General features: G+C 41.2%; 79 protein-coding genes and 13 tRNA genes (1 of these 92 only partly in view). 63 read left to right on the forward strand and 29 right to left on the reverse strand.

Annotated elements, in window-relative coordinates; translation table 11 throughout:
• On the forward strand, positions 1 to 476 hold the final stretch of the coding sequence (gene guaA, locus L1264_RS01740) for a glutamine-hydrolyzing GMP synthase (protein ID WP_135925945.1). It extends 1,102 nt beyond the left edge of the window; only the last 476 of its 1,578 coding nucleotides appear in the window; its start codon lies off the left edge, out of view; it ends in the stop codon at positions 474 to 476.
• 485 nt (positions 477 to 961) lie between these two features.
• Here guaA and L1264_RS01745 read toward each other — a convergent pair whose 3' ends face one another.
• The gene (locus L1264_RS01745) at positions 962 to 2,053 is read right to left on the reverse strand and encodes an NADH:flavin oxidoreductase/NADH oxidase (RefSeq protein ID WP_199526277.1); all 1,092 of its coding nucleotides are present in this window, start codon (positions 2,051 to 2,053) and stop codon (positions 962 to 964) included.
• Between the two features lie 463 nt (positions 2,054 to 2,516).
• Between L1264_RS01745 and L1264_RS01750 the strand changes: the two genes are divergently transcribed.
• The 3 genes from L1264_RS01750 to rimI all read left to right on the forward strand — a co-directional run bounded on the left by L1264_RS01750 (position 2,517) and on the right by rimI (position 3,397).
• Positions 2,517 to 2,593: transfer RNA gene (locus tag L1264_RS01750), tRNA-Trp, on the forward strand.
• A gap of 68 nt (positions 2,594 to 2,661) precedes the next feature.
• Positions 2,662 to 2,964, forward strand: a complete 303-nt coding sequence (locus L1264_RS01755) for a hypothetical protein (RefSeq protein WP_135925943.1) — start codon at positions 2,662 to 2,664, stop codon at positions 2,962 to 2,964.
• Positions 2,951 to 3,397, forward strand: coding sequence for a ribosomal protein S18-alanine N-acetyltransferase (rimI, locus tag L1264_RS01760; RefSeq protein ID WP_171040450.1), 447 nt, complete (start codon positions 2,951 to 2,953; stop codon positions 3,395 to 3,397). Before L1264_RS01755 ends, rimI begins: the two co-directional genes overlap by 14 nt.
• Here rimI and L1264_RS01765 read toward each other — a convergent pair whose 3' ends face one another.
• Positions 3,398 to 6,052: an ATP-binding protein gene (locus L1264_RS01765; protein ID WP_235403593.1), complete on the reverse strand. Its 2,655-nt coding sequence runs from the start codon at positions 6,050 to 6,052 to the stop codon at positions 3,398 to 3,400. It abuts the gene before it with no gap.
• A 250-nt stretch (positions 6,053 to 6,302) separates the two neighbouring features.
• Here L1264_RS01765 and prfC point away from each other — a divergent pair, with 250 nt between their 5' ends.
• The 4 genes from prfC to L1264_RS01785 all read left to right on the forward strand — a co-directional run bounded on the left by prfC (position 6,303) and on the right by L1264_RS01785 (position 11,537).
• Positions 6,303 to 7,886 (forward strand): peptide chain release factor 3, encoded by a 1,584-nt coding sequence (gene prfC, locus L1264_RS01770; protein ID WP_199526275.1) that lies wholly within the window; start codon positions 6,303 to 6,305, stop codon positions 7,884 to 7,886.
• Positions 7,887 to 7,947: 61 nt separating this feature from the next.
• Complete coding sequence (gene argS, locus L1264_RS01775; protein ID WP_199526274.1) at positions 7,948 to 9,690, forward strand: arginine--tRNA ligase; 1,743 nt, start codon at positions 7,948 to 7,950, stop codon at positions 9,688 to 9,690.
• Between the two features lie 434 nt (positions 9,691 to 10,124).
• Entirely contained in the window at positions 10,125 to 10,763 is a 639-nt protein-coding gene (gene pdxH, locus L1264_RS01780) for a pyridoxamine 5'-phosphate oxidase (protein ID WP_135925887.1), read from the forward strand.
• Positions 10,764 to 11,537: a TatD family hydrolase gene (locus tag L1264_RS01785; RefSeq protein ID WP_199526273.1), complete on the forward strand. Its 774-nt coding sequence runs from the start codon at positions 10,764 to 10,766 to the stop codon at positions 11,535 to 11,537.
• Here L1264_RS01785 and L1264_RS01790 read toward each other — a convergent pair.
• Positions 11,504 to 12,124, reverse strand: a complete 621-nt coding sequence (locus L1264_RS01790; protein ID WP_135925885.1) for an AhpA/YtjB family protein — start codon at positions 12,122 to 12,124, stop codon at positions 11,504 to 11,506. The genes L1264_RS01785 and L1264_RS01790 overlap by 34 nt on opposite strands.
• Positions 12,125 to 12,258: 134 nt before the next feature.
• Between L1264_RS01790 and serB the strand changes: the two genes are divergently transcribed.
• Positions 12,259 to 13,278: a phosphoserine phosphatase SerB gene (gene serB / locus L1264_RS01795; RefSeq protein ID WP_138558609.1), complete on the forward strand. Its 1,020-nt coding sequence runs from the start codon at positions 12,259 to 12,261 to the stop codon at positions 13,276 to 13,278.
• On the opposite strand, the gene L1264_RS01800 is transcribed toward serB, so the two are convergent.
• The gene (locus tag L1264_RS01800) at positions 13,261 to 15,741 is read right to left on the reverse strand and encodes a PilZ domain-containing protein (protein ID WP_235403594.1); all 2,481 of its coding nucleotides are present in this window, start codon (positions 15,739 to 15,741) and stop codon (positions 13,261 to 13,263) included. The genes serB and L1264_RS01800 overlap by 18 nt on opposite strands.
• 354 nt (positions 15,742 to 16,095) lie before the next feature.
• Between L1264_RS01800 and radA the strand changes: the two genes are divergently transcribed.
• Both radA and L1264_RS01810 read left to right on the forward strand, forming a co-directional pair.
• Entirely contained in the window at positions 16,096 to 17,481 is a 1,386-nt protein-coding gene (gene radA, locus L1264_RS01805) for a DNA repair protein RadA (protein WP_199526271.1), read from the forward strand.
• A 50-nt stretch (positions 17,482 to 17,531) separates the two neighbouring features.
• Positions 17,532 to 18,464, forward strand: a complete 933-nt coding sequence (locus L1264_RS01810; protein ID WP_199526270.1) for a hypothetical protein — start codon at positions 17,532 to 17,534, stop codon at positions 18,462 to 18,464.
• 19 nt (positions 18,465 to 18,483) lie between these two features.
• On the opposite strand, the gene L1264_RS01815 is transcribed toward L1264_RS01810, so the two are convergent.
• Together L1264_RS01815 and srmB are read right to left on the reverse strand one after the other, a co-directional pair.
• A complete protein-coding gene (locus L1264_RS01815; protein ID WP_199526269.1) occupies positions 18,484 to 18,822 on the reverse strand; it encodes a BON domain-containing protein in 339 nt (112 codons plus the stop codon).
• Between the two features lie 196 nt (positions 18,823 to 19,018).
• Positions 19,019 to 20,251 (reverse strand): ATP-dependent RNA helicase SrmB, encoded by a 1,233-nt coding sequence (srmB, locus tag L1264_RS01820; RefSeq protein WP_199526268.1) that lies wholly within the window; start codon positions 20,249 to 20,251, stop codon positions 19,019 to 19,021.
• A gap of 76 nt (positions 20,252 to 20,327) precedes the next feature.
• Between srmB and L1264_RS01825 the strand changes: the two genes are divergently transcribed.
• Entirely contained in the window at positions 20,328 to 21,026 is a 699-nt protein-coding gene (locus L1264_RS01825; RefSeq protein WP_199526267.1) for a tRNA1(Val) (adenine(37)-N6)-methyltransferase, read from the forward strand.
• 29 nt (positions 21,027 to 21,055) lie between these two features.
• Here the strand turns inward: L1264_RS01825 and L1264_RS01830 are convergent, their stop codons facing one another.
• Positions 21,056 to 21,487 (reverse strand): hypothetical protein, encoded by a 432-nt coding sequence (locus L1264_RS01830; protein ID WP_135925877.1) that lies wholly within the window; start codon positions 21,485 to 21,487, stop codon positions 21,056 to 21,058.
• A 103-nt stretch (positions 21,488 to 21,590) separates the two neighbouring features.
• Here L1264_RS01830 and L1264_RS01835 point away from each other — a divergent pair, with 103 nt between their 5' ends.
• The gene (locus L1264_RS01835; RefSeq protein ID WP_199526266.1) at positions 21,591 to 22,019 is read left to right on the forward strand and encodes a DUF2147 domain-containing protein; all 429 of its coding nucleotides are present in this window, start codon (positions 21,591 to 21,593) and stop codon (positions 22,017 to 22,019) included.
• 41 nt (positions 22,020 to 22,060) lie between these two features.
• Here L1264_RS01835 and fldB read toward each other — a convergent pair whose 3' ends face one another.
• A complete protein-coding gene (gene fldB / locus L1264_RS01840) occupies positions 22,061 to 22,582 on the reverse strand; it encodes a flavodoxin FldB (RefSeq protein WP_199526265.1) in 522 nt (173 codons plus the stop codon).
• A gap of 168 nt (positions 22,583 to 22,750) precedes the next feature.
• Between fldB and xerD the strand changes: the two genes are divergently transcribed.
• From xerD to L1264_RS01945, 21 genes are all read left to right on the forward strand, one after another.
• The gene (xerD, locus tag L1264_RS01845; RefSeq protein WP_421968032.1) at positions 22,751 to 23,638 is read left to right on the forward strand and encodes a site-specific tyrosine recombinase XerD; all 888 of its coding nucleotides are present in this window, start codon (positions 22,751 to 22,753) and stop codon (positions 23,636 to 23,638) included.
• A gap of 59 nt (positions 23,639 to 23,697) precedes the next feature.
• Positions 23,698 to 24,432 (forward strand): bifunctional protein-disulfide isomerase/oxidoreductase DsbC, encoded by a 735-nt coding sequence (gene dsbC / locus L1264_RS01850; RefSeq protein ID WP_138558617.1) that lies wholly within the window; start codon positions 23,698 to 23,700, stop codon positions 24,430 to 24,432.
• A 75-nt stretch (positions 24,433 to 24,507) separates the two neighbouring features.
• Positions 24,508 to 26,229, forward strand: a complete 1,722-nt coding sequence (gene recJ, locus L1264_RS01855; protein WP_235403595.1) for a single-stranded-DNA-specific exonuclease RecJ — start codon at positions 24,508 to 24,510, stop codon at positions 26,227 to 26,229.
• A 143-nt stretch (positions 26,230 to 26,372) separates the two neighbouring features.
• A protein-coding gene (prfB, locus tag L1264_RS01860) for a peptide chain release factor 2 (protein WP_135925871.1) occupies positions 26,373 to 27,471 on the forward strand; the annotation gives its coding sequence in 2 pieces (ribosomal slippage) (positions 26,373 to 26,447 and positions 26,449 to 27,471; 1,098 coding nt in all).
• 26 nt (positions 27,472 to 27,497) lie between these two features.
• Positions 27,498 to 29,033, forward strand: a complete 1,536-nt coding sequence (gene lysS, locus L1264_RS01865; RefSeq protein WP_135925870.1) for a lysine--tRNA ligase — start codon at positions 27,498 to 27,500, stop codon at positions 29,031 to 29,033.
• A gap of 253 nt (positions 29,034 to 29,286) precedes the next feature.
• Positions 29,287 to 29,484, forward strand: coding sequence for a hypothetical protein (locus tag L1264_RS01870; protein WP_135925869.1), 198 nt, complete (start codon positions 29,287 to 29,289; stop codon positions 29,482 to 29,484).
• 112 nt (positions 29,485 to 29,596) lie between these two features.
• Positions 29,597 to 29,689: transfer RNA gene (locus L1264_RS01875), tRNA-Ser, on the forward strand.
• Positions 29,690 to 29,727: 38 nt separating this feature from the next.
• Positions 29,728 to 29,804, forward strand: a tRNA-Arg gene (locus tag L1264_RS01880).
• 56 nt (positions 29,805 to 29,860) lie between these two features.
• Positions 29,861 to 29,937: transfer RNA gene (locus L1264_RS01885), tRNA-Arg, on the forward strand.
• A 120-nt stretch (positions 29,938 to 30,057) separates the two neighbouring features.
• Positions 30,058 to 30,134, forward strand: a tRNA-Arg gene (locus L1264_RS01890).
• Positions 30,135 to 30,230: 96 nt separating this feature from the next.
• A tRNA-Arg gene (locus tag L1264_RS01895) sits at positions 30,231 to 30,307 on the forward strand.
• A gap of 628 nt (positions 30,308 to 30,935) precedes the next feature.
• Positions 30,936 to 32,246 (forward strand): hypothetical protein, encoded by a 1,311-nt coding sequence (locus L1264_RS01900; protein WP_199526262.1) that lies wholly within the window; start codon positions 30,936 to 30,938, stop codon positions 32,244 to 32,246.
• 16 nt (positions 32,247 to 32,262) lie between these two features.
• Entirely contained in the window at positions 32,263 to 33,639 is a 1,377-nt protein-coding gene (locus L1264_RS01905; protein ID WP_199526261.1) for an SH3 domain-containing protein, read from the forward strand.
• Between the two features lie 8 nt (positions 33,640 to 33,647).
• Positions 33,648 to 34,760 carry a dipeptide epimerase gene (locus tag L1264_RS01910; RefSeq protein ID WP_199526260.1) on the forward strand — a complete coding sequence of 371 codons (1,113 nt, stop codon included), beginning with the start codon at positions 33,648 to 33,650 and terminating at the stop codon, positions 34,758 to 34,760.
• Positions 34,757 to 35,506, forward strand: a complete 750-nt coding sequence (locus tag L1264_RS01915) for a L,D-transpeptidase family protein (protein ID WP_199526259.1) — start codon at positions 34,757 to 34,759, stop codon at positions 35,504 to 35,506. The genes L1264_RS01910 and L1264_RS01915 overlap by 4 nt, the downstream gene beginning before the upstream one ends.
• Positions 35,507 to 35,586: 80 nt before the next feature.
• The gene (locus L1264_RS01920; RefSeq protein ID WP_135925864.1) at positions 35,587 to 37,155 is read left to right on the forward strand and encodes a sodium:solute symporter; all 1,569 of its coding nucleotides are present in this window, start codon (positions 35,587 to 35,589) and stop codon (positions 37,153 to 37,155) included.
• On the forward strand, positions 37,156 to 37,536 hold the full coding sequence (locus L1264_RS01925; RefSeq protein WP_235403596.1) for a hypothetical protein: 381 nt from the start codon (positions 37,156 to 37,158) through the stop codon (positions 37,534 to 37,536). It abuts the gene before it with no gap.
• A gap of 39 nt (positions 37,537 to 37,575) precedes the next feature.
• Positions 37,576 to 38,067 carry a hypothetical protein gene (locus L1264_RS01930; protein WP_235403597.1) on the forward strand — a complete coding sequence of 164 codons (492 nt, stop codon included), beginning with the start codon at positions 37,576 to 37,578 and terminating at the stop codon, positions 38,065 to 38,067.
• Entirely contained in the window at positions 38,057 to 38,992 is a 936-nt protein-coding gene (gene murQ / locus L1264_RS01935; protein ID WP_135925862.1) for an N-acetylmuramic acid 6-phosphate etherase, read from the forward strand. Before L1264_RS01930 ends, murQ begins: the two co-directional genes overlap by 11 nt.
• Complete coding sequence (locus L1264_RS01940) at positions 38,992 to 40,170, forward strand: exo-beta-N-acetylmuramidase NamZ family protein (protein WP_235403598.1); 1,179 nt, start codon at positions 38,992 to 38,994, stop codon at positions 40,168 to 40,170. Before murQ ends, L1264_RS01940 begins: the two co-directional genes overlap by 1 nt.
• 101 nt (positions 40,171 to 40,271) lie before the next feature.
• Complete coding sequence (locus L1264_RS01945; RefSeq protein ID WP_199526257.1) at positions 40,272 to 40,709, forward strand: energy transducer TonB; 438 nt, start codon at positions 40,272 to 40,274, stop codon at positions 40,707 to 40,709.
• 59 nt (positions 40,710 to 40,768) lie between these two features.
• Here the strand turns inward: L1264_RS01945 and L1264_RS01950 are convergent, their stop codons facing one another.
• Positions 40,769 to 43,789: a carboxypeptidase regulatory-like domain-containing protein gene (locus L1264_RS01950; protein ID WP_199526256.1), complete on the reverse strand. Its 3,021-nt coding sequence runs from the start codon at positions 43,787 to 43,789 to the stop codon at positions 40,769 to 40,771.
• 375 nt (positions 43,790 to 44,164) lie between these two features.
• Entirely contained in the window at positions 44,165 to 45,010 is an 846-nt protein-coding gene (locus L1264_RS01955) for a MurR/RpiR family transcriptional regulator (protein WP_135925859.1), read from the reverse strand.
• 335 nt (positions 45,011 to 45,345) lie between these two features.
• Here L1264_RS01955 and pbp4b point away from each other — a divergent pair, with 335 nt between their 5' ends.
• Positions 45,346 to 47,793, forward strand: a complete 2,448-nt coding sequence (gene pbp4b / locus L1264_RS01960) for a penicillin binding protein PBP4B (protein WP_199526255.1) — start codon at positions 45,346 to 45,348, stop codon at positions 47,791 to 47,793.
• Between the two features lie 94 nt (positions 47,794 to 47,887).
• The gene (locus L1264_RS01965) at positions 47,888 to 49,264 is read left to right on the forward strand and encodes a Na+/H+ antiporter NhaC family protein (RefSeq protein ID WP_199526254.1); all 1,377 of its coding nucleotides are present in this window, start codon (positions 47,888 to 47,890) and stop codon (positions 49,262 to 49,264) included.
• A 247-nt stretch (positions 49,265 to 49,511) separates the two neighbouring features.
• Here L1264_RS01965 and L1264_RS01970 read toward each other — a convergent pair whose 3' ends face one another.
• The 4 genes from L1264_RS01970 to L1264_RS01985 all read right to left on the reverse strand — a co-directional run bounded on the left by L1264_RS01970 (position 49,512) and on the right by L1264_RS01985 (position 52,801).
• Entirely contained in the window at positions 49,512 to 50,648 is a 1,137-nt protein-coding gene (locus L1264_RS01970; RefSeq protein WP_199526253.1) for a PQQ-dependent sugar dehydrogenase, read from the reverse strand.
• A gap of 358 nt (positions 50,649 to 51,006) precedes the next feature.
• Positions 51,007 to 51,606, reverse strand: coding sequence for a hypothetical protein (locus tag L1264_RS01975; protein WP_199526252.1), 600 nt, complete (start codon positions 51,604 to 51,606; stop codon positions 51,007 to 51,009).
• Positions 51,596 to 52,147: an RNA polymerase sigma factor gene (locus L1264_RS01980; RefSeq protein WP_199526251.1), complete on the reverse strand. Its 552-nt coding sequence runs from the start codon at positions 52,145 to 52,147 to the stop codon at positions 51,596 to 51,598. The genes L1264_RS01975 and L1264_RS01980 overlap by 11 nt, the downstream gene beginning before the upstream one ends.
• A gap of 6 nt (positions 52,148 to 52,153) precedes the next feature.
• A complete protein-coding gene (locus L1264_RS01985) occupies positions 52,154 to 52,801 on the reverse strand; it encodes an energy transducer TonB (protein ID WP_138558656.1) in 648 nt (215 codons plus the stop codon).
• A gap of 117 nt (positions 52,802 to 52,918) precedes the next feature.
• Here L1264_RS01985 and L1264_RS01990 point away from each other — a divergent pair, with 117 nt between their 5' ends.
• Complete coding sequence (locus L1264_RS01990; protein WP_135925851.1) at positions 52,919 to 53,425, forward strand: DUF3087 domain-containing protein; 507 nt, start codon at positions 52,919 to 52,921, stop codon at positions 53,423 to 53,425.
• A 9-nt stretch (positions 53,426 to 53,434) separates the two neighbouring features.
• Positions 53,435 to 53,884, forward strand: a complete 450-nt coding sequence (locus L1264_RS01995) for a low molecular weight protein-tyrosine-phosphatase (RefSeq protein ID WP_135925850.1) — start codon at positions 53,435 to 53,437, stop codon at positions 53,882 to 53,884.
• 29 nt (positions 53,885 to 53,913) lie between these two features.
• Here the strand turns inward: L1264_RS01995 and L1264_RS02000 are convergent, their stop codons facing one another.
• The gene (locus tag L1264_RS02000) at positions 53,914 to 54,984 is read right to left on the reverse strand and encodes an energy transducer TonB (protein WP_199526250.1); all 1,071 of its coding nucleotides are present in this window, start codon (positions 54,982 to 54,984) and stop codon (positions 53,914 to 53,916) included.
• Positions 54,985 to 55,315: 331 nt separating this feature from the next.
• Between L1264_RS02000 and L1264_RS02005 the strand changes: the two genes are divergently transcribed.
• The 6 genes from L1264_RS02005 (at position 55,316) to csrA (ending at position 61,394) form a co-directional block, all read left to right on the forward strand.
• Positions 55,316 to 55,942 (forward strand): GTP cyclohydrolase II, encoded by a 627-nt coding sequence (locus tag L1264_RS02005; protein WP_135925848.1) that lies wholly within the window; start codon positions 55,316 to 55,318, stop codon positions 55,940 to 55,942.
• A gap of 78 nt (positions 55,943 to 56,020) precedes the next feature.
• Positions 56,021 to 56,815 carry a BPSS1780 family membrane protein gene (locus L1264_RS02010; RefSeq protein WP_138558654.1) on the forward strand — a complete coding sequence of 265 codons (795 nt, stop codon included), beginning with the start codon at positions 56,021 to 56,023 and terminating at the stop codon, positions 56,813 to 56,815.
• A complete protein-coding gene (locus L1264_RS02015) occupies positions 56,815 to 57,267 on the forward strand; it encodes a regulatory protein RecX (protein ID WP_135925846.1) in 453 nt (150 codons plus the stop codon). Before L1264_RS02010 ends, L1264_RS02015 begins: the two co-directional genes overlap by 1 nt.
• A gap of 17 nt (positions 57,268 to 57,284) precedes the next feature.
• A complete protein-coding gene (gene alaS / locus L1264_RS02020; RefSeq protein ID WP_199526249.1) occupies positions 57,285 to 59,885 on the forward strand; it encodes an alanine--tRNA ligase in 2,601 nt (866 codons plus the stop codon).
• A 6-nt stretch (positions 59,886 to 59,891) separates the two neighbouring features.
• Positions 59,892 to 61,109 (forward strand): aspartate kinase, encoded by a 1,218-nt coding sequence (locus L1264_RS02025; RefSeq protein ID WP_199526248.1) that lies wholly within the window; start codon positions 59,892 to 59,894, stop codon positions 61,107 to 61,109.
• A 93-nt stretch (positions 61,110 to 61,202) separates the two neighbouring features.
• Complete coding sequence (gene csrA, locus L1264_RS02030) at positions 61,203 to 61,394, forward strand: carbon storage regulator CsrA (RefSeq protein ID WP_036970495.1); 192 nt, start codon at positions 61,203 to 61,205, stop codon at positions 61,392 to 61,394.
• A 26-nt stretch (positions 61,395 to 61,420) separates the two neighbouring features.
• On the opposite strand, the gene L1264_RS02035 is transcribed toward csrA, so the two are convergent.
• Positions 61,421 to 61,888, reverse strand: a complete 468-nt coding sequence (locus tag L1264_RS02035) for a YcxB family protein (protein WP_199526247.1) — start codon at positions 61,886 to 61,888, stop codon at positions 61,421 to 61,423.
• A 124-nt stretch (positions 61,889 to 62,012) separates the two neighbouring features.
• Here L1264_RS02035 and L1264_RS02040 point away from each other — a divergent pair, with 124 nt between their 5' ends.
• Positions 62,013 to 62,936 carry a hypothetical protein gene (locus tag L1264_RS02040; protein WP_199526246.1) on the forward strand — a complete coding sequence of 308 codons (924 nt, stop codon included), beginning with the start codon at positions 62,013 to 62,015 and terminating at the stop codon, positions 62,934 to 62,936.
• Between the two features lie 156 nt (positions 62,937 to 63,092).
• Here L1264_RS02040 and L1264_RS02045 read toward each other — a convergent pair whose 3' ends face one another.
• Both L1264_RS02045 and L1264_RS02050 read right to left on the reverse strand, forming a co-directional pair.
• Positions 63,093 to 63,284, reverse strand: coding sequence for a hypothetical protein (locus L1264_RS02045; protein WP_135925841.1), 192 nt, complete (start codon positions 63,282 to 63,284; stop codon positions 63,093 to 63,095).
• Between the two features lie 52 nt (positions 63,285 to 63,336).
• Positions 63,337 to 63,510: a DUF1328 domain-containing protein gene (locus L1264_RS02050; RefSeq protein ID WP_064485886.1), complete on the reverse strand. Its 174-nt coding sequence runs from the start codon at positions 63,508 to 63,510 to the stop codon at positions 63,337 to 63,339.
• Between the two features lie 532 nt (positions 63,511 to 64,042).
• Here L1264_RS02050 and L1264_RS02055 point away from each other — a divergent pair.
• The 4 genes from L1264_RS02055 (at position 64,043) to L1264_RS02070 (ending at position 67,512) form a co-directional block, all read left to right on the forward strand.
• A complete protein-coding gene (locus tag L1264_RS02055) occupies positions 64,043 to 64,291 on the forward strand; it encodes an OadG family protein (protein WP_135925840.1) in 249 nt (82 codons plus the stop codon).
• Between the two features lie 15 nt (positions 64,292 to 64,306).
• Positions 64,307 to 66,079: a sodium-extruding oxaloacetate decarboxylase subunit alpha gene (gene oadA / locus L1264_RS02060; protein ID WP_199526245.1), complete on the forward strand. Its 1,773-nt coding sequence runs from the start codon at positions 64,307 to 64,309 to the stop codon at positions 66,077 to 66,079.
• Positions 66,080 to 66,089: 10 nt separating this feature from the next.
• Positions 66,090 to 67,220, forward strand: a complete 1,131-nt coding sequence (locus L1264_RS02065) for a sodium ion-translocating decarboxylase subunit beta (RefSeq protein WP_199526244.1) — start codon at positions 66,090 to 66,092, stop codon at positions 67,218 to 67,220.
• 115 nt (positions 67,221 to 67,335) lie between these two features.
• Positions 67,336 to 67,512, forward strand: coding sequence for a hypothetical protein (locus L1264_RS02070; protein WP_165385086.1), 177 nt, complete (start codon positions 67,336 to 67,338; stop codon positions 67,510 to 67,512).
• A 163-nt stretch (positions 67,513 to 67,675) separates the two neighbouring features.
• On the opposite strand, the gene L1264_RS02075 is transcribed toward L1264_RS02070, so the two are convergent.
• A complete protein-coding gene (locus L1264_RS02075; RefSeq protein WP_135925837.1) occupies positions 67,676 to 68,992 on the reverse strand; it encodes a peptidoglycan DD-metalloendopeptidase family protein in 1,317 nt (438 codons plus the stop codon).
• Positions 68,993 to 69,390: 398 nt separating this feature from the next.
• Between L1264_RS02075 and tyrS the strand changes: the two genes are divergently transcribed.
• Positions 69,391 to 70,590, forward strand: a complete 1,200-nt coding sequence (tyrS, locus tag L1264_RS02080) for a tyrosine--tRNA ligase (RefSeq protein WP_135925836.1) — start codon at positions 69,391 to 69,393, stop codon at positions 70,588 to 70,590.
• 58 nt (positions 70,591 to 70,648) lie between these two features.
• On the opposite strand, the gene L1264_RS02085 is transcribed toward tyrS, so the two are convergent.
• From L1264_RS02085 to folE2, 4 genes are all read right to left on the reverse strand, one after another.
• Positions 70,649 to 71,599: a regulatory signaling modulator protein AmpE gene (locus L1264_RS02085; RefSeq protein WP_199526243.1), complete on the reverse strand. Its 951-nt coding sequence runs from the start codon at positions 71,597 to 71,599 to the stop codon at positions 70,649 to 70,651.
• Between the two features lies 1 nt (position 71,600).
• Positions 71,601 to 72,308: a 5'-methylthioadenosine/S-adenosylhomocysteine nucleosidase gene (gene mtnN / locus L1264_RS02090; RefSeq protein WP_135925834.1), complete on the reverse strand. Its 708-nt coding sequence runs from the start codon at positions 72,306 to 72,308 to the stop codon at positions 71,601 to 71,603.
• 123 nt (positions 72,309 to 72,431) lie between these two features.
• Positions 72,432 to 73,031, reverse strand: a complete 600-nt coding sequence (locus tag L1264_RS02095; RefSeq protein WP_135925833.1) for a DUF2726 domain-containing protein — start codon at positions 73,029 to 73,031, stop codon at positions 72,432 to 72,434.
• An 81-nt stretch (positions 73,032 to 73,112) separates the two neighbouring features.
• Positions 73,113 to 74,033 (reverse strand): GTP cyclohydrolase FolE2, encoded by a 921-nt coding sequence (folE2, locus tag L1264_RS02100; RefSeq protein ID WP_135925832.1) that lies wholly within the window; start codon positions 74,031 to 74,033, stop codon positions 73,113 to 73,115.
• A gap of 175 nt (positions 74,034 to 74,208) precedes the next feature.
• On the opposite strand from folE2, the gene arcB reads away from it, so the two are divergent.
• Complete coding sequence (gene arcB / locus L1264_RS02105) at positions 74,209 to 76,536, forward strand: aerobic respiration two-component sensor histidine kinase ArcB (protein ID WP_199526242.1); 2,328 nt, start codon at positions 74,209 to 74,211, stop codon at positions 76,534 to 76,536.
• 6 nt (positions 76,537 to 76,542) lie between these two features.
• Here the strand turns inward: arcB and arcA are convergent, their stop codons facing one another.
• The 5 genes from arcA to trmB form a co-directional block, all read right to left on the reverse strand.
• Entirely contained in the window at positions 76,543 to 77,259 is a 717-nt protein-coding gene (gene arcA / locus L1264_RS02110; protein WP_054551295.1) for a two-component system response regulator ArcA, read from the reverse strand.
• 105 nt (positions 77,260 to 77,364) lie between these two features.
• Complete coding sequence (locus L1264_RS02115; protein ID WP_135925830.1) at positions 77,365 to 77,886, reverse strand: YfiR family protein; 522 nt, start codon at positions 77,884 to 77,886, stop codon at positions 77,365 to 77,367.
• Positions 77,886 to 79,508 carry a HAMP domain-containing sensor histidine kinase gene (locus L1264_RS02120; RefSeq protein ID WP_199526241.1) on the reverse strand — a complete coding sequence of 541 codons (1,623 nt, stop codon included), beginning with the start codon at positions 79,506 to 79,508 and terminating at the stop codon, positions 77,886 to 77,888. The genes L1264_RS02115 and L1264_RS02120 overlap by 1 nt, the downstream gene beginning before the upstream one ends.
• A gap of 119 nt (positions 79,509 to 79,627) precedes the next feature.
• The gene (gene rsmC / locus L1264_RS02125; RefSeq protein WP_199526240.1) at positions 79,628 to 80,656 is read right to left on the reverse strand and encodes a 16S rRNA (guanine(1207)-N(2))-methyltransferase RsmC; all 1,029 of its coding nucleotides are present in this window, start codon (positions 80,654 to 80,656) and stop codon (positions 79,628 to 79,630) included.
• Positions 80,657 to 80,673: 17 nt separating this feature from the next.
• Positions 80,674 to 81,399, reverse strand: a complete 726-nt coding sequence (gene trmB, locus L1264_RS02130) for a tRNA (guanosine(46)-N7)-methyltransferase TrmB (protein ID WP_199526239.1) — start codon at positions 81,397 to 81,399, stop codon at positions 80,674 to 80,676.
• A 219-nt stretch (positions 81,400 to 81,618) separates the two neighbouring features.
• Here trmB and mutY point away from each other — a divergent pair, with 219 nt between their 5' ends.
• Together mutY and L1264_RS02140 are read left to right on the forward strand one after the other, a co-directional pair.
• Positions 81,619 to 82,695 (forward strand): A/G-specific adenine glycosylase, encoded by a 1,077-nt coding sequence (gene mutY / locus L1264_RS02135; RefSeq protein WP_206769093.1) that lies wholly within the window; start codon positions 81,619 to 81,621, stop codon positions 82,693 to 82,695.
• Positions 82,696 to 82,710: 15 nt separating this feature from the next.
• A complete protein-coding gene (locus tag L1264_RS02140; protein WP_036970432.1) occupies positions 82,711 to 82,983 on the forward strand; it encodes an oxidative damage protection protein in 273 nt (90 codons plus the stop codon).
• 57 nt (positions 82,984 to 83,040) lie between these two features.
• On the opposite strand, the gene L1264_RS02145 is transcribed toward L1264_RS02140, so the two are convergent.
• Complete coding sequence (locus L1264_RS02145; protein ID WP_199526238.1) at positions 83,041 to 85,797, reverse strand: ATP-binding protein; 2,757 nt, start codon at positions 85,795 to 85,797, stop codon at positions 83,041 to 83,043.
• A gap of 344 nt (positions 85,798 to 86,141) precedes the next feature.
• Between L1264_RS02145 and L1264_RS02150 the strand changes: the two genes are divergently transcribed.
• The 10 genes from L1264_RS02150 to L1264_RS02195 all read left to right on the forward strand — a co-directional run bounded on the left by L1264_RS02150 (position 86,142) and on the right by L1264_RS02195 (position 93,085).
• Positions 86,142 to 86,217, forward strand: a tRNA-Phe gene (locus L1264_RS02150).
• Between the two features lie 63 nt (positions 86,218 to 86,280).
• A tRNA-Thr gene (locus tag L1264_RS02155) sits at positions 86,281 to 86,356 on the forward strand.
• 35 nt (positions 86,357 to 86,391) lie between these two features.
• Positions 86,392 to 86,467, forward strand: a tRNA-Phe gene (locus L1264_RS02160).
• Between the two features lie 57 nt (positions 86,468 to 86,524).
• A tRNA-Thr gene (locus L1264_RS02165) sits at positions 86,525 to 86,600 on the forward strand.
• 26 nt (positions 86,601 to 86,626) lie between these two features.
• Positions 86,627 to 86,702 (forward strand) — tRNA-Phe (locus L1264_RS02170).
• A gap of 51 nt (positions 86,703 to 86,753) precedes the next feature.
• A tRNA-Thr gene (locus L1264_RS02175) sits at positions 86,754 to 86,829 on the forward strand.
• Between the two features lie 26 nt (positions 86,830 to 86,855).
• Positions 86,856 to 86,931 (forward strand) — tRNA-Phe (locus L1264_RS02180).
• A 426-nt stretch (positions 86,932 to 87,357) separates the two neighbouring features.
• Positions 87,358 to 88,764, forward strand: a complete 1,407-nt coding sequence (locus tag L1264_RS02185; protein ID WP_199526742.1) for an efflux transporter outer membrane subunit — start codon at positions 87,358 to 87,360, stop codon at positions 88,762 to 88,764.
• Positions 88,765 to 88,766: 2 nt separating this feature from the next.
• The gene (locus tag L1264_RS02190; RefSeq protein WP_135925812.1) at positions 88,767 to 90,005 is read left to right on the forward strand and encodes an efflux RND transporter periplasmic adaptor subunit; all 1,239 of its coding nucleotides are present in this window, start codon (positions 88,767 to 88,769) and stop codon (positions 90,003 to 90,005) included.
• Positions 90,005 to 93,085, forward strand: coding sequence for an efflux RND transporter permease subunit (locus tag L1264_RS02195; RefSeq protein WP_135925811.1), 3,081 nt, complete (start codon positions 90,005 to 90,007; stop codon positions 93,083 to 93,085). The genes L1264_RS02190 and L1264_RS02195 overlap by 1 nt, the downstream gene beginning before the upstream one ends.
• Positions 93,086 to 93,259: the final 174 nt, after the last annotated feature.

The following is a 93,259-nucleotide window of genomic DNA, read 5'->3' on the forward strand; positions in this document are numbered from 1 at the left end:
TGGAAATGGGTCTTGTAGAGCCATTACGTGAGCTATTCAAAGATGAAGTACGTAAAATTGGCCTTGAGCTTGGTCTACCTTACGACATGCTTTACCGTCACCCATTCCCGGGTCCTGGTTTAGGTGTTCGTGTACTTGGTGAAATCAAGAAAGAGTACTGTGACTTACTACGTCGCGCAGATGCTATCTTCATCGAAGAGCTACACAAAGCTGAGCTTTACCACAAAGTAAGCCAAGCATTCACTGTATTCTTACCAGTTAAATCGGTAGGTGTAATGGGTGATGCGCGTAAATACGACTGGGTTGTATCACTACGTTGTGTTGAAACAATCGACTTTATGACGGCACGTTGGTCACACTTACCTTATGAGTTCTTAGGCGTGGTTTCTAACCGTATCATCAACGAAATCGATGGTATCTCACGTGTTGTTTACGATATTTCAGGTAAACCACCTGCAACAATCGAATGGGAATAGGGCTAGCTCAAAAGAGCTAATAAAGCCTTAAGCCAATAAAAAATGCCAGTCAGTTTTACTGACTGGCATTTTTTTTATAGGGATAATAACTGTTGGTTTTCAGAAATCAGCATATCCAGAAATCGACAACAGCTCTAACTCTGCATAAGCGTGCCAAATCTGAGTAAATAGCCAACCAAGTAGGCTAAACACAGCACACATTTGTGCTGATAAGAGTTTGTGATTAAGTGACAAGGTCTTCCTGTTAACACTGTTGTTAGCCATGAAGCTTAAACTCTCGTAGACAAATGTGACGGTTAATGAGTAAGCACCAATAGCTTTTGAGTCTTCGATTACACAGAATATGTAGCACAGTACGAGTTTTTTTGGTGAGCTGTAGATACTTAATAACAGTTTCCATCTTGGCGCAAAGAAAATGGAGAAGTATCGATAGCCCACCGTTTAAGTTTTGAGCGTGTTGTAGTCAGCCTGTTAAATATTTAAGGTTAAACAAGCGTACCTTTCGAGCCATGTGGTTCAGAGCGCAAATATTGAGGCGGAGCCTGAACCTGAGCACCTAGCGCAACGGCAGCTTGCCAAGGCCAATGCGGATTAAAAAGTACAGAGCGACCTAATGCAACCAAATCGGCATCCCCTTGTTTCAGCGCTTCTTCAGCCTGCTGTGGCTCGGTGATTAAGCCTACACCTATTACCGGTATTGTAACTTGTTGGCGAATGGCACTAGCAAACGGAAGCTGATACCCTGGTTTTACATCAATGGATTGCTGCGGCGAAAGCCCACCACTGGAAACATGCAGATAGTCACAACCCAGCTGTTCCAGTTGCTGACCAAACACAATCGATTGCTCAACATCCCAACCGTCATCAACCCAGTCAGTTGCCGAGAGACGAACTCCAACAGGAACTGAAGAAGGGATGGCTTTACGCACAGCTTCAAATACTTCAAGTGGAAAGCGTAGGCGATTTTCCAGCGAACCACCATATTGGTCCTGTCTTTGGTTACTTAGTGGAGAAAGAAATTGGTGGAGTAGGTAACCATGCGCCGCATGGATTTCTATTAGATCAATTCCTACACGTACTGCACGAATTGCGCTGTCAACAAACGCTTGTTTAATACGCGCAAGACCCGCTAAGTCGAGTGACTCTGGCGTTTCGTCTTGCTCATTGAAGCCCAACGCAGAAGGAGCAACCGTTTGCCAGCCACCTTCATCCATCGTCAATTTATGACCTCCCTGCCATGGCACATGACAAGAAGCCTTTCGCCCGGCATGACCAAGCTGAATACCTATACGAATGGGAGACCAAGCGCGAACATCAGACAAAACATTGTCTAATGCGGCTTCTGTTGCGTCATCCCACAGTCCTAAATCTCCCGCAGAAATACGGCCAATAGGTTCAACAGCTGTGGCCTCCAAAATTAGCAATCCAGCGCCAGACGTTGCCAGCGAACCATAGTGCATGCGGTGCCAGGAGCTAGCCTGTCCAGATTCGGCGGAGTATTGACACATTGGTGCGATAACTATGTGGTTTGTAAGATTGAGCTCTCCGATCTTCGCGGCACTAAATAATTGGCTCATTTTAACCTCTCAATGTTGTTTTCAGCAGAATGACATAGGATGGCCTCACCCCCAATTTTTCTGAGCAAAGTAGGGGAGGCTGAATCCCTCCTGCTGGTACCTATTTTTTGTATTTGCTTATTCAGTTGTTATTTCTGAAAAGCATGAATATGAAATGTGATTACTGTGTCTATTAATCATAAGGTTAAAGTGGTCATCACATGTTCCTTTTTCAAGGGCGGTCACTGTTGATACTCAATAAATTGCGAATAAGTAACATTGGCTTTAATTTTAGTTAATTAATGGCTTCCTATTTTCTCATGCCTTGTGCATTTCAATATTCAAAGCGACGAGTCGCAAAAAATCAAAACGGCGAATTAGCGTGCTAATTCGCCGTTTTGTTTATTTAAGAAGCAGTTAAACTAAAAACTGTGTTTTTTTACTTTACCTTTGAAAAAAGCTCTATATAATTCGTCGTCATTGCAGGGGCGTAGTTCCAATTGGTAGAACAGCGGTCTCCAAAACCGACGGTTGGGAGTTCGAATCTCTCCGCCCCTGCCATTTCTTCCTGCTTTACTTTAATCGCAAATCTTCCTATATTACTTGCTCTTAATCATGATTGAGTTGTTATGAATCCAAGTTACGCTGCGATATTCTCTGTACAATCACTCGAGTTAAAACAACATTATCGAACTGTGCCTGAAACTCAGGATGAACAAGTCACTGTAACAGCACAAGCACCTTTAGTACTTCCACTGCAGCTACATCAAGATCTTGAAAAAGCGTTTGCTCCAATAGTGATCACACAGGTAGTAAAAGCTGAGAATATTAGCTGGCAGGATGGCTGTTTAGCCTTGCCGAGTGAGAAGCTCACAGCTGAGCAGAAAAAACAACTTTGGTCTTTAATTGGTGAACAACTTGATAAGCTTTAAACCTGTAGATGCAACCTATATTAGCCAGTTAATGGCTATTGAAAATGCCTGTCATAGTCATCCGTGGACAGAAAAGACCATGCTGTCGTGTTTAGCTGGTCGCTATTTTAACCTTGCAGCCTTTAGTGATGATGAAATGCTTGGCTTTTACATCGGTGAACAAGCAGGGCCTGACTTTACTCTAATGGATATTTGTGTAGCGCCAGCGTATCAAGGGCAGGGTATTGCAAAACAATTATTAAATGCATTTATTGAGCATGGTGAGCAATACCAAGCAGAGAACTTATTTTTAGAAGTGCGAGAATCAAACAAACCTGCAATTGGTTTGTACGAGAGTGCAGGCTTCAGCTCAATGTCAGTGCGTAAAAATTACTACCCAACTGCGACAGGTAATGAAGATGCTATTTTGATGGGGCTAACTTTAAGGCTTTAGTTAAGCGGCCTCTTTTAGGGCACTAATGAGTGCTTCATAACAGTCTGCAACTTGTGCCATTTGGTTCGTGCTCAATGCCGTTTCTAGTTGACCTGCCGTTTTGTGGATTTCTTCAAAGCTAAAACACCCAGCGCTGCCTTTAATACTGTGTGCAAGAGAGCGTAATGCCTCCCACTCTTTTGCACGATACAGTCGTACTACTTGGCTTAAATAATCAGGTAGTTTAGAACGGTAGTTATCATTGATCTGTTGGAATTTCTCACTTTTCAGTAAGTTTTCCCATTTATTTTGACTGTCTTTTTCAATATTTAAGTAGCTAACTAGTACTTTCTCGAGAGCGTGTTTATCGATTGGTTTAGCCAGCGCCTCATCGCAACCAGCTTCTAAATAAGTATCAACGTCATTTTTCATAACGTTTGCTGTTAAGGCTATGATAGGGCCATCGTATGCAGCATGACGGAGCATTTGCGTTGCTTCTAATCCACCCATTACTGGCATTTGCATATCCATGATAATCAACTGATAGTCATTAACCAGAGCCATTTCTACGGCTTCAGCGCCGTTTTTCGCAATGTCAGGTTCAAGCCCCCAAGTTTGTAGCAATAGTTTTATCAATAATTGATTATCTGGATTATCCTCAGCCACTAAAATATGAGCATCAAAACTATTTTCTGCGAAGGATAATTGTGTATCTGAACCCGGAGACAGTTGTTCATAGTTGTGAATAAACGCATTACGTTGTAATTGTTCAGGGTTTAAATGACAGGCCACTTGCACGGTAAAGCTACTACCTTTACCTAGCTCGCTGACAAGCTTTACATCTCCCCCTAATAGCTGGGCCAAGTTCTTTGAAATACATAAACCTAGGCCCGTTCCACCAAATCGGCGAGTTGTTGTGGCATCGGCTTGTTCGAACGGTTTAAATACTCGTTCTACTTCACGCTCAGACATACCAATTCCGGTATCTTCAATGACAAATTCTAATAGCTGTCGCTCATCGTTATAGTGAATATCAAGCGAGATAAAGCCTTGCTCAGTAAATTTAACGGCATTGCTAGCAATGTTTATTAATATTTGTTTTAAGCGTGTGGTATCACTGTTAATGCTTTGAGGAATTGGTAAGTTGTAATTAATATTAAACTGCAGTTGCTTTTGATTCGCTAATGGACGAATGATTGAATCAATATCATGAATTAATTGAACAACCGAGCAAGGGCTTCGTTCGACAGCCAGTTTTTCTGCTTCAATTTTAGATAAATCGAGAATGTTATTTATGAGCTCTAAAAGGTGTTTAGAGTTTCGCAAAATTGTACTTAAATGCTGCTCATCATTCACCGCATCTTTGTTGTGTAGCAGTTGCTCAGTAAAACCCATGATTGCGGTAAGTGGGGTGCGAATTTCATGGCTCATATTTGCTAAAAAGCGGCTCTTTAATTGGTTTGCTTGTTCAGCTTGGGCAATAGCCACTTCAAGTTTGTTATTCATAGCTTCAAGCGCTTTAGTTCGGCTTTCTACTTTTTCTTCAAGGTGGTGTTTGTACTCTTCGAGTTCATCTTGGTAGTCACGAATTTGATTTACCATGTGATTAAAATCGTTAAATAAGACACCTACTTCATCGTTAGTATGCGCAGGTAAATAAACTGATAAGTCACCATCACCTACTCGGTGACTCGCAGCACCTAATAATTCGACAGGGGTTAACAGTAAATTACGAACAACGATATAAATTAAAATTGGTAACGAGATCACTGAAATAATTACAATCAGTGCAGTTATTAAGCTAATTGCTTTACCTGACTGATAGAGTAAATCTTTGGGAGTTGTTGAAACCAAATAGTCGCCGTCCGTCATTTGCACAGCGTAGATAATTCGCTCTTCCTTATCGATACTTGATAATTCAATATCGGCCAGTTTTCCGTAATCAGCTAATCTCTTTATTTGCTCGAGCTCATATTCACTTAAGTAGTTGCCGCGCAGGTCATAATCAGAGCTAAATAAAATTTGCCCTTTAGTCGTTAAGAATAAATTTAGGGTGTTATTAAATGGGGCTTCTAAAATACTGGCGTTTAAAATAGATGGCTCAACATGTACCACAATAAAGCCAAGCTGCTGAGGCTGTTTTAGGTAGTAATCAATGTTATAAATTGGATGCACAAAATAGAGGCTGGTCGAACCGTCTTCTTTGGGGATCATAAATTGCTGTTGACGCAGGTTTGATTTGAGTACTTGTTTGAAAAACGGGTAGCTCTTTGGCGCTGGGGTCAATTGGCTTGAATAAAAAGCATCACTTCTGCCGTCTGGGGCAACATAATTAATACTAATTATATCTGGGTAAGCTTCTGAATAACTGGCAAATACATTCATTAGTTCGCCAAGTCGCTCGATATATTGATTTTTAGAGCCCGGCTCTCGAGACAAAAAGTCGGCAAGTACTGGAGATGTTGATAATAAACGCGTAATAGAATGAAACGAGTCGATGTAGTTGAAGATCTTCTGTTGTTGTTGTTCAACAAAGCGACTCACAATCAGCTCAGCTTGTTTTTTTGTTGAATTGGTCACATTGGTTAAGGTAAAGCCACCTAAAAACAACAAAGGTAAAATCACTAATGGGGTGATATACCATAATAATCGAATACTGAGCTTACTGGTTTTCATGACCTAAATTAATATCCTCCGTGCAATTTATCCATAGTATGCGTTACAACTTGATTACACAAGCTTAGCAAAAAAGTGAACAACGAAAATCCCTAACCCAAGGTGAATAATTACTTACAATCGCTGCTTTTTTGGCTAAGACAAACAAGGTATAATACTCGGCAATTCTATTTTATTTTTACAGTGCGCACCGAGCTTTATAATTTATAAGGCAGTTAAGTGCGCTTTGTTATGACTAAAAGCAGCTTACATGTCTAATTTAACTACCGAAATTAATAAACGACGCACCTTTGCGATCATCTCGCACCCGGATGCGGGTAAAACCACCATTACAGAAAAAGTTCTGTTATTCGGACAAGCGATTCAAAAAGCGGGTACCGTAAAAGGTCGTGGCTCAAACCAGCACGCAAAATCAGACTGGATGGAAATGGAAAAAGAACGTGGTATCTCGGTTACTACGTCAGTTATGCAATTTCCTTACAATGAGCGTCTGGTTAACTTACTTGATACTCCAGGACACGAAGACTTCTCTGAAGATACCTACCGTACATTGACAGCGGTTGACTCGTGTCTAATGGTAATCGACGCTGCGAAAGGTGTTGAGGATCGTACTCGTAAATTAATGGAAGTAACACGCTTACGTACTACACCTATCGTCACCTTTATGAATAAGTGTGACCGTGATATTCGTGACCCAATGGAGTTATTAGACGAAGTTGAAACCGAGCTTAATATCGCCTGTGCACCTATCACATGGCCGATTGGTTGCGGTAAAGAGTTTAAAGGTGTGTATCACATTCACCGTGAAGAAACGATTTTGTATAGCACAGGCCAAGGCCACACTATTCAAGAAGTTCGAACAATCAAAGGACTCGATAACCCAGAGCTTGACCAAGCTATTGGTAGTGAACTTGCAGAGCAGCTTCGTGAAGAGCTTGAGCTAGTTGTCGGTGCATCACACGAATTTGATTTAGATCTGTTTTTAGCGGGCGAACTATCACCTGTGTATTTTGGTACGGCATTAGGTAACTTTGGTGTTGACCATGTACTTGATGGCTTAACAGAGTGGGCGCCTGCACCACTACCACGCGAAACAGAAGACCGCCAAGTTGTTGCAACCGAAGAGAACTTCTCTGGCTTCGTATTTAAAATCCAAGCGAACATGGATCCTAAACACCGTGACCGTATTGCCTTTATGCGAATTGTATCAGGCAAATATAGCCAAGGTATGAAGATGAGCCACGTGCGTATTGGTAAACAAGTGAGTATCTCTGATGCGGTAACCTTTATGGCCGGTGACCGTGAGCGAGCGCAAGATGCTTACGCCGGTGACATCATAGGTTTACACAACCACGGCACGATTCAAATTGGTGACACCTTCACACAAGGTGAGAAAATGAAGTTTGGTGGTATTCCTAACTTCGCACCAGAATTATTCCGTCGTATTCGCTTAAAAGATCCACTTAAGCAAAAGCAATTATTAAAAGGCTTAGTTCAGCTATCTGAAGAAGGTGCTGTGCAAGTATTTAGACCACTTATTAACAACGACCTTATCGTTGGCGCGGTCGGTGTACTACAGTTTGATGTGGTTGTTGCGCGCTTGAAAGCAGAGTACAACGTTGACGCCATTTACGAAGGTGTCAGCGTAAACACTGCCCGTTGGGTAAGCTCTGACGATGTTAAAAAGTTTGAAGAATTTAAGCGTAAGTGCGAGAGCAATTTAGCATTAGATGGCGGCGATAATCTTACTTATATCGCACCAAGCCGTGTTAACTTGAACTTATCGATGGAACGCTATCCAGACATCAAGTTTAATCATACACGCGAAAACTAATACACTAAGCTTGCATCAAATTTAAGTGCCCGTACTGCGGGCCATAAAGGTAAAAATTACAATGAATATTCGTACTCTTTTAATCGAAAAAGCAATTGCAGCTATGGTTGCAGCTGGATTACCAGAAGACACAAATCCAGCGGTTACACAAAGTACACGCCCGCAGTTTGGTGATTACCAAATCAATGGCGCAATGGGCGCGGCTAAAAAATTAAAATCAAACCCGCGTGAACTAGCACAAAAAATTATCGATAACCTAGATCTTGCTGATATCGCAGAAAAAACAGAAATTGCAGGCCCTGGTTTTATCAACATTCACTTAAAGCCTGAGTTTTTATCAGCTAGCTTAAAAGCAGCAAACGAAGACGAAAAGCTGGCTGTTGCGCCACATGCAACAGCACAAAAAGTAGTTGTTGATTATTCATCACCTAACCTTGCTAAAGAAATGCACGTAGGTCACTTACGTTCAACTATCATTGGCGATGCGGTTGTTCGTGCCCTTGAGTTCCGTGGTGATGAAGTTGTTCGTCAAAACCACATGGGTGACTGGGGTACTCAGTTTGGTATGTTAATCGCGCACTTAGAAGATCAAATTAACCAAGGTGTTGATTTAGAATCTGTTGCACTTGCGGATTTAGAAACCTTCTATCGTGATGCGAAAAAACGCTTTGATGATGAAGAAGGCTTTGCCGATAAAGCGCGTAACTACGTGGTTAAATTGCAAAGCGGCGATGCACACTGTGAAAAACTTTGGAAGTTATTCATTGCCACTTCTGTAAAGCACTCTGAAGAAGTTTACAAACGCCTAAACGTAACGCTTACGCAAGATGACATCATGGCAGAAAGTGCTTACAACAGCGAACTTGCAAACATCATCGCGCTATTAAAAGACAAAAACATTGCTGTTGAATCTGATGGTGCACAAGTGGTGTTCTTAGATGAGCTTGCTAACAAAGACGGTGAGCCTTCAGTATTTATCGTACAGAAATCAGGTGGTGGCTTCTTATATGCAACAACCGACTTAGCTGCATGTGATTACCGCTCAAATAAACTCGGTGCTGATCGTATCTTAATCTTTGTAGATGCACGTCAAAGCTTACACTTCAATCAAGTTGAGCTAACAGCACGTAAAGCGGGTTTATTACGTGATGAAACAAGTTATGAATTCTGCCCATTCGGCACCATGATGGGTGAAGACGGCAAGCCATTCAAAACACGTACAGGCGGTACTGTTAAACTTGCAGACTTACTGGAAGAGTCAATCACTCGTGCAGCAGCTAAACTTGCTGAGCGTGAGTCAGATTTAAGCGACGAAGAGCGTAGCGAAATTGCCCGTAAAGTGGGTATTGGTGCAGTGAAATATGCGGATCTGTCTAAGCACCGTACTAGCGACTATATCTTCAACTGGGACACTATGCTGAGCTTTGAAGGTGCTACAGCCCCTTACTTACAATATGCATACACGCGTGTTCGCAGTATTTTCCGTAAATCAGGTATCGATGCTGCCTCATTAACAGCAGACGTTACAATCAACGAGCCACAAGAAAAAGCGCTGGCACTTAAACTTCTACAGTTAGAAGAAGTACTTGATCTAATGATCAGCGAAGCAACACCGCACGTATTATGTGGATACCTATACGAACTAGCAAGCCTATACATGACGTTCTACGAAGCATGCCCAGTTCTAAAAGAAGGCGTAGAGCCAAGCGTTCGTGACAGCCGTTTAGTACTGTGTAATTTGGTAGCGAAGACGCTGAAGTCAGGATTGGATCTTTTAGGTATCGAAGTAATGGAGCAAATGTAATCTGCTTCGTGTAGTTCGCTTTAGCTGCGTTAATGAGTTTATTTAGCCTAAGTCACATACAAAACACGTATGCTCCTTGGCATAAATAAACTCATTGCCTTGCTAGCACTCCTACACTTGCAGAAAGTTTAAGAACTCAAAGGGATAAGTCGGTTTTCCGCCTTGTCTTAGGCTAAACTACTTAGGTGAATTCTGCTTCGTGTAGTTCGCTTTGAAAGCACTCTTACACTTGCAGATGATGCGCTTTGTAGGTTGGGTAGAGCAAAGCGAAGCCCAACAAATTGACAGCTCAACAACCTTGATTAATCTTTAGCTGATAGCTGATAGCTGATAGCTGATAGCTGATAGCTGATAGCTGATAGCTGATAGCTGATAGCTGATAGCTGATAGCTGATAGCTGATAGCTGATAGCTGATAGCGATAGAGGGAATTTTATGAAACTTGAAGATATTCGCCGTGAATATTTACAGGATGGTTTATCTGAAGACATGCTTGATGCGTCTCCGATCAAGCAGTTTGAAAAATGGCTTGAGCAAGCTGTTGCCACTAATTTGCCTGATCCTACGGCGATGGTAGTCGCAACGGTTGATGAACATGGCCAGCCTTCGCAACGTATCGTGCTGTTAAAGCATCTTGATGAAAATGGCTTTGTGTTTTTTACCAATACCGGCTCGCGCAAGGCGCAGGAGCTTAAAGGTAATAACAAAATCTCTCTGCATTTCCCATGGCACCATATGGAGCGACAAGTCATTGTTTATGGTGAGGCTAAACCCTTACCAACAACTGCTGTTGCTAAGTACTTTTTATCGCGTCCTAAAGAAAGCCAATTAGCTGCATGGGCATCTCAGCAAAGTCGTCCTGTGTCATCACGTAAGGTGTTAATGGAAACATTTGCGAAAATGAAGCAAAAGTTTTCTGATGGTGAAATCCCATTGCCTGATTTTTGGGGTGGCTATTGTGTTGAGCCTACTAAAATTGAGTTTTGGCAAGGTGGTGCGCACCGCCTGCACGACCGCTTTATGTATCAACGCCAAGCCGACGGTAGTTGGCAGTTTGGTCGTTTAAATCCGTAAATGCGTTTTATCGATTCCCACTGCCATCTTGATTTTAGCGAATTTGATGAAACTCGCACAGAGCTCATCAAAGCATGCAAGCAAGTAGGAATTGAGCATTTTATTGTGCCAGGTGTGAGCTTGGCACAATCTACAGCACTTCTTTCTTTTGCCAAATCAGAGCCAAGTATTTCAGTTGCTTTAGGCTTACATCCTTATTTTTTATCTGACCACCAAGCTCATCACCTCGCAGAATTAGAGCAGTTAGCAAAAGCCAATTTAGGCCAGTTTATTGCCATCGGTGAGTGCGGTCTTGATCGCAGTATCGACAACCTCGATAAACAAGCGCAGCTTTTTGAAGGGCAGATAGAGCTTGCCAATCAACTTGCTTTGCCACTGATTGTGCATCACAGACAAAGCCATGATTTAATTGCCCGCTCATTTAAGCGCTGCAAACCCAAATATGGAGGGGTTATTCATGCTTTTTCAGGCTCAGAACAACAAGCCTCAAGTTATATAAAACAAGGTTTTAAGCTTGGAGTCGGTGGCGTGATAAGTTATCCACGCGCGGCGAAAACTCGTAAAGTCTTAAGCGCTATAGAGCCACAGCATTTAGTACTTGAAACCGACTCGCCGTCAATGCCACTTGCAGGCTTTCAAGGGCAGGTAAATACGCCGCTTAAGGTGCGTGATGTATTTGCACATTTATGTGAGCTTAAAGGCGTGATAGGTGATGCAAAGCAGCAGCTTGCTGCCGAACTTTACGATTCTTGCTCTGCGCTTTTTTTGATATAGCGATTAAATTGCCAGCGTTTTAGGCCACGGCCAAGTTGCCACGTAAAAATACAAGTAATTACGAGCATAAGTAATACTTGTCTGCCTAAGTCATGAAAGCTACTGTGGCTGGTGGCTATCGATGCTTGCGTAAGATACGTTATTGCCACAAACCCCAGTGGTCGCTCGTTATCACTAATAACGGGCTCAACAAATGGTGTTTTTAATTTACTAATGCCCGGCGTTGAATCCGGTAACAAACCAAAGGTATGGTGACTTTGCCAGTTATCACTGGCAGCTACTTGAATACCTTGTTGGTCGTAAATTATTGCAGCTAACACATACTCATCTGCAGCTATGTGGTTACATAGCGCTTTTAATTCTGGTTTGTTTTTTTCTAGTAGTGGAGTTTTAGCGTTTAGGGCCATAAACTTGGTTAAGCTTATCGCTGTGCTGTCAGCACTATCATAAAGTAACTGATGACTTTGAAAACTACTATTAACGGCAACCCAGCTCAGCAGCACAAAACAGGCTGCAGCTAGACTTAAACGCACCAAACGTTGGCGGTATGTAGCCGAAAATGGAGTTTTTAGTTGGTTATTTTTCATAGTCACCGTATACGCTGCTGACAGCTTTTCAATTTGATGGTACAACTAAACCAGTATAATAACCTTATTAGTTCATTGATTGCGAGTAGCTCATGCGCGCGCAAGGACAGACATAAGTCTAATGTGGAGCCACTATGTCACAGCTTAGCCTAGCTGCTACACCTTCAGCAAATTTAGCTGAACAAATCAGCCTAAATTGCTGGTATAAAATTGAAAACAAACACCTTATTACAACAGACTTTACGCCAAAAGCAAGTCAGGGCGTATTTAGCGTAGCATTCGGTAAAGTACTTGATGCTGAGCAAATACTGGCTATTAGTGAGTTTTTAGCGGCACAAGGGTTTAGCAACTTATCGCTATGTTGTTATCAGCCAATCGCAGACATGCCAGTGGCATGGAGCTTTCATAGCGATGCAACAACAACACTCAGCCCACTGGTATTAGTTGAGTTTGCCAAGCAAATTGGTATTCAACTGGTGCAGTTGACTAATCCACCAACGGTTGATGAGCCTGGTCTATTATTAATGGACATGGACTCTACCGCGATTACTATCGAGTGTATAGATGAAATAGCACGACTTGCTGATGTATATGATGAAGTGGCTGCTGTGACCGCCCAAGCAATGGCTGGGCAATTAGATTTTGCACAAAGCTTAAAACAGCGTGTTGCTAAGCTTGAAGGTATTGATGTTGATCTAATCGATGGCTTAAAAGCACGTTTACCACTTATGCCGGGTGTTAGTGAATTATGCCAATACTTAAAACAACATAATTGGCATTTAGCCATTGCATCAGGTGGTTTTGTACCATTTGCTGAGCATGTGCAAACACTAATAGGTTTAGATGAAGTGCACGCTAATACCCTTGAGTTCAAAGATAATCGTTTAACAGGTAAAGTGATTGGCACTATTGTTGATGCTGAAGAAAAAGCCCGTGTACTTAAACGAATCGAAGCAAAGCTTGCCTTAAATAATCGTCAAACTGTTGCCATGGGTGATGGAGCTAACGATTTAAAAATGATGGCTGCGGCAGGGCTTGGTGTGGCTGTTCACGGTAAACCTAAAGTGGTTGAGCAAGCACAAACGGCTATTAACGAAGGTTCGTTGCTGCAAGTTGCTTACTTGTTAGGCCTACCGTTAGATTACTCGCTTTAACCAGATTGCTTTGCGTTTACTCATTTCGTCGATCAGCCTTTGGTCAATATCAAAATGGGTAAGCGCTTCTTCGGTTATATCAATTAAATCTCCCACACCAGCAACAGCCCATAATGCTTCCTCTAAATCTTTTGCTTTGTGTAAAGCATATTGACTGATGTATTTAAGCTCATTCGATAAGTAATCAATATCAGGCCGGCCTGTGCGTGATACATATAAACGAAATACAAACACTAAGTCGTTTTTCAGTGCTTTTTTTACAAATAGTGTTTGTGATGTGTAATCCTCATCGCTAATGCAGCGGCTGGTAATTGAGTCAGCAATTGTGCCTAAACGTGGGTTAAAACAAACAAAAAGTGTAAATGGCAAAGGTGCATCTTGACGACTACGATCTTTGATAAGTGGGGTGATCACTTCGGTTATTTGGTCTGTCGACAACAAGCCATCAATGCTGGTGCTTTCATTAAGCAGTGCAAAATTTTGTAAAAGCACATGTAATGGACTTGGGTATAAGCCTTGCCCAATAGCACCTATTTTAAAATGCGCTGATTCTTTATGGAGATAAAGCGGAAATTGGCAAACACTTTTTGTTACCATGTTTCTAAGTGCAGTAGAGAGCCCAGGAATCTTAGGGGTTTCTTCACACACTTTTAGTTTATCTTTATTATTATCAATCAACACCGTGAAAAAGGTTATTGCCATATGAGGCAAATCGGTTACTCGATGTACTTTTAAATTCACAGTTGTAAGCGACTTACTTATTGCCATAACTTCATAGCTAAGATCACTTAGATCGTGTTTTTTGGTGATTTTCTGTAGTTCAGGCAAGCTTAACTTAATGATATCGCCCTTTTTAAAGTCTACAGGTTTCTCACATTCAATTTGTAACCCCATAACTGAAAGATCGCGTGTGTAGCCCTGCACAAGTTGCTCTCTATGCTTAACCGTGACAGATGTTTTATACAAGAATCGCTTATGCGCTCTTAAATTCACATACTCTAAGGCAACAGGCTCTAGATGAGGCGGTGTCTTGTGTTTACTGTGGCCAAATTGTTTTAATTGATTAACCGCAGTTTTATCAAATACACGTTGTTGGTATTTTTTCTGCTCATACTCACTACCCACTGAAGTCAAAATCAACAAGTATTTAACGTCTTTTAGCATGCCTTGCACACGCGGGGTCGGTGGCTTATTAAGCTTTTCGATGTTTTTACCTGCGCTACTTGGTAACGTCAATGGAATGTATGAATCTTCTGGATGGCTTGGCATTAGCTGAAGTTTAAAACACTGCCAGCTATCTTTTTGACTACCAAACCCTAAAAACAAATCTTTTAAATGAGGCTGATTATTTAACTCAGAGCGAGTTGCTGAATAGTAATATATTCTGCCAGATACTGTATGAGTAAAAGTGTAAATATAGTCTTCTTTTACGGCATCAGGGCTACTGAGTAAGTGAGCAATGCGCTGCTGATTAACAATACTGTATAAACAGGACACTTTTCGCTCATCACAAAAGTAACGCTGAATAAATATATTGTTTTCTGTTGTTAAGGCGAGACTTGGGTAAAGCTTGTCACCCTGCAAACTTAAAAACGTATAGAGCGAAGTCACTCGAGGAATATAGTATTGCTCATATCCTTTAGAAACAACAGCATCTAAGGTATTGTCTAAATTAACTTTATAGCGTCGTTTATTGCCGTGGATAAAGCTATTTAAAAAGTCGTCAAACTGCTTGTTATTTTCTATAAAGGTACGTTTTAAGCGCACATGATTATATTCACGCGATACCTTTTCGACGGCAATGACTTCATATTGAATACCATTTTTCAGACCCAGCTCAAAGTCTTGCTCGAGACCAACCAAGCGTAAGCCAATTAATTGGCCTTTTTTTAATTTATATCGGGGGGCAAGTTTGATTTTTGCACCGCTTAACGAGATATCAGAAGTTGATGCTGAGACTTTCGTTTCTTTATCAATTTCAACCGAGATCTTTATGGAGTAATTCATGCGCTCTTCAGAGCGGCTTTCATAAGAAGCAAATTTGATAACTTTTGCGGTTAACTGATTACTACTGTCATCGCTAATGAGGTCTTGCTCGGCGGCTTTTTTTTGCATCACTCGGTGATTGTTTTCGGTATTCATCACCGCTTCATAGACTGCAAGGGTATAGCCACCGTGGCGTTTAATCGCATCTTCAAACACTTCAATGGCGGTGTCATCCATAAAGTGCTGTTTGCCCTCATATTCGTAAGGTTTTACTTGTCCAGTGACTTGACCACGCAAATCGATAAAGCGTGCTACAGGCTGAGATAAACGCGACATCTCCATTTTGATCAAAAACTGCTCTGGCTTAGTTAAGCTGGCTGTTTTTGCTTTAAATAGCTTGTCGAATTGAGGTGTGCCTAAATTCGCCTTTAGTTCTTCAACTAGACTTTCGTATTTAAGCAAGATATCTTCAGGCATTTATAAAACCATCACTGTCTATCAAATAACGTAGTATTACTCGGCGGTGTTTTGCAGCTCACTACGCGAGTAGTAATTACTTTGTTGTTTTATTAGTTATTGTTATAAGTACTAGCCAATAAAATGGCAAGTTCTCTGGTATTTATTATTAAGCAAAAACTGTGCCCTTAACTTGTTCTTTAGTCAACAGTTAACATATAAGAAGGTCGATAGGGAGCAAGTTACCATGTATTATCTTCGATGTTTTTAAATCTACTATACATCAATTACCTTAGTAGTCAGTTTTACTTTGTCTACTAGATGCTTGAAAATAGTGGTTCAGTAAATACCAGCTATCCAAACAGGTAAGGCCGAATGGCAAAATCAGCAAAAATCGAATTTGTCTGCACTGAGTGCGGCATGAATTATCAGCGCTGGCAAGGGCAGTGTAAATGTGGTGCATGGAATACCCTTGCAGAGTTTAAACCGTCAGCAGGGCAGTCAAAGCAAGCAGCAAGTCGAGCTGCAATTGCAGGCTATGCCGGTAATGTGGGCGGCGGTTCAAAAAAAATAAATGAAGTTGCAACCACTGAAGCTGAAAAGCGCCTCACAGAAATTGGTGAATTAGACAGGGTATTAAGTGGCGGCGTGACCACAGGCTCAGTGAATATTATTTCTGGGGATCCAGGGGCAGGTAAAACCACCTTGTTGTCAGATTTAGTTGCACGTATGTCAAAAGTAATGCCGTCTTTATACTGTACAGCAGAAGAGTCATTATCACAGTTTAAAAATCGGGTTAACCGCTTACGTCTAGATTACAACGAAGATGAGCTGTACTTACTATCTGAAACCAGCGTTGAAGCAATCATTGAAGAACTTGATAAACATAAAATAAAGTTTGCTGTTATCGACTCAATTCAGGCTGTTGTAACAGAAACGGCAAATGGTACTCCAGGGTCACCCTCACAAGTGAAAAGTGCGGCTCAGGCGCTCACGCAATATTGTAAGCAAAATGATGTGACCATGTTTATTATCGCTCACGTAAACAAAAATAACGAAATTGCTGGGCCACAAACCTTAGTACACATTGTCGATGCGTTATTACACATTGACACCAATGATGGGCAAGTAAGGACATTACGTGCCAATAAAAACCGTTTTGGCGATATCGACACTGTGGGCATTTTTAGAATGTGTGAGCGAGGTATGCTGAGCGTTGATAACCCGAGCGAAATCTTCCTATCAGGCTCAACGACTGAGTCGCCGGGCTCTGCGATTACTTGTATTCGTAAAGGCAATCGTAACTTACTACTCGAAATTCAATGTCTAACCACAGAAACCGAAGCTGAATTCCCTCAACGAGTGTGTGTTGGTTTAAACATGAATCGTATCAAGATGCTCACGGGGATTTTACGAAAACACACTAAAACTAAAATCTTCCATGATACGTTTTTTAATATAGTTGGTGGTTTAAAAATTGATGAGTCAGAAACCTGCATTGATTTAGCGTTAGTTACAGCACTTTTAAGTAGTTTGAATGAGTTTGTGGTGCCACGGACTACTTGTATTATGGGCGAGTTAAGTTTAAATGGTGATGTAAGACCAATAGACAGTGGCGTACCTCGAGTTAAAGAAGCGGCGCAACATGGCTTTACTGAAATCTTTATTCCTTATCGTAATTACCATAAATCAATGGAAGGCTTAGGCGCAAAAATTACCCCAGTGAAAACTGTGCATGAATTACTGTCGTTAATTAACTAAACACAATTTGATACACTGATAAAAAATTTACACCAATTAAAGGAAATAAAATGAAGAAGTTAATTATTGCGGCGGTTGTTGCTGCGGCAGTCGGTGGCGTAGCTTACGCAAACTATGCTGTGACACAGGAAGTGAAAACAGTGGTTGATCAGCAGCTGAGTGCTTTATCAACACAAAGTGGTGTAGATATTACTTATAGCGATATTTCAGCGAGTGTTTTTGATAGCAGCATGGAGCTTTCGGGTATCAAAGTACAAAGCCTTGATAGCAATGAAGCTATTGCAACCATAGATACGATTGAAGTATCAGGTTATGAGCAAGACAGCATTCCACCTCATACCGGGTTTGTGATGACAAACTTTCGATTCAGTGATGATTTCCTCGCTCAGTTACCGCAAAACGCCAACAACAAATTAGCGTCTACAAGCTATAACGTTAAGTCTTCGCTAGATTACAATAAAGACTCTGGTGATAGTGCGTTTGCAGTTAACGTGACTGCAAATGAAGTGGCCGATGTTCACTTTAATTTAGGGTTGGCGAAATCAACTCCTTTAATGGAAGCGTCATTGGCTATCAGCAAGATGCAAAACTCAACACAAAATGGCCAGCTCACATTAGAGCAGCAACTGCAACAGCAATCAAAAATGATGGCGGCCATGAGCCAGTTAGAGCCACGAAGTATTTCACTGTCAGTTGCAGATGAAGGAGAGTTAAAAGCGGTTGTAGAGAGCTTCTTGCAAGCGCAAGGTATGACTCATGAACAGTTCCAGCAGGTTGTTGCTATGCAGTTACAACAAGCGCCGGTTAGCACTGACTTAGAGACTGCTATTACTAATTTTGCTCAAGGCTTATCATCATTATCGGTTTCGGCAAACTTGCCAGAAGGTCAGTCTATGATGCAAATCAATCAGCAAATTATGGCGCTAATGGGACAACCTGAAGAACTTGCCAAATTTATTAACCTTCAAGCAAGCGGTAAATAAGGCTAAGGTGCAGACAACCTTAAAGTGTTGCTCCGTCTTGTGAGCTTACTTTAAGGTTGTTTTTAACTTTTCGGATGCCTCGGTTATGCTCCAAAAACTTTTGTGCTAAAGCACGTTGAAATCCTGTCTTGGTAGAGCCGATAAGCTCAACCGTATCACCCTCTACAATCACCTGTAGATTAGAAATAGTAAAGTTAGGGTTGCTGGTTAGTTTCTGCAAAGCATATTGTTGCAATCTAGGTTGTGCTGATGTGCTTGATGTTAAAACACTGGTATTTGCACTCACCTTTGTCGCACAAGCTAGTAAAAATAAACAACTTAATGAGATCAGTACTACGGTTAATTTAAAGCGGTTCATACGATTCCCTCGCGAAGACTCTGTTGCAGAACCAGTTACAATTATCATTCCAATTTTAAGTTTCTGATTATAAAGTGATTTTATGCTTGATAGGTTAAAAGGTATGAACTAATTACACAGTGGTTAGTAAAAAAGTACATGCGGCAGAGAGCAAAATGCCGAGACGAGCTCGGCATTTTCAAGTAAAGATATTAAGCTATTTTTTCTTTTTTACTTTTGCTTTGGCTTTTTTCTTAGCTTTGATCTTTGCAGGATCTTTTTTCTTTTTAGATGGGATCTTTGCTTCTTTGTGTTGAGGCTCAATTCCTTTAATTACGCGACGTTTAAGCTTTTGCTCAATGTAGCGTTCAACCTTGCCTAGAATAGCCACATCGTGAGCTTCGATAAATGAAATCGCAATCCCTTTTTTGCCAGCACGGCCAGTACGGCCAATGCGGTGTACATAGATATCAGCAGTACGCGGCATATCAAAGTTAATAACATGACTAATATCGGCGACATCAATGCCACGTGCAGCAACATCGGTTGCCACTAAGATATTATTGCGACCAGAGTGAAAGTTCTCCATCGCTTTCATGCGTTTGTCTTGTGGCATTTCACCACGTAGCCATGCAACGCGTAACCCTTCGTTGTTAAGCTCACCAATCAAGGTTTCTAAGCGTTCACGGGTTTTAACAAACACGATTGCTTTATGTATGTCTTCACCGTTTAGGATCTCGACCAACATTTTTAGCTTATGGTTATAGTCATCAGCTAGGTGAACCCACTGATGAATTTTAGCTTTCTCTTTTCGGGTTGACTCTGCTTCAAGTAGTGCAGGGTCATTTAAAATTCGTTCTGCAAATAACTCAACGCTGTCGCCTTCAAGTGTTGCTGAGAATAAGAAACATTGGCGACGATTACGTGCTTCGTCACAAATTCGCAGCATTTCTTTACGAAAACCCATGTCTAGCATGCGATCAGCTTCATCAAGAATAAGCAGTTCAACATTCTCAGCATGGAAATTCTCAGTTTCGAGGTATTCCATTAAGCGCCCTGGCGTGGCAATGAGAATATCGTTATTACTCTCGAAAATTTCTTTATGTGTCCCGTAGTTAATACCGCCGGTTACTACACCAATTTTGAGGTGTGTTTGCGCAGCAAGTAATTCACATTGTTCATGAATTTGATAAGCCAATTCACGAGTCGGTGTCATGATCAGCACGCGAGCAAAGCCAGGATCGCGACGAGGGAAATCAAGCAAGTATTGAATTGCAGGGATCAAAAAAGCGGCTGTTTTACCAGTACCAGTTGGCGCAGATGCTAAAATATCGCGGCCTCTTAGCGCTTCAGGGATCGCTTGTTGTTGAATACTGGTTGGTGTATGAAAACCCATTTTATTAATGGCATTTAACAGCTTGTTATCGATATCAAATTCAGAAAATTGCATAGAGTGACGTAAATAGAGGACAATTAGGCCTAATTATACGCGTTAACGCGGCTGTGGTGAATGAAAAGGTGAAAAAATGTCAGGCTTTGTGTTTAAACAATTTTCGGTGGAGCAAACTCGTGCTGCAATGAAGGTGTCAACGGATGGCATTTTGTTAGGTGCATGGGCCACTCTTACTAACGCCACACGTATATTAGACATAGGGACTGGAACAGGGCTGCTGGCCTTAATGGCAAAACAGCGAGCGCCACAAGCAACAGTGATGGCGATCGAGATTGATCATGATGCTTGTATCGACGCCCGCGCTAATTTTACCAATAGCCCGTGGTCAGATATCCGCCTTTATCAAGGTGCCGTGCAGTCATTTGAATCACCAGAGCCCGTTGATGTTATCATCACTAACCCGCCATATTTTAACGCCAGCCTCAAAGGAGAGAATGCGCCACGTAATGCTGCACGTCATACTGATGGCCTTAGTTTTAACGAATTAATAGCTGCATGTAGCAGGCTTAGTCATGACAAAACGTTGTTGAATGTTATTTTGCCTTGTCCGGAAGCTGAGCAATTTATTGCTATTGCAAAGCAATTAGGTTGGCATTTAAATCAACAATGTTTGATTCAAACAACACCCAAAAAAGCGCCGAGCCGTTGCTTAATGTTATTTAGCCAACAGGCTATAGAGTGCAAAAAATCGCAGTTGGTTATTCATGCTCAGGATGGTAGTTACAGCGCCGATTATCAAAGGCTTTGCAAAGCCTTTTATTTGAAAATGTAACGCTAATATAAGATTTTTGGCGATTCTAATTACTGTTCGGGGATCGCAGGTGGACGTAACTGTATTACCTCATCAAGTTGAATTTGCTGAACATATTCAAGTTTAAGTAAAGCATCTAGTACTCTTTTACAGTGTTGTTTATCAATATCAGCACTACAAAAGTTGATGATATTAAATTGCCGTTTGATGTTCAGTCCCGTTATGTCAGGCAGTGGTTGCGTGGTTTCAATTAATACACGAATGCTGGGATAGGGATCGGCATAACCAGAGTGTAATAATTTTTCGATGTTAAATAGGTTATCTTTAAGTTTGCCTAGTTCATTCGCTGTTTTCACGCTTTGTGGTATAAATACTTGTTCGTTAAGGCTATTTACTGTAATTTCGCCTTTGGCGTGAAGTGGGTTAATTTGATGATTGTCATATTGAATAACATCACCAGTCACTAAAGTGAATTGTTTCATTGTGTATCCTTTCAATTGGTTATCCATCCACCTCAAGCATAACAAAATGATGCGTCTAAAAAAATTAATTGTAGTAATAAATTCTTAATAAAGTAGGTGATCTATGTTCCGTTTAGCGTTTGTACTAGGTGCGATGTTATTTTCTCAACTATGCGCTGCAACAATCAGCCCGGTAGGGCTTTGGAAAACAATTGATGAAGAAACGAATGAAGCAAAATCACTCGTGCGTATTAGTGAACAAAACGGCGTGCTGGTTGGCAATGTTGAAAAAATATTGAATCCAGCTAAGCAAGATGCACGTTGTGAAAAATGTAAAGGTGATAAGAAAAATCAGCCTATTTTGGGGTTGCAGATTATCGAAGGCGCAAAGGATGCCGGAGATGGAAGTTGGCAAGATGGTGAAATTCTTGACCCTAATAATGGCAAAACCTACACCTTAAAATTGACACCACAACAACAAGGTAAGGTGCTTGAAGTGCGTGGTTATATTGCTTTTTTCTATCGTAATCAATATTGGCAACGCGTTGAATAAAAAAAGCCAAGCATTGCTTGGCTTTTCCTTACAAGTGACTTTTACAAACTTTCGCTGTATTCAGTCATTATTTGCTCAACCCAGTTGGCAATACGCTCATCGCTGAGTTCGTATTGACTGTCTTCATCAAGGGCTAAGCCAACAAATTGTTTGCCATCTTCAGTCAGCGCTTTTGATGCTTCAAACTCGTAACTGTCATCGTTTGGCCACTTTCCTAATAAGGTGATGCTTTGATCACAAATTTCATCGTGCAGCATGCCAAGAGCATCTTGGAACCATTGACCATAACCTTGTTGATCACCCATGCCAAACATAGCCACTGTTTTGCCATTTAGATTAACATCTTTGATATCATCCCAGATAGACTCCCAGTCTTCTTGAAGCTCACCAAAATCCCATGTAGAAATGCCGAAGATAACGAAATCGAATTGTTCTGCATTTTTTAATGGTTCATCTTTGATGTTATGCAAGCTCACAACGTCTTGCCCAATAATATCGCGAATTTTCTCTGCCGCTATTTCTGTATAGCAGGTAGTTGAACCATAAAATAAACCAATCTGCATCGTATTTATCACCGTGTGTTTGCCTGATATGATAGCTACTCAAGCCGCTTGAAGTATCTACCTTCATGTAGTTTGGTAATATTTTACCGTAAGGCCTATTTAATTGATACCTTGATAAGGATGAGAGTAACCGTGGCGGATAATACTTCACAAGCACAAGCAGGTGTCATGACGGAACAAAATGCAGAGCATTTAGAGGTTTTTTTAGATACCTTGTATTTAGAACAAGGAGTCAGTGAGAATACTCTTGCCGCTTATCGAAGTGACCTCGATAAGTTTTGCCAATTTATTAAAGACACAGACTTACTTGCAGTAACAGCAGAAGATATAGAAGCTTATTTAGCATACCGTGTCGATTTAGGACTAAAGTCGCGCAGCACGGCTCGAAGTATCAGTGCGCTCAAGCGTTTTTATCAGTATTTTGTGCGCGAAAAAGCAATCCCCGACTCACCAATGGTTAATATTGCGCAACCTAAGGCGGGGCAATCGTTACCAAAAACTCTCTCTGAAGCCGAAGTAGAAGCATTGCTTGCAGCTCCTAATATTGAAGATCCAATGGGGCTTCGCGATAAAGCCATGCTTGAACTGTTGTATGCCACCGGGCTGCGTGTTACTGAGCTGGTAGGGCTAAGAATGGAGCAAATAAACCTGCGCCAAGCAGTCGTATTCGTAAAAGGTAAAGGTAATAAAGAACGATTAGTCCCTTTGGGTGAAGAAGCAATGTACTGGCTTGAACAGTTTTTAAAAGTAGGGCGCTCGCAGATGATTAAACACGCTACCGACTTTGTGTTTCCGTCTAAGCGGGGCATTGGCATGACCCGACAAACTTTTTGGCATCGCATCAAACACTATGCTATTTTGGCAGCAATAGAGTCACCATTATCACCGCATACGCTCAGACATGCTTTTGCGACGCACCTTTTGAATCATGGGGCAGACCTTCGTGTTGTGCAAATGATGTTAGGTCATAGTGACTTATCAACAACACAAATTTATACGCATGTAGCGAATGAAAGATTAAAGTCGGTACACGAGCAGCATCACCCTCGTGCATAGTGCAACTTTTTTTAAGATGTACCGGTCTATGTAAAAAATGTTCAGGATATAGGATAGTTATGAAAAAGTTAGTTTTAGCCACGGCACTATTTGGCACAAGCTTAAATGTTTTTGCAAATGGCGTATCGACGACAGAAGCCGCTGACGCACCAATTGTTTCAAAATTTGCCGAGTTAGGTGTAAAGGTTAAGCAAGTTAACCCAAGCCCTGTGGCTGGTCTTAAAGAGCTAATTACTGATAAAGGCGTGTTATACGCAAGCCCTGATGGCCAATTCTTAATGCAAGGTACGTTGATTGACCTAAACAACCGTGTAAATCTAACCGAGCATGCGTTAAGTGATGTGCGTAAACAAGGCGTTGCAGAGTACGAAGACTCGATGATTGTTTACAAAGCAAAAAACGAAAAGCATTCAATCACAGTATTTACAGATATCACTTGCGGGTATTGTCGTAAATTACACCGCGAATTAGACGACTTTTTAGAGGCGGGTATTACTGTTAAGTATTTAGCTTTTCCAAGAGGCGGTTTAGCGGGCAAAGGTTATCAAGACTTAATGAATGTGTGGTGTGCTAAAGACCCAGCAGAAGCGTTAACAGAAGCTAAAGCGGGCGCAGAAGTAGCTGCAGTCCCAGGTTGTAACGCCCCGATTGCAGAGCATTACCAACTTGGTCAAAGCTTTGGTATGTCAGGTACACCGGCAATTATTTTAGAAGATGGTACGATGATCCCAGGTTATCAATCAGCTGCGCAAATCAGCCAAGCACTTGATGCTTTACCAAAAACATCGTCATAACTATTTTTAAACGAAAAGGCCTATTTGTCGTAGGCCTTTTTTATTCGCCTTAAGTTAAGAAGTACACTTTCCAACATGGAAAAAATAATTCAAGTTCGTCCTCGCGTTGATGACTCACACCTGCCAAATCATTTACATCCAGTCATTAAACAAATTTACGCATCAAGACAGGTGCAAGACGCAATAGAGTTAGATAACAGTGCAGCAACGTTACATGACTTTCGGTTGTTTAAAGACATCGACAAAGCCGTGTTGTTGTTGCAAGACGCATTAAAAGCACAAAGCCGCGTGTTAATCGTGGGAGATTTTGATGCTGACGGTGCAACCAGTACAGCAACCTTGATGCAAGGTCTTGCCATGTTTGGTTTGAAAAACCTTGATTACTTAGTGCCAGATAGATTCAGTTTAGGGTATGGCCTAAGTCCTGCGCTTGCAGAGCAAATTGTGGCCATGCAGCCTGAGCTTGTGATTACCGTTGATAACGGTATTTCATGCATAGATGGCATTGCAATTGTAAAGCATGCGGGTATTAAGGTGCTGGTGACAGATCACCACTTGCAGGGCGAGGCATTACCTAATGCCGATGCCATTGTGAACCCGAATCGTCATGACTGCCAATTTCCATCGAAATCAATAGCAGGCGTTGGGGTGGCTTTTTATCTGCTTATCGCTTTACGTAGTCACTTACGTGATCAAGGGTATTTTCAACATCAGCCAATGCCAAATTTGGCCGAATTACTTGATATTGTTGCCCTTGGAACTGTTGCCGATGTGGTCGCCCTTGATGCCAATAACCGTACATTAGTGCATCAAGGTTTAGCTCGTATTCGTAGCGGTAAAACACGCCCTGGTATTAGTGCTCTCATTGAAGTGGCAAATCGTAATGCAGCGCGCTTAAGTGCCAGTGACTTTGGCTTTTCATTGGCGCCACGCTTAAATGCAGCAGGGCGCTTAGATGATATGAGTTTAGGTATAGCCTGTTTATTATCGAGCGATATTAATCAAGCCCGCCGCATTGCCAGCGAGCTCGACAGCCTCAATCATGAGCGCCGTGAAATAGAGCAGGGCATGCAAACTGAAGCGCAAGCTGTGCTTGACCGTTTAGCCTTTAAAACAGATTCAGTGCCTGATGCCATTTGTTTGTATCAAGCTGATTGGCACCAAGGTGTTATTGGCATTTTGGCTGGTCGCTTAAAAGAAAAGTATCACCGTCCTACGATTATTTTTGCAGCCGGCTATAACGGTGAAATTAAAGGCTCTTGCCGCTCCATTGAAGGGCTGCATATGCGTGATTTACTTGAGCGCATAAATACCTTACACCCCCATCTTATCAGCAAGTTTGGTGGTCATGCTATGGCGGCAGGTTTAAGTATTAACGAGCAATGTTTTAATGAATTTAAAACAGTGTTTGAACACATGGTGGCACAAACACTCAGTGAAGAGCATAAGCAAAGTATTTTACTTACCGATGGTGAACTGCCAAATGATTGCTTCTCGATGGAGTTTGCCAACCTGTTAAAAAATGCAGGGCCTTGGGGACAACAATTTCCAGAGCCAGTGTTTGAACATGTATTCGAAGTGGTGCAGCAGCGTATTGTTGGTGAAAAACACTTAAAACTAGTTTTAAAACATCAATCTGGAAGGTTAGTTGACGCAATAGCATTTGCTGTTGACGTGCGTGCCTGGCCCGACACCGAAGTACGCTATGTAAAAGCGGCATACCAACTCGATATAAATGAATTTCGTGGCAAATTCTCGTTACAACTAATTATCCGAGAGCTACAAAAAACCACATAAAAATATCGTTATAATCGACATAAAAGGCTAATAAAACGCTCGGTTTTTTGTTAAAATCGGGCGTTTTTAATATTTGTAGATAATTTACCGTAATTATTGTCGAAAGCGGTGCGCGGTAAATCAGCCATTTTGGAGTAATGTACATGTTTGAAGTGAATCCTGTGATTAATCAAATCAAGGAAATTCGCGAACGTACTGAACTGCTTCGGGGGTATCTTTGACTACCCTCTTAAGAAAGAGCGGTTAGAAGAAGTTAACGCAGAACTTGAAGATTCAGCAGTGTGGAATGAGCCAGAGCGAGCTCAAGCCCTAGGCCGTGAAAAGTCGGCACTCGAAGCTATCGTTGAGACCATTGATAATTTAGTGGCCGGTACCGAAGATGTTGAAGGCTTAGTTGAGCTTGCTGTTGAAGCAGAAGACGAAGAAACCTTTGCCGAAGCAGAAACTGAATTAGCCGATTTAAACGCACAGCTTGAAAAGCTAGAATTCCGTCGTATGTTCTCGGGTGACCATGACCAAAACGATGCGTACCTTGATTTACAATCAGGTTCTGGCGGTACTGAAGCGCAAGACTGGTGTAACATGTTGTTGCGCATGTACTTACGTTGGGGGGAAGCAAAAGGCTTTAAAGTTGAACTTGTTGAAGCAACTGATGGTGATGTGGCTGGTATCAAAGGCGCAACAGTGCGCTTTGTTGGCGAATATGCATACGGTTGGTTACGTACAGAAACCGGTGTTCACCGTTTAGTACGTAAGAGCCCATTCGACTCAAGTGGTCGTCGTCATACCTCGTTTGCATCGGCATTCGTTTACCCAGAAATCGACGATAATATCGAAATTGATATTAATCCGGCTGACTTACGTATTGACGTTTACCGCGCATCTGGTGCGGGTGGTCAGCACGTAAATACAACAGAGTCGGCGGTTCGTATTACGCATATACCAACCAACACTGTTGTACAGTGCCAAAATGAGCGTTCACAGCATAAGAATAAAGACCAAGCAATGAAGCAGTTAAAAGCGAAGTTGTTTGAACTTGAAATTCAAAAGCAAAATGCCGAGAAGCAAAGCCAAGAAGATGCTAAATCTGATATTGGCTGGGGTAGTCAAATTCGTTCATACGTACTTGATGACTCGCGCATTAAAGATTTACGTACTGGCGTTGAAAACCGTAATACTCAAGCGGTTCTTGACGGCGACTTAGATAAATTTATTGAAGCCAGCCTTAAATCTGGCCTATAACCACCGAGCTAAAAAAGAGCTAAAAAATGACTGATCAAATCCAAGACGAAAATAAGTTAATCGCTGAGCGTCGTGGCAAATTAGACGCAATCCGCGAAAATTGCCCAGCCAACGGTCATCCAAACCAATTCCGTCGTGAACATTACACGGCTGATTTGCAAGCTGAGTTTGGTGATAAATCGAAAGACGAATTAGTTGCTGAGCAGCACGTTGTATCAGTAGCGGGTCGTATTCTTGCAAAACGTGGTCCTTTCCTTGCGTTACAAGATATGAAAGGCCAAATTCAAGCGTACGCGTCAAAAGACGTACAAAAAGAATTAAAAGCAAAATACGGTCAACTTGATATCGGTGACATCATCGGTGTTAAAGGTGCACTAAATAAATCAGGTAAAGGTGACCTATACGTAGAAATGACAGAGTACGAGTTACTAACTAAGTCATTACGTCCGTTACCAGAAAAATTCCACGGTTTATCTGACCAAGAAACTAAATACCGTCAACGTTATGTTGATTTAATTACCAATGAAGCGACGCGTGAAACCTTCCGTATTCGCTCAAAAGTTGTTGAAGGTATCCGTCGTTTCTTAGCTGATCGTGACTTCATGGAAGTTGAAACACCGATGCTACAAGTGATCCCTGGTGGTGCGTCTGCTCGTCCATTCGTAACACATCACAATGCACTTGATATCGATATGTACTTACGTATTGCCCCTGAACTTTACCTAAAACGTTTAGTGGTAGGTGGTTTTGAGCGTGTATTTGAAATCAACCGTAACTTCCGTAACGAAGGTTTATCAACACGTCATAACCCAGAATTCACAATGATCGAATTCTACCAAGCATACGCTGATTATATTGACCTGATGAACATCACTGAAGACATGTTACGTACTGTTGCTACAGATGTACTAGGTTCACCAATTGTTGTAAACACAACTAAAAATGAAAACGGTGAAGTGGTAGATTCAGTAGAGTACGATTTTGGTCAACCTTTTGCTCGTTTAACAATGAGCGAGGCTATCCTTAAGTACAACCCAGACTTTGATGCTGCGGTATTTAATGACCCTGAAAATCATTTTGAAGAGCTTAAAGCGTACGCTAAGCAAGTACACGTTAAGATCCCAGAAAACTGTGTATGGGGCCCTGGTAAGTTCTTATGTGAAATCTTCGAAGAGACTGCAGAGCATAAGTTAATTCAACCTACTTTCATCACAGCTTACCCATGGGAAGTGTCACCACTTGCACGTCGTAACGACGAAAACCCATTTGTGACTGACCGTTTCGAGTTCTTCGTAGGCGGCCGTGAATTAGCGAATGGTTTCTCTGAGCTTAATGATGCGCAAGACCAAGCAGAGCGTTTTTCTCGTCAAGTTGAAGAAAAAGACGCAGGTGATGATGAAGCAATGCACTACGATGAAGATTATATTCGCGCGTTAGAGTACGGCTTACCACCAACAGCAGGTGAGGGTATTGGTATCGACCGTCTAGTGATGTTATTCACTGACTCACCAACAATTAAAGACGTGATTTTATTCCCGCATATGCGTCCTCAAGCTGATTAATCAGTTTTTAGGATTAGAAAACGCCGCTTTTTAGCGGCGTTTTTGTTATAGGAAATTTCTGATTTTTTCTTCGCTAGCGTTTTTATTTTTAATTTAAATTATTGATATATCGTGTATTTGTTGTTTTTGTTTGCTACGTAATCATTGCTTTGTTCGTTTTTAATACAAACTAAGGTTGATAAAGTCATTTTTCTAGTCAGAATGTTAATGTACTAAATAAAATCCGTTCACTGCTTAAATGGAATTAATTAAAATGACAACAAAACCAGCGCAGTTACCAACAGATGTAGCAAAAAGTGATGAACAACGTGAAAGCTTTTACCGAGCATGTATTTTTGAATTTCAAAAGTTAGGATACCAAGACCAATACCTAGCAGAATTAACTGATGAGCATATTCCTTTAACTGGTCTCGATTTATTGGCTGATAAAGAAAAAACGCCTAAAGCTTAAGCGATTTTAGGAAGTTTGAGTCAGTTGTGCACAATCTCTAACCATCTACTCGAAATTCCTTGAAAAGTGTTTGACTTATTTTCTGAAATCTTTATTATACGCCCCACAAGACGGAGAGGTGGCCGAGTGGCCGAAGGCGCTCCCCTGCTAAGGGAGTATAGGGTTTGTAGCTCTATCGAGGGTTCGAATCCCTCCTTCTCCACCATTTTTCCTAAAATGGCATGTCTTGAAAGTAATATGTGTGGACGCGTAGCTCAGCTGGATAGAGTACCTGGCTACGAACCAGGCGGTCGGAGGTTCGAATCCTCCCGCGTCCGCCACTTTTTACTTTAACTCTTGCTAAGAGAATAAATTAGCAATATTCAAATGTGCGTGTGGACGCGTAGCTCAGCTGGATAGAGTACCTGGCTACGAACCAGGCGGTCGGAGGTTCGAATCCTCCCGCGTCCGCCATATTTGAAACTCACATCGAGTATAAATATACAAATTTGGTCGGAGGTTCTCTCTTTCAAGAGACGTCCCGCAACCGCCATATTTGAAAAATCATTGCAAGATTATAAAATGCAACTTTGCGGACGCGTAGCTCAGCTGGATAGAGTACCTGGCTACGAACCAGGCGGTCGGAGGTTCGAATCCTCCCGCGTCCGCCACTTCCTTCTAGGAAGTGACATAAGCCGACAAGCTGTCGGTTTTTTTGTCTTTAAGACACAGTCAATGCACGACTTAAACATGCAAAAACATACTGCGGACGCGTAGCTCAGCTGGATAGAGTACCTGGCTACGAACCAGGCGGTCGGAGGTTCGAATCCTCCCGCGTCCGCCACTTTCTTCTTGAAAGTGACATAAACCGACGAAAGTCGGTTTTTTTGTGCCTGCAATCCGCATAGGATTGGTTTTAGGAGAGACTTCAGTTGCGAATAAACACAACGTTTTATTGCGTTCATTTCTCTTAGAACGACTTTGAACCACGCAGCCGGAGGTTCACTGTTTCAAAATACGTCCCGCGTCCGCCACTTTCTTCTTGAAAGTGACATAAACCGACGAAAGTCGGTTTTTTTGTGCCTGCAATCCGCGTAGAAGCTTGAATGCTCAATATAAACTTGATGCAATAATTTTATATCGCGTTCATTTCTCTTAGAGCAACTTTGAACCACGCAGCCTAAGGTTCACTGTTTCAAAATACGTCCCGCGTCCGCCATATTATTTTTTTATATCCCGCGTTTAATAGCAATTCACAACAATAGACCAGTTAATTAAGTGTATCGGTATAAGTAGCTTCAAATGACACTAGCAAAGAGTGCATGGTAAGTTTGCTCGTTTTACTTTGTACCTTTTTACTTTCATATTTTCTTGATATTTAGCAATAAATCCCAGTTAACTTGCTTCACGGTCAAATTGTGTTAGATTTAATAAAATATTCCAAAAATAATAACTAATGGGAATTTTAGTTTATGAATACTAAAGCTGCATTTCAAAAGCGGCTAGCTTTATCATGTGGTTTTTTATTGCTAGCGGGTTGCCAAACGAGTGCAAGTAAGGTTGTTTTGTCTGATGAAGAGTACTTTGATAGGGTCATGCTAGCCCCTGCAATTCTTCCTGCTGATTTAACAAATACTGGTTGTTTAAGTTTAAATAATGATGATGATGCAAAAGACTATAAAACAGCATCGCAGGTGAATTATCAACAAGCAAATTGGCAATCTCGCGTGGCTGCTGACTGGCTGTACTTTGCAGATCCTCTGCAACCAGGCAAGTTGTTATTGATAGATTATCAGGTTAAGAGTGGGCAACTTGCTTACCGTTATTTAAGTGATGGTAGTCACAATGAGCTATATGAACCTTGGAGCTCATCAAAAATTCAAGCATTTACTGGCGCGTTATCAAGAGTGAGGCAAGCTCACCCTGAGCTAGGTGCAACTGTGTTTGCAGGAGATACAGCACTGGCTGATTTGATCAGTAGTATTAATAGCTACGAAGCATTTGGTAAAGCCGATGGTAATTCAAATGCTATTGCCAGTTATTTTGTTAATGTGGCAGGGCGAGAATACTTACGTGGGCTTTTTAATGAGGGCTGGCTGAAACTGCAGGATCAACGTTTGTTGTTTAACGGTGCATATGGCTCAGAGCAGTTTGCCCCATCAGACGACTATTGGCATAACCCGATAAATAAAGAGTTTGATGCAAAGATAGACCGTTACACTGCAAGCAGTGATGATCCCGGTTATTTAGGGTATCGTTGTGATAGTTGTGGTTTAACGGGTAATAAAGCAATGACCACACTTGCTCAAGCTGAATGGTTAAAGCGACTAGTAAGTCATCAACGTGAGCCAATTACGCAAATGCCTAATTTACAAAGTATTGATGTAGATGTGCTACTTAACGGCACAGGACATACCGATCAACATGCTAAAGTTGGCGGTATGATGGTGGGTATAAGCCACATTGTTACAAATGCATTGGCAAATGTTATAGACCCTAGTGATAGTCGCTCTGCAAAAGAGGTGCTCGACACTGCAACTAATGGACAATGGCGTGTTTGGCAAAAAATAGGCTGGGGTCCAAGTGAAACGCGCTCAACCACAGAAACAGTGATGCTTGCACATGTGTGTTTAGGAAATTATCAAGGTGGCCGTGAATTTACTTTCAGCGTGCAGCAGTCAATAGGCGGAGCTGACGAAGCCAATTTGCCAAAAGTCGGTAAGCAAATGCAGCAAAAGTTGCAGCATGCGTTTACAAAATTATTAGATTCACGCATTCAATAAGAATTAAGGAACAGCTATGCGTCGTTCAATTATCGCGTTATCAATTAGCTTAGGTGTAGCCTTTTGTGCACCTATTCATGCTGAGGGCTGGCAATCAGATGTTATTGCGGTTACTCAGTCGCAACTTTCGCCCAATTACTGGTTAGCGAAAGGTGCATCGGCAAAAATGATCATGACAGAGGCGCAAATTACAGCCTTTAACGAAAAACTGATTAAAGAAAATAAATACATTGTTGATCCACTGTCATTTCAAACAACATTGAGTAAAGAGGAATTAACAAGCGCGATTCACTCTGCAAGCTCTATCCCTAAAAGCCCGCGTTTTTTTACTGATGGTAGACAGTTAACCGCCAAAGACTTCGCCAAATATCAAGCTAACCTAAACCTTAATAAAGTGGCCAGTAGTAACAAGGTTCGTTTTGGTATGGTTGTTAAGCGAACTGCTCTGCGCACTTTTCCAACCTGGGACCGAGTATTAAATAGTGGTCTTGATCAAGACTTAGATCGCTTTCAAGAAAGCGGCATGTTCCCAGGTGAAGCTGTTGCTGTATTGCATCAAAGTGCAGATAAAAAATGGCTCTTAGTTCGTGCTTACAACTATTTAGCATGGGCTCCTAGTGAAGATATCGCTTTTGCTGACGCCGATGAAATTAAAGCTTATCGAGAGCAAGATAACTTTTTGGTTGTAACCGGCGCAAAAGTAAATACCGCCTATGTGCCTAACGACACTGCAAGCTCAGAAGTCCAACTAGATATGGGTGTGCGTTTACCTTTACTTGATAACGAACAAGTACCTAATTTGCTCAATGGTCAAAACACGTATGCAAGCCATGTTGTTCAGCTGCCCACCCGCAATGAGCAAGGCCAGCTTGTTATAAAACCGGCGATGATCAGTAAAACCGCCGACGTAAATTTAGGTTACTTAGAATACAACGAGCAAAACCTAATAAAACAAGGTTTTAAGTTTTTAGGTGAACGTTATGGCTGGGGACATGATTACAATGGCCGTGACTGTACAGGCTTTGTAGGCGAAATTTATAAAAGTTTTGGCTTATTAATGCCACGTAATTCAGGCCAGCAAGGCAGTAGTGAATACGGACAAAATAATCGCTTTGATAAAAATACGACCGCAGACGCAAAATTACCGGTGGTTAAAAATATGGCGATTGGCGATCTTATTTATATTCCAGGTCATGTGATGATGTATTTAGGAGAGCACCAAGGCGAGCCGTATGTTATTCATGATGTGAAAGGCTTAGGCTATAACAAAGGCGATGGCAGCTTTTATAGCAGTGCGCTTAATGGCGTATCGGTTACCCCCTTGTTACCCCTGCGATTATCTCAAGAAACAAGTTACCTAGACCGTGTTTATAACATTAAGCGTATTCGATAGAGGCCTGTATGAAAATTAAAGCAGTTCGTTTTGCGAAACTTAAAGTGCCTTTGGTCACACCATTTAAAACAGCGCTTAGAGAAGTGAGTTTTATTGAAGACCTAGTGGTTTTAATAGACACCGAATGTGGTCAAGTCGGTTATGGCTCGGCTGCTGCAACTCCCGTTATCACAGGTGATACACATCAAGGCATGACAGCGGTGATTCAGCAGTTTATTGCTCCTAAACTGATAGGGCATGAAATCGAAAACATCAACCAGCTTACTCACATTATTCAATCAACGGTGATTGGTAATAGCAGCGCAAAAGCGGCTTTAGAATTAGCGGTTTACGACTTATGGGGCAAGCTCTACAGAGCGCCTTTATACAAATTGCTCGGTGGTGGTAAGTCAGAGTTAAAGACTGATATTACCATCAGCGTAGATAACATAGATAAAATGCTTAGTGACTGTCAGCGAGCGGTTGAGCAAGGTTTTGATGTATTAAAAATAAAAATCGGCAATAACCTTAATCAAGATATTGAACGTGTAAAGGCAATTCACACAGGGTTTGCTGCTAAGGCGCAGTTACGTTTAGATGTAAACCAAGGGTGGAATGCCAAACAAACAGTGTTTGCACTGCAACAACTTGAGCAAGCAGGGGTGGTGTTAGAGTTGGTTGAGCAGCCAGTAAAAAGCAGTGATATTCAAGGTCTCAAATATATTACTGAGCGAGTGAACACCCCGATCATGGCCGATGAAAGCGCCTTTTCACCTAAGCAAGTAATACAACTTTTAGAGCTTGGCGCAGTTGATATTATCAATATTAAATTAATGAAAACGGGCGGTTTAAGTCGAGCAATTGAGATTGCTAATATCACTGCCCAATACCAAGCAGAGTGTATGATTGGCTGTATGTTAGAGGGCAGTATTGCTGTAGCAGGTGCAGCGCATTTAGCTTCAGCCAAAGCGCAACAAATAAGCAAAATAGACCTCGACGGTCCAGCGCTTGGTCAATACGACCCGGTTCAAGGTGGGGTTGTATTTAACGGTCCACAAATTAACTTATCGGATGCCCCCGGCCTTGGTATTGAATCAATAAACGGTCTAGAACTAATAACAAACGGAGTATGGCCAGCATGAAAAAACTAGTCAGTCTTATTGCAGCTATGAGTTTAACCGCTTGTGCAAGCGTAGAATCACCTAAACCAGTCATTGATAGCAGTCACCAGCAGCTCGTGGTGGTGGTCGCTAATGACAGTGATGCTATTGATGCCACGTTGTATCGCTTTGAAAAAAATGCTGGTAGCTGGCAACAACAAGGCCAGCAACATGCTGTGGTGCTTGGCCGCACTGGTCTTGCTTGGGGGGTAGGGCTACATCCGTCACAACCTGGACAGCAAAAACAAGAGGGTGATGGTAAAGCGCCTGCGGGCATTTTTGAGTTAGGTACAGCATTCGGTTATTTAGATTCACTGCAAACAAACCTTAACTATCAAGCAATGACTGCTAACGACTATTGTATCGATGTGAAAGGCTCACCTTTTTATAACCAACTAGTTGATAAGGCGGTTGTTGGTGAAGAGGCGGTTAAGGATTCTTCGGAGTGGATGCGCCGAGATATTTATAGCCAAGATAATCTCTATAAAAAAGGCATTGTTGTTAAGCATAACCCAAGCAATATTAATGGCGCGGGCAGCTGTATCTTTATGCATTTGTGGCGAGCACCTAGTAAACCAACTGCGGGTTGTACAGCGATGACTGAAAGCGATATGGACACATTACTAGCCTGGCTTGATGAGCGTAAAAAGCCATTACTGGTAAGCCTGACCAAAGCGCAATATCAGCAAAAACAAAGTCAGTGGCAATTACCTAGCCTAGGTAACTAAAAATAATAAAATAAAAGTATTTTAATTTTGTCATAATAATGGAATAATATATTCCATTAAGGTTTGGGTTAGGATAATAAATGAGTGCAAATTACGCTTTACTCGATTGGCTAGTATTCGCAGGCTACGCGGCAATTTTGTTGTTAAGTGGTTGGTGGTTTAATCGCAAACGTGCTAACTCAAGCCAAGATTTTTTTCTAGGCGGAAATAGCATGCCAACGTGGATGGTTGCGATATCTGTACTGGCTACTTCGCAGTCAGCTGCCACTTTTATTGGTGGGCCAGATCAAGGCTACCAAGGTGACTTTTCTTATATTGCTACCAATATTGGTGCCTTTATTGCGGCGTTTATTGTTTCTGCATTCTTAATTCCAAAGTTTTATCAGCAAAAAGTTTATACGGTCTATGAGTTATTAGAAAAACGCATTGGTCCTAAAGCAAAGCGACGCAGCGGCTTGATGTACTTATTTGGCCGAGTGTTTGCAAGTGGTGCTCGTTTATATATGGCAGCGATTGCTGTTGCGATGATTTTATACGGAAATATCGATGCAGACAGTGTGGTTGTAGCCACTCTAGTGCTGGCACTAGCAGGTTTGTTGTATACCTTTTTGGGCGGGATCCGCAGCGTTATTTATTCTGATGTATTGCAAAGCATTGTCTATGTGAGTGCGGCTATTGCGGTTATTTGGAGCTTGCTGAACGTTATTCCAGCCGATTTTTCAACCATTATTGCAACCTTAAATGAACCAAGCCCAGGGGCAGACTCAAAGCTGGCACTGTTTAAGTTTGATTTAGACTTTGGCCCGTCAGGGGTGTTCAACATGGCCTCTGTTCTAACTGGTTTTGTGTTATTAAATATTGCCGCATTTGGTCTTGACCAAGATATGACACAACGCTTGTTAACCTGTAAAAGCCCGAAAGAGGGCAGTAAAGCTTTACTACTTTCAGTGGTAATGGTGATCCCGGTTATGGCTATTTTTATCTTTATTGGTTTACTGCTTTACATCGTTTATCAGCAACCAGCATTAATGAATAGCGAAGCTGGGCAAACGGTTGTTCAAGAGTTTAACGGTGAAAAAATCACTATCTTTATGTACTACGTATTAAACGAAGTACCAGCCGGAGTGAAAGGCTTAGTGAGTGTCGGTATTATTGCAGCCGCTATTTCTACTTTGAACTCTGGGCTTAGTTCGATGTCTTCAGTCATCGTGCAAGATTTATATCGCCCATATTTAGAGAAAGCCAATAAGCAAGTGAGCGATCAGCACTTTGTTAAAGCAGGTCGTGTGGGTATGGCGCTGGTAAGTCTTGCTTTAGCGCTAATGGCTATCCTTTGTTATTTCTGGCAGCAGTATAGCGATATGCCATTATTAAAATTTGCTCTAAGCGTAATGGTCTTTTCCTACAGTGGTTTATTAGGGGTGTACTTTACAACTTTATTTACCAAGCGTGGCAGTGAAGGGTCAGTATTAGCTGCCTTAATTACAGGATTTATGGTGACCCTATTCATGCAACCTTACATGATTGATTGGTTACTGCCTGAATCTATGCGCTTTTACTTAGGGTTTACGTGGCAATTATGTATTGGCACCTTGCTTGCCACATTAGTGTGCTGTATAGGAAAAGCAAGCAATGAGGCAACGGCATAAATGGCGCCATCATATATTTTAGCCATCGATGGCGGTGGCACTAAGGTGGTAGCTGAGCTTAAAGAGCTGGCAACGGGTAAGCAATTTCGCGCTCAGGCTGGCTCTGCATCACTGTCGAATGATCTTGATTTAGCAGTTGAAAACATTGTTAAAGTGACGCGCGAGGTGTGCGAACAAAGCAATGTTAAGCCTAGCGATATGGTTACCGTTATGGGGCTTGCTGGTGGTTCGTCAGTAAGCCTTGCTGAGCAAGTCAAAGTAATGCTCAAGCTTATATATGAAATCGAATTTGCTTACTTAGAGATTACAAGTGATGCCACTACTTCACTGTATGGGGCAAATTTAGGTGCTCCTTGCGTTGTCGTAGCTCTTGGCACGTGAGCTGTCGGGGCGCGATTAACGGCTCAAAATCAAATTAAATTGGTTGGGGGTTGGGGGTTCACTGTTGATGACTTTGGTGGTGGTGCCCGCATTGGCCTTATGGCTGTACAGCATTTATTAAACGATATAGATAGTTTTGATTTACCAAAAAGCCCTTTAACAATTCGCTTGAGTGAGCAGCTAGGATGTACTCGTCAAGCAATTAGTGATTGGCTTAAACTTGCTAAACCCGCAGATTACGCAGCATTTAGTCCGTTGGTGTTTAGCTTACAAGATGAATGTAAGGTGGCAAAAAGTGTTTTGGCTGAACATACACAGTCAGTGGTTGAGTTAATTAGCAAAAGCAGAGGCAACTCACCTTTACCGGTAATTTTAATAGGTGGTCTTGCGAAGGTGAGCCAACCATTATTACCACAAACCTTACAAAATGAACTATCTCCTTGTAAGGGAGATTCTTTAACTGGCGCCTCAATTTTAGCGGCAAAGCATTATTATGACATTATTGAAGAAGGACAACCCAATGAGCCCTGAGCACGTATTTAAGCAACAACGTGAATTACTCGAAGAGTTAAATGGCATTGTCTCTGAAGGACAAAACCCTGACACTTTGGATATTGACTTGCTCAGCACTACTGAGATCCTCACTAAAATCAATAATGAAGATCATAAAGTGGCTGCGGCAGTAAAACTTGTTATTCCGCAAATAAGTGCTGCGGTAGATCACATTGTAGAAGCGTTTCAGCAAGGCGGTAGATTGATTTACATTGGTGCTGGCACCAGCGGTCGCTTAGGTATTTTGGATGCGGTTGAATGTGCTCCTACTTACAGTGTGAATGATCAGCAAGTGCAAGGAATTATCGCAGGAGGTGATACGGCCTTTAAAAAGGCTGTTGAAGGCGCTGAAGATAGCACGACCTTAGCTATTGAAGATTTAAAAAATGCCAACTTAACGAGCCGCGACGTTGTTGTCGGCATAGCTGCCAGTGGGCGCACACCTTATGTGTGCTCTGCAATTGAATATGCAAAATCAATAGGTTGTGTAACTGTAGGTGTGACTTGTAATCCTAATTCAGCGGTCATGTGTTTACCACAAATTGGCATTTGTCCGGTGGTCGGAGCTGAAGCTGTAACAGGCTCAACCCGAATGAAATCGGGCACAGCACAAAAGCTTGTATTAAACATGTTAAGTACCGCCAGCATGATACGTACAGGTAAAGTGTATAAAAATTTAATGGTCGATGTGAATGCCAGCAATGAAAAGTTGCATGCCCGTGCTATACGTATAGTGATGCAAGCGACTGATTGTACGCAGCAGCAAGCAGTTGATGCGTTAAAGCAAGCAGAGCAAAGTGCCAAACTAGCTATTTTAATTGTACTAACAGGAAAATCGGCAGTTGATGCTAAAGAGCTTCTATCGAAAGCTGATGGTTTTTTACGTAAAGCGGTGGAGGAATAATGCGCTTTTTAGTTGTTATGATTATCAGTTGTTTATCACTGTTAGGCTGTAAAGAGACTCCACAACAAGTCTCTGAAAACACCTTGCCATTGCAAGTTGGTGCTGCAAATTACGATGCTTATATACCAGCCCTTAAAGGTAAACGCGTTGGTTTAGTGGTTAATCAAACCTCAGAGATTAATGGTCAGCATTTAGTTGATTTATTGCTCGATAGAGGAGTTAAGGTAAGTAAAATATTTGCACCTGAGCATGGCTTTCGCGGCGATCATGATGCAGGCGCACATGTAAAAAGTACTGTAGATGCAAAAACAGGCATTGATGTTGTTTCTATTTATGGCAGCAATAAAAAGCCAACTCCTGAAGTACTTGCTGATCTCGATGTCATTATATTTGATATTCAAGATGTTGGTGTGCGCTTTTACACGTACATCAGCTCAATGCACTACATGATGGAAGCGGCAGCTGAGAATGATAAGTCATTTATCGTATTAGACAGACCTAACCCGAATATTGCTTATGTTGATGGGCCTATCCTTGATCCACAATTTCGTTCGTTTGTTGGTATGCATGAAATTCCTGTTTTACATGGTATGACAGTGGCTGAACTGGCTCAAATGATTAAAGGTGAGGGATGGATAAACAATGCAGATAAACTTAATTTAACAGTGGTTCCCGTTGCTAATTATGAGCGCACAATGAGCTATGAGTTACCGGTAAAACCAAGCCCTAACTTACCTAATGCTCAATCGATTCAGTTGTACCCATCACTTTGTTTCTTTGAGGCAACGTCTATTACCATTGGCCGTGGTACGGATTTTCCGTTTCAAGTTGTGGGCTATTCGCCAATAAAACTAGGGGAGTTTAGTTTTACCCCTCGTGCAATTGAAGGCGCATCAATGAACCCTAAATTCAAAGAGATTGAAGTTTTTGGTCAAGATTTACGAGATGCTGATATTCATGGTCTAGATTTAAGTTTATTTATTTCAGCCTATCAAAAGCTAACTGCGAATAATCAAGAATTTTTTGAACGCGCTGGCTTCATGGATAAACTTGCGGGTACTGATAAATTGCGTTTAGCCATTGAAGCAGGTCAAACTGAGCAGCAAATTAAGCAAAGCTGGCAAGCTGACTTAAGTACTTTTAAACGAAAGCGAGCTCCGTATTTGCTTTATCAATAATAGCTAGGTAACTAGAAAATAAGAACGAGGCGCTTGCCTCGTTTTTTTATATCCATAAAAAGCTGTGTTATATTCAAGGGCTTGATTTATAAGGATATACCATGAAGACTTATTTCAGTTTAAGCATTGCTGCTTTCGCTTTACTAGCTGGCTGCTCACAACTCCCCAACACCTCAACAAGTAACTCAACCGATGCGCTTGATCTACGTGATAATAAAAACGCAGCAGAGCAGCTGTGGACACTAAAACTTGCAACAAAGCCTATCTATCCTAAAGCTGCTTTAATAGCCAAACAGACGGGCTGTGCGCGCTTTGTTATAACTATTGATAATCAGGGCAATACGATTGATATCCGTTTTGTCGAGAGCTTCCCAGAAGGGCTGTTTGTCGATGTATCGCGAGAGTCGCTTAAAAGTTGGCAGTGGCAGGCAAGTACAAGTAACAGCGAGTCGCAAGCGATTATTCGCACTGTGCAGCTCGACTACTTTATGAAAGAAGCGGTTAATATAGATGCAGCAAAAGCATTTTGTACAATTTAAGTCTGTTCTTGAGGCATAAAAAAGGGCCGCAATAGCGGCCCCCAACAGGATTGATTAACTTAGAACTTGAAGTTAAACGACAGCTGCACACGACGTGGGCTGTAGTAATTACGATACTCACCAAAGGTTTCTGACGATACATATGGGTTATTGTTATAACCTGTTTGACGGTCAAATACGTTGAAGATATCAGCACGGAATTGTAGTTCCATGTCACCTGAGAACTTAAAGTCTTGGGTGTAGTTTAAATCAAGCTGCCAATGGCTAGGGCTACGACGGCTACCTGCAGGTTCTCCATAACGTGCTGTACCACTTGAGTAGCCATAGATTGAACCATCCCATGCTTCCCAAGGTTTACCCGACTGGAATACAAAGTATGCACCGATGTTTGCTTGCCATGGCACAGTATAGTAACCATACACTTTTACTTTATGCGGTTTATCACCTGATAGTGTGCCGTATTTGTAATCCCAAGGGTAGCGGCCACGGCCATCACCATAGTTCGAAGAACCAATGAAGGTATTCGCATCTGTTGTTGCTGTGGTGTTATCTTGGTCGAAGTTACCGTAGTAATGACTCCAAACATAAGAAGCATTGATGTAGCTGTTTTCACCTAAGTATTCAGCTTCGATGCTCGCTTCCCAATATTTCGTTTCGCCACCATCTACTTCGGCAATAACATATGATGAACCGCCGATCTCATCACGGATCGCATCAAGGTTATCTACGTATAAGCCTTTATCAGCGATATGTTGTGGCACGCCTTCAGCATCAACGCCAGAGTAGTCAGTTAAGCGCGCGTTATTTGGCATATCTTCCCAGAAATGCGACGCTTTACGGTGACGTACGTGAGCACGTAACACTAAGTCAGAACCCACATATTTAGTGGTACCAAGAGTAAACTCTTTGATTTGACGAGGCGTTAAATCATCAGCAAATACTTTACCAGATGAACCTTGACGCGGCTCTGCGTAAATTACTTTACCCGCTTCATCAAATTCAACTTCGATTTCGGCACGGGTATTACGGTCCCAAGAGGCTGCACGCGCTAATGAGCTTGCTTCAGGGTTATACATTGAGAAGTTAGCAAATACAGAGTCTTGATCTGCATAATTCCAATTCACACCTAAACGAGGCTGGATCATATCTGTCCAATCTGTTTGATACATTTCGTATTTTTCGCCTGGTGCTAACTCATAACCAGAGAGAGTACCAGATGCTGATTTAAGACCTTGACCATACCAAGTATCGCGGCTCACAAGCACACCCACATTGTAAGTCCAATCACCTACTTCAATGGTGTCGTTGATTTCGAAGTTCAGCGTTTCCATTTCTGAGTTAATAGCAGAAACCGCATCTCCACCTGCTACTAAGCTCATTTGTTGCACGCGAGCACGGTAAATAACCGGCGCAGAGCTGCCTTCTTCTAAGCTTTCATCTAGGCCGCCAACATAAGAAATTCTACCCCAACCATTTGAAAGGCGAGACAGAACTTCTTTACTTTCTTTCCATTCACCACCTAAATGTAATGTATGGTAACTATCGCCCCAGCTAAATTCATGTTCTAGATTTAACTCAAAGCTATCACGGTAAAAGTCGATATTATCGTATTGGTAATACGCACCAACACCGCCGCCACCTCGCATTTGCCCATCTTCGGTATAACCGTATTGTGCAATGAGTGGTGCAGCGCCTGCATTGTATGCAGCAATTTGCTCTGCTGTGTAGTTATCATCAGCATCTAATAAGCTTGGTACACTGAAGTAACCCATTTCAGTTAGATTACTTAAGTCAAGTTGACCCGTTAACGATGGTACTACAGATAGTTTTGTATCAGGTGTGGTACCAGACTCTATCTCTAATTTACTGTATTGGAATGAAAGAGTTGTTGCATCACCTAAAAGCCACGAACCATCTAAGGTAAAGATATCTTGATCGGCTTTATCACCTGCAGAAACACTGTCAGTTTCGTAAGCGCCAACAGAGCGACCTTCGATGGTTTTTTCTGAGGTACGCTGTGAAATATTAATTAAAATATCGTCAGTAGGTGCCCAAGTTAACTTACCAAAGTATTCATCTCGGACATTTTTATAGTCTTTTACTTCACCATAGGCTGTATCTTTATTAGTACGTGTTTCTTCAGGGCGATAATAAGAAGTGTAGAAGTATAAAGTGTCTTCAATAAGCGGGCCGCCTAAACTTGCTGTTAACCAGCTTTTATCAAGCTCATAGCTTTCTTGACCTGTTGGAGTCGCCACTAAGCTCTTAGGTTGAACTTTGTATTCAACATTACCGTGGAATTCGTCAGTACCCGATTTTGATACTGTGTTGATTGAGAAACCGCCTGAGCGGTTAAAGCCAACGGCTTTTGCACCACCACGATCCATAGTTACGTAAGCAACGTCATGGGTTGATGGCTCTGATGCTAGGTTACCAAACATAGGTAAAGATACATCAACACCGTCAAAGCCGTACGAGTTATCAACACCTGAACCACCGGCTGATGGGCCTAGCGTTAAGTTTTCAGATAGCTCAACACCCGGTACAAGTTTTAATAGGTCACGGTAATCTTGACCAACTGGTACGCTATTGATTGCTTCTTCACCTAATGAGTTAGTGAGTGCAGATTTACCTTCGCGGAATAACTTACTGCCGGTAACCGTGATAACCTCAACGTTTTCGTTAGCACCACCCATAGTGACGTTTAAGCTTGATGTTTGCTCAAGTAAAACGTCGACAGTCATGGTTTGCGTTACACCGTTTTTATCGGTGAAAGTCAGTTCATAAGTACCGGGCTTTAACTGCGGTAAGTCATAACTACCATCTTCACGCGTAACAACGGTACGAGGTTTTGGCATCACGTTACTCTTTGCTGTTACTGTGATCCCAGCCAGTGACTGCTGTGTCGCTGGTGATGATACTTTACCTTTAATACCACCGGTTAGATTTGCAAAGGCTGGTGCGCTGGCTAGAGCCGCGGCCATAACAACGCCGGTAAAGGCTGTTTTCTTTGCACGAAGTGCATTGGTTGTCGCTTTGGCTATATAGCTAATTGCGAGTGTGGATGCATGTTGTTTCATTGTTTCCCGTCCTTATATTTATATGCTTTGTTGGACTGCTTACCCAGTTGAGACTTATGAACTTTAATATTATGTTGCCCACATATTAAACAGGTGTTATTTACTATGGTCAAGAATATTTTTTTATTAACGTACCTTTTTTTAGGAATAAAATATATAACCTGTTTTAGGTAAAGTTCAGCAATCGCTCGCTTTAGCGGGGCTCAATTATCAGAAAGTTATTTTTGTAAGAAATTATGACTGTATACTCAGTGGGTTAATCCCAAAGATAAAGAGTAAAAGATGTGATTTATGGTAAGAGGAAAAAGTCTGCTTCAATCATAAAAAAAGCAGCCTAGGCTGCTTTTTTGTTCTTAAATGTTATTTATTAGGAAATTAGTTATTCTTAAACTCACCGACAACTTCATTAGAATGTTCCAGTAGTTTACGGCCTTGGCGACTTGACTGGGTGAGAGCGATAAACAGAATATCAATGACAAAGTCTTGTGCTGTTCGCGCAAGAATTGACGATAAACGCACAGACTCACCTTCAGCCACTGAGTAAAGTTTTACATCGGCAGAGTCAGCAACAGGGCTACTGCCAAACTTTGTGACTGAGATCACTGAGCTGTCATTCTTTTTCGCTTGTTTAACTACTTCAGCAATTTCGCGGGTCATACCTGACTCACTTATCGCAATCACCAAGTCACCTTTTGAAAAGGTAGCAACGTATGCAAGCTGCGCGTGGCCATCTGGCTCCGCTATTGCAGGCATGCCGAGTTTTTGTAATTTATAAGAGAAGTCTTTTGCAACTAATGCTGAGCCACCTAAACCACAGATCAGTATGCGCTTTGCTGATTTTAAGAGCTCTACTGCTTTTTCGACTGCCACGGCCTCGTTGAGATTCTTTGTTTCAGTGAGTACAGCCAGTTTACTACTTAATAATTTTTCTGCGATTTGTTCAAGTGAGTCATTAAGGGTGATTTTACCATGTAGTTTTGGTTCACTTGTTTCGTCATTGAGCGCATCAATCACCGCAAGTTTAAAAGCAGGAAAGCCTTTGTAACCTAATTTTTGTGAAAACTTCACCACACTTGACTGGCTCACTCCAACCACTTTCGCAAGCTCAACGGATGATAAGTTACGAATAGCATTCGCCGAATTTAGTGTGAAATCAGCAAGCTTTGCTTCGCTGCTCGATAAAGACTGGCGTAAAGCTTTAATTTTTACAAAAGTAGACATAGGGCTCACTTTGTTTAATTAACTTAAGTCACATTGCATAGTAATGTACTACACACCTTAAGTTGCGATACGTAATTGCTTTGATACCACGACTTATTTTTTGTTTTACTTGACCTAAGTTTGGAATATTTTTCTTTAATTAGATGGAATAATATAGTTTTATTCCATAATAGATACAAGATTATTTGTTGAGATAGCTGCATTTTTAGAGACTTAGCGATAATGTATGCTGTTTATTCTTTATTTAGTAAATAAAATATTTTACATGTTAAGTGGGTGTTGCTACTGTATTGCTGAGAATCGTCAACGCTTAAATCATCAGGTATGAATCTGTTATGAGTTTTACCCCTTTAAAAAAATTTCTTAAACAGCTGTGTTATCTCAGTAGTGCCGCTTTGTTAGTAAGCTGTGCCAGTCATCAATATACCTTCACACAATCAGCTAATTACAGTCACCGTGTAAAGTTTTTAGTAATGCATTACACCGCCATTGATTACGAAAAGTCGATGCGTGCGTTAGTGGATGAAGGGGGCTTAAGTTCACATTATTTATTACCAGAATCAGGCGATCCAAGTTATCCAAAAGACGATTTAGAAATTATTCAGCTGGTTGATGAAAAAGACAGAGCATGGCATGCCGGCCGCAGCTTTTGGCAAGGCCGAGAAGATTTAAATGATCATTCAATTGGTATTGAAATCGTGAATGTACCAACCTGTCATATACCTGAGCAAGCAAACCTTGCGATGGAAAACGATGCCAGCAAATTGTGTATTTTTCCAGACTATGATGCTAAACAAATTGAGTTGTTGATTGAGCTTAGCAAAGATATCTTGGCGCGAAACCCAGATATTGGCCCAACTCAAGTTATCGGCCATTCAGATATTGCGCCAAGCCGTAAGAACGACCCGGGGCCGCGTTTTCCTTGGTACCAACTTTATAAAGCGGGTATCGGTGCGTGGTACGACAGCGACACTGTTGATAAATATTGGCAATTATTTAGTGCATCAAAACCCTCTGTTGAGTTAATGCAAAAAGCACTGCGTAGCTACGGCTATGAGGTGATTGCTACGGGACAGCTTGATTCGCAAACTTTAGATGCCTTAAGTGCTTTTCAAATGCACTTTTTGCCTTGGCATGTAAGTGGGAATAGTGATGCCAGAAGTGCCGCTGTGTTGTTTGCTTTATTAGATAAATACTTCCCTAAAAAGCTTGAGCGGTTATTTAAAGAATATCAGCAGCAACAGCAAGCGGTTGAGCCAGAGCCAAAAACACTGGCTAATGCACAAGTGATAGCCCGTATTCCTGCTCTTGATCCAAGCAGTCGCGCGCTTGTTAACGACAGAGGCACCTTTGTCGCCTATAAAGGTCGCGGTGAGATCATCATTGAAAACCAAGACGCAACCAGCGCCGACATTTATATTAATGGTGAAAAAATCAATATAGCTTCGCCTTTAACTGCCGAAAAAATATATCAATACAGTTTGGCTAAACGTACTCACAATGGCATCAACACCTATAAAGTTGAGAATGTATTGCCTGAAGGGGCAAGCTTAACCTTACGCTTTCCTTATCCAACGCTTGATAAAAACAGCAGTCAAAAGCGCTTTAGTGCCGTTGATGAATTAATTACTCAAGAAATTAAAGAGGGCTTTCCGGGCGCGGTACTTGCCGTTGTTAAAGATGGCAAACTGATTAAATTAAGCCATTACGGCGCAGCTAAAAAGTACCACGCTGATGGCAGTGAGCTCAAAAGCCCACAAGCTATGCAAAACGATACCTTGTTTGATATAGCCTCAAACTCAAAAATGTTTGCCACTAACTTTGCGCTGATGAAGCTTGCCAGCGAAGGAAAGCTCGACGTAGAAAAACCGCTGTTTTATTACCTGCCAGAATTTAGAGGCAGCGGCCGTGAGCAGCGTTTAGTAAAAGACTTACTTACCCACAGTGCTGGTTATCCTGCCGTGGTTGATTTTCATCGTAAAGACAATAAATTTGGTGAGCGCTTTTTTTCACAAAACAGTCTGCGTACTAAAAACCTGTTATTAACTGGCGTCCCCTTCGTGGCTGGGCGCAACGTAAAACACTTATATTCTGATATCGATTATATGTTGTTAGGTGTACTGGTTGAACGCATCAGTGGTATGGCGCTTGATACTTATGTTGAGAGCCAAATTTATCAACCGCTTGGTTTAACACATACGGTTTATAATCCATTGCAAAAAGGCTTTTTAACCTCACAAATTGCGGCCACAGAGATTAATGGTAACACCCGAGGTGGACGCATTGAATTTGAAAATGTTCGAACCGATGTTCTGCAAGGTGAAGTACATGATGAAAAAGCCTTTTATGCCTTAGGTGGCGTAGCGGGGCATGCAGGGCTTTTTAGTACTGCTGGTGATTTGTCAGTGCTTATGCAGGTATTACTCAATGGCGGTGGTTATGACAATAAGCAAATTTTTACGCCACAAGTACTTGAACAATTCACAAACTCTCAAGCAAGTGATGAAACCTATGGGTTAGGGTGGCGACGAGCGGGGCATCAAGCGCGAACTTGGCATTTTGGTCCTTACGCCAGCCCGCGTGCTTTTGGTCATACTGGTTGGACTGGCACTGTGACCGTCATTGACCCCGAGTACGACCTTGCTATTGTGCTATTAACTAATGCGCGTCATACACCTATTGAAGGTTCGCAAGAAAATTACGAGTTTGTCGGTAAACGTTTCGAAACGGGTAAGTATGGCTCTATTATCTCACTGATTTATGAGAGTATATTAAATCACTAGTCGAATTAAGTTGAGTTTAATGGTAAAGCCATTAAGCTTAGCGAGTTTTCGCATAATAAAAATAAAATGCTGTTCTTAATTTAAAAGGGTTTTTATGTCTTGGTATTCAATTTTACCACCCTTGATTGCTATCTTAATTGTGTTTTGGCGCAAAGAAGTGATCATGGCGTTATTGGTCGCGGTTGCGTCGTCTGAGTTTTTACTTGCTATCAATGGTGAAGGTAATAGCTTATTTTACACCTTCATTAATACCATTGAGCGTGTTGTTGAAGTCGCCAGTTCCCCTGGTAATAGCCGTATCCTTATTTTTAGTATCTTAATAGGTGCATTACTTGCCTACATTCGTGAATCTGGCGGTGTCGCTGCTACCGTTAATTTACTAATGAACAAAGGGGTTGCTAAAAGTAAGCGTCAAGTTGGTTATTTAACCATGTTCTCAGGTATTGCAGTATTTATTGAATCTAACTTAAGTGTATTAACCTCGGGTATTTTATCGCGTGGTTTATTCGATAAATTTAAAATGAGCCGAGCACGCCTTGCTTACATTATCGATAGTACCAGCGCACCTGTGTGTATCTTAATCTTGTTAAATGGCTGGGGCGCATACGTGCTTGGTCTACTTGGCAACTACGAAATGGAAGAGTCTGCGGTATCAGTACTTTGGGGCAGTATAGGTTATAACTTTTACGCCATTATCACTTTACTTATCGTGTTCTATACCATTACTTTTGATAAGGTACATGGGCCATTAAAGCAAGCAGAAGATAATTTTGAACAACAAGAAACCGAGCTGGCTGAAGAAGTAAAAGGCTCTAAAGCGCGTTATATGCTTGTGCCACTTATCACCTTAATAGCTAGCATGGTTGGCTTTATGTTCTGGACTGGCGATGGCGATATTGCCAGTGGCAGTGGTTCTAAATCAGTGCTGTATGCAACTATTTTAGCTTGTGTTGTGGCTTACTTTTTAATGATTTGCTCTCGCGACTTTACTCATCATAAGCTTGTTGATATTGGCTTTAAAGGTATGGGTGAGTTGCTACCACTGGTAGCAATTGTATTGCTGTCACTTACCTTAGGGGCAAGCTTAAAAGACCTAGGTACGGGTGTGTTTGTAGCTGGTCTTGTGGGTGATTTCTTACCTATTTACTTGGTTGTGCCAGTGCTATTTTTAACCGGTGCGGTAATTTCATTTACCACAGGTACCTCATGGGGCACATTCGCGATTCTTATTCCAATTGGTGTACCGCTCATTCAAGCTTTAGGTTTACCACCTTCATTAGTAATTGCTGCTATTTTAGGCGGTGGCGTGTTTGGCGATCACTGCTCGCCAATCTCAGATACCAGTGCGGTATCGGCTATTGCATCAGGGTGTGATCTATTAACTCACGTAAAAACCCAAATGCCATACGCCTTATTTGGCGGCGCGTTAACCTTCATCGCTTACCTAGTGACGAGTATAATTGTTTTATAAGTAATAGCTGTAAGCTTTAAGTTATAAGCAAAAAACCACAGAGAAGTCTGTGGTTTTTTATTGCTTGAAACATCGGTAGTTATTTATGGCGACACATTTAATTCTTAAACAGTGACGGACTAAAGTCCGACCTACAAGAGTGTGGACAGAAACCATCGCGCGAAATAAATTTCACGCCTACGGTACTCCTTTACTCTTTCTCCTTGTAACTCGCTAAGTTGTTGGGTTTCGCTTCGCTCTACCCAACCTACGATTTAGGTACAACTTTATAAATCCCTACACCATCAACACCAAGGTATAGATCACCATTAGGGTGGGTGGCGAGGCTACGTACACGACCTACACCTTCAAATACTTTGCTGTGGCCTGTTACTTTGTCACCATCTAGCTTCACTAACACAAGGTGGCCAAACTTCATCGAACCTACGGCAATTTGACCTTGCCACTGTGGGTATTTATCGCTGGTGATAAACTCCATTCCAGAAGGGGCGATTGATGGCACCCAATACCAATCAGGTTGTTCCATTCCTTCGCGGCTGGTTTCGTCGGTAATTTTTGTACCAATGTAGTTGATCCCATAGGTGATCTCAGGCCAACCATAATTCGCGCCTGCTTTAACTATGTTGATTTCATCACCGCCACGAGGGCCGTGTTCATGGCTCCATATAACTCCCGTTTCAGGATGCATCGCCATACCTTGAGGGTTACGGTGTCCATACGAATAGATGCTTTTGTGAGTTGTTTTATGGTTATAAAACGGGTTTGATTTAGGGATAGAACCATCGCTATTGATACGGTGAATTTTGCCCGCATCGTAGTCTAGACTTTGTGGGTGAACGTCTCTTTTGCCACGGTCGCCAATAGAGAAATACAAGTAACCTTCTTTGTCGAATTCAATACGCGAACCATAGTGTTTCGTTGTTTTAATATTTGGCTCGCCATCAAATAATAATTGCTGATCGACAAGAGTCATATCTTTAAAGCGAGCGCGCATAATTGAGGTATTGTAACCCTCACCATCACCTTCATAGCCCGAGTACGAAAAGTAAATCCAGCCATTGTCGGCAAAGTTCGGATCAAGCTCTATATCTAATAAGCCCCCTTGACCTTCATCATGTACTTTAGGCGTGCCTTTAACTGCTTGCTCAACGAGTTTACCATCACGAATCAATCTAAGCTCGCCACGTCTGTCGGTAACGAGTAAATCTCGCTCGTTAAGCCAAGCCATACCCCAAGGAATTTGAATACCTTCGCTTACTAATTCTAGTTTGTAGTTATTAGCGCTGGCATCCAGAGGAATCTTTTGCTCCGGCTGAGCACAAGCTTGCAAGCTTGATAAGCTAATTGAGGCAATGATTAAATTGTTAAACAAAGACCTTTTCATGGTAACTCCATAATATTTAAACACGATATTACTAGCCTAGCTGGTTCAGCATTAAATTGTTATTAACATTAGAGCAATGTGCGATTATTGGTAGGAAAAGCGAGGTAAGGAGCGGGGGAGTCGTCAGCCGTCTGATTTGACCCCGATAAAGTAAACTCGGGGTTTAATTAACTTGTTTGTTTTCACTCCGTTCTACCCAACGTCACGTAGGTCGTCATTTATGGCGACAAATTATCTTTTCATTAACGGGCTAAAGCCCGACCTACAAGAGTATGGATTGAGGCCATCGCGCGAAATAAATTTCATTCCTACGGTACTCCTTTACTCTTTCCCTTTGCTAACTGGCGAACTCGTTTTATTAAGATGCACACTTTTTCGCTTCGTGGGTTAGCTGTTTGAGTGCGATGATTTGGCCTTGTTTGTTTTGGTCAAGTGCCAGTAGGTCACCTTGGTGAATATGGGTATCTAGGGTGCCGTGCTTTTTTAATTCTTCAAGTAGCGATTGTTTAATTTGTACGAGTACATTTTGCTCGCAGTCTGCGATATACCAGTCGTTATCAACACTGACTAGACGCCCCGTGAAGCTGGTGCGGGCTTGGTGATTGGCTAATGCTTGTTGGTAGTTAGTATCTAGCGTGTGCTTTTGCTGCTTTAGATTGCTTACATAACTGCCTTTAGAGTCGAGCTCGTGAACTTCTACCCATTGATAATCAGAAAGATCAACAGCATAAATGTTTGTTAGTTCTCGATAATTATATTCAAGCATAACAAAGCCAAATAATGCTAGGGCAAAAAATAAACTGGCCATTTGTATTTTCAAAAAACGTTGTTTTTTAGGCCGTGTCACTTGTGGCGTTTGCATTTGTGCAAGTTGTTCGGTGCTTAAGCTGTGCTGTGTTTTACGCTTTTGAAAATGTGCTTTTAAATCAGCATCGAGTTGCTCGTCGTTACGCTTCATGATGGCCTCCTAGTTGTTGTTTCAGGTTTTGACGGGCATATCGCAGCCGAGTTTTAATGGTCTCTGGGTTACTTTGTGTAATAGCAACAATATCTTCGAGACTAAAGCCTTCTTGCTGTAGGGTCAGTGCTTCTCGCTGTACAAAGCTAAGCGCCATGAGTGCTTTATCAAAGGCTTCATAGTCGTAGTGATATTCTGCACCTTTTGGTTCAGAAAAAACTTGGCTGTCTTCTAATTCAATGAACTTTTGCTGCTTACGAAACTCATCAATCAACAAATTACGTGCTAAACGAAATAGCCATGCTTTTGGATTGTTCTGTTCATTGTAAAAGTCGCGTTTATCAATAACTTTTAACCAAGTTTGCTGGCATATATCGAGAGCAAGATCTCTATCACTTTGGGTGACTAGGTAGTGATAAAGATCGTTCCCGTACTGAGCAACGAGTTGGTTAAGATAACGGTTGTCGCCTGTTTTGGCATACTGCGCCAAACAATCAGTGTTTGGCTTGTCAAATAACCATGTCTTGATGCTCATTAGCATAGGCCGTTATCCATCTATTTTAAAATCAAGTTGAACGCTTTGGTTTGTTTGTAATTGTGCCACACCTTCAACAACTTTAGGGCGATATTTCCAACGTTTAATAGCGCGAATTGCTTCGCGGTCAAATACCCGTTTAGGCTCTGCATCAATAATAACTGGGTCGATAACTTCGCCAGTCGGTGAAATGCTAAAGCTAATTTGCACCCAGCCTTCAATCCCCTCACGGGCTGCAACCGGTGGGTATTTAGGATTTATGCGTACAATTGGCGTTGCATCTCCCGTTGGTTGGTTAATGCTTTTGCTAAGCGTGTCGCCAATGTTATCGAATGTCATCGTTGGTGTTAAATCTGCTACCACAACCGTATCTGGATTATCACTCGTTGGGCGTGGCGGCGTTTTTGGTGGCATTTTAGCAACTGGTGGTGGCGGCAGTGTTTGCTTTACTTGCACTTTTGAATCTTCTGGTACTTCATAAATTTCAACCGTAATATCTGGACCTGTTTTTACATCGGCTCTTTGCTCAGCAGAAATTAAGTACTGCATAAATGCAAATGCTGCAAAGGTCATTACACCGCCACCAATAATTGCTGCGGTTGTCTTTAAAGCTGTATTGCTGTTATTCAAGCTTGCTGAGTTTAGTGGTAAAGTATGCATAGCCGTTCCTCTTTGGATAATTGCTTTCATAGCTAAAACGGCTGGCAAATAAAAAAGGGGTGAAATTTTTTTCACTTTTTATTTTTCACTAATTTTAGTGTGACTTTTTAGGTTGTTATGAAACTTATTCAAATAGATAAAGCCCGTTACCGTAAACATTTAAACCAAGTAATTATTGCTTGTGTAATTGCTTTAGCCGTTGGCAGTTTAGCCATTTCACAAACGTTAATAGCGTTATTTCCTGACCCAAGCGGTAGCCATTTTCATTGGAACCTATTAGGTGTTGTTGTGTGTAGTTTGCTGGTGGGCTTTGTGCTTAATAAATACCGCAATCATGATTACATGACTGAAATTGTCTATGTGTGGGAGCTAAAAAAAGCGCTAAATAAAATTACTCGAAAAATGCCAAAGTTAAAAGCTGCAGGGCGCGAGGGCAATGCAGATGCTTTATTAGCAATTCATTACAGCTATGCCGGTTCGCGTTTGTTATGGCAGCTTGATGACAACACCATTACCATGGATGAGTTGGCAATTAAGCAGGCAGAGCTTGATAGTGTGGCAGAAAAATACAACCTGTCACTTGATGCAGAACGTTATGATGAGTCAATCTTAAAGCAATTTTAAGGACGAATAATGAAAAAGGTTTTGATTGTTTGCTTGGGCAATATTTGCCGCTCACCTACTGCTGAAGCGGTACTTCGTAGCCGTGCCAAGGCATTGGGTGTCAATGTTAAAGTTGATTCTGCTGGCACTATTGGCTATCACCAAGGCAATCCACCTGATTCACGTTCAAAAGCAGCAGCCGAAAAGCGTGGTTATAGTTTTAAAGGGATATATTCGCGACCTGTGACTCAAGCTGATTTTTATGAGTTTGATTTAATCCTTGCGGCAGACAAGCAAAATCTTGCTGATTTACAAGCCCAGTGTCCAGAGCACTTACAATATAAGTTGTCGCTGTTTTTAAGTCATGGTGATGCAGGGCAGAGCGAAATCCCTGATCCCTATTATGGTGGCGATCAAGGTTTCGAAAAGGTTCTCGATTTAATTGAGGATGCAGCAGATAACTTGTTAAGCAGGTTATAAAAAGGGTCGCATTGCGACCCTTCTTTTTATTAGTTGATTTTAAAATCTAATTGCACCCGAGAAGTCGCAGCAATAGCTTGACCATTTTCAAACTTAGGCGCATAACGCCATTTTTTCATTGCTTTAACCGCTTCTCTTTCAAACGCAGTACCACCTTCAGAATCAACCACAGTTATGTTGTCTACAAAGCCTGACGGGGTTACTTCAAATTCCATCACGACACTGCCATCTTCCATACGTTGAGCTTTTGACATTGGGTATTTAGGTGGCACACGGTATAACGGCTCTTGTTCTTGGCTTTCTTTCCAAGGCACCATTTTCGCAATCGCTATACAATGTTTGGTTGCTTCGTCACTTTTACCTGTTTTTTCGTATAAGTGAACCAGCTTGGAATGGGCATCGAGTTCCGTTTTGTGATCAAAGTCTAGCTCTTTATCAAACACGCTTACTACATGATTTAAACGTTCAATGGCTGTGCTGTATTTACGTTGGCTTTCTGCAAATGCGGCAACTAAGAAGTCAGCGCTAATACGATCGACAGCGTTATCAGGTAAGTTTTCTTGGTAGTATTTATCGGCTTCTTCAAGATATTCCTTTGCTGTGTAATAGCGTTCACTATTAATTTTATAAGCAAGGATACGTGCCGCAGTCAATTTTGTGTCAGCAACAAGTTTGGCTGAATTTTGCTTTTCAGCTATGGCAATAGCGTCATCTAAATACGTATCAGCACGCTTAGCTGAAGGGGTGGATTCTGCCATGCCGATTAATGAGTCATACACTTGCACACTTAGCTTGCCGTGGTTTTTTTCGAGTATTTCGTAGGCTGTACGATATAACTCAAAGCGCTGATCTTGTTCGCTTTTAGCGAGGCTGTTTGCATAGTTAATGGCAAGGTTTGCGGTGTTGTCGGCGCTTTCGCCATAAACCTCTTTACCTAACTCAAATGCTTTTTTAGCAAGTTCGCTGCTGTCTTGTTGGTTTTCTACAGCGGCGACATAAGCGCGATAGGTGTCGTTAAATTCTTGTGCGGTCGTTTCATTGGCAATGCCTTGCTGACTAAATAGTAATGCAATGCATAAGGCAAGTGAGCTCTTTTTCATAATAATCCTTATTATCTCTGCCCAGTTTTTGGATGATAACTGATACAAGTTAATGATAATGGTTATCATAACTAGGTACAAGGTATCAAATCGCTTTAGATGCATCAATGCTTGCTTTGTGTTTATGTTTTTAGATTATTTGTTGCAGTAAAAACCCCGGCTTTCATAGCGCAAAGCTCGTATCTTCAAGTGGTTTGAGTGTATAATACTTGAATTGCTGGTAACTGCCTCAATATTAGTTATCACTCGTCGTATGTTGCATTCTTACAACCTTCAAGCTGTTGTAATCACATTTGCAGTATCGCATTTATTTTTTAATTTTGGATTTGTCGTGGCGCAAGTAAGAGCAAGAGTCCAGCTAAATGTTGGCAAAAACAGTGATATTCCTGCAGAAATCGTATCTTTTAGTGGTTTAAAAGATGGTCAAGAGCATGTGGCATTAGTATTTAATCAAGCCGACACTGAGCAAGATGTGCCATTAATTCGCATGCATTCAGAGTGTTTAACTGGCGATGTATTTCACTCGTCACGTTGCGATTGTGGTGAACAATTAAATGAGTGTATCGAAATGATGCATCAGCAAGGCGGCATTTTACTGTACTTACGCCAAGAGGGCCGTGGCATTGGTTTATACAATAAGATTGATGCTTACGTATTGCAGTCACAAGGCATGAATACTTACGAGGCGAATAACCACTTGGGTTTTGCTGATGATTTACGTGACTTTTCAGATGCGGTTTTAATGTTAGAGGCTCTTGGGCAAAAGCACGTTAAGTTAATGACCAATAACCCAAATAAACTTAAAGCACTGCGTGATGCAGGCATTGAGGTTGACTCTGTTGTGGGCACGCACGCTCATATTAAAGCAGGTGTAGTAGGCAATCGTGCTTACCTCGAAACGAAAATCAAACATGGTTCGCACATGCTTGATATTAAAAAAATTAAAAAGCCTGAATAAATTTCACAACAGGTGACTATAAACAAGTAGCGCACCCAGTTATACTCGGTGCGTTTTGTCGTTATTGAATGAGAAATTATGTCAATCGAAGTTCGTGTTTTTAAAGCTGGTGCAGGCGTAAAGTGGTTTAAAGCAGGCTGGGAAATCTTTAAGCTGCAACCGTTTACTTTTATCTTAATGCATCTGCTAATAGTGGTAATTAGCTTTTTGGCGCTAGTACTGCCTCTATTGCAAGTTGTTGGTGCGTTTGTGACGCCGTTTTTAATGGCGGGGTTTTATCAAGCTGTGCTCACAAAACAACAAGGTGGCACTATCAGCCAAGCTGATATTTTTAAGCCATTTAGCAACAAAGGAAACCGTATTGGTTTAGTGCGAGTCGCTGTGTATCAGATGGCGGCGGGTATTTTATTGGCATTACTGTCTAATTTTATCTTTGCAGATGCTTACGCGGTTATCTCGAGTCAGACTTTTGACCCTCAAAATCAAGCTCATTTGGCTGATTTATTAGCGACCATTTCTATGGGGCAAGTTGCGGTATTTTTATTGGCTATCTGTGTGTATTTAACGGCTTTTGCCTACGCAGTACCTTTGGTCTACTTTCAAAAGCAAAGCAACATGTTTGCGGTGTTAAAAACCTCTTTTATGGTATTTTATAAAAATATGGCACCACTGAGTGTGTATGGCCTTATTTGTGCCGTGTTAATGGTGATCTGTATTCCTTTATCGTTTATTCCTCTATTGGTTTTAATGCCAATTTGTTACATTAGTTTCTTCGTGTCATTTCAGGCTATTTTTATGCCGGTTGTACCAAAAAGTGATGACCAAGCTAATGCGCCTGAATCACCGTCGCAATCAGGACGTTTTGACGCGTAATGGATGATAAAGAACAAAAGTTAAAGAATTACGTACTTTGGTTACTATCTCGACAAGATTATTCGCGTCGGGATCTAACCCGAAAGTTACAGCAAAAAGAGGCGACGCCAGAGTTCACAGAGCGTTTGTTAGATTGGTGTGAGTCACACAACTTTATTAACGAGCAGCGCTATTGTGAAGGGTTTGTACGCCGCCATTTAGCAAAGTATCATGGTGCAAAACGCATTCAGAGCGAAGCGATGGCAAAAGGGATAGACCGAGCATTATTAGATAAGACGCTCGAAGAGTTCGAAATCGATTGGTTTGAACTCGCACAGGACGCATATTTAAAGAAGTTTTCAAATTCAGGTAAAGAACTCGACCAGAAAGAAAAAGCGAAACGTGTTCGCTACTTGATGTATCGAGGCTTTAATTACGAACAAATTGATTTTGCAATGCAAGCACAGCAATAAACGGGTGAGATTTTCACATGCAGCATATGACTACCGCACAGATCAGGCAACAGTTCTTAGACTTTTTTGCCTCTAAACAACACCAAATTGTTCCTTCAAGCTCGCTGATCCCGGGTAACGATGCCACGTTATTATTCAATAATGCCGGTATGGTGCAATTTAAAGATGTATTTTTAGGTGCGGAAAGCCGCCCTTATTCACGTGCAACCAGCTCACAACGTTGTGTACGTGCCGGTGGTAAACATAACGACCTTGAAAACGTAGGTTACACAGCACGTCACCATACATTCTTTGAAATGTTAGGTAACTTCAGCTTTGGTGATTATTTCAAGCAAGACGCAATTAAGTTTGCTTGGGAATTTTTAACTGAAGTTGTAAAACTTCCGCAAGAAAAGCTACTCGTTACCATTTATCACGATGACGAAGATGCTTTCAACATTTGGCATAAAGAAGTAGGTCTGAGTGAAGACCGCATTATTCGCATTGCAACTAGCGATAACTTCTGGTCAATGGGCGATACGGGTCCGTGTGGTCCATGTTCTGAGATATTTTACGATCACGGTGAGCACATTTGGGGTGGTCCTCCGGGTTCACCAGAAGAAGACGGTGACCGTTTCATTGAGATCTGGAACCTAGTATTCATGCAGTTTAACCGCCATGCCGACGGTACAATGGAGCCGCTTCCTAAGCAGTCTGTTGATACTGGTATGGGTCTTGAGCGTATCTCTGCAATTTTACAAGGCGTGCACTCAAACTACGAAATCGATTTATTCCAAGCACTCATTGCAGCTGCGGCTAAAGTGACTAACGCACAAGACTTAGATGATAAATCGTTACGCGTTGTGGCTGACCACATTCGTTCGTGTGCATTCTTAGTATCTGACGGCGTTATGCCATCTAATGAAGGCCGTGGTTATGTACTACGTCGTATTATTCGTCGTGCGGTTCGTCACGGTAACAAGTTAGGCGCGAAAGGCGCATTCTTCTATAAGCTTGTTGCTGCGTTAATTGAGCAAATGGGTCAAGCTTACCCAGAGCTTGCTAAGCAACAAGAAATTATCGAAAAAGTACTACGTATTGAAGAAGAGCAGTTTGGTAAAACACTTGAACGTGGTCTGGCAATTCTTGAAGAAAGCCTAGCAGACATCAAAGGTGATGTGATCCCAGGTGACTTAGTATTCAAACTTTACGACACTTATGGTTTCCCTGCTGATTTAACGGCAGACGTGGCGCGTGAGCGTTTTATGACCATTGATGAGCACGGTTTCCAAGAGTGCATGGCAGTGCAACGTAAGCAAGCACAGCAAGCTGGTAAGTTTGGTGCTGATTACAACCAACAACTTAAGTCTGAAAAACACACAGACTTTAAAGGTTACGATGCAGAGCATTATACAGGTACTGTGGTTGAGCTTTTCCATGAAGGTCAATCTGTTTCTGTACTTGAAGATGGTCAAGAAGGTATCGCAATCCTTGACCGCACACCGTTCTATGCTGAATCAGGTGGTCAGGTTGGTGATACCGGTGTGTTAAAAGTTGCTGGCGGTGAGTTTGTCGTTACTAACACCACTAAGCTTGGTAATGCATTTGCGCACCATGGTCGTGTACAAGGCCGCATTGGTACAAACGATAAAGCAGAGGCAACCATTGATGCAGCACGTCGCGATAGCATCAAGAAAAATCACACTGCAACACACATTTTACACGAAACGTTACGTCAAATTTTAGGTGAGCACGTAAATCAAAAAGGTTCACTTGTTGACCCAGAACGTTTACGTTTTGACTTCTCACACTTTGAAGCAGTTACAAAAGACGAATTACGTCAAATTGAGCGCGCAGTGAACGACGAAATCCGTCGTAACTTTGCACTTGAGACTGAACTAATGGCTATCGAAGATGCAAAAGCAAAAGGTGCAATGGCATTATTCGGTGAAAAATACGACGACGAAGTTCGCGTAGTAACCATTGGTGATTACTCAATCGAGTTATGTGGTGGTACTCACGTTAAGCGTGCAGGTGACATCGGTTTATTTAAAATCGTATCAGAAAGCGGTATCGCTGCCGGTATCCGCCGTATTGAAGCAGTAACAGGTGCTGAAGCAGTTGCTTATGTAAGTGAGCAAGAGCAACAGTTAAATGATGTTGCAGCGCTAGTAAAAGGTGATAGCAGCACAGTACTTGAAAAAGTAACGGCATTACTTGAGAAATCAAAAGGCCTTGAGAAGCAAATTGCACAGCTTAACGACAAGCTAGCAAGCGCGGCAGGTGCATCGTTACTTGACTCTGTTGTTGAAGTTAACGGTATTAAGCTACTGGTTGCTGATGTTGCTGGTACTGAGTCTAAAGCACTTCGCGGCATGGTTGATGACCTGAAAACGAAGATTGGTTCAGGTGTTATTGCCCTTGGCGTAGCTAATGGCGACAAAGTAAGCCTAATTGCAGGTGTAACTAAAGACCTAACAGGTAAAGTGAAAGCCGGTGAGCTTGTAAACCACATGGCTGCACAAGTAGGCGGTAAGGGCGGTGGTCGTCCTGATATGGCACAAGCTGGTGGTACTCAGCCAGAGAACCTTGCAGCAGCCTTAGAAAGTGTAACTGGTTGGCTATCTGAGCGTTCTTAACTACTAGTGGCACTTATCGTCCAAAAATTCGGTGGCACCTCAGTTGGCTCAATCGAGCGAATTGAGGCCGTCGCCGACCTTGTTGTAAGAACCAAGCAGCAAGGCCATCAAGTTGTGGTGGTGCTCTCGGCTATGTCGGGAGAAACTAACCGTCTTATTCAACTCGCTAAACAAATTGATTCTCGACCAAGCGCCCGTGAGCTTGATGTACTGCTTACCACAGGTGAGCAAGTGTCTGTTTCTTTACTGGCAATGGCTATCATTAAACGTGGCCACTCAGCGGTAAGTTTGCTGGCTGATCAGGTCAACATTCGCACCGACAATATGTTTGGTAAAGCGCGTATTGAAGAGGTTGCAGCGACTCGTTTAAAGCATGAGCTTGAGCACAACCGTATTGCTATAATCGCAGGCTTTCAGGGCCGAGATATTGAAGGTAATATCACCACACTTGGCCGAGGTGGTACTGATACTTCAGCAGTTGAGATTGCGGGAGCGATTAATGCTGACGAATGTCAGATCTATACCGATGTTGATGGCGTATATACAACTGATCCGCGTATTGAACCAAATGCTCGTCGAATGAGCCATGTTACTTTCGAAGAAATGCTCGAAATGGCGAGTTTAGGTGCTAAGGTATTGCATATTCGTAGTGTAGAAGCGGCAGGAAAATACAATATACCGCTCAGAGTACTATCGAGTTTTAACCCAGATCAAGGGACCTTGATCAGTTTTGAGGAACCGGAAGTGCAAGCAAATATTGTGTCAGGTATTGCTTTCAATCGTGATGAAAGTTTGATTTATATCAATCAAATGCAATATGGGATTGAAAACCTGGCTAAAATTACGAAACTTTTTGCAGAGTTTGGTATCGAAATTGATATGATTAATCAAGTTAATCATAACTTTGAAAAAATAGACTATGCTTTTACTGTGCACACCAATGATTTTGAACAAGCATTGGAAGTTTTAACCTTAAATCAGGCTGCGCTTGGCGCAGATTCTATTAAAGGAATAAGCAATGTTGCTAAGGTGTCAGCAGTAGGAGTGGGGATGAAGTCACACTCTGGAGTAGCAAGTTTATTTTTTAATGCGCTTGCCGAAGAAAACATCAAAGTCATTTTGGTGTCGACATCTGAAATTAAGATTTCAGTTCTAATAGACGAAAAATATTTAGAGCTGGCAGTACGTGCGCTGCACAAAGTTTTTTTAACTGAAAATGAATAAGATTTAGAGTTTTTACTTACTTTTAAGTCTAGATTTCATTAGAATGTTTTTGACGCGGAATCTTTTAATTTTTTGGAATATGGGAGCAAGAGAATGCTAATACTAACTCGTAGAGTAGGTGAAACCCTTATGATCGGTGACGAAGTTACAGTTACTGTTCTTGGTGTTAAAGGAAATCAAGTTCGCATTGGTGTTAATGCGCCTAAAGATGTATCAGTACATCGTGAAGAAATCTACATGCGCATCCAAGCAGAGAAATCTAACCCAAATCCGGGCAACGTTTAATCAGCGAAAGATATTTTAAGAGCCACTCATTGAGTGGCTCTTTTATTTAGTTCTGCAATAATCTCTTCATTTAGCGCTTTTTTAGACAGGTATTGCATACCTCGACTAGCTTTCAAAATATAGCCTCGCTCAGTCTCAATTATGTCTGTAATTTGTTGCCATGTTAGTTGATAGTGTTTATAGGGATTTTCGGCTTTAACACCTTCATCATCAAACACGATAGTTACTTCACTACCTGAAGCACGACTCATCATTTGTCTGGCCACCCACCATGGACGTTTATAATAAAACGATAAGCACTCCACTACGGCAAGCATTATCATAAAACTACCTAAATAATGGTTTTCTAACTGGTAAAAGGCTAGTAGGCCTAATGTTATGAGCAATGCTAACAGAGGATATTTAGGTTTAGCCTGAGATGAGTAGGGTAAAGATTCATCAAAGCACTCGTAGTAATACGGTTTATCTAATGTGTAAGTTGTAGTTAATGTCATTCGTGGGCTCACTTAATTTGCTGATAGCAGTTTAACATTGATAAAAAAAATCTGCCGCAGTTGGTTTTCATTTAGTTGTCATTGTGAGAGCTTAATGTATGTGTATTTTAAAGGTGTAAGCTATATGTTTGTTAGTTCAATGTCGTTAGCACTTGCAATGACTACAAATACTTTTTTGGTTATGGGCGATATGCCATACACCCCGATAGATGAAATTAATCTCGCAGAAGGCGGAAAAATTGCCAAGGCAATCGCAGCGACACCTCATGAATTTTTGATGCACTTGGGCGATATGAAATCGGGCTCACTTGCATGTACGAATAAGCTTTTGCAAACTAACAAGGCGTTACTAACATCGTTGACCGAAAAACCTTTTATTTACACCCCAGGTGATAATGAATGGACCGATTGCGACCGAGAAAAGCTATCTGTGCGTTTTGATGAGCTTGAGCGGCTAAGCTTTGTTAAAGGCTTAATGTTCGACGAAGCTTATACACAAAAAGCAAAGCGGCTACAGGGTTATGCGACACAAAACGAGATGCCAGAAAATGCCCGATGGCAATTTAATGGCATTGAGTTTCGTACCTTGCATATCCCGGGCACCTTTAATGGTCGCTCGCAAATCTTAAAAAGTGATAAAAACGCAGCACTGGATGCCGCCGATATGCGTGATAAATACAATCTCATTTGGCTAAAGCAAGCACATGTTCATCAGGATGCTAAGGCCTATGTGTTTGGCTTTCAGGCAGATATTTACCACCCAACCAGTAAATCCGCTTGCAGTGAGTCACAGCGCGCCGATTGTGATGTTTTTAAAGTATACCGAGATGCCATCAGCGATTTTGCAAAGCATACCAATAAGCCAGTGCTCGTGATGCATGGTGATACAGGGCCATACTGTACACAACAGTTAGCGAGTAACTTAACGCGCTTAAATGTCCCCGGTGATTTTGCCGTAAGTGATGTCGCAAAAGTGAGTTTTATCGACGGCCAGTGGCATATAGCGAGTGTAACGACAAATAAGCCTCTCACAACGTCTTGTGAATGAAAGCGTACTCTTAGCCATCAGCTTGTAGGTTGGGTAGAACGGAGTGAAACCCAACAAGTTAGCGAGTTTCTTGACACAAGCAGTAGGCAACCTAAAGTTGCTAACTTACAAACACAAAAAAGCGGCACTAGGCCGCTTTTTTCGTAAGGGGTGATATTAGCAGTTAGTTTCTTCTGCTTTAACACCTTCTTTAACTTCTTCACATGCATCTTCAACTGCATTTTGTGTATCAGTGATTGCTTCATCTATACGCTCACCGGCTTCCTCTGCTGAGTTGTCTTCACAACCCATAATGAATAAACCTGAAAATAGGGCGATAGTAGCGGCTTTTAAAGTTGAATTTTTCATAACTAAATTCCTTGTAAATTAAATATTAGGGTTAATTAAATTTTAACTTGCTTTACTTAGGTACGTTGCCTCTAAGAGCACCTGACACTAACGAAATAACAAGCAATACTAAAAAAATGAAAAAGATAATCTTAGCAATGCCTGCTGCGGCTCCAGCAATACCGCCAAAACCTAACACTGCAGCGATTAATGCAATAACTAAAAAAGTAATGGTCCAGCGTAACATAGTGGTCTCCTTGCCTAATTAATTTTTCAAATGGTCGAGTTGAATAAAGCGAGTTTTATGCCAATCATTATTATCATTATATTTCAGTCGCTTAGCGGTTTTTGTGGGCGGGGCATGGTTATTCTTTTGGTAACTTTTACGATCAAGCGTGTAACTTATTCATAGTGATATTTTTTCATATTAATTAAATTCATTTTATATTTAGTTTTGTCTTTATTGGTAAGACCAATTTCACGCTTTGTCATGAGTTGTTACTGTAACACCTTGTTAAGCAGGGTTTTTGAACAGAACTTGCTTTTCGTCGGTTTGTTTTAATATAACTGATGGCTATATTCATTATTTTTATCATCTATAACGTAAGGTTAATTGCTGAAATAGTATGGTGTTAATTAGTTGTGCTCTATGTTATTTTGAGTTTAATTGGTTTTACCAATTTACAATAGGCTATACAAATTATTTTTGTTTGTTATTATCGCTGAATAAATATTTAACAAAAATGATTTTTTATTTTTAATCATCGAAGGGGAGTTGTATGGATATTGGTGAATTGCTCACAACTGCAGGCAGCTTAATGGTGACAGGCATGGTTGGCGTGTTTGTTTTTCTGAGCATTTTAATATCTGCGGTTATTTTAATGTCGAAAGTTGTAAGCCGATTCGATGATCCTACAAGTGTAGAGCCAACACGAACAGCAAAAATTCAACCTCAACAGGGTGTGCCTCAGGCACATATTGCCGCGATCAGCGCTGCAATTGCACAATTTCGAAATAAACAAAAATAATGGGGCAGCTTAAACATGGCTAAATTAAAACTTACAGAATTAGTATTGCGTGACGCTCATCAGTCTTTATTGGCCACGCGTATGCGCTTAGACGACATGCTACCCATGGCTGAAAAACTTGATAGTGCAGGTTATTGGTCTATTGAATCATGGGGTGGAGCAACCTTTGACTCATGTATCCGTTATTTAGGTGAAGATCCTTGGCAACGTATTCGCGAATTAAAAGCGGCAATGCCAAATACTAAACAGCAAATGCTATTGCGCGGACAAAACCTTTTAGGCTACCGCCATTATGCAGACGATGTTGTCGAAAAGTTTGTAGAGCGAGCCCATAAAAATGGTGTAGATGTGTTCCGAATTTTCGATGCTATGAACGATGTACGTAATCTTGAAACTGCAATTAAAGCAGCGGTTAAAGTAGGCGCACACGCTCAAGGTACTATTTCGTACACCGTAAGCCCAGTGCACACACTTGATATGTGGCTTAAACTTGCGAAACAGCTCGAAGAACTAGGCTGTCATTCTATTTGTATTAAAGATATGGCTGGTTTATTGAAGCCATATGATTGTGAGCAGTTAATCAAAGGTTTAAAAGAAACCGTATCTATTCCTATCGCGATGCAATGTCACGCGACGACAGGATTAAGTACTGCAACTTACCAAAAAGCTATAGATGCAGGTATCGATATGCTTGATACCGCAATTTCATCTATGAGTATGACTTATGGTCATAGCGCCACAGAAACAATCGTGTCGATTGTTGAAGGCACAGAGCGAGATACCGGCCTAGATTTAAACCAACTAGAAGAAATTGCCGCTTACTTCCGTGATGTTCGTAAAAAATATGCTGCTTTTGAAGGTAGCCTAAAAGGTGTTGATGGCCGTATCTTATTAGCACAAGTGCCAGGTGGTATGTTAACTAACATGGAAAACCAGCTTAAAGAGCAAGGTGCTGCCGATAAGCTTGATCAAGTATTACTTGAGATCCCACGTGTTCGTGAAGACTTAGGCTATATTCCACTGGTTACTCCAACGTCTCAAATTGTCGGTACTCAAGCGGTACTTAATGTATTGACTGGTGAGCGCTATAAAACGATTACCAAAGAAACCGCTGGTGTACTTAAAGGTGAGTACGGTGCAACGCCAGCGCCTATGAATAAAGAGCTACAAGAACGTGTTCTAGATGGCGCAGAAGCAATTACTTGTCGTCCTGCTGATAAACTTGAACCTGAACTTGAGAAGCTAGAAGCTGAATTATTAAAAGAAGCTAAAGAGCAAGGTTTAGAGCTTGCTGATGATGTGATTGATGATGTGCTTACCTATGCATTATTTCCACAAATTGGTCTTAAGTTTATTAAAAACCGAAATAATCCTGATGCATTTGAAGCTATTCCTACAGGTGAAGTTGCTAAGTCAGAAAGCAAACCAGCTGCAGCAAACTCAGTAAAAGCTGAGCAATACAGCGTTAAAGTTGATGGCAAAGTTTACGATGTCGTTGTAGCACAAGGTGGTGAGCTTAAAGAGGTGACTTTAAAAGACAGTGAGTTAATTCCTCAGTCTGCTTCAGCGTCTGCTGGCGAAACTTTAAACGCGCCATTGGCGGGTAATATTTTCAAAGTGAAAGTAAAGCCAGGCCAAACAGTAAACCAAGGTGATGTAGTTATCATTATGGAAGCGATGAAAATGGAAACTGAAATTCGCGCTGCACATACCGGCACGGTTGCTGAAGTTTTAGTTGCCGAAGGTGATTCTGTTGCCACTGGCGATGCATTAATCGCGCTGGCGTAGGAGACAGAGAATGGATGGTCTTTTAAATCTCTGGCATGCAACAGGTATCGCTAACTTTACCTTTCCTGCCTTGATCATGATTACGGTTGGTTGCTTATTGTTATATCTAGCAATTGCTCGTAATTTTGAACCCTTGCTATTGTTACCAATAGGCTTTGGGGCGATCTTAACGAATATTCCTGCTGCAGGCTTATCTGAACCGGGTGGACTGCTTTATTATGTGTATCACATAGGGATTGATTCTGGGGTGTTTCCACTTCTGATCTTCATGGGGGTTGGCGCGCTGACAGACTTTAGTGCCTTGATAGCAAATCCGCGTATGTTGCTGTTAGGTGCAGCTGCGCAGTTTGGTATTTTTGCTACTTTATTTGGTGCAATTCTACTTAACTTTATTCCTGGCTTTGAATTTACGCTACGAGATGCATCGGCAATTGCCATTATTGGTGGTGCGGATGGTCCAACGGCTATTTTCTTAGCATCTAAATTGGCACCAGACTTACTTGGGGCTATTGCAGTAGCGGCTTATTCATATATGGCACTAGTGCCAATTATTCAGCCACCAATTATGCGTGCACTAACAACGCAAGCAGAACGCGAAATTCAAATGCCACAACTTCGTACTGTATCGAAAAAAGAGAAGATTATTTTTCCTTTAATGGTGCTCAGTTTAACTATCTTGTTTTTACCAGCTGCAACACCGCTTGTAGGTATGTTCTGCTTAGGTAACTTGATGCGCGAATCGGGTGTGGTCGATCGTTTAAGTAACAGTGCACAAAATGAAATCATCAACATTACCACGATTTTCTTAGGCTTAGCGGTAGGTTCAAAGCTTGCTGCTGATAAGTTCTTAACGGTAGAAACTATCGGTATTTTGGTGTTAGGTGCATTAGCGTTTGCGATTGGTACAGCTTCAGGGGTGTTTATGGCAAAAGGTCTTAATAAGATCTCTAAATCGCCAATAAACCCATTAGTAGGCGCTGCGGGTGTTTCAGCGGTACCAATGGCAGCACGTGTGGTGAATAAAGTAGGTCTTGAAAGCAATCCGCATAACTTCTTGTTAATGCATGCTATGGGACCAAACGTTGCAGGGGTATTAGGAAGTGCCGTTGCAGCAGGTATTTTGTTAGCGATTGTTGGCTAAGTCGATTTACTTCCAACCGACTGGCGCAGTAATTTTACTGCGCTTTTTTTTGCCTATAGACTAGGGTCACCCTAAAGAAATTGTAGTTAAATGATAGTTGTGTAAGGAAGCCACCATGAATATCTTTATTATCTTACTATGCCTTTTTGTTGCCTTGGTTATTCTAATACCGCTACTTGAAAAGTATCAGTCTAAAATGGGGCTTGATGGCGCTACAAAATACGCAAAGTACATTTGGCCACTGGTGATGATTTCGCTAATTATTCAACTTATTTATGTTTTATTAAGGTAATAATAGCTTCTGTGTTGTGTTTTATTTCAGGCATGAATCGCGCCTGCGCAAGCTCATACTTGCTTTCAATTATTGAAGAGAATAAAGGTCATTAAGGCTGATTTTGTGGCAGGCACTAAAAAGCCGCTTCATCATTGAAGCGGCTTTTTTAATGTTTACTCAATTACTTATTTAACGCTAATTGTAACTCACGGTTACGTTGTAATTGCGCTAAGAAGTTATCAGCAATCGGTTTAAACTTAGCTAGCTCATCACGCGGTAAAGGCTCTGATTTAGGTAGTTTGACCGTTTTCGGATTACGGTGTACACCGTTTACTAAGAATTCATAGTGTAAGTGTGGGCCAGTTACACGGCCAGTTGCACCAACCGTACCAATTTTTTGCCCCTGCTTCACTTTTTGACCTGTTTTTACCAGACGTTTGTTCAAGTGAAGGTATTTAGTTACATATTGAGTGCCGTGGCTAATAAATACGTAGTTACCATTGTATTTGCTGTAACCCGCTTTAATCACTTTACCATTACCCGATGAAACTACCGGTGTACCTGTGCGAGCAGCATAATCAATACCATTATGCGGCTTAACAGTTTTAGTTACAGGGTGTAAACGGCGAGGGTTGAAGCTTGAGCTAATATATTTAAAGTTAACAGGCGCGCGTAAGAAAGCTTTTTTCATACTACGGCCTTCAGGCGTATAGAAGTTACCATCAGTATGGCGAATCGCTGTATAACGTTCACCTTGGTTTATGAATTCTGCTGCAATGATTTTACCATCACCAATGTATTCACCATCAACATAGTGGGTTTCGTAGATTAGACCGAATTGGTCACCCTTACGAATATCATTTGCAAAGTCGACATCCCAACCAAAAATATCGGCAAAGTTCATTATTTGACGCTCGCTTAAACCTGCGGCAATACCCGATGTCCAGAAGCTGTTGCTGATTTCACCACCGGCAGACTTGCTGAGGGTTTCAATTTCTTTGCTGTCGATTGATGTATCGTAGTTACCTTCGTCATTTAATGTAACGTATAAGGTATCTGTTTTTGAAATTACATAACGAAGCTGCGCTAATGAGCCATCTTCGGCGGTTGCAAAACTTAAAATTTCACCCGGATGAATTTTTGTTAACTTGCGCGTTTCAGCGTTTGTGTTAACTAGTTTGTGCAGAGTTTGCGCTGAGAAGCCCGCGCGCTTAAAAATAAGAGCTAAATTATCGCCATTGCGAACTTCATGATCAACAAGCTCGTATTCTGGAAGTTTTGCTGCTGCTTGCTCCGAATTTAGTTCAGTTAGTTTTTCGTTATCATCAACTTTAACTTGTAATTCGTAGCGTTTACCAATTTCAAGTGCGTTTGCACTGTTATCCTTTGAGGCGGTGGCTTTTTCAGAAGGCAAAAGTGCCAAGCCGGCAATAGCAGAAACCAAACCTAGAATGAGCAGTTTGTGTTTTTTGGGGAGTTTGTGCACTACATGAACCATAACGTGCCTTTTCTGCTGTCAAGAAAATTAATTACTAATATTGCAGGATATACCTAAAATAGCGCAAATACCAGTGTTTTGTAGATTTAAACTGGCGCTAATTTGCGCTAGAATTGGCCTGCGCGTTAAACTTTTTTGGTTGAATTTGCAGCATGTGTCGTCAGTTAAACTAATTTGCTGTTAGTTAACTAAAGTACCTTCAATAAAATGCAATAACGCGGTATAAAGAACAATCATGCGCGCTGCCTGCAGGGCTGTTTCTTAAACTATTTAAGTTAGGCTTTTTTTAGTGTCACTCTTTTGATGCTAACTAGCTAAATTTTAAAGTTTTTAGCTCTATAATTATAACCCTGACAGGCCACCACGCCCCGGTAGCTGAATTTTTGGAGTAATACACAGTGGATTTACAAACCGCTCTAGCTGAGATAAAACGCGGTGCAGAAGAGATATTAATTGAAGACGAATTAGTTGAAAAACTAAAGTCAGGTAAGAAACTTAAGATCAAAGCGGGTTTCGATCCAACTGCGCCTGATCTGCATTTAGGTCATACAGTTCTTATCAACAAAATGAAAACCTTCCAAGACCTAGGTCACGAAGTGATTTTCTTAATCGGTGATTTCACCGGTATGATTGGTGATCCAACGGGTAAAAACGTAACACGTAAACCGTTAACTCGTGAAGATGTTTTAGCCAACGCTGAAACATATAAAGAGCAAGTATTTAAGATCCTCGATCCTGCTAAAACAACTGTTGCGTTCAACTCTACTTGGATGGAGAACTTAGGTGCGGCAGGTATGATTAAACTGGCTGCGCGTCAAACAGTAGCACGTATGCTAGAACGTGATGACTTTAAAAAGCGTTATGCCAACGGTCAATCAATTGCTATCCACGAATTTTTATATCCACTGGTACAAGGTTGGGACTCAGTTGCATTAGAAGCTGATGTTGAGCTTGGCGGTACAGACCAACGCTTTAACTTACTAATGGGTCGTGAACTACAAAAAGACGAAGGCCAAAAGCCACAAACAGTGCTTATGATGCCACTGCTTGAAGGTACCGATGGCGTTCAAAAGATGTCTAAGTCATTAGGTAACTATATTGGTATTACTGATGAGCCGAACGATATGTTTGGTAAAGTGATGTCTATTAGCGATGAGCTAATGTGGCGTTACTATGACTTATTAAGTGCATTATCAATCGAAGAAATTGCAGCTCTTAAGCAGCGTGTTGCTGATGGTGCAAACCCGCGCGACATCAAGATTGAATTAGCGAAAGAACTGATTGCACGTTTCCACAGTGAAGAAGCAGCCGAAGGTGCTCATCAAGATTTCATCAAGCGTTTCCAAAAAAATGCATTACCAGATGAGATCCCTGAAGTGACAGTTACTATCGCTGAAGACACTGTGTTTATCACTAACTTACTAAAAGAAGCTAATCTTGTTGCAAGTACCTCAGAAGCGATGCGTATGATCAAGCAAGGTGCAGTTAAATTAAATGGTGAAGAAAAAGTAACGGATACTAAGCTTGAAGTTGCAAAAGGCACAACTCAGATTTACCAAGTAGGTAAGCGTAAGTTTGCTAAAATCACCTTAGCTTAATCAAGCTAATAGAAATAAAAAACCAGCTACGGCTGGTTTTTTTGTGCTTATATTTTGATTAGTTTGTGAATAGGCTAATTACTTCAATCCCGACTATCAGCAGTAACCAAAATGCTTTCGCTTGGTTTAAACGATTCACTAAAGCGGCAATATCATCAGCATTTGGTAAACGGTCGGTACCTACACGCATCTTATTAAATCGCTCTTCTTGATATAGCGCCGGACCGCCTAATTGCACTTGTAATGCCGCAGAGGTCACACTTAATAGCCAGCCTGTATTAGTTTGATAAAAGTGTCTTCCATAGTGCTTAATATAATGAAAACTCTGCTTGCTGGCATTGCTTGTAGCAATCGTTAAAGCCAATAATCGAATGGGTAACCACTCTAATACAAACAGTAATTTAGCAATGGTAGTTAAAAACGGGTTATTTGGCTTACGATTCTTACGCCATGCTTGATGCATTAAAGTGAGTAAGCGATAAACCAAAGCAAGGATAGCGCCGCCAATTATATAAAAGAAAATAACGGCAAAATAATGCCGCGCACTTTGCAGCACCAGTGACTCCATGGTGGCTTTACAAATTCCAGGAGCCGATAAACGTGAAACATCACGAGCAACAAGGCTTGTAAGTAGCTCTCTTGCTGTCGCTTTTTGATTTAGCTTAACTAATCTTGCTATCCGCAGTGATTTTTTCTCTTGGGCACGACTACTTAGTAATAAATACAAAATTAAGCCGTTTAATAACTCAGGATAAAAAGCAAATTCTAAAAAAAGTACAACCAGTGTCACTATAACTAACACAGTGAAGGTGAATGCCAAGGTTGATGCTAAATACTGATAACTTTTGGGGTTAGAAGGGCTGTATAAACGCTCACCAAGAGCAGAAAAAATAACGCTTAAAAAGGTACTAGGATGATACCAACTAACCAAAGGAAAAAAGCGCTCAGCAATGAGCGCTACAAAAAATACAATAATGTCCAAATGGTTTTGAACAATATTTGTAATCACCTTATAAACTCACCGACGTCAGCTTCTCTAAAAGAGCAACAACCATTTTTGATGAGTTGATAGATGCAGTTTCGATATACTCTTCAAATGATTGCGGTGATTCTTTGCCTGCTATGTCAGACATTGAACGAATAACAACAAATGGTGTTTCTAATACGTGGCAAGCCTGTGCAATTGCTGCGCCTTCCATTTCAACTGCAAGCATAGTTGGGAATTCAGCGCGAGTTTTTTCAATTCGTACTGGGTCACACATGAATGAGTCACCTGTACAGATTAGACCAATCATGGTCTTAACATCACTAATTTGACTTACGCTTTGCTCAGCCGCTTCAATCAATTTAGGGTGTGCAGCAAAGCCTGCTGGCATCTGTGGCACCTGACCGATTTCGTAGCCAAATGCAGTAACGTCTACGTCATGATGACGTACTTCTGATGAGATAACTACATCGCCAACGTTTAATGATGGCTCAAAACCACCTGCAGAGCCTGTGTTGATCACACAATCAGGGCTAAAATTATCGATAAGCAGTGTTGTTGCAACAGCAGATGCAACTTTACCAATACCTGACTGTACTAAAGTAACTTTATTACCCGCTAATTCACCCGTGTAAAATGTAAAGCCAGCCTTAGTCATAGTGCTTGGGTTTGCCATTGCTTCGCGTAAAATTTTTACTTCTGGCTCCATCGCGCCAATAATACCAACGTGCATAATATTTGATTCCTTAGATTGAATACCGAGATTATATACGCAACCAGGTATGGTTACGAGAATCAGCTAGCGGAAAAACAAAAAAGCAGACCTAAAGTCTGCTTTCGCCAAATTTATGACAGCTTATATTTCAGCAAGTGCTGTAGCTGTTGAATGTGCTTTTGCTTGTGATGGTGATAATACAGCTGGCTTAGTTACGCGATTTCGCGTTGGTCTAATTGGTGCTGCCGCAGGCTTACCAAGCTTGAACATGATTGCATCACGTACTTCTCTTGGTTGATATCCTGATTTTACTTTCATACGAATATGAGGAATACCCGCGGCTTCTAATGCGCCACTTACAAACCAATCACGCTGAGCTTTATGGCCATCGCGGTTAGTGTTATTAACTAAATCAACAGCGGCAACAATGGTAAGTTTGTCTTTGTCGATTAGTACATAATCTAGTTGCTTATTTTTTGCTTTGGCAATAGCTGCGCGTTTAGCTTTAACAGACAAGCCTTGTTTGCAGTCAATTAAATCAATGAGTTTAACGCGACTCACGATTTTGTATTGATCGCCAACGGCACGTTCAAGAAGATGTAAAAATGCACTCTCTACTTGCGTAAAAACACTTTGCTTACGAGTGAAAGGATAAGGGTTTCCGCCTTCATCGGTAAACTTTGACGCAACAACAGAGGCTACTACGACTAAAACTAAAATTGATAATAAAGCGAATTCCATATGGTAACTCCACAACAACAAATTGACACTCAAAATAATTAGCAATTAGTGTGCCTAAGTGTGCGGAGTCACCTGAATTTTTTAAGCCGTGTAGCCGCCATCAATTCCTTTAACAGCAATTGCCACTGCATCGTGGGCATGAAGTGATTCGTAGTGGTTTATTTGTAGCCAGTAATCTGCGTAATTTTGCTCTTCGAGTAAGCCTTTAATTTTACGTGCAGCGTCTTCGCAGAACATTAGGTTTTGACCATTTAAGCGGGCAAACTCTTGCTCGTCTTCACGTTTAACGGCTGCTTGCACAGGCGTTTTAAGCTCTGCTTCTAAAGCATCAATCAGGCCAACCACATCAAAACTATCAATTTCGCTGTCGAGCTTTACTTTGACGTTTGCAATTGAGCGCTGTGAGTGTGGTGTAGCCACAATGCCATCTGTTGTGCCCAGCCATTCTAAAACAGTCTGCTTATCAATATCTTGCTCTGCAAACTTTTCGCTAAATGCATTTTGAATTAGTTGTCGTGCAAGGGCCGCTGAGCATGGGCATGTTGACGAGTAGGTCACATCAACCATTAATTCAAAGCTTAATACACCTTGGTTTATTTTAGCGATTAAGTGGATAGGGTAGTTTTTCCAGCCCACTTTACCACTTAATAGTGATTTGCGGCGCAAAGGCAGCTCAAATTTAAACTCGATCTGTGCTTGGTCACTTAGGTCATCATGACTACTGATAAAGGCATCAAGTGCTTGAGCAAGGGTTTGGGGATTAACTTGTTGCTCGGTTGATAAGGTATCAAGCGCCAAAAATAAACGCGACATATGAATGCCTTTGGCATCTTCTTTATGTAAATTAACAAAGGCGCGTGCTTTAGCAATTACATTTACTGGGGCTTGGTTACGAGTTTCAAAAATGAAAGGTAGTTCAATTTCACCCATGCCAACCCAGTCTAACTTACCCGTTTTTAACGCTGGGGCCGTATCAGCAATATCTGGCATTGTGGTTTGCATGGTAATACTCATTCTTTGCAATTAATAAAGCGCGATATTTTACATGAAAAAATATAAAAAGAAGTGCCATACGTGAAAAAATTATATGTTTATCACAACATGTGAATATTTCTAAAGGATTAGTGATAAAATTAGCTATGCTGTTTTTTTCGATTATGTGCCTAAGCTTTAATATATGATTGATTCTTCTATGAGTCCGTGGGCTCGCACACTCTCAAGCTTTATTTCTAAATACGGTGAATTTAAGACCGCTGCGGCTTGCTATGCCTTATTATTAGTGATGTCGCTGATTTTATCTTGCATGTTTTATTATGTTGCAGTGGGTACTGTCACCTTGGTAGATGTTTTAGCGGTGATGTTTTTTACCGCAGTTGTATCGCCAATTTTGATTTCGGTACTGCTAAATTCAATTCGCCAGCTCGAAGCATCATATAGCTATTTAGATAGCGCCACTAAGCAAGAAAAACTATTAAACCAAACGTTAAAAGACAATATCAGTCGCTTAAATGAAGAGATTGATGAGCGTAAAATGGCGTTTCACGCTAAGCACAGAGCAATTGAAGAGCTCAGACGTGAAATCGCTGAGCGCAAGAAAACTCAACAAGAATTAGCCCAACAAGGTATGTTATTGCGCTCAATTGTCGACTCCTCTCCTGATTTATTTTATTACCGTGATAACAACGGCGTCTTTGCTGGCTGTAATAAAATGTTTGAGCAAGTGATTGGAAAAAGTGGCGAAGAGTTAATTGGCAAAAGTGTAGAGGAAATCTACCCAAGTAATTACTTACCTGAAGTACTGCGCACCGACAAAAAAGTATCGCAAACGCATCAAGCCCTAACGCTTGATGTTGAATATCCCGTTAATGGTGAAAAGCGCTGGTTTGAAATGCGTAAATTGCCGTTTATTAACGAAAAAGGGGAGTATATTGGTTTGCTCGCTTTCGGCCGTGATATCACCAGCCGTAAAGAGGCGGCTCAAGCCCTTGAAGCAGCTTATAAAGACAAAGGGAAGTTTATTGCCACATTGAGCCATGAACTTAGAACGCCTTTGAATGGCATTGTAGGCTTAACACGTATGTTGCTTGATACTGAGCTTGATAAACAGCAGCGTAGCTGGTGTAACACAGTGTTTTCGAGTGCTGAAACCCTTGGAAATATTTTTAACGATATTATTGATTTAGATAAAATTGACCGTGAGCAGCTAGATATCGTTACTGACTCAGTAAATGTAGCTGACTTTATCAATGATGTTGTTAACTTTGCTGGCCTAATTGCTGAACAAAAGAGTCTTGATTTCAATATCAAACGAAAAGGCACGTTGGATGTGTATGCATCGCTTGACCCAACTCGGTTACGTCAAGTTGTGTGGAACTTAATAAATAATGCCGTTAAGTTTACACAGCAAGGTCATGTTGAGCTTGAATGTATTCGTGAAAATCGCCCAGATGGCCCTTGGTTAGTGATGCGTGTTAGTGATACCGGTCAGGGGATCCCGCAAGAACAACTACACCGTATTTTTGACATGTACTACAAAGCACCAGACATCAATGGCACCAATGCTATTGGCTCAGGTATTGGGCTTGCAGTAACAAAAGCACTGGTTACTGCGATGAAAGGTGAAATACATGTAAGCAGCACAGAAGGTGAGGGCAGCGTTTTTGTGGTAGAGATCCCACTTAAACTCTGCATTGCGCCTACAGAGCAAAATTATGCGGTTCGTAGTTTAAACATTCTACTTGTTGAAGATGTCCCGCTTAACGCTGAAATTGCCACAAATTTACTTGAGCAGCGTGGTCACGAAGTTATTTGGGCTGAAACCGGTGAAGATGCGCTGTCGTTTGTCTACACAGAAGATGACTTAGACCTCGTATTACTTGATATGCAATTGCCAGATATCAACGGTGATGAAGTTGCTCGCCAAATTCGTGACGATGAGCACTTTGATAACCTACCAATCGTTGCCTTAACTGCTAACGTGCGTAGTGCTGAAGAAGAGCTTGCTGGTATTAACATTCAAGGCGCGCTTGCGAAGCCAATTAATACAACCAAGCTTGATAAAATGCTTGGTGAGCTGTTTGATATTAAACAACAAAAAAGTTCTCAGTCAGAAACAATCAAGCCAGTGTCAGTCAAAGATTTGTCAGGTATCCGCGTTGAGTTACTTGATATTGAAACCATTGAAGACTTTGTTGGTTCAATGGGGTTAACTATCTTCAACCGTAGTTGTGAGCTGTTTAATAAGCTAAACCCACAGTATCAAACTGAGCTTGCAGATGCGTTAGCAGCAGATGATAGAGAAGAGTACAAATCGGTGGCGCATAAATTAAAAGGCGCAGCTGGTTCTGTAGGCTTAAACGATGTTCAGTTACACGCTAAGAAGATGGAGCATGGAGCGCTTGAAGAAAGTAGTGAAGAGTTACAAAAGTGGCTTGATGAACTAGCAGTTAAAATAAATGAAGGGCGCGAAGCCCTCCAATTATTTTTACAACAACTAGAAAATTAATTCTAATTAGCTGTCGATTTTACCGATGAAACGATAGCCTTCACCATGGATGGTGCTGATTAGTTCAGATGTGCTGTTATCGCTTTCAAAGTGTTTTCTGATACGACGAATTGTTACGTCTACAGTACGGTCGTTAGCGCGAAGCTCACGGCCAGTCATGTGCTTGATTAATTGCTCACGGCTGAAAATACGGCCCGGTGAGTCAAGCATTAAGCGTAGCGCACGATATTCACCTTTAGGTAAACGTTTAGCGTCACCACTTGGAGATGTTAAACAACGGCTGTTTTCATCAAGTTCCCAACCGTTAAATGTAATAACACCATTTGTTTCGATATTTGCTTCTTCGCCGCCTAAAGCTGTGCGCGAAATTAGGTTACGAGCACGGATAGTTAGCTCGCGCGGGTTAAATGGTTTTGTGATGTAATCATCAGCACCAATTTCTAGACCTAAAATGCGATCAACGTCGTTGTCACGACCTGTTAAGAAAATTAAACCCACGTTTCGTTTTTGACGAAGTTCACGTGCTAAGATTAGCCCGTTTTTACCTGGTAGGTTGATGTCCATAACTACAAGGTTCACATCATCATTATTTGTAAGCTTGTCATGCATATCATCGCCATCAATGGCTTCAATAACTTTGTAACCTTCAGCTTCAAATAAACTAACGAGGTTTAGTCGAGTTACGTCTTCATCCTCTACGATCAGAATGACTGGCGTTTGCATTGTATATTAACCTTTTCGGAAATTTTATTTACAAAAATTCGGTATTATCAAGCAAAACCGAATACTAGAGATTATAGGATTAGATCCAATTGTTAACAAGTAAAATCAATTTGGATAAAACTTAGCCATAGCTAACAATCGAGATTGCACTTTAAAGTTATGCTGCAATACGTGCTGCTTATTGATATACAGTCGGATTTTATTTCCTTCTTGAACCAGAGAGGCTATACCGCCATTTTCTAAAAAACTAATACTTTCGCCTATTGTTAAAGTATTTAATGAAATTGTATCGGTCCAAAGTGGAAGTATATCATTTTCTAATGTTTCATCAATGTATGTGATATCACAAACTTGAGAAAGTTCAGAAATTTGCTGAGTTTTTTTCACTAAAATTACTTTGATTGGTTTTTTGTTAATTTGCAGTTCATTTTTCTCTTTAAGATACGAGCCCGGACCATTTTCTAAATCGTAAAAACAAAATGTAACAGGGGGAGGATCTACTTGATCATCAAACTTGGTGAACTTGGCAATCTGATATAAAAATGCAGACTTAACTTGCTCTGGTGACTTTGCGAAAGCAGAGTTCACACTAAGCAAAAGAACGACTAAATAACACACCCAACGCATCACATGTCACCTTCATGCAAAGGTAGTGTGATTATAAAGTGCACGCCTTCTTGATTAAGCTCATCATATACAATCGTTCCTCCAAGTGCTTGGGTTACAAGGTTGTAAACTAGGTGCATACCTAAACCGCTTCCGCCTTCACCTCGCTTAGTGGTGACAAAAGGATCAAAAATACGCTTCTTAATTGATTTATCAACACCAATACCATTGTCATAGTAATCGATAATAAGGCTGCTCTCATTACGTTCAACGTCAAATCTAACTTCGTTGCCAATATCATCAGTAAAGCCGTGAATAACAGAATTGCTTAAAAGTTGCTGTAATACTTGTTGTAACGGTCCAGATTTAGTTTCGATACTAAAGTTACTATTACAATTGATAATGATTTTTGGGTTGCGGTATTGTATTTCTGAGCGCATCGACATAATTACATCACTTAATAAGTCATGCAGATTTATTTTGGTACTCATTTCTACATCTTGATTCACAGCTACTTTTTTAAAGCTAGAAACCAATTCTGCTGCACGGTTAAGGTTTCGATAAATTAAGTCGAGGTTTTCAATACCATCATCTATGAAACGCTTTAGGTGTGATGAGGTTAAGGTTTTTTGCTCAAATAAACTGTTTATTTCTGCAAGTTTATCGCGAAGTAATGTTGAACCTGTGATACCTAAACCAATCGGCGTGTTAACTTCATGGGCAACGCCTGCGACCATTTGGCCAAGAGAGGCCATTTTTTCATTTTCTACAATTTGGTTTTGATATTGATGCATTCGCTCAAGGGTATTGAGTAGCTCTTGATTCGCTTCTCGTAGGGCGATTGTGCGCTGATTTACTTTTTCTTCAAGGCTTTGGTTCAGTTGCTTAATTTCTTGCTTGTCATTTTCATGGCGCTCAATCTGCTTTTGAGTACGGGCAAGCATGATATTTAAGCTATTAGCTAGTTGATTGATCTCGTCAACATTGGTTTTTTGCGCACGTGTTTCGTAGTTGTGGTTTCTAGATACGTCTTGCAGCAGGTTACTCAAATTATCGATTGGGCTTGCTATGCGTTTTTGAATGCGTCTAGAAACAAAATACACAATAACCAAGACAAAAAGAGTCAACAAAATATCGATAAAAATCTTCTTGTTAATATATTGGTTTAGTCTTTCTAAGTCACCACGGACATAGGCATAGCCAATCGTATTACCTTCATAAACAATAGGTTTTATTAGCTCTATCGCTTTGTTTTTAAATTGAGGTTCTAATAGCTCATCAATATTATTAACTTTAATTGGTACTGGAGGGGTTCTTATTGCGTTAAAACTACTAAAGAATTTAGGCTTATTTGATAACTCATCAATAGCATAAATGTGCACATTTTTGATCATAGGCACAGATTCAAATAGTTTTAAACGCTCTGCTTCTGTTTCATTATCATCAAAAAGCACTGTTACTTGCGCATTGTAGGCAATGATTTCTGCAAGTAGGGTGATTTTGTCAACTATTAACGCTTTTTGTTCTTTAACGTCAAGATAAGTCGATATCGAAATCGACAAAGATAGGCATAGCGCAGTGACGAGCATGACCGCATTTGCCAACGCTTTACGAATACTTGTTTGTGCCGAAAATAGTGACATGCGCGATAGAAGGCCAATCTTTTTATATTGTTATTAAAAATTAAGTCTAGCAAAAACAGAAAAAGTAACTAAATATTTAATAAAATATTTTTGTTATGAATAAGCTATTTTACAAATTGTTATGAAGCTGAGTAAACGGCAAATTTAGTATTTTTAAAATCGGTGCTGTACTGGCCAAATTGCGCTTCTAAAATGGGTGGATATTTTAAGAAGCTGTTAGCAACAATGGTCAATTTTCCTTGCTTACTCAAGTGCTGCTTTGCAGAGCTTAGAAAGGCCTCGGCAATGGTGTAGTCTGTGGCAATACCCGTGTGGAAAGGCGGGTTACTGATAATTAAATCAAATTTACCCTCAATGCTTGCTAAACCATCACTTAATATGGCTTCACCTTTGAGATTATTTAGTGCCAGTGTTTGTTCTGTAGCGTAAGTTGCAAGGGCACTTACATCGCTACAAACAAATTCTAGCTCAGGCTGCTTTAAACCTAAGTAGGTGGCAATTATGCCTGCCCCACAAGCAAAATCGAGCACTTTTCCCTTGTTAATAGAAGGGGCATGGTTAAGTAGTACCGCGGTACCAACATCAAGAGCACCGTGGTTAAATACCCCTGGTACACTGATAGCAGTGAATTCAACATCACCAGCTTTAACTTGGAATTGTTTGTGATAGCGGCTGATATCGAAGTTATCATTTAACGTAAGCTCAGAGAACATATACAAAATACAATGCTTAGCACTATCGATTTTGTTACTAAAGCCACAGTAGTCTTTTAGTTGTTTCTCTGCTGATTTAACGCCGCTTTTATTTTCACCAACCACAAAAAGCTGAGCATCTTGCTGGCAAACAGCACGGATATTATCAAGGCACATTAGTGCCTCTGGCTTAGCTTTTGGGTAGTAATAGATAACTAAATCGTAGTTACCATTTGGAATAGTGTGATCAACCACAGCATGTACACCTGCAATTTTGCTGGCATACATGGCATTAGCGTGGTTATAACTGAACGCAGTAATTTTTGCGTCTGGGTTTAGCGTTTTAAGTTCGCGTAAAAAGCCATCTTGCTCAAAGTTAACCACTAAAATCGACTGGCCAACAAGTTCGTCTTCATTTCGAAGCAATAATAAACTTGGGTTGGTTAACTTACTCATGCTGCTTTTACCTTTTATTACTTAGTACGCTCAAACATCAAGTCCCATACGCCGTGACCTAAGCGATGACCGCGTTGCTCAAATTTTGTCAATGGACGTGAATCTGGGCGAGGAACGTAATCATTGGTTTCTGATTGGTTTTTGTAACCTTCAACAACTTGCATTACTTCAAGCATATGCTCGGCATAGTTTTCCCAGTCAGTCGCCATGTGAAAAACACCACCAATTTTTAATTTGCTACGTAGTTTTTGCGCAAACTCAGGCTGCACGATACGACGCTTGTGGTGACGCTTTTTATGCCATGGATCAGGGAAAAATAATTGCAGTTTAGATAAACTCTCATCAGCAATACAATCAGCAAGCACTTCAACTGCATCATGCTCGAATACACGTAAGTTGGTGATCCCTGCTTCGTCAGCGTCCATTAAACAAGCGCCAACACCAGGGCGATGAACTTCAATACCAATAAAGTTAAGCTCAGGTGCGTTTTTAGCCATTTCAACCAGTGATTTACCCATACCAAAGCCGATTTCTAGTACGACATCGTTATCGTTACCGAATACTTCTTTTAGATCGAGCATACCATTTTTATGCTCAAGGCCCATTGTTGGCCAACACTTTTCGATGGCGGCTGCTTGGCCCTTTGTTAGGCGACCTTCGCGCTTAACGAAACTACGAATCGTGCGGATATATTTACCCTCTTGCTTTGCTTGCTCGAGGTTTGGGTTACTTGAGTCATTCATATAATTTGGCCTGATAAAAAACACTGACTATAGAAAAAGGTTGCGTATTATCCCTGACCTGCGCCTTGAGTACAATAGTAAGAACCTGTTTATCTTTCGAGATTAATTTTGCAGCCATATGTGGGTTATTTAGGCAAGGCGGAGTCTGTTCGACTTGCTTGGCCTAACTAACTGCAATAGACTTGGCCGCAATGAGCTTCAGCAAGTAAAGATGTTATTTTGAATTTAAGCAATAAGGAGTCAACTTGGTTTGCAAACCAAGTGGTTGACTGGTATCACCTTCACGGCCGTAAAACTCTTCCATGGCAGTTAAATAAAACCCCTTATAAGGTATGGATCTCTGAGGTCATGCTGCAGCAGACTCAAGTCGTAACTGTTATTCCTTACTTTGAAAAGTTTATGCAAAGCTTTCCTGACATCATTGCGCTTGCAAATGCGGATGAAGATCAGGTGTTGCACCACTGGACTGGCCTTGGCTATTACGCTCGTGCACGCAACTTACATAAAACAGCAAAAATAGTTCGTGATAAATACCAAGGGCAATTTCCAACCACACTTGAAGAGGTGATGGACTTGCCGGGCATTGGTCGCTCTACTGCAGGGGCTATCTTGTCTTTATCGCTTGGCCAACATCACCCAATTCTAGACGGTAATGTAAAACGAGTACTGGCGCGCTTTTTTATGATTGAAGGCTGGTATGGGGTGAAAAAGGTCGAAAACCAGCTTTGGTCATTATCATCGCAATTAACCCCTAAAGAGTCGGTCACTGAGTTTAATCAGGCAATGATGGATTTAGGTGCAAGCCTTTGTTCGCGTAGTAAATTTGATTGTGAGCCGTGCCCTTTAAATAGTAAATGCCTTGCTTTTAATGAAGGCAAAGTTAAAGAGTTCCCACATTCAAAACCGAAAAAGGCAGTGCCTAAAAAGTCATGTCATCAGCTGATCCTAGCCTGTGACAATAAAGTACTTATGGAAAAACGCCCGAGCTCTGGAATATGGGGCGGCTTGTTTGGCTTTTTTGAGTTTAGCGAATTAACTGAACTAGAAACATTTTTAGCTCAGCACGGTTTAACTGCAAATACGCAGGCACTTGAAGCCTTTACCCATGTGTTTTCGCATTTTGAACTGACTATTAATCCGCATGTTTTAACATTGCCAAATATTCCAGATCTTATCAATGAGCGACAACTGGTTTGGTATCCGCTTGATGAGTCCGTTGAAGTTGGCCTTGCAGCGCCAACGAAAAAGCTGGTTAAACAATTAAGCACAATAGATTACAATAGCATCACGCAATAAGAGTAGAGAGCAATTATGGCACGTACAGTATTTTGTCAAAAGTTACAAAAAGAAGCTGAAGGCTTAGGCTTCCAACTTTACCCAGGTGAGCTTGGTGAAAAGATTTTCAACAACATCAGTAAAGAAGCGTGGGGCCAATGGCAACACAAGCAAACGATGCTGATTAACGAAAAGCATTTAAACATGATGGACCCAGAGCACCGTGCTTTTTTAGAAGAGCAAATGGTCGGTTTCTTATTTGAAGGTAAAGACGTAGAAATCGAAGGCTACCGTCCACCAGAAAAATAAACCAAGAAAATAAAGTAAAAAGGGCCGTTATGGCCCTTTTTTGATAAGTACTATTTGTCATTCTTGTTCGGCTTTTTGTATTTGCTCTTTTATATATTGAGCGACTTTAGAGTATTCAATTTCATAATTATCTCTAAGCTCAATTAATTCATCACTTGTAGGGTCTTCATTTTTACAGCGATGTTCAAATTGTTCAGCTAACTCAGCGACTTTCATTGCACCTATCGTTTTTGAGATAGATTTTAACTGGTGGCATGAGTTTATTATTTTCTCAAGATCAAGCTCGATAACCCCTGCATTTACTTCACGGCTAAGTTGATTACTTTGCTCTAAATACATTTTATAAAAGCGTAGCTTTTTAGCTTCATCATTATTTACGTATTTAGATAATACGCTCATATCAATAGGGATAGCAGGTTTAGGCGGGGCCAGTTTCACCTCTTCAGGGTTAGCTTTATAAGCACATTTATGAAGTGCGGCTTCAAGTACATTTAACTCAACAGGCTTTGTTATATAGTCATTCATTCCTACATTTAAACAGCGCTCTTTTTCGCCTTTAAGAGCGTTTGCTGTGATAGCAATTATGTAAGGTTGAGCATTAATGTCTTCGAGTTGAGAAGCTTCATTGCGGATCTTTTCAACCATGTCGTACCCTGACATTTTTGGCATGTGCAAATCAGTTAAAATAATTGAGTGATGGCCTGCTCGCCATATATTAAGACCTTTTTCGCCATTTTCAGCAAGCTCAACACCATAGCCTAACAAGTGAAGTTGATCTGTTAACACTTGCTGGTTTAGCACATTATCTTCTACTAAAAGCACGAGTTTGTTTTCGTCACGAGCTTGGTCAACGCTCAAGTAATCATTGAAAGATTTGGTTGAGACAACTTGTTTTGGTGTGTGTAAACCCGCAGCCACTAACAGCGACATCATGAAGTTTGACTTACAAAATGGTGACGCATTTAAGTAGAAGATATTTTTATGATTTACCGCCGCTTCATCTAATTTACTCAACACGATAACTTGCTGGTTATTATCTTCTAGTGTGTAGAGTAAACGGCGCAAGATATAGTTAATATCCTCCATTCCCTCTATACCATCGAGGATCCAGATAATGTTTTCGTTATCTTGTTCCGCCTCTATTAAATCATTGCTATCGGCAAAAACATGAGTCGCTCCCATAAAAGATAAATAACGGGCAAGCAAAGCTTTACGGCCACTATGTTGTGTTACCACAACAACACGATGGCCTTTCATTGTATGTCTGTGGGCGAGATCTACTTTACCTTCGGTGCTAAATGGTAAATCGACAACAAATTCACTACCAATACCTAAGTCACTACTAACAGAAATACTGCCCAACATAAGTTCTGTTAAGCTTTTACAAATTGATAATCCTAAACCGGTACCACCATATTCTCGAGTAATAGAGCCTTCGGCTTGAATAAAGGGGTTAAAAATTTCACGAAGCTGGGCTTGCGTCATTCCTTTACCATTATCAGAAACAGTAAAACGCAATGTGTAATGATCGGTTGTGTTCTGAGCAACCTCAACAGATATTTTTACATGACCTTTTTTGTTTTCATCTGTGCTTGTGAACTTAATAGCATTACTACATAGGTTATAGAGTACCTGACGAACTCGAACGGTATCGCCGATTAAGTTTGTGGGAATATCGGGTGCTATAGCAAGTTCAAGTTCAAGGTTTCGTTTTTTTGCAACTGATGACAGAACGCGAGCTACTTCTTCAACAGTATCCGAAACAGAAAATGGAATATTATCTATATTAAGCTTACCTGCCTCAATTTTCGAGAAATCGAGAATATCGTCTAAAATACCTAACAAAGAAAACGCAGAATCACGGATAATAGTACTTAGCCTGTGCTGGGCACCATCAAGCTCAGTTTGGCGAAGTAAATCAATGGTACCAATCACACCATTCATCGGTGTGCGAATTTCGTGACTCATGGTTGCTAAAAAGGTTGTTTTGGTCTCATTCGCTTGTTCTGCTTTTAAAGTTGCTTGTTCAAGCGCGAGAGTTCTGTTGTGTACTTCTGTTTCTAGGCCGCTTTGTAGTTTTTGCAGATCGGCTTGCGCTGCTTTATTTTCTTTAATTGCGGATTGAACCTTTCTCAGCAATTGATTGATATTTTCAGCAACAATATCTAATCCGAACTCAAGATTCTCTGTAACATGCGTGTTGTAGTCAGCATTATTCGTGATCGCAATTAACTCTTGGCTTAAAGAGCCGCTACTTTTAGTAAAACGTTTATTGATAAATATACTCATCGCAATTGACAAAATTATCAGCGCTAATACAGCTAAAGCGGCTAAAGCATATGAAACCCCAGCTGATTGAACTACAGGTTGTTCAGTTGGATGCTGTTTAACTATAAGCTCGCCGACTGGTTGGTCGTTAAACTCAAGCACAGTATGAACAAGCATGTTTTGTTCGAGTTGCTGATTAACTTTACTTGCATCAATTCGCTCTTGATTACTTGCAAACACCAGTGAGACATCACCATTTACTTCATACCGGTATAAGTAGTAATCAAAATTATTGTTTAGCAACAAACTAACATCTAATACCTCTTTTACTTTATCTTGTCCTGGCATTGTTAATGCGCTTATTAAAGGAGCTGATAACTGAGATGCAACTTGTGATGCGGTGAGTTTGGGTTGTGATGTTTGTTTTTCAGAATTGTTGGAAGGGTAAAAAGCTAGAGCAGTAACTGCTAAAAGTGTGATAACAAGATTCGTAATAATAAAAAGCGGTAACAGGCCTTTTACAGGAGAAGTTGATTTACTTCGCATAGCTTTAATCCAACAATTTATACTGCAATAGTAGGTATATTCTTGATAATTAGATAATCCTACCATCAATGAAGAAAAATTCACCACGTTTTTAGACTAGGAAATTGATTAAAAACATAAGACGTTGTAAAAGCGCATAAGTTTGTTGAATAAATAGTCTAAAAACCATTAAAAACAGCAATCTTGATTGAAAACTGTGCAAACAGATAGAATCCTCAAAAAATAGTTGACTTGAGAAGGCAAAACCCGTTTAATACGCCGCACGCCCAGATAGCTCAGTCGGTAGAGCACTGTGGAAGTTGTATTGAAAATCCGTTGAGGTTTTCCTGTTAAAACCGAAGTTTGCCCAGATAGCTCAGTCGGTAGAGCAGAGGATTGAAAATCCTCGTGTCGGTGGTTCGATTCCGCCTCTGGGCACCATTATTTATATATTGGTGCTTAAGACTAAGCATCAGTATTGTGCATAGCACACAGATTTAGTGTGCCGACTTAGCTCAGTTGGTAGAGCAACTGACTTGTAATCAGTAGGTCATCCGTTCAACTCGGATAGTCGGCACCATTTATTTAAACATCAAGCTTATAGCTTTTTGTTATGCCCAGATAGCTCAGTCGGTAGAGCAGAGGATTGAAAATCCTCGTGTCGGTGGTTCGATTCCGCCTCTGGGCACCATTATTTGATAATCTCTTTTAAAGTGATTATAGTGCACACCGCACACGATTTTAGTGTGCCGACTTAGCTCAGTTGGTAGAGCAACTGACTTGTAATCAGTAGGTCATCCGTTCAACTCGGATAGTCGGCACCATTTATTTTTAAACGAAAGTTTAAAATGCCCAGATAGCTCAGTCGGTAGAGCAGAGGATTGAAAATCCTCGTGTCGGTGGTTCGATTCCGCCTCTGGGCACCATTATTTATAATCACAATGTGATTAAGTGCTAAACGCACACAGGTTTAGTGTGCCGACTTAGCTCAGTTGGTAGAGCAACTGACTTGTAATCAGTAGGTCATCCGTTCAACTCGGATAGTCGGCACCATTTATTTTTAAACGAAAGTTTAAAATGCCCAGATAGCTCAGTCGGTAGAGCAGAGGATTGAAAATCCTCGTGTCGGTGGTTCGATTCCGCCTCTGGGCACCATTGATTCAAAGCCTCGCAATCGCGAGGCTTTTTTGTTTCTGTTTCCTTGTAGGTTGGGTAGAACGGAGTGAAACCCAACGAACTCAGAGTTATCAGCCATTAGATTTAAAATATACGAGTTAGCAAGGAGAAAGAGTAAAGTTAGCAAGTTACAAGGAACTAGACTCGAGAAGTTGGAGGCGTTTCAACGCCGAACTCGTAGCAGCGGGTTTACCCCGTGTTATCAAATTAAATTCTTCACCATTTAAACCATTTCTATGCGGTATAAAATCGCTACAATTTTGTAAACTCGCAGCTTATCCCTATTTTTCTACAGTTCATCCTTACCAAATACCAGACTGTGTAATGTTATGTAAAGTCAGTTGAGCAAAACTTAAGGTAGTGCTTGAATTACAATCATAAATAGATGTTTTTCAGGTTTTTAGAATGAATTGGCAATATAAGCCGAGTTTATTGGCTTTAAGTGTAATTTTGCTAAGTGCATGTGCAAGCCAGACGACTCATAATGAACGAGTCGCTGAGCTTGAGGCCTTACCAAGTACATGGCAGCAATTACCTACGGACAACAAAATTCTTGCTGTTGAAGATAATTGGTTGCAGCAGTTACAGGACCCTCAAGTTTTTAATTTAGTGGAGCAAGCATTAGCCCATAACCAAGCAATTTTACAAGCAGGTTATGATGTGGCGATTAAAGAGCAACAGCTTATTGCTGCTGGGGCCGATTTATGGCCAAGCCTTGATTTATCAACACGAGCGAGCCGTAGTAAAGATAATCGCCCTGTTAGTTATAACAACGCTAGTTCTGCATCATTAGAATTAAGCTACGAAGTTGATTTATGGGGTAAATTATCGGCCTCTGAACGGCAAGCAAACCTTGAATATTTAGCTGAAAAAGCCACATTTTCGCAAAGCAAACAACAATTAGTAGCTGATGTGGTTTCGGGTTGGTTTGATGTAATTACTAACCACAAATTACTTGAACTATATAAGCAGCGCGAACAAAACGCCGAGAAAAACTTAGATATTATTGAGTCGGGTTATCGTCAAGGTTTAAATGAAGCGCTTGACGTTTACCTTGCCCGTAATGAGCTAAATACTGAGCGCTCGAATATTGCTGCACAGCAAGCTACCTTAACTAAATCAATTCGTGATTTAGAGCGTTTAACAGGCCAATATCCTGCTGGGGCATTATCGGTTAGTGCCGATTTGCCACTACTTGAGAACACAATTCCTTTGGGTTTACCTTCAGAGCTTATCACCCGCAAACCAGCGTTAATGGCGAGCTGGTATCAGTTGTTAAGTACTGATGCAGGACTTGCTTACGCGCACAAACAACGTTTTCCGAGCTTAAATCTTTCAGCATCTATCAGTGATAGCACAGATAGAGTGAGTGATTTATTTTCGCCTTCAAGCTTAGCTTGGTCACTGATAGGTAGTATTTCAATGCCGCTTTTTGAAGGTGGTCGCTTAAAAGCCAATGAAGAGCAGGCAAGGCTTAGCGTTAAACGTCAGGAGCAAGCTTACCTTGCCACACTCTATGATGCATTTAATGAAGTTGAAACTGCAATCAGTCAAGAGCAAGCCTTGAAAGTGCGTTATGAAAAAACCTTAGAAGCACAAGAAAATGCGATTGCCGCAGAGCGTTTGTCTTTTGAGCAATATCAAAGTGGTTTAGTAACATACACGACAGTGCTTGATGCGCAAGATCGCTCTTTTAACGCGCAAAGCTCTGTTATCGAACTCAAAAACCAACTTATTAAAAATAGAATCAACTTACACATTGCCCTTGGCGGTGACTTTAGTGAAGCAAATAGCGAAGTAGCAGAGCAATAATCATGAATACTAAGACACGTAAAATATTAATTCCAGTTATTGTCATTGTCGTGACGGTATTACTCGTCATGTTTATTAAAGGTAACCCGCCGCAAGCAAATCGTTTTTCTTCACCACCGAAAGCGAAAGTAAATGTGGCTGTTAAAACCTTAACGCCAGAAACTTATCAAGTAATGATTGATAGTTTTGGTACCGTAAAACCGCGAACGCAAAGTATGTTAGTCGCGCAAGCATCAGGGCAAATTATTGAAATAAGTGAGCAATTTCGCGAAGGTGGCTTTTTTGAAAAAGGCGATGTGTTGTTGCGATTAGATGATAGAGATCACCGTGCCGAAGTAAAATCAGCGCAAGCGGCCTTATTAACAGCCGAGCAGGGTTTACTTGAAGAACAGGCTCGTGGTCGGCAGGCCGAAACTGACTGGAAGCGCTTAGGTAAAGGCGAGCAAGCAAGTAGCTTGGTACTTCGTAAACCACAATTAGCAGCAGCCGAAGCCAGTGTGTTGTCTGCGCAAGCGACACTTGAAAAAGCGAAACTTGATTTAGAGCGTACAAAGATCACAGCACCATATGCGGGTCGTGTTTTAAGTCGTAGCGTTGATTTAGGCCAAGTGGTGAGTAATAACATGGAGCTTGCCAGTATTTATGCCATCGATAGAGTTGAGATCCGTTTACCAATCAAAAATAAAGACTTACCGTTTATTAATTTGCCAGAGCAATTTCGTGATGGGGCTAAAAATAGCGCGGGTTCATTAGTTGAATTCAGCTCAGACCTTGTTGGTAAACAGCATTGGCAAGGTCAAGTTATTCGTACTGAAGGTGCTATAGATGAAAATGCGCAGCAGCTTTATGTGGTTGCGCAAATTAACGACCCTTATAAAGCCACGACTGTGAATCAGTATCCAATTAAAATTGGTCAGTACATCAAAGCACAAATTACTGGTAAAGCCATTGAAAATGCCATTGTGATCCCAAATAGCGCAATTTACCAAGGCACCTATGTTTACGTAGAAGAGCAGGGTGTCCTGCGTCGTAAAAATATTGCACTTGCTTGGCAAAACGCTAACCAAGCTGTTGTCGCTGATGGTTTGTCTGCAGGCGATAACTTGGTGATTACACCGCTTGGTCAAGTGAGTTCTGGTACGCAAGTTACCGTTATGGGTAGCGAAGAGTATCAGGCAACCAGAGGAAAAGCTAAGCGTTCAAGCAATCAACAGCCGCCTAAAGAGCAAGGAGCGCAATAATGATTGCTTGGTTTACAAAGAATCATGTTGCAGCAAACTTATTGCTGATCAGCATTTTATTAGCGGGTTTATTTAGCGTTTCGACGCAAATACCACTTGAAGTGTTTCCATCGTTTGAGTCTGACCGAATTAGTGTCAGTGTATCACTTCGAGGATCAACTCCTGAAGATGTAGAAAAAGGGGTATCAATTCGCATAGAAGAAGCGGTGCAAGATCTTGAGGGAGTTAAGCGTATCACTAGCCGCTCTTCTGAAGGTTCTTCTTCGGTAAGTATTGAAGTTGAGACTGGGTATGATCCTAGGGAGCTTTTGGCTGACATTAAAAGCCGAGTAGATGCAATTAACACCTTTCCCGTCGATGCTGAAAAACCAATAGTATCGCTTGCTGAATGGAAGCGAGAAGTAATAGCCGTTTCTGTTTCAAGTATTTATGGCGAAAAAGAAACCCTTGAATACGCAGAAACCGTGCGTGATGAACTACTGCGTTTACCAAGTGTAACTCAAGTTGAGCTAAGTGGGGTTCGTGATTACGAAATAGCAATAGAGGTGAGCCAAGATACCTTACGCCAGTATGATTTAAGCTTAGCTGACATATCATCAGCAATTCGCAATTCTAGTACTGATGTTTCTGCCGGTAACTTAAAAACAGAAGGGGGTGATGTACTCATCCGCTCGAAAGGCCAAGCTTATCGCAAAGATGAATTTGCTAATATAGTGGTAAAAAACCAAGCTGATGGCACAATTATTCGTTTAGGTGATATAGCCCGTATTAGTGATGATTTTGAAGAAACCCCAGTTCGCACTCGCTTTAATGGTAAGCAAGCTGCATTTATTGATGTGTATCGTATTGGTCCGCAAAGTGCGATTGAAGTTGCTGATGCGGTAAAAAATTACATAACTGAGCATCAAAGCCAGCTTCCAGAAGGGTTTGAGTTAAGTTATTGGGATGATGACTCAGAAGTTGTAAAAAGCCGAATAGCAACGCTTACCAGTAACGCTATTCAGGGCGGAATTTTAGTCCTAGCACTACTCACCTTATTCTTGCGTCCAGCCATTGCATTTTGGGTATTTATTGGTATCCCAGTGTCGTTCATGGGCGCGTTTTTAATGATGCCGATATTTGGTATCACACTTAACGTTATCAGTTTATTTGGTTTTATTTTGGTACTCGGTATTGTTGTTGACGATGCCATTGTGACCGGTGAAAACGTCTATACCCACCTAAAAACTGCAGAAAGTGGTGAGCAAGCCGCTATTCGTGGAACGCAAGAGGTGGCAACTCCAGTCACCTTTGGTGTACTTACAACCGTTGCGGCATTTTTACCTCTCGCTTTTATTGAAGGTGCTCGAGGCGCCATTTTTGCACAAATTCCTGTCGTGGTTATTCCGGTTTTACTGTTCTCTTTGATTGAGTCTAAGTTTGTATTACCTGCACACTTAAAATACTTAAAGCTACGTCATGAAAAGGGCGAGCCATCGAGACTAGAGCGCCTTCAACAGCGTTTTGCTGATGGTTTTGAACACGCAATAATGAAGTATTACCAACCATTATTGAATCTAGCTTTAAAGAATAAAATGGCTACGGTTAGCTTATTTGTGGGGATTTTTGTAATTATTGTTACCTTGATCACAAGTGGTTGGACTAAATTTACCTTTTTCCCGCGTATTCCAAGTGAAACTGTACGTGCATCTGTAACTTTCCCTGCCGGAACACCGTTTGAAGTGACTAATAAATACGTCATTAAAATGTCAGACAAGGCAAAAGAATTACAAGATAAATACCGCGATGAAGACGGCCAAAGTGTAATTCTAAATATTTTGGCAACCACAGGTGGCCGTGGTGGTTCGTCAAATACCGGTAGTGTTAGATTTGAGATCATGCCAGCAGAAAAGCGTGAATCAGATATAGGCTCACGAGAACTTGCCAGCGAATGGCGTGATCTTATCGGTATTATACCGGGAGCAGAGAGTGTCACTTTCCGTGCTGAGTTTGGCCGAACATCTAGCCCGATTGATGTACAGCTAAGCGGTAGCTCAATCGACACCCTCGAAGCAGTTGCTGAAAAAGTTAAAGTGCGTTTATCGACGTATCCAACTGTGTACGAAATAGCCGATAGCATGTCAGATGGTAAAGAAGAGTTGCAAATTGAGCTTACAGAGCAAGGTTTAGCGCTTGGATTAAACCGTGTTGATGTATCGCAGCAAGTGCGTAACTCGTTTTTTGGTGCTCAGGTACAGCGCATTCAACGTGGGCGCGACGATGTGCGGGTAATGGTGCGCTTACCGATTGAAGAGCGCCGCTCGGTTGCAGACTTAAAAGACATACTTATTAAAACACCTGCTGGTGGGACTGTGCCGCTTTCGCATGTGGCTACTTTAGTGCCGGGGCAAAGCCCATCGTCTATTTACCGTATTGACCGCTATCGAACATTGAATGTCACAGCTGATGTTGAAAAATCAAATACCAATATGACGGTACTGCAAGCAGACCTAAAAACTTACTTAGATGAGCTAATGGTGCAATACCCAGGTGTTGATTACACACTCGAAGGCGAAGCCAAAGAGCAGCGAGAGTCATTTGGTTCATTGGCTTGGGGCCTCGTGTTTGTATTCTTTATTATTTATGCGTTATTAGCGATACCGTTTAAGTCGTATACCCAGCCATTGATCGTGATGAGTGTTATTCCGTTTGGCATGATAGGTGCGGTAATGGGCCACTGGGTAATGGGTATGGAGTTAACCATTATGAGCTTACTTGGCATGTTAGCCTTGATAGGCGTGGTAGTGAATGACTCACTGGTACTAGTTGATTTTATCAATAAGAAGCGTGAAGAAGGCGGTGACTTACTTGAAACCGTTAAGATTGCAGGGGCGGCACGTTTCCGTCCTGTTATGTTAACCAGTTTAACCACCTTTATTGGTTTAATGCCATTGCTATTTGAAAAAGCAACGCAAGCACAATTCCTTATTCCTATGGCGGTAAGCCTTGGCTTTGGGATTATCTTCGCAACGCTTATCACCTTGCTATTAGTGCCAGTTAATTACCTATTAATGGAGCGCTTTCAGGGATGGTTTAAGTAGAGCTCGAAGTTAAAAATTAGCGCTTGGTTGGGACTAGGCGCTAGAAGCTAGTACTTCATCACACAAGTTCTGACTAGTTGAGGGCACCATAAGCCCTCTCAAGTTTTTCACGAGCTGATTCAACATTAAATAGCCAGTTTATACTTGTTCTTTCTTTATTCCTGCTCCATTCCC

The sequence above is a fragment of the Pseudoalteromonas sp. APAL1 genome, assembly GCF_021532475.1.
Classification (GTDB): Bacteria; Pseudomonadota; Gammaproteobacteria; order Enterobacterales; family Alteromonadaceae; genus Pseudoalteromonas; species Pseudoalteromonas lipolytica_C.

What these genes read in the sequence shown, in the direction of transcription:
- L1264_RS01745 (WP_199526277.1), bottom strand. Translation starts at nt 2,053, where the DNA reads ATGAGCCAATTATTTAGTGCCGCGAAGATCGGAGAGCTCAATCTTACA.
- L1264_RS01755 (WP_135925943.1), top strand. Translation starts at nt 2,662, where the DNA reads ATGAATCCAAGTTACGCTGCGATATTCTCTGTACAATCACTCGAGTTA.
- L1264_RS01765 (WP_235403593.1), bottom strand. Translation starts at nt 6,052, where the DNA reads ATGAAAACCAGTAAGCTCAGTATTCGATTATTATGGTATATCACCCCA.
- prfC (WP_199526275.1), top strand. Translation starts at nt 6,303, where the DNA reads ATGTCTAATTTAACTACCGAAATTAATAAACGACGCACCTTTGCGATC.
- argS (WP_199526274.1), top strand. Translation starts at nt 7,948, where the DNA reads ATGAATATTCGTACTCTTTTAATCGAAAAAGCAATTGCAGCTATGGTT.
- pdxH (WP_135925887.1), top strand. Translation starts at nt 10,125, where the DNA reads ATGAAACTTGAAGATATTCGCCGTGAATATTTACAGGATGGTTTATCT.
- L1264_RS01785 (WP_199526273.1), top strand. Translation starts at nt 10,764, where the DNA reads ATGCGTTTTATCGATTCCCACTGCCATCTTGATTTTAGCGAATTTGAT.
- L1264_RS01790 (WP_135925885.1), bottom strand. Translation starts at nt 12,124, where the DNA reads ATGAAAAATAACCAACTAAAAACTCCATTTTCGGCTACATACCGCCAA.
- serB (WP_138558609.1), top strand. Translation starts at nt 12,259, where the DNA reads ATGTCACAGCTTAGCCTAGCTGCTACACCTTCAGCAAATTTAGCTGAA.
- L1264_RS01800 (WP_235403594.1), bottom strand. Translation starts at nt 15,741, where the DNA reads ATGCCTGAAGATATCTTGCTTAAATACGAAAGTCTAGTTGAAGAACTA.
- radA (WP_199526271.1), top strand. Translation starts at nt 16,096, where the DNA reads ATGGCAAAATCAGCAAAAATCGAATTTGTCTGCACTGAGTGCGGCATG.
- L1264_RS01810 (WP_199526270.1), top strand. Translation starts at nt 17,532, where the DNA reads ATGAAGAAGTTAATTATTGCGGCGGTTGTTGCTGCGGCAGTCGGTGGC.
- L1264_RS01815 (WP_199526269.1), bottom strand. Translation starts at nt 18,822, where the DNA reads ATGAACCGCTTTAAATTAACCGTAGTACTGATCTCATTAAGTTGTTTA.
- srmB (WP_199526268.1), bottom strand. Translation starts at nt 20,251, where the DNA reads ATGCAATTTTCTGAATTTGATATCGATAACAAGCTGTTAAATGCCATT.
- L1264_RS01825 (WP_199526267.1), top strand. Translation starts at nt 20,328, where the DNA reads ATGTCAGGCTTTGTGTTTAAACAATTTTCGGTGGAGCAAACTCGTGCT.
- L1264_RS01830 (WP_135925877.1), bottom strand. Translation starts at nt 21,487, where the DNA reads ATGAAACAATTCACTTTAGTGACTGGTGATGTTATTCAATATGACAAT.
- L1264_RS01835 (WP_199526266.1), top strand. Translation starts at nt 21,591, where the DNA reads ATGTTCCGTTTAGCGTTTGTACTAGGTGCGATGTTATTTTCTCAACTA.
- fldB (WP_199526265.1), bottom strand. Translation starts at nt 22,582, where the DNA reads ATGCAGATTGGTTTATTTTATGGTTCAACTACCTGCTATACAGAAATA.
- xerD (WP_421968032.1), top strand. Translation starts at nt 22,751, where the DNA reads ATGACGGAACAAAATGCAGAGCATTTAGAGGTTTTTTTAGATACCTTG.
- dsbC (WP_138558617.1), top strand. Translation starts at nt 23,698, where the DNA reads ATGAAAAAGTTAGTTTTAGCCACGGCACTATTTGGCACAAGCTTAAAT.
- recJ (WP_235403595.1), top strand. Translation starts at nt 24,508, where the DNA reads ATGGAAAAAATAATTCAAGTTCGTCCTCGCGTTGATGACTCACACCTG.
- lysS (WP_135925870.1), top strand. Translation starts at nt 27,498, where the DNA reads ATGACTGATCAAATCCAAGACGAAAATAAGTTAATCGCTGAGCGTCGT.
- L1264_RS01870 (WP_135925869.1), top strand. Translation starts at nt 29,287, where the DNA reads ATGACAACAAAACCAGCGCAGTTACCAACAGATGTAGCAAAAAGTGAT.
- L1264_RS01900 (WP_199526262.1), top strand. Translation starts at nt 30,936, where the DNA reads ATGAATACTAAAGCTGCATTTCAAAAGCGGCTAGCTTTATCATGTGGT.
- L1264_RS01905 (WP_199526261.1), top strand. Translation starts at nt 32,263, where the DNA reads ATGCGTCGTTCAATTATCGCGTTATCAATTAGCTTAGGTGTAGCCTTT.
- L1264_RS01910 (WP_199526260.1), top strand. Translation starts at nt 33,648, where the DNA reads ATGAAAATTAAAGCAGTTCGTTTTGCGAAACTTAAAGTGCCTTTGGTC.
- L1264_RS01915 (WP_199526259.1), top strand. Translation starts at nt 34,757, where the DNA reads ATGAAAAAACTAGTCAGTCTTATTGCAGCTATGAGTTTAACCGCTTGT.
- L1264_RS01920 (WP_135925864.1), top strand. Translation starts at nt 35,587, where the DNA reads ATGAGTGCAAATTACGCTTTACTCGATTGGCTAGTATTCGCAGGCTAC.
- L1264_RS01925 (WP_235403596.1), top strand. Translation starts at nt 37,156, where the DNA reads ATGGCGCCATCATATATTTTAGCCATCGATGGCGGTGGCACTAAGGTG.
- murQ (WP_135925862.1), top strand. Translation starts at nt 38,057, where the DNA reads ATGAGCCCTGAGCACGTATTTAAGCAACAACGTGAATTACTCGAAGAG.
- L1264_RS01940 (WP_235403598.1), top strand. Translation starts at nt 38,992, where the DNA reads ATGCGCTTTTTAGTTGTTATGATTATCAGTTGTTTATCACTGTTAGGC.
- L1264_RS01945 (WP_199526257.1), top strand. Translation starts at nt 40,272, where the DNA reads ATGAAGACTTATTTCAGTTTAAGCATTGCTGCTTTCGCTTTACTAGCT.
- L1264_RS01950 (WP_199526256.1), bottom strand. Translation starts at nt 43,789, where the DNA reads ATGAAACAACATGCATCCACACTCGCAATTAGCTATATAGCCAAAGCG.
- L1264_RS01955 (WP_135925859.1), bottom strand. Translation starts at nt 45,010, where the DNA reads ATGTCTACTTTTGTAAAAATTAAAGCTTTACGCCAGTCTTTATCGAGC.
- pbp4b (WP_199526255.1), top strand. Translation starts at nt 45,346, where the DNA reads ATGAGTTTTACCCCTTTAAAAAAATTTCTTAAACAGCTGTGTTATCTC.
- L1264_RS01965 (WP_199526254.1), top strand. Translation starts at nt 47,888, where the DNA reads ATGTCTTGGTATTCAATTTTACCACCCTTGATTGCTATCTTAATTGTG.
- L1264_RS01970 (WP_199526253.1), bottom strand. Translation starts at nt 50,648, where the DNA reads ATGAAAAGGTCTTTGTTTAACAATTTAATCATTGCCTCAATTAGCTTA.
- L1264_RS01975 (WP_199526252.1), bottom strand. Translation starts at nt 51,606, where the DNA reads ATGAAGCGTAACGACGAGCAACTCGATGCTGATTTAAAAGCACATTTT.
- L1264_RS01980 (WP_199526251.1), bottom strand. Translation starts at nt 52,147, where the DNA reads ATGCTAATGAGCATCAAGACATGGTTATTTGACAAGCCAAACACTGAT.
- L1264_RS01985 (WP_138558656.1), bottom strand. Translation starts at nt 52,801, where the DNA reads ATGCATACTTTACCACTAAACTCAGCAAGCTTGAATAACAGCAATACA.
- L1264_RS01990 (WP_135925851.1), top strand. Translation starts at nt 52,919, where the DNA reads ATGAAACTTATTCAAATAGATAAAGCCCGTTACCGTAAACATTTAAAC.
- L1264_RS01995 (WP_135925850.1), top strand. Translation starts at nt 53,435, where the DNA reads ATGAAAAAGGTTTTGATTGTTTGCTTGGGCAATATTTGCCGCTCACCT.
- L1264_RS02000 (WP_199526250.1), bottom strand. Translation starts at nt 54,984, where the DNA reads ATGAAAAAGAGCTCACTTGCCTTATGCATTGCATTACTATTTAGTCAG.
- L1264_RS02010 (WP_138558654.1), top strand. Translation starts at nt 56,021, where the DNA reads ATGTCAATCGAAGTTCGTGTTTTTAAAGCTGGTGCAGGCGTAAAGTGG.
- L1264_RS02015 (WP_135925846.1), top strand. Translation starts at nt 56,815, where the DNA reads ATGGATGATAAAGAACAAAAGTTAAAGAATTACGTACTTTGGTTACTA.
- alaS (WP_199526249.1), top strand. Translation starts at nt 57,285, where the DNA reads ATGCAGCATATGACTACCGCACAGATCAGGCAACAGTTCTTAGACTTT.
- csrA (WP_036970495.1), top strand. Translation starts at nt 61,203, where the DNA reads ATGCTAATACTAACTCGTAGAGTAGGTGAAACCCTTATGATCGGTGAC.
- L1264_RS02035 (WP_199526247.1), bottom strand. Translation starts at nt 61,888, where the DNA reads ATGACATTAACTACAACTTACACATTAGATAAACCGTATTACTACGAG.
- L1264_RS02040 (WP_199526246.1), top strand. Translation starts at nt 62,013, where the DNA reads ATGTTTGTTAGTTCAATGTCGTTAGCACTTGCAATGACTACAAATACT.
- L1264_RS02045 (WP_135925841.1), bottom strand. Translation starts at nt 63,284, where the DNA reads ATGAAAAATTCAACTTTAAAAGCCGCTACTATCGCCCTATTTTCAGGT.
- L1264_RS02050 (WP_064485886.1), bottom strand. Translation starts at nt 63,510, where the DNA reads ATGTTACGCTGGACCATTACTTTTTTAGTTATTGCATTAATCGCTGCA.
- L1264_RS02055 (WP_135925840.1), top strand. Translation starts at nt 64,043, where the DNA reads ATGGATATTGGTGAATTGCTCACAACTGCAGGCAGCTTAATGGTGACA.
- oadA (WP_199526245.1), top strand. Translation starts at nt 64,307, where the DNA reads ATGGCTAAATTAAAACTTACAGAATTAGTATTGCGTGACGCTCATCAG.
- L1264_RS02065 (WP_199526244.1), top strand. Translation starts at nt 66,090, where the DNA reads ATGGATGGTCTTTTAAATCTCTGGCATGCAACAGGTATCGCTAACTTT.
- L1264_RS02070 (WP_165385086.1), top strand. Translation starts at nt 67,336, where the DNA reads ATGAATATCTTTATTATCTTACTATGCCTTTTTGTTGCCTTGGTTATT.
- L1264_RS02075 (WP_135925837.1), bottom strand. Translation starts at nt 68,992, where the DNA reads ATGGTTCATGTAGTGCACAAACTCCCCAAAAAACACAAACTGCTCATT.
- mtnN (WP_135925834.1), bottom strand. Translation starts at nt 72,308, where the DNA reads ATGCACGTTGGTATTATTGGCGCGATGGAGCCAGAAGTAAAAATTTTA.
- L1264_RS02095 (WP_135925833.1), bottom strand. Translation starts at nt 73,031, where the DNA reads ATGGAATTCGCTTTATTATCAATTTTAGTTTTAGTCGTAGTAGCCTCT.
- folE2 (WP_135925832.1), bottom strand. Translation starts at nt 74,033, where the DNA reads ATGCAAACCACAATGCCAGATATTGCTGATACGGCCCCAGCGTTAAAA.
- arcB (WP_199526242.1), top strand. Translation starts at nt 74,209, where the DNA reads ATGATTGATTCTTCTATGAGTCCGTGGGCTCGCACACTCTCAAGCTTT.
- arcA (WP_054551295.1), bottom strand. Translation starts at nt 77,259, where the DNA reads ATGCAAACGCCAGTCATTCTGATCGTAGAGGATGAAGACGTAACTCGA.
- L1264_RS02115 (WP_135925830.1), bottom strand. Translation starts at nt 77,886, where the DNA reads ATGCGTTGGGTGTGTTATTTAGTCGTTCTTTTGCTTAGTGTGAACTCT.
- L1264_RS02120 (WP_199526241.1), bottom strand. Translation starts at nt 79,508, where the DNA reads ATGTCACTATTTTCGGCACAAACAAGTATTCGTAAAGCGTTGGCAAAT.
- rsmC (WP_199526240.1), bottom strand. Translation starts at nt 80,656, where the DNA reads ATGAGTAAGTTAACCAACCCAAGTTTATTATTGCTTCGAAATGAAGAC.
- trmB (WP_199526239.1), bottom strand. Translation starts at nt 81,399, where the DNA reads ATGAATGACTCAAGTAACCCAAACCTCGAGCAAGCAAAGCAAGAGGGT.
- L1264_RS02140 (WP_036970432.1), top strand. Translation starts at nt 82,711, where the DNA reads ATGGCACGTACAGTATTTTGTCAAAAGTTACAAAAAGAAGCTGAAGGC.
- L1264_RS02145 (WP_199526238.1), bottom strand. Translation starts at nt 85,797, where the DNA reads ATGCGAAGTAAATCAACTTCTCCTGTAAAAGGCCTGTTACCGCTTTTT.
- L1264_RS02185 (WP_199526742.1), top strand. Translation starts at nt 87,358, where the DNA reads ATGAATTGGCAATATAAGCCGAGTTTATTGGCTTTAAGTGTAATTTTG.
- L1264_RS02190 (WP_135925812.1), top strand. Translation starts at nt 88,767, where the DNA reads ATGAATACTAAGACACGTAAAATATTAATTCCAGTTATTGTCATTGTC.
- L1264_RS02195 (WP_135925811.1), top strand. Translation starts at nt 90,005, where the DNA reads ATGATTGCTTGGTTTACAAAGAATCATGTTGCAGCAAACTTATTGCTG.